This is a genomic window from Ruegeria sp. HKCCD7559 (assembly GCF_013110575.1).
Classification (GTDB): domain Bacteria; phylum Pseudomonadota; class Alphaproteobacteria; order Rhodobacterales; family Rhodobacteraceae; genus Ruegeria.
Genome location: NZ_WVQU01000002.1, coordinates 57,672 through 173,014 on the forward strand (window position 1 = coordinate 57,672; position 115,343 = coordinate 173,014).

General features: G+C 57.4%; 102 protein-coding genes and 3 pseudogenes (2 of these 105 cut by a window edge). 50 read left to right on the top strand and 55 right to left on the bottom strand.

The features are described from left to right. The 3 genes in view from GS605_RS08510 to GS605_RS08520 are tightly spaced (at most 4 nt apart) and all read left to right on the top strand, a layout consistent with a single transcriptional unit that may run on beyond the window. Positions 1-1,748: the 3' portion of a nitric oxide reductase activation protein NorD gene (locus GS605_RS08510; protein ID WP_171723695.1), read on the top strand. Its footprint begins 175 nt before the window's first position; 1,748 of the gene's 1,923 nt are visible here — the last part of the coding sequence; its start codon lies beyond the left edge, outside the window; it ends in the stop codon at positions 1,746-1,748. Then, positions 1,745-2,293, top strand: a complete 549-nt coding sequence (locus GS605_RS08515) for a cytochrome c oxidase subunit 3 (protein WP_171723696.1) — start codon at positions 1,745-1,747, stop codon at positions 2,291-2,293. The genes GS605_RS08510 and GS605_RS08515 overlap by 4 nt, the downstream gene beginning before the upstream one ends. A gap of 4 nt (positions 2,294-2,297) precedes the next feature. Continuing rightward, a complete protein-coding gene (locus tag GS605_RS08520; RefSeq protein ID WP_171723697.1) occupies positions 2,298-2,585 on the top strand; it encodes a cytochrome C oxidase subunit IV family protein in 288 nt (95 codons plus the stop codon). Positions 2,586-2,640: 55 nt separating this feature from the next. On the opposite strand, the gene hemA is transcribed toward GS605_RS08520, so the two are convergent. Beyond that, positions 2,641-3,864, bottom strand: coding sequence for a 5-aminolevulinate synthase (gene hemA / locus GS605_RS08525; RefSeq protein ID WP_171723698.1), 1,224 nt, complete (start codon positions 3,862-3,864; stop codon positions 2,641-2,643). A gap of 187 nt (positions 3,865-4,051) precedes the next feature. Here hemA and GS605_RS08530 point away from each other — a divergent pair, with 187 nt between their 5' ends. Further along, positions 4,052-4,744, top strand: a complete 693-nt coding sequence (locus GS605_RS08530) for a Crp/Fnr family transcriptional regulator (protein ID WP_171228829.1) — start codon at positions 4,052-4,054, stop codon at positions 4,742-4,744. A gap of 181 nt (positions 4,745-4,925) precedes the next feature. Then, on the top strand, positions 4,926-5,957 hold the full coding sequence (locus GS605_RS08535) for a D-cysteine desulfhydrase family protein (RefSeq protein ID WP_253283266.1): 1,032 nt from the start codon (positions 4,926-4,928) through the stop codon (positions 5,955-5,957). Positions 5,958-6,042: 85 nt separating this feature from the next. On the opposite strand, the gene GS605_RS08540 is transcribed toward GS605_RS08535, so the two are convergent. From GS605_RS08540 to GS605_RS08575, 8 genes are all read right to left on the bottom strand, one after another. Further along, a complete protein-coding gene (locus GS605_RS08540) occupies positions 6,043-9,363 on the bottom strand; it encodes an AAA family ATPase (RefSeq protein WP_171723699.1) in 3,321 nt (1,106 codons plus the stop codon). A 191-nt stretch (positions 9,364-9,554) separates the two neighbouring features. Continuing rightward, the gene (locus tag GS605_RS08545) at positions 9,555-9,932 is read right to left on the bottom strand and encodes a VOC family protein (protein ID WP_171723700.1); all 378 of its coding nucleotides are present in this window, start codon (positions 9,930-9,932) and stop codon (positions 9,555-9,557) included. 3 nt (positions 9,933-9,935) lie between these two features. Beyond that, positions 9,936-10,484 carry a thioredoxin family protein gene (locus GS605_RS08550; protein ID WP_171723701.1) on the bottom strand — a complete coding sequence of 183 codons (549 nt, stop codon included), beginning with the start codon at positions 10,482-10,484 and terminating at the stop codon, positions 9,936-9,938. 121 nt (positions 10,485-10,605) lie between these two features. Continuing rightward, positions 10,606-11,865: a TRAP transporter large permease gene (locus GS605_RS08555; RefSeq protein WP_171364398.1), complete on the bottom strand. Its 1,260-nt coding sequence runs from the start codon at positions 11,863-11,865 to the stop codon at positions 10,606-10,608. Next, on the bottom strand, positions 11,862-12,395 hold the full coding sequence (locus GS605_RS08560) for a TRAP transporter small permease (protein WP_171723702.1): 534 nt from the start codon (positions 12,393-12,395) through the stop codon (positions 11,862-11,864). The genes GS605_RS08555 and GS605_RS08560 overlap by 4 nt, the downstream gene beginning before the upstream one ends. 63 nt (positions 12,396-12,458) lie before the next feature. Then, the gene (locus tag GS605_RS08565) at positions 12,459-13,433 is read right to left on the bottom strand and encodes a TRAP transporter substrate-binding protein (protein ID WP_171723703.1); all 975 of its coding nucleotides are present in this window, start codon (positions 13,431-13,433) and stop codon (positions 12,459-12,461) included. A gap of 23 nt (positions 13,434-13,456) precedes the next feature. Next, a complete protein-coding gene (locus tag GS605_RS08570; protein ID WP_152460347.1) occupies positions 13,457-13,999 on the bottom strand; it encodes a 3-hydroxyanthranilate 3,4-dioxygenase in 543 nt (180 codons plus the stop codon). Between the two features lie 105 nt (positions 14,000-14,104). Next, positions 14,105-15,058 (bottom strand): dihydrodipicolinate synthase family protein, encoded by a 954-nt coding sequence (locus GS605_RS08575; RefSeq protein ID WP_171723704.1) that lies wholly within the window; start codon positions 15,056-15,058, stop codon positions 14,105-14,107. A gap of 146 nt (positions 15,059-15,204) precedes the next feature. Between GS605_RS08575 and GS605_RS08580 the strand changes: the two genes are divergently transcribed. The 9 genes from GS605_RS08580 (at position 15,205) to GS605_RS08620 (ending at position 25,640) form a co-directional block, all read left to right on the top strand. Beyond that, positions 15,205-15,978, top strand: coding sequence for an aspartate dehydrogenase (locus tag GS605_RS08580; protein WP_171723705.1), 774 nt, complete (start codon positions 15,205-15,207; stop codon positions 15,976-15,978). A 2-nt stretch (positions 15,979-15,980) separates the two neighbouring features. Then, a complete protein-coding gene (locus GS605_RS08585) occupies positions 15,981-16,946 on the top strand; it encodes a LysR substrate-binding domain-containing protein (protein ID WP_171635933.1) in 966 nt (321 codons plus the stop codon). Positions 16,947-17,027: 81 nt separating this feature from the next. Beyond that, positions 17,028-18,458, top strand: coding sequence for an NAD-dependent succinate-semialdehyde dehydrogenase (locus tag GS605_RS08590; RefSeq protein WP_171635935.1), 1,431 nt, complete (start codon positions 17,028-17,030; stop codon positions 18,456-18,458). Between the two features lie 326 nt (positions 18,459-18,784). Continuing rightward, on the top strand, positions 18,785-19,132 hold the full coding sequence (locus GS605_RS08595; RefSeq protein WP_171723706.1) for a hypothetical protein: 348 nt from the start codon (positions 18,785-18,787) through the stop codon (positions 19,130-19,132). Beyond that, complete coding sequence (gene glp / locus GS605_RS08600; protein ID WP_171723707.1) at positions 19,125-20,369, top strand: gephyrin-like molybdotransferase Glp; 1,245 nt, start codon at positions 19,125-19,127, stop codon at positions 20,367-20,369. Before GS605_RS08595 ends, glp begins: the two co-directional genes overlap by 8 nt. Positions 20,370-20,582: 213 nt before the next feature. Continuing rightward, the gene (locus GS605_RS08605) at positions 20,583-21,833 is read left to right on the top strand and encodes a sarcosine oxidase subunit beta family protein (RefSeq protein WP_171723708.1); all 1,251 of its coding nucleotides are present in this window, start codon (positions 20,583-20,585) and stop codon (positions 21,831-21,833) included. A 12-nt stretch (positions 21,834-21,845) separates the two neighbouring features. Continuing rightward, positions 21,846-22,133, top strand: a complete 288-nt coding sequence (locus tag GS605_RS08610; RefSeq protein WP_152460339.1) for a sarcosine oxidase subunit delta — start codon at positions 21,846-21,848, stop codon at positions 22,131-22,133. Continuing rightward, on the top strand, positions 22,130-25,084 hold the full coding sequence (locus GS605_RS08615) for a sarcosine oxidase subunit alpha family protein (RefSeq protein WP_171723709.1): 2,955 nt from the start codon (positions 22,130-22,132) through the stop codon (positions 25,082-25,084). The genes GS605_RS08610 and GS605_RS08615 overlap by 4 nt, the downstream gene beginning before the upstream one ends. After that, a complete protein-coding gene (locus tag GS605_RS08620; protein ID WP_171723710.1) occupies positions 25,077-25,640 on the top strand; it encodes a sarcosine oxidase subunit gamma in 564 nt (187 codons plus the stop codon). Before GS605_RS08615 ends, GS605_RS08620 begins: the two co-directional genes overlap by 8 nt. Here GS605_RS08620 and GS605_RS08625 read toward each other — a convergent pair. The 4 genes from GS605_RS08625 to GS605_RS08640 form a co-directional block, all read right to left on the bottom strand. Next, a complete protein-coding gene (locus GS605_RS08625) occupies positions 25,599-26,630 on the bottom strand; it encodes a GlxA family transcriptional regulator (protein WP_171723711.1) in 1,032 nt (343 codons plus the stop codon). The genes GS605_RS08620 and GS605_RS08625 overlap by 42 nt on opposite strands. Before the next feature lie 45 nt (positions 26,631-26,675). Continuing rightward, the gene (locus tag GS605_RS08630; protein ID WP_171119331.1) at positions 26,676-26,915 is read right to left on the bottom strand and encodes a hypothetical protein; all 240 of its coding nucleotides are present in this window, start codon (positions 26,913-26,915) and stop codon (positions 26,676-26,678) included. Positions 26,916-27,174: 259 nt separating this feature from the next. Further along, on the bottom strand, positions 27,175-28,332 hold the full coding sequence (locus tag GS605_RS08635; RefSeq protein ID WP_171723712.1) for an aromatic ring-hydroxylating dioxygenase subunit alpha: 1,158 nt from the start codon (positions 28,330-28,332) through the stop codon (positions 27,175-27,177). A 103-nt stretch (positions 28,333-28,435) separates the two neighbouring features. Continuing rightward, the gene (locus GS605_RS08640; protein ID WP_171723713.1) at positions 28,436-29,341 is read right to left on the bottom strand and encodes a LysR substrate-binding domain-containing protein; all 906 of its coding nucleotides are present in this window, start codon (positions 29,339-29,341) and stop codon (positions 28,436-28,438) included. Between the two features lie 140 nt (positions 29,342-29,481). Between GS605_RS08640 and GS605_RS08645 the strand changes: the two genes are divergently transcribed. From GS605_RS08645 to GS605_RS08660, 7 genes are all read left to right on the top strand, one after another. After that, entirely contained in the window at positions 29,482-30,426 is a 945-nt protein-coding gene (locus tag GS605_RS08645; protein WP_171723714.1) for a PDR/VanB family oxidoreductase, read from the top strand. Between the two features lie 425 nt (positions 30,427-30,851). Beyond that, positions 30,852-32,678 carry a BCCT family transporter gene (locus tag GS605_RS08650; RefSeq protein ID WP_171723715.1) on the top strand — a complete coding sequence of 609 codons (1,827 nt, stop codon included), beginning with the start codon at positions 30,852-30,854 and terminating at the stop codon, positions 32,676-32,678. A gap of 353 nt (positions 32,679-33,031) precedes the next feature. Continuing rightward, a complete protein-coding gene (locus GS605_RS21220; protein ID WP_371807737.1) occupies positions 33,032-33,481 on the top strand; it encodes a hypothetical protein in 450 nt (149 codons plus the stop codon). A gap of 37 nt (positions 33,482-33,518) precedes the next feature. Further along, entirely contained in the window at positions 33,519-34,283 is a 765-nt protein-coding gene (locus tag GS605_RS21225) for a hypothetical protein (RefSeq protein ID WP_371807738.1), read from the top strand. A gap of 9 nt (positions 34,284-34,292) precedes the next feature. Continuing rightward, positions 34,293-34,637, top strand: a complete 345-nt coding sequence (locus GS605_RS21230; RefSeq protein ID WP_371807739.1) for a 4Fe-4S binding protein — start codon at positions 34,293-34,295, stop codon at positions 34,635-34,637. 1 nt (position 34,638) lies between these two features. Then, a complete protein-coding gene (locus GS605_RS21235; protein WP_371807740.1) occupies positions 34,639-35,094 on the top strand; it encodes a hypothetical protein in 456 nt (151 codons plus the stop codon). Then, positions 35,091-35,978 (top strand): FAD:protein FMN transferase, encoded by an 888-nt coding sequence (locus GS605_RS08660; protein WP_171723716.1) that lies wholly within the window; start codon positions 35,091-35,093, stop codon positions 35,976-35,978. Before GS605_RS21235 ends, GS605_RS08660 begins: the two co-directional genes overlap by 4 nt. A gap of 47 nt (positions 35,979-36,025) precedes the next feature. On the opposite strand, the gene GS605_RS08665 is transcribed toward GS605_RS08660, so the two are convergent. The 6 genes from GS605_RS08665 to GS605_RS08690 form a co-directional block, all read right to left on the bottom strand. After that, positions 36,026-36,817, bottom strand: a complete 792-nt coding sequence (locus GS605_RS08665; RefSeq protein ID WP_171723717.1) for a xanthine dehydrogenase family protein subunit M — start codon at positions 36,815-36,817, stop codon at positions 36,026-36,028. A 96-nt stretch (positions 36,818-36,913) separates the two neighbouring features. Next, complete coding sequence (locus GS605_RS08670) at positions 36,914-39,274, bottom strand: xanthine dehydrogenase family protein molybdopterin-binding subunit (protein WP_171723718.1); 2,361 nt, start codon at positions 39,272-39,274, stop codon at positions 36,914-36,916. A gap of 80 nt (positions 39,275-39,354) precedes the next feature. After that, positions 39,355-39,837, bottom strand: coding sequence for a (2Fe-2S)-binding protein (locus GS605_RS08675; protein ID WP_152460328.1), 483 nt, complete (start codon positions 39,835-39,837; stop codon positions 39,355-39,357). Positions 39,838-39,865: 28 nt separating this feature from the next. After that, complete coding sequence (locus tag GS605_RS08680; protein ID WP_171723719.1) at positions 39,866-40,390, bottom strand: CoxG family protein; 525 nt, start codon at positions 40,388-40,390, stop codon at positions 39,866-39,868. 72 nt (positions 40,391-40,462) lie between these two features. Beyond that, positions 40,463-40,984, bottom strand: coding sequence for a transporter substrate-binding domain-containing protein (locus tag GS605_RS08685; RefSeq protein WP_171723720.1), 522 nt, complete (start codon positions 40,982-40,984; stop codon positions 40,463-40,465). A gap of 89 nt (positions 40,985-41,073) precedes the next feature. Next, positions 41,074-41,250, bottom strand: coding sequence for a hypothetical protein (locus GS605_RS08690; RefSeq protein WP_171723721.1), 177 nt, complete (start codon positions 41,248-41,250; stop codon positions 41,074-41,076). Between the two features lie 316 nt (positions 41,251-41,566). Here GS605_RS08690 and GS605_RS21020 point away from each other — a divergent pair, with 316 nt between their 5' ends. The 8 genes and pseudogenes from GS605_RS21020 (at position 41,567) to GS605_RS08725 (ending at position 49,658) form a co-directional block, all read left to right on the top strand. Further along, positions 41,567-41,863 carry a hypothetical protein gene (locus GS605_RS21020; RefSeq protein ID WP_253283267.1) on the top strand — a complete coding sequence of 99 codons (297 nt, stop codon included), beginning with the start codon at positions 41,567-41,569 and terminating at the stop codon, positions 41,861-41,863. A gap of 22 nt (positions 41,864-41,885) precedes the next feature. Next, positions 41,886-42,296 carry a hypothetical protein gene (locus tag GS605_RS21025; protein WP_253283268.1) on the top strand — a complete coding sequence of 137 codons (411 nt, stop codon included), beginning with the start codon at positions 41,886-41,888 and terminating at the stop codon, positions 42,294-42,296. Positions 42,297-42,308: 12 nt separating this feature from the next. Then, a complete protein-coding gene (locus tag GS605_RS21030; protein WP_253283269.1) occupies positions 42,309-42,623 on the top strand; it encodes a hypothetical protein in 315 nt (104 codons plus the stop codon). A 2-nt stretch (positions 42,624-42,625) separates the two neighbouring features. Then, positions 42,626-43,210, top strand: a pseudogene (locus tag GS605_RS08700) (hypothetical protein); the annotation flags it as partial. Between the two features lie 423 nt (positions 43,211-43,633). Further along, positions 43,634-45,399 (top strand): annotated as a pseudogene (locus tag GS605_RS08710) (PQQ-dependent methanol/ethanol family dehydrogenase). A gap of 142 nt (positions 45,400-45,541) precedes the next feature. Next, positions 45,542-46,225, top strand: a complete 684-nt coding sequence (locus GS605_RS08715) for a response regulator transcription factor (RefSeq protein WP_171635969.1) — start codon at positions 45,542-45,544, stop codon at positions 46,223-46,225. Positions 46,226-46,271: 46 nt separating this feature from the next. Then, positions 46,272-47,441: an FIST N-terminal domain-containing protein gene (locus GS605_RS08720; RefSeq protein ID WP_171723722.1), complete on the top strand. Its 1,170-nt coding sequence runs from the start codon at positions 46,272-46,274 to the stop codon at positions 47,439-47,441. A gap of 3 nt (positions 47,442-47,444) precedes the next feature. Further along, positions 47,445-49,658 carry a PAS-domain containing protein gene (locus GS605_RS08725; protein WP_171723723.1) on the top strand — a complete coding sequence of 738 codons (2,214 nt, stop codon included), beginning with the start codon at positions 47,445-47,447 and terminating at the stop codon, positions 49,656-49,658. 44 nt (positions 49,659-49,702) lie between these two features. Here the strand turns inward: GS605_RS08725 and GS605_RS08730 are convergent, their stop codons facing one another. Further along, complete coding sequence (locus tag GS605_RS08730) at positions 49,703-50,632, bottom strand: LysR family transcriptional regulator (protein WP_253283270.1); 930 nt, start codon at positions 50,630-50,632, stop codon at positions 49,703-49,705. A gap of 144 nt (positions 50,633-50,776) precedes the next feature. On the opposite strand from GS605_RS08730, the gene GS605_RS08735 reads away from it, so the two are divergent. The 7 genes from GS605_RS08735 to GS605_RS08765 all read left to right on the top strand — a co-directional run bounded on the left by GS605_RS08735 (position 50,777) and on the right by GS605_RS08765 (position 61,202). Continuing rightward, positions 50,777-51,784 (top strand): TAXI family TRAP transporter solute-binding subunit, encoded by a 1,008-nt coding sequence (locus GS605_RS08735; RefSeq protein ID WP_171635979.1) that lies wholly within the window; start codon positions 50,777-50,779, stop codon positions 51,782-51,784. 80 nt (positions 51,785-51,864) lie between these two features. Next, on the top strand, positions 51,865-54,078 hold the full coding sequence (locus GS605_RS08740; protein WP_171723724.1) for a TRAP transporter fused permease subunit: 2,214 nt from the start codon (positions 51,865-51,867) through the stop codon (positions 54,076-54,078). A 1-nt stretch (position 54,079) separates the two neighbouring features. Beyond that, positions 54,080-55,318, top strand: a complete 1,239-nt coding sequence (locus GS605_RS08745) for an FAD-binding oxidoreductase (RefSeq protein ID WP_171723725.1) — start codon at positions 54,080-54,082, stop codon at positions 55,316-55,318. 39 nt (positions 55,319-55,357) lie between these two features. Beyond that, a complete protein-coding gene (locus GS605_RS08750) occupies positions 55,358-56,098 on the top strand; it encodes an aspartate/glutamate racemase family protein (protein WP_171723726.1) in 741 nt (246 codons plus the stop codon). A gap of 163 nt (positions 56,099-56,261) precedes the next feature. After that, positions 56,262-58,439 (top strand): Tex family protein, encoded by a 2,178-nt coding sequence (locus tag GS605_RS08755; protein ID WP_171723727.1) that lies wholly within the window; start codon positions 56,262-56,264, stop codon positions 58,437-58,439. 172 nt (positions 58,440-58,611) lie between these two features. Further along, on the top strand, positions 58,612-60,009 hold the full coding sequence (locus GS605_RS08760) for a bifunctional enoyl-CoA hydratase/phosphate acetyltransferase (RefSeq protein WP_171723728.1): 1,398 nt from the start codon (positions 58,612-58,614) through the stop codon (positions 60,007-60,009). Next, entirely contained in the window at positions 60,006-61,202 is a 1,197-nt protein-coding gene (locus tag GS605_RS08765) for an acetate/propionate family kinase (protein ID WP_171635991.1), read from the top strand. Before GS605_RS08760 ends, GS605_RS08765 begins: the two co-directional genes overlap by 4 nt. Before the next feature lie 4 nt (positions 61,203-61,206). Here the strand turns inward: GS605_RS08765 and GS605_RS08770 are convergent, their stop codons facing one another. From GS605_RS08770 to GS605_RS08790, 5 genes are all read right to left on the bottom strand, one after another. Further along, positions 61,207-61,974 (bottom strand): citryl-CoA lyase, encoded by a 768-nt coding sequence (locus tag GS605_RS08770; RefSeq protein WP_171723729.1) that lies wholly within the window; start codon positions 61,972-61,974, stop codon positions 61,207-61,209. Beyond that, positions 61,971-63,155: a CoA transferase gene (locus GS605_RS08775; RefSeq protein ID WP_171723730.1), complete on the bottom strand. Its 1,185-nt coding sequence runs from the start codon at positions 63,153-63,155 to the stop codon at positions 61,971-61,973. The genes GS605_RS08770 and GS605_RS08775 overlap by 4 nt, the downstream gene beginning before the upstream one ends. After that, entirely contained in the window at positions 63,148-64,659 is a 1,512-nt protein-coding gene (locus tag GS605_RS08780) for a tripartite tricarboxylate transporter permease (RefSeq protein WP_171723731.1), read from the bottom strand. The genes GS605_RS08775 and GS605_RS08780 overlap by 8 nt, the downstream gene beginning before the upstream one ends. 1 nt (position 64,660) lies before the next feature. Continuing rightward, the gene (locus tag GS605_RS08785; protein WP_152460311.1) at positions 64,661-65,143 is read right to left on the bottom strand and encodes a tripartite tricarboxylate transporter TctB family protein; all 483 of its coding nucleotides are present in this window, start codon (positions 65,141-65,143) and stop codon (positions 64,661-64,663) included. A 66-nt stretch (positions 65,144-65,209) separates the two neighbouring features. Then, positions 65,210-66,190: a tripartite tricarboxylate transporter substrate binding protein gene (locus GS605_RS08790; RefSeq protein ID WP_171636000.1), complete on the bottom strand. Its 981-nt coding sequence runs from the start codon at positions 66,188-66,190 to the stop codon at positions 65,210-65,212. A 107-nt stretch (positions 66,191-66,297) separates the two neighbouring features. On the opposite strand from GS605_RS08790, the gene GS605_RS08795 reads away from it, so the two are divergent. Genes GS605_RS08795 through GS605_RS08805 form a run of 3 tightly spaced genes read left to right on the top strand, consistent with a single transcriptional unit; the run spans position 66,298 to position 69,309 of the window. Beyond that, entirely contained in the window at positions 66,298-66,966 is a 669-nt protein-coding gene (locus GS605_RS08795; protein WP_171636003.1) for a response regulator transcription factor, read from the top strand. Further along, the gene (locus GS605_RS08800; protein ID WP_171723732.1) at positions 66,956-68,323 is read left to right on the top strand and encodes a sensor histidine kinase; all 1,368 of its coding nucleotides are present in this window, start codon (positions 66,956-66,958) and stop codon (positions 68,321-68,323) included. The genes GS605_RS08795 and GS605_RS08800 overlap by 11 nt, the downstream gene beginning before the upstream one ends. Beyond that, a complete protein-coding gene (locus tag GS605_RS08805; protein ID WP_171723733.1) occupies positions 68,302-69,309 on the top strand; it encodes an ABC transporter substrate-binding protein in 1,008 nt (335 codons plus the stop codon). The genes GS605_RS08800 and GS605_RS08805 overlap by 22 nt, the downstream gene beginning before the upstream one ends. 11 nt (positions 69,310-69,320) lie before the next feature. Here GS605_RS08805 and GS605_RS08810 read toward each other — a convergent pair whose 3' ends face one another. From GS605_RS08810 to GS605_RS08820, 3 genes are all read right to left on the bottom strand, one after another. Continuing rightward, the gene (locus GS605_RS08810) at positions 69,321-70,637 is read right to left on the bottom strand and encodes an HlyD family type I secretion periplasmic adaptor subunit (protein ID WP_171723734.1); all 1,317 of its coding nucleotides are present in this window, start codon (positions 70,635-70,637) and stop codon (positions 69,321-69,323) included. Continuing rightward, positions 70,637-72,376, bottom strand: coding sequence for a type I secretion system permease/ATPase (locus GS605_RS08815; protein ID WP_371807741.1), 1,740 nt, complete (start codon positions 72,374-72,376; stop codon positions 70,637-70,639). Before GS605_RS08815 ends, GS605_RS08810 begins: the two co-directional genes overlap by 1 nt. A gap of 211 nt (positions 72,377-72,587) precedes the next feature. Then, entirely contained in the window at positions 72,588-73,607 is a 1,020-nt protein-coding gene (locus GS605_RS08820; protein WP_371807742.1) for an AbrB family transcriptional regulator, read from the bottom strand. 170 nt (positions 73,608-73,777) lie between these two features. Here GS605_RS08820 and GS605_RS08825 point away from each other — a divergent pair, with 170 nt between their 5' ends. Next, a complete protein-coding gene (locus tag GS605_RS08825) occupies positions 73,778-74,410 on the top strand; it encodes a GntR family transcriptional regulator (RefSeq protein ID WP_348539517.1) in 633 nt (210 codons plus the stop codon). A gap of 365 nt (positions 74,411-74,775) precedes the next feature. Here the strand turns inward: GS605_RS08825 and GS605_RS08830 are convergent, their stop codons facing one another. The 9 genes and pseudogenes from GS605_RS08830 to GS605_RS08865 form a co-directional block, all read right to left on the bottom strand. After that, positions 74,776-77,205 carry a M10 family metallopeptidase C-terminal domain-containing protein gene (locus GS605_RS08830; protein WP_253283271.1) on the bottom strand — a complete coding sequence of 810 codons (2,430 nt, stop codon included), beginning with the start codon at positions 77,203-77,205 and terminating at the stop codon, positions 74,776-74,778. 30 nt (positions 77,206-77,235) lie between these two features. Next, a pseudogene (locus GS605_RS21240) lies at positions 77,236-77,676 on the bottom strand (matrixin family metalloprotease); the annotation flags it as partial. 476 nt (positions 77,677-78,152) lie between these two features. After that, positions 78,153-79,652: a mannitol dehydrogenase family protein gene (locus tag GS605_RS08835; protein ID WP_171723736.1), complete on the bottom strand. Its 1,500-nt coding sequence runs from the start codon at positions 79,650-79,652 to the stop codon at positions 78,153-78,155. Then, a complete protein-coding gene (locus GS605_RS08840) occupies positions 79,652-80,425 on the bottom strand; it encodes an L-iditol 2-dehydrogenase (protein WP_171723737.1) in 774 nt (257 codons plus the stop codon). Before GS605_RS08840 ends, GS605_RS08835 begins: the two co-directional genes overlap by 1 nt. Next, a complete protein-coding gene (locus GS605_RS08845) occupies positions 80,422-81,426 on the bottom strand; it encodes an ABC transporter ATP-binding protein (protein WP_152460302.1) in 1,005 nt (334 codons plus the stop codon). The genes GS605_RS08840 and GS605_RS08845 overlap by 4 nt, the downstream gene beginning before the upstream one ends. A gap of 12 nt (positions 81,427-81,438) precedes the next feature. Continuing rightward, a complete protein-coding gene (locus GS605_RS08850; RefSeq protein ID WP_152460301.1) occupies positions 81,439-82,269 on the bottom strand; it encodes a carbohydrate ABC transporter permease in 831 nt (276 codons plus the stop codon). 12 nt (positions 82,270-82,281) lie between these two features. Further along, positions 82,282-83,148 (bottom strand): carbohydrate ABC transporter permease, encoded by an 867-nt coding sequence (locus GS605_RS08855; protein ID WP_171636017.1) that lies wholly within the window; start codon positions 83,146-83,148, stop codon positions 82,282-82,284. A 109-nt stretch (positions 83,149-83,257) separates the two neighbouring features. After that, positions 83,258-84,562, bottom strand: a complete 1,305-nt coding sequence (locus GS605_RS08860; RefSeq protein ID WP_171636019.1) for a sugar ABC transporter substrate-binding protein — start codon at positions 84,560-84,562, stop codon at positions 83,258-83,260. A 94-nt stretch (positions 84,563-84,656) separates the two neighbouring features. Beyond that, positions 84,657-85,682, bottom strand: coding sequence for a LacI family DNA-binding transcriptional regulator (locus tag GS605_RS08865; protein ID WP_170345410.1), 1,026 nt, complete (start codon positions 85,680-85,682; stop codon positions 84,657-84,659). A 340-nt stretch (positions 85,683-86,022) separates the two neighbouring features. On the opposite strand from GS605_RS08865, the gene GS605_RS08870 reads away from it, so the two are divergent. Continuing rightward, a complete protein-coding gene (locus GS605_RS08870) occupies positions 86,023-87,243 on the top strand; it encodes an adenylate/guanylate cyclase domain-containing protein (RefSeq protein WP_171723738.1) in 1,221 nt (406 codons plus the stop codon). A gap of 176 nt (positions 87,244-87,419) precedes the next feature. Here GS605_RS08870 and GS605_RS08875 read toward each other — a convergent pair whose 3' ends face one another. From GS605_RS08875 to GS605_RS08885, 3 genes are read right to left on the bottom strand one after another with little or no spacing between them, the layout of a single operon-like run. Then, a complete protein-coding gene (locus tag GS605_RS08875) occupies positions 87,420-88,331 on the bottom strand; it encodes a PhzF family phenazine biosynthesis protein (protein ID WP_171723739.1) in 912 nt (303 codons plus the stop codon). A gap of 55 nt (positions 88,332-88,386) precedes the next feature. Beyond that, positions 88,387-89,367: an alpha/beta fold hydrolase gene (locus GS605_RS08880; protein ID WP_171723740.1), complete on the bottom strand. Its 981-nt coding sequence runs from the start codon at positions 89,365-89,367 to the stop codon at positions 88,387-88,389. Between the two features lie 59 nt (positions 89,368-89,426). After that, on the bottom strand, positions 89,427-90,053 hold the full coding sequence (locus tag GS605_RS08885; RefSeq protein WP_171723741.1) for a pyridoxamine 5'-phosphate oxidase family protein: 627 nt from the start codon (positions 90,051-90,053) through the stop codon (positions 89,427-89,429). 117 nt (positions 90,054-90,170) lie between these two features. On the opposite strand from GS605_RS08885, the gene GS605_RS08890 reads away from it, so the two are divergent. Then, a complete protein-coding gene (locus tag GS605_RS08890) occupies positions 90,171-91,094 on the top strand; it encodes a LysR family transcriptional regulator (RefSeq protein WP_171723742.1) in 924 nt (307 codons plus the stop codon). Positions 91,095-91,331: 237 nt separating this feature from the next. On the opposite strand, the gene GS605_RS08895 is transcribed toward GS605_RS08890, so the two are convergent. From GS605_RS08895 to GS605_RS08905, 3 genes are all read right to left on the bottom strand, one after another. Next, positions 91,332-91,979 carry a response regulator transcription factor gene (locus GS605_RS08895; RefSeq protein WP_171723743.1) on the bottom strand — a complete coding sequence of 216 codons (648 nt, stop codon included), beginning with the start codon at positions 91,977-91,979 and terminating at the stop codon, positions 91,332-91,334. Next, entirely contained in the window at positions 91,976-93,379 is a 1,404-nt protein-coding gene (locus tag GS605_RS08900) for a sensor histidine kinase (RefSeq protein ID WP_171723744.1), read from the bottom strand. Before GS605_RS08900 ends, GS605_RS08895 begins: the two co-directional genes overlap by 4 nt. A gap of 251 nt (positions 93,380-93,630) precedes the next feature. After that, complete coding sequence (locus GS605_RS08905) at positions 93,631-94,476, bottom strand: LysR family transcriptional regulator (RefSeq protein WP_171723745.1); 846 nt, start codon at positions 94,474-94,476, stop codon at positions 93,631-93,633. Between the two features lie 86 nt (positions 94,477-94,562). Here GS605_RS08905 and GS605_RS08910 point away from each other — a divergent pair, with 86 nt between their 5' ends. The 4 genes from GS605_RS08910 (at position 94,563) to GS605_RS20940 (ending at position 97,979) form a co-directional block, all read left to right on the top strand. Then, positions 94,563-95,030 carry a cytochrome c gene (locus tag GS605_RS08910; protein ID WP_171723746.1) on the top strand — a complete coding sequence of 156 codons (468 nt, stop codon included), beginning with the start codon at positions 94,563-94,565 and terminating at the stop codon, positions 95,028-95,030. Between the two features lie 13 nt (positions 95,031-95,043). Further along, a complete protein-coding gene (locus tag GS605_RS08915; RefSeq protein ID WP_171723747.1) occupies positions 95,044-95,952 on the top strand; it encodes a cytochrome c in 909 nt (302 codons plus the stop codon). 164 nt (positions 95,953-96,116) lie between these two features. Next, a complete protein-coding gene (locus GS605_RS08920; RefSeq protein WP_216600143.1) occupies positions 96,117-97,007 on the top strand; it encodes a cation diffusion facilitator family transporter in 891 nt (296 codons plus the stop codon). A 156-nt stretch (positions 97,008-97,163) separates the two neighbouring features. After that, positions 97,164-97,979: a hypothetical protein gene (locus GS605_RS20940; protein WP_216600144.1), complete on the top strand. Its 816-nt coding sequence runs from the start codon at positions 97,164-97,166 to the stop codon at positions 97,977-97,979. A gap of 256 nt (positions 97,980-98,235) precedes the next feature. Here GS605_RS20940 and GS605_RS08930 read toward each other — a convergent pair whose 3' ends face one another. The 6 genes from GS605_RS08930 to GS605_RS08955 are packed head-to-tail and all read right to left on the bottom strand — an operon-like array spanning position 98,236 to position 105,423. After that, positions 98,236-99,177, bottom strand: a complete 942-nt coding sequence (locus GS605_RS08930) for an ABC transporter permease (protein ID WP_171119292.1) — start codon at positions 99,175-99,177, stop codon at positions 98,236-98,238. Next, entirely contained in the window at positions 99,174-100,217 is a 1,044-nt protein-coding gene (locus tag GS605_RS08935) for an ABC transporter permease (protein ID WP_171636039.1), read from the bottom strand. Before GS605_RS08935 ends, GS605_RS08930 begins: the two co-directional genes overlap by 4 nt. Then, complete coding sequence (locus GS605_RS08940) at positions 100,207-101,727, bottom strand: ABC transporter ATP-binding protein (RefSeq protein WP_171723748.1); 1,521 nt, start codon at positions 101,725-101,727, stop codon at positions 100,207-100,209. The genes GS605_RS08935 and GS605_RS08940 overlap by 11 nt, the downstream gene beginning before the upstream one ends. Continuing rightward, positions 101,724-103,082 (bottom strand): amidase, encoded by a 1,359-nt coding sequence (locus GS605_RS08945; RefSeq protein ID WP_171723749.1) that lies wholly within the window; start codon positions 103,080-103,082, stop codon positions 101,724-101,726. The genes GS605_RS08940 and GS605_RS08945 overlap by 4 nt, the downstream gene beginning before the upstream one ends. Positions 103,083-103,098: 16 nt before the next feature. Further along, entirely contained in the window at positions 103,099-104,082 is a 984-nt protein-coding gene (locus tag GS605_RS08950) for a BMP family protein (protein WP_171723750.1), read from the bottom strand. A 48-nt stretch (positions 104,083-104,130) separates the two neighbouring features. After that, a complete protein-coding gene (locus GS605_RS08955; protein ID WP_171723751.1) occupies positions 104,131-105,423 on the bottom strand; it encodes an amidohydrolase family protein in 1,293 nt (430 codons plus the stop codon). Between the two features lie 397 nt (positions 105,424-105,820). On the opposite strand from GS605_RS08955, the gene GS605_RS08960 reads away from it, so the two are divergent. After that, positions 105,821-106,840 (top strand): AraC family transcriptional regulator, encoded by a 1,020-nt coding sequence (locus GS605_RS08960; protein WP_171723939.1) that lies wholly within the window; start codon positions 105,821-105,823, stop codon positions 106,838-106,840. Positions 106,841-107,034: 194 nt separating this feature from the next. Continuing rightward, positions 107,035-108,213 (top strand): acyl-CoA dehydrogenase family protein, encoded by a 1,179-nt coding sequence (locus GS605_RS08965; protein WP_171723752.1) that lies wholly within the window; start codon positions 107,035-107,037, stop codon positions 108,211-108,213. Positions 108,214-108,745: 532 nt separating this feature from the next. On the opposite strand, the gene GS605_RS08970 is transcribed toward GS605_RS08965, so the two are convergent. From GS605_RS08970 to GS605_RS08995, 6 genes are read right to left on the bottom strand one after another with little or no spacing between them, the layout of a single operon-like run. Then, on the bottom strand, positions 108,746-109,651 hold the full coding sequence (locus tag GS605_RS08970) for an HAD-IIA family hydrolase (RefSeq protein WP_253283272.1): 906 nt from the start codon (positions 109,649-109,651) through the stop codon (positions 108,746-108,748). Then, positions 109,648-110,463 carry a phosphonate ABC transporter, permease protein PhnE gene (gene phnE, locus GS605_RS08975; RefSeq protein ID WP_171723754.1) on the bottom strand — a complete coding sequence of 272 codons (816 nt, stop codon included), beginning with the start codon at positions 110,461-110,463 and terminating at the stop codon, positions 109,648-109,650. The genes GS605_RS08970 and phnE (GS605_RS08975) overlap by 4 nt, the downstream gene beginning before the upstream one ends. Continuing rightward, a complete protein-coding gene (phnE, locus tag GS605_RS08980; protein WP_171723755.1) occupies positions 110,463-111,278 on the bottom strand; it encodes a phosphonate ABC transporter, permease protein PhnE in 816 nt (271 codons plus the stop codon). The genes phnE (GS605_RS08975) and phnE (GS605_RS08980) overlap by 1 nt, the downstream gene beginning before the upstream one ends. Beyond that, the gene (gene phnC, locus GS605_RS08985; RefSeq protein ID WP_171723756.1) at positions 111,275-112,069 is read right to left on the bottom strand and encodes a phosphonate ABC transporter ATP-binding protein; all 795 of its coding nucleotides are present in this window, start codon (positions 112,067-112,069) and stop codon (positions 111,275-111,277) included. The genes phnE (GS605_RS08980) and phnC overlap by 4 nt, the downstream gene beginning before the upstream one ends. 60 nt (positions 112,070-112,129) lie before the next feature. After that, entirely contained in the window at positions 112,130-113,104 is a 975-nt protein-coding gene (phnD, locus tag GS605_RS08990; RefSeq protein ID WP_171636055.1) for a phosphate/phosphite/phosphonate ABC transporter substrate-binding protein, read from the bottom strand. Positions 113,105-113,162: 58 nt separating this feature from the next. Continuing rightward, complete coding sequence (locus GS605_RS08995; protein ID WP_171723757.1) at positions 113,163-113,972, bottom strand: DeoR/GlpR family DNA-binding transcription regulator; 810 nt, start codon at positions 113,970-113,972, stop codon at positions 113,163-113,165. 286 nt (positions 113,973-114,258) lie between these two features. Here GS605_RS08995 and GS605_RS09000 point away from each other — a divergent pair, with 286 nt between their 5' ends. Together GS605_RS09000 and GS605_RS09005 are read left to right on the top strand one after the other, a co-directional pair. Continuing rightward, the gene (locus tag GS605_RS09000; protein ID WP_256369007.1) at positions 114,259-114,681 is read left to right on the top strand and encodes an NUDIX hydrolase; all 423 of its coding nucleotides are present in this window, start codon (positions 114,259-114,261) and stop codon (positions 114,679-114,681) included. 58 nt (positions 114,682-114,739) lie between these two features. After that, a protein-coding gene (locus GS605_RS09005; protein ID WP_171723759.1) for an ABC transporter substrate-binding protein crosses the window boundary here: on the top strand, positions 114,740-115,343 show its 5' portion. It continues 422 nt past the right edge of the window; only the first 604 of its 1,026 coding nucleotides appear in the window; the start codon lies at positions 114,740-114,742; the stop codon falls past the right edge of the window.

Genomic DNA, 115,343 nt, shown 5'->3' on the forward strand with positions numbered 1-115,343 from the left:
TTGAATTGCGCCCGGTCTCACCCGAGGTTTCGCGCCACCGCCTGAGTTGGCGCCGCAAACTTGCAACCGAAGTGGAATTGATGCCGCGCGCCTCGTTCGACGGAGAGATTTTGCGTCTGCCCGACCGTCTGGCAGTATTCCCCGCGCGCGAGGCAAACGGCGCGCTCTATGTCTGGTTGGCCGCCGCCGCGGCCCATGCCGGAACCCGAATTGACGAAGAAGATCCTCTGCGTGCCGACCTGCGTGCCTTGATCGCCGCCCGGCATATGGTCGAGGCGACTCTGGACGATGCGCCAGGCTTGCGTCCGCTGTATACCGAGCTGTGCAAGGGTGTGCTGTATCAGCGCGACATCCCCAGCCTGCCGCCTGCCGAGGCCGCGGTCGAAGAACTGATCCGTCATATGCTGGGCGATCCCAAGCCCCTGTCGGATCAGGCCGAGCACCTTCTGGCACTTGACGACGACCTGATCGCCCCGCGCGGCTATCAGCCGTTGCGCCCGGTTCCCCTGTGGCCGGAGTTGCGCGCAGTTGGGTTCTCGGAACACAACGAGGTTGAAAACCCCGATACCGAAGGCCCGCCAGAGGAATCCGGCGAAAAGACACACCGTGCCCGGCGCCGCAAATCGGATCAGGCCGATCGCAGCGACAGTTTCATTCTGCACAAGTTCGAAGCCATCCTCAGTTGGGCCGAGTTTCTGAATATCAACCGTCGCATCGATGACGACGATCCCGACAACGCCAAGAAGGCGGCTGACGATCAGGAAGAGATCGGTCTTGGTCAGATCTCAAAGGCGCCGCCTACCAGGTTGAAGCTTCACCTTGATCTGGCGCCCGAAGACGTCAACCGCGAACGCCTGTCAGGCCGTATTCTATATCCCGAATGGGACGTGCGGACGGGTCAATACCTGCCGGATCATGTGAACGTTCTGCTTTCGGATGCCGATATCCGCGACGATGCTGCCGAGTTCGGCAAGGATCCGGCCACTGCGCGGCGCATTCGTGCCGTCAAGCGCCAATTCGAGGCGCTGCGCCCGGGGCGCGTGATGACCCGGGGCCATCTGGACGGGGACCAGCTGGATATGGAAGCCGCCGTTCGGGCGCAGGTTGACCGCTGCGCAAATGGTGAAGGGACGGAACGCGTCTGGATGCAATCCCGCCCCGAGGCCCGCGATCTGGCGGTGTCGATTCTGCTGGATGTCAGCCGATCCACCGAAAGCGCGGTCACAGGCCGCGCCGTGATCGATATCGAACGCGAGGCGCTGGCGGCCTTGGCCTGGGGCCTGAATGCTTGCGGTGACGATTTCGCCATTCATGCGTTCAGCTCCCTCAAGCGTCAGCGCGTCTATGTGCAGCGTTGCAAACGGTTTGACGAACCGATGGGAACCAAAGTTGAACAGCGCATCGCGTCGCTGCGCCCCGGACATTATACAAGGTTGGGCGCGGCAATCCGACACTGTTCAGCAGATCTGGCCAGCCAGTCCCGCAAGCGCCGATTGCTGCTGGTCATTACCGACGGAAAGCCAAACGACCTGGATCACTACGAGGGGCGCCACGGCATCGAAGATACCTGCATGGCCATACGCGAGGCGCGCCGGGCCGGACAGTCGGTGTTCGGCGTTACCATCGATAAAACCGGCAAAAGCTGGTTTCCGCGCATGTTCGGGCAGGGCGGTTTCGCCGTCATTCCAGATCCGCATCGCCTGACCATGGCCCTGCCGCAGATCTATCGCCAGTTGGTCGGCGGATGAGTGATGCCCCTCTGATCGACGAACTGCCGGGCGAGTTCCTGATGTGGGTTCTGATCATTTCGGAACTGCTGGTCTTTGGCGCGGGGATGATCGCCTTCATGGGGGTACGTCTGACCGATCCGGCGGGCTTTGCCGAGGCGCAGTCGCATCTGCATCGCACGGGTGCGGCCTTGAACACGGCGGTATTGGTGACATCCGGTTATCTGGCCGCACAGGCGTTGCATTGGCGGCGGAGCATGCAACGTTTGCGGGCCCGTTTGGCGTTGATCTTTGCCGCGCTTCTGGGTGTCGTGTTCCTGATCATCAAAGGTGCAGAATACGCCGACAAGGCGTCTCAGGGGATAGGATACGAAACGCATCCATTCTTTCTGTTCTACTATATGCTGACCGGCTTTCATGCCGCGCATGTCCTCGCCGGGGTTGGAATTCTGTTGCTGGTGGCCTGGCGCGACGACCCCAGTAACGTCGAAGCGGGCGCGCAGTTCTGGCACATGGTGGACCTGGTCTGGATCATGCTGTTTCCAGTGATCTATCTGCTGGGATAGTCGGATGGCCCAACCTTCATCTTTGACGAACAGTTCACGTCAGAGGTCGCCGAACTCTCTGACCCAGGCGTGGCTTGGGCTCTTGGCACTCAGCGTGGGATCCGCGCTGCTGACCTTGATTGGGGCACCGACCGCGATCATTGCTGGCGGTATCCTGTTGTTGGCGCTGATCAAGGCCCGCGTGATCCTGAAACACTATCTGGATTTGGAGAACAGCCAAAGCTGGCTGCGTGGGTTCACCATGGTGTTGACGGGATTTTCAGTAGTGATCTTTGCGCTCTACCTGATCTGAGGCAAAAAAATGCCGCCCCGAGAGGCGGCATAAGTCAAGCAAAGGGGGGCCTTGATTACTGAGCGGCCAGTGGGATCCGCGCGATCTGACAACGCTGCCAGAGCGCCGACAAAGCACCGACCAGATGATCGATATCCTCATCTGTGTGAACCGGGGACGGCGTGATCCGCAAACGTTCGGTGCCTTTGGGGACAGTGGGATAGTTGATCGGCTGGATATAGATGCCGAATTCTTCAAGAAGCGTATCCGAGATGAACTTGCACTTCAGCGGGTCGCCCACCATCACCGGGATGATATGGCTGGGGTTCGGCAGATGCGGTATCCCTTCCGCATCCAGACGGGCGCGCACCTGATCCACACGGGCTTTTTGCAGATCACGCTCGGCGCTTGACTGTTTCAGATGCCGGATAGATGCGGCAGCACCGGCCGCGATCGAAGGCGGCAGGGCCGTGGTGAAGATGAAGCCGCTGGCAAAACTGCGAACGAAATCGCACAGCGCTGCGGAGGCTGCGATGTAGCCGCCAACCACGCCGAAGGCCTTGCCCAGCGTGCCTTCGATCACGGTCAGGCGATCCATCAGGCCCTCACGCTCGGCAATGCCACCACCGCGCGGGCCATAGAGGCCGACGGCGTGAACTTCGTCCAGATAGGTCATCGCGCCGTATTTCTCGGCCAGGTCGCAGATTTCCTTGATCGGCGCGATATCACCATCCATGGAATAGACGGATTCAAAGGCGATCATCTTGGGCGCGTCGGGGTCGGCGGCGGCCAGTTTGGCCTCCAGATCCGCAAGGTCGTTATGTTTCCATATCACCTTCTGCGCCCGTGAGTGGCGGATGCCTTCGATCATCGAGGCATGGTTCAGCGCATCAGAGAAAACGATCAGACCGGGGATCTTCGCAGCCAGCGTTCCCAGAGCGGCCCAGTTTGATACATAGCCCGAGGTGAACAGCAAAGCGGCCTCTTTGCCATGGAGATCTGCCAATTCTGCCTCAAGCAGAACGTGGTCATGCGTCGTGCCCGAAATGTTGCGCGTTCCGCCCGCACCGGCGCCACAACGCTCCAGCGCATCGTGCATGGCGTTGATGACCGCAGGGTGTTGCCCCATTCCAAGGTAGTCATTCGAGCACCAGATACGCACATCCCGCTGGATCGAACCATCGGTCTGGCGAGCGTTCGGGAAGGCTCCGCAACGTCGCTGCAAGTCGATGAAAACCCGATAGTTCCCTTCATCTTTCAAAGCGTCGAGGCTCTGGCTGAAAAATCGCTCGAAATCCATCTGACATGCTCCCCGGATAACTGGCTGTGAACCGAACCTAGGACAGCGACGGGCCCTGTGACATGACAATTGTCAAGTTGATCTTCAAGAAAAAGGCTGGCACTGCCACGCCGGCTTTGGCATAGCAGGGCATTGGGGATGATATCCCGGGCCATCGCCCGGACTGGATGAAGAAGGGAGTGCCTTCATGTCACACGAGGCACAAAAGGCGATTGCGCGGCAGTCTCTGCTTCTGCGCAGCCTGCCGGATCAGCATGTGGATACATTGCTGCGGCAAGCGATTTGGCGGCAATATGACCGTGGCGAGACGATCTTTCTGCAAGAGGAAGAAGCCAAGGCCGTTCACGTCGTGCTGGCGGGTTGGGTCAAGCTGTTCCGTATCTCTCCGACCGGGGCAGAAGCGGTGGTGAGCGTTTTCACCCGCGGAGAAAGCTTTGGTGAGGCCGTTGCGCTGCGAAACGTGCCGTATCCCGTGTCCGCCGAAGCCGTCTCAGCCTGTGAAGTGATGCATATTCCCAGCCCGGTGTTGCTGTCCCTCATGAAAGAAGACCCGGAAATCGGCGTTTCAATTCTGGCTGCGACGTTTACGCATCTGCATGCTCTGGTGGCGCAGCTGGAGCAATTGAAGGCGCAAACCGGGGCGCAACGCGTTGCAGAGTTTCTGTTGAACCTGTGCGATCGCGAGTCCGGTCGCTGCGAGGTGGAACTGCCTTACGACAAGATGCTGATCGCCGGACGTCTGGGGATGAAGCCCGAAAGCCTGAGCCGCGCGTTTTCGCGGTTGAAACCCGTTGGCGTCAAGATCAACAGGAACCACGCGGATATCGCCGACATGGACGATTTGCGCAACTACGCCGAAAGCGACACCAGCGAGAGGTGATTGATCACCGTCGACCGGACCCTTTGACGTTGCAAATTCACGGAAAGCCCGAGATCCGAAACTGGCCCGCTTCAACGGGGGCTCCAGTCGGACGCTTTTGCGCGTGACCGGCTGTCTTCCACGCTTTCCAAAACCTCACTATCCTGATCAGCAGTGCCATCCATCGGCACGAGTCTTTTGCATGAAAATGAAGGGCACCTGGTCCATGATAGACGCAGCGCTTTCAAACTATCCCCGCGCAAGGTTGATGACATCGGTCACACCGGTCGAACGGCTTGAGCGTCTTTCTGACCAACTGGGGCTGGACCTGTGGATCAAGCGCGACGACCTGACCGGGCTCAGCTTCGGCGGAAACAAGACCCGCCAGCTGGAATTTTATATGGGCGAGGCGCTGAGGCAGCGGGCGGACACCATCCTGATCACAGGTGCCGTGCAATCCAATTTCGTGCGCACTGCGGCAGCTGCGGCGGCAAAGCTGGGAATGTCATCCGTTCTTCAATTGGAGGACCGCGTGACGAATATGGGCGAATACTACCATCGATCCGGAAATGTTCTTCTGGCACAGCTTCTGGGGGCGGAACATATTGGCTATCCCAGGGGTGAGGACGAGGCGGGCGCTGACGGCGCTCTTCACGAACGTGCCGAGGATCTGGTTGCTATGGGTCGAAAACCATACGTGATCCATCTGGGCATCGATCACCCTCCGCTGGGGGCATTGGGCTATGTGGCGGGGGCGGCCGAGTTGCATACTCAGATCAGCGATTTCGACGCCGCAGTGGTGCCGTCTGGAAGCGGGGCAACCCATGGCGGGTGCCTAGCCGGATTGCGTTTGGTCGGACAGACTGCGCCTGTTTACGGCATATGCGTGCGTCGCGATCAGAACCAGCAGCACACGCGTCTGCAAAAGGTCCTGAGGCGATTGGCGACCATGATGGGTTTCGACCCTGCTTTGGTCATGGAAGACATCTATACTTGGGACGGCGCCTTGGCACCCGGATATGGGCGGATCGGTCGAGCAACCCGCGAGGCGTTGACCCTGATGGCGCGCTCCGAAGGCATCTTTCTTGACCCTGTTTATTCTGCCAAAACCTTTGCGGGGCTTCTTGGACTGCTTGAACAAGGCATCATCAAAAAAGGTCAGAAAGTTGTTCTGCTGCACACGGGTGGTCAACCTGCGTTGTTCGGATACCAGGACGAGTTGCAACCGAGTTGAAACAGCGCAGCATTTTGCCTTTGGTCCTGCGGGGCGACAGGATGAACGGAAAGGTGTTGCCCGCCGAACTGGCCGGATAAGTACCCTACGACACTTTCGATTGATTGAGCAAAGACATGGCACGTGCAACATCGCGGGTCTGCGCGCCGCCAACGATCATAGCCAGAATCTTTCCAAGATCCGGCGGCGAGGCCGGTGAGCAGCCAAAGCGGTCGCAGGTTTGCACGTAATCCACCGCTGTGCGTAGTTCGAACATTCTTGCCTGTTGTTTGCGTGCGGTTTCCAGAGCCTCCGTGAACAGATCATCTGCGGCAGTGCCCATGGAGCGCACCAACGCCTGTATCCGATCCGTCTCGGGCTGAGCCCAGGCTTCATTGGTCAGAACCTGCTGTTCACGGGCTTCATCCAGCAGGCGCTGAGCCGCCTTCGGGTCGTTCGCCTTCAATGAAGCTTCGGCAAGGGCCGTCAGGAACACCGGTTTGTAGTTTCCGGCCCCGCTGGCCCACCAGGCTTCGGACGCGTCGCGCATTGCTCGGATCGTTTCCGGGCCTGGCTTGATCTGCGCGTCCGCCCAACACCGCCAGACATTCGCCGTCAGTGTCATGAAGGGGAAGGTGTGTTTGGTTGCCAGTTCCTCAAGGCGCGCGGCAACGTCGTAAACCTGTTCAGGTTCACGCCGCAACAGGTGCAACATACACAGATATGTCAGCGTCTGTGCCAGGCTATGAGCGTGATTGAGTTTCTGCGCCGCCGAGATCGCCTGATGCTGGATCTCGAGCGCGCGGTCGGGTTCTCCGCGCAACCAGACCGTCATGCTCAGGAAGCAGGATGTAATGGCAGCATGATCCGTGCCGTAGACATAGGCAAGACGGCTGTGCTGCTGAGGATCATACAAGTGCAACGCTTGTCGCAGATGTGCATAGGCGGCGTCCTGCTGCCCGATATGCAACAAGACGGCACCCATGGCCCGATGGGCAATCATTATGTGATGCGTTTCGTTGGTCAGCTTGGACAGGTCCAGCAACTGCGCCGCGACGTCCTTGGCAAGGTCGTATTCGCCGCGGACCAGATGATACGCATAGAGACCATTGAGCACAGGGAATAATTGTTCGGTTTCGCCCAGCCGATTGCACAGGTCGCGGATCCGGGCATACACCGCCCCCGTTTCATCGGCCGCGATGCCAGCGGTCGAGCGCAGAACGCCGGCCCGCAAGGTCTGGATCTTGGTTTCCATGCGGTCGCGGTCAACCGAGTCTTCCTGCTGTTCAAGCAACGCCAACGCACGCCCCAGCTGAGTGGCTGCTTCAATCCCGGCCGAGCGTTCAACGGCACGTTGCCCGGCCAGATACCAGTGTTCTATCGCTTCGTCCGGCATATCTGCCATCGTGTAGTGATGAGCCAGAATTTCCGGACCGGCAGAATTTTCGTGCAACGAGGCAGAGTTCAGTGCTTGGACCACACGCGCATGCAGCGTTCGCCTCTCGCGTTTCAGCAGGCTGTTGTAAGCGGTGTCGCGAATGAGAGCGTGACGATAACTGAACGTTTCCTCGGGCTCTGAGTCTGAAACGAACACGATCCCGGCATCCACCAGCAAATCCAGACCGGAACGCAACGCCCGTTCATCAAAACGGGACACGCTTGCAATCATCGGATAAGAGAATTGCGGGCCAATGACAGCGCCGATCTGTGCCACTTCCTTGGCCGAGCTCAGTCGATCAAGACGAGCCATCAAGGCATCATGCAGTGTCTTCGGCACAGTGGCTGATGGCGTGGACCGGTCGATCGTATAGGCGTCGGCGCGTTCGGTCAGAAGATCGGATTCCAGCAGATCCTTCGTCACCTCTTCTACGAACAGCGGGACACCGTTGGATCTGGCGGCAATCAGATGGTGAACTTCGTCCGGGACGGTCTTGCCCTTGGCAACATCGTTCACGATCTCTTTGACCTGCGCGAAATCCAGTTGTTGAAGCGCGACGTGCATCAGGTTGCGTGATTGTGGCCAACCCGGATCAAAGCCTGTCCGATAGCTCATGACCATCAGCAGGCGCGCGTCCTCTATCCGGGTTACAAGCTGATCAAGTAGAGTCTTTGTCGTTGGATCGATCCAATGTGCATCTTCAAACAGCAACAGGGTCGGGGTTTCCTGCGCCATGCCGATCACATGGTTGACCAGCATGTCCAGCGTCTGCTTCATGATCTGCTCTGGGGTCAAGTCCAGCGGGCCAAGCCTGTCTTCAAACGGGACCGACAACAGTGCCGCAGCCAGTTTCAGTGACCCTTCAGAAGGATCGCCCAGAACGCCGTGGATCTTGTTCAACTTATTGTCCGTACTGTCACCGGCCCGCAGTTCGGCCGCGTTTTCAAGCTGGCGAATGATCGGATACAACGCGCTTGCGTCATGAAAGGGCGAACACTGAAATCGAAGCTGTCGTTGTTTTGCGTCCGGGATCGTGCGGCGAAGCTCTTCGATCAGCCTGGACTTTCCTATGCCCGCCTCGCCCGAGACCAGCACCACCTGACCTTGACCCTGACGGGCCAGCTTCCACTTGCTTTGAAGGGTTTCATGCTCCTGCGCGCGCCCGACCAATGAACTCATCCGGGCGTCGTCTGCCGCAAGAAAACGGCTGAGAGTCTGGCGCGTGCCGGTGACTTGCCAGGCTTCGACCTCTTTGGCAAAGCCTTTCAATTGAAACGTGCCCCGGCGCACATATTCGAACGCATCACCGGCCAGTTCCCGCGTCGTCGGCGCGACGATCATTGTCCCCGGATCAGCCATCGATTGAAGCCGTGCGGCCAGGTTCGGGGTCTCGCCCATGGCGGTGCCATCCTCGAACATCTTCTCTCCACGCAGGTCACCGACGACAACCAGGCCGGTCGCGATCCCTATGCGGACTTCAAGATGTGCATGCGTGCGGAGTTCCGGAATTTCGCGAACGATCCGAAGACCTGCATGAATGGCGCGTTCCGGGTCGTCTTCATGCGCATGCGGAAAGCCAAAAAACACCATGATACCGTCGCCATAGTAACTGGCGATATGCCCGTCAAAAGCGGCGACAGCAGCGGCGCAGGTCTCTTTGAACAGCCTCAGAACCTCGGCCAGATCTTCAGGATCCAGCTTTTGCGATATCGCCGTCGATCCAACAAGATCAATGAACATGACCGTCAGCTGTCTGCGCTCTGCAATGATGTTGGGTTCTTGATGCGCGCGATGTGATCCCGCAGGCTGCCCGGTTTCATCCCGTATTGCTTTCAGAAAGCGGCGTCTGGGTCCAAGGGGCAGGCCGATCGTGACAAGGTCATCGTCGCTCAGTTCCGGCAGATCACCCAGTTCGACCTCGTGCCGGGAGAAGGCATCGACATATTTGGACAAGCCGTTTCGGATCAGCCATTCATTAATGTCAGCCATTTGACCACCATGCATGACCGCAACCAGGCGGATCCAAGCATTCCCCATTTCCCTATGGTTAAAAGGACCAGCCCCGGGCATAGTCCGGGAAAACACAGTTCTATCAAGGACGACCCGCGAATTCCGGTCAAGTGTTCAATTTAAGGGTGAGGAAATTTCATTGCACGAAACTGTATCGGAGCCTGCCATCTCTATTCGTCGGTCCGAAAATCGATGTGAATGTGATTGCCGTCCGGATCCCAGACGTTCAACTGAACGGTGCCGATCGCCGTCAGTTCTACACGGCGATAGGAGACGCCATTTGTTTTAAGATGCGCTTCGAACCGATCCAACCCTGTCGCCGAAAAAGCGAAATGCTCAAGCTTCAGGTCTGCGTCCGAACCCGTGGCCTCGGCCTCGACACCGACCAGATGCACGAAAGCGTTTTCTTCGACATAAAGCCAGGCTCCGGGAAAAGGGAAGGGCGGGCGTGGCCCGACCCGCATCCCCAGCAAGTTGCAGTACCAATCGATCATCTCGTCCAAACGCGTGGTGCGGAGGTTGACATGATCCAGTGACGTGATCTCCATGGCCTAGCCTCGGGTCCATTTGATCGAACATCCCATTGATGGAATCTGGTCCTGGGGGCCTTGCCCGGTCTCGGCAATTTGCAGCATCGCATTGACCAGTTCTGGTTCGCGCTTGCCTGTCTGGCCGCGGCCCAGATTGTCCAGACGGCCCCGGTACTGCAACTTTCCATCCGCATTCAATCCGAAGAAATCCGGAGTGCAGACAGCACCATAAGCCTTTCCTACGGATTGATCCTCGTCCACGAGATATGGAAAGTTGAAGCCGTTCTGCCGTGCGAATTCCAACATGTTTGGCGGCGAATCTTCGGCGTAATCGCGATAGTCGTTCGACATGACCGCCAACACGCCGATCCCCTTGGACATCAGCAGGTCCGTGTCCTGGGCAAGCCGGTCCGTGATCGTTTTGACATAGGGGCAATGATTGCAGATGAAGGCGATCAGCAACCCGTTTTGCAGGTGATCGGACATCTTGAAGGCCTGACCGTTCGGGTCCTTGAGCGTGAAGTCCGGGGCTTCCCAACCGAAATCGCAGATCGGAGTGTCGAGCAGCATGATTGTCCTTTTTTGTGACCAGTTGGCATGTTCAGGCCAGCTTAGCTTACGGGCGCAAACAAGTAGAGCGTGATTTCCGGCACCATGTCTGCGACGGAATGCGCCTGCAAACGTATCTGGTTCAGATCAGCAGCGTTGACAGGCTTGGGTAATAGCTTAGCAGAAGCAACACCAAAGTTACTGCGATCAGGAAAGGCCAAAGCGATTTCAGGATTGAACCGGGCGATGTGCCGCTCATGGACGAGGCGATGTACAATCCGATCCCGACCGGGGGCGTCAGCAGCCCAAGCACAAGGTTCAGGCAGGCAACAATGCCGAACTGATAGGGGCTGATATCGTATGAACCGGTTGCAATCGGCAGCAGGATCGGAGTGATCAGGATGATCGCGGCGATGCCATCGATCACCATTCCAACCAGCAAAAGCGCAAGGTTAACGATCAGCAGGAACACGAACGGGTCCGAGGTGACCGAGGTGATTAACCCAGCCAGTTGCTGCGGTATTTCCTCATAGATGATGACCCAGCCGAACACGCTGGCGGCCGCGATCATGAACAGGATCATCGACGCATTGGCCGCCGTGCGTTTGAACATCTGTGCCAGGTTGCTCGGCTTCAGGTCCCCGTAAACCAACCAGCCCACCAGAAACGCGATCAGGGACGCGATTGCAGCGGATTCGGTCGGTGTGGCGATCCCGAACAGAATGCCGCCTATGATCGACATCGGAATCAGCAGGGCAGGGGCCGCGCTGATCAAGGCCTGGACGGCTTCGGCACGCGTCATCCAATGCCCTTTCGGAAAGCTCTGCCACCACCCGATCAGGGTGATGACCGATGCAAACGCCCCGGCAAGGATCAAACCGGGCAGGATTCCTGCAATGAACATGTCACCAATCGGGATCTGAGCCAGAACACCGAAGATGACAAACATCATCGACGGCGGGATGACCGGAGCCAGCAGCCCGCCCGCGGCCGTCGTGGCAGCGGCGAAACCCTTGTCATAGCCCTCCTCCTCCATCGCGGGAACCATGGCGCGCGACATCACCGCGATCTGCGCCGTCGCAGACCCGATGATGGCCGCCATGAACATGTTTGCCAGCAAGTTGATATAGGCCAGCCCGCCGCGAAACCCGCCGACAAACACCCGGGCCAGCGCGACAAGGCGCCGGGTCATGCCGCCTTCGTTCATCAATTCTCCGGTCAACATGAACAGAGGAATTGCCAGCAGGCCGTAATTCTCAAGACCGCCGAACATTTTCTGCGCGAAGCTGTCATAAAGAACCGTGTTGCCGCTTTCCCAGATGTACCAGATGGCCGTGATTGCCAGCACGATCGCCACGGGCACGGACAGTAGTAAAGTGGCCAGAAAGACGATGGGGCTCATGGCTGTGCCCCTTTGCCCGGGGCGCTCAGCAGATGCATGGTGGAATGCAGCGTCGCGCCCACTGCGAAAAGCCACATCACCAACCAGAACAGGTACTTTGGCAGGCCCAAGGTCAGCGTTGGCTCGGCGTAGATGAAATTGAATGTCTGACCTTGAAACGCCGCCACGTCAAATCCGCTGCTGGCGATGTCCAGCGGAAGGAACCAGCGCCAGCAGAACCACAGCATCGCAAGGGAAAAAGCAAACACGACCACGTCCACACCCTTGCGGATCAATGGTTTCGCGCGTTCGGGCACGTTGTCGGAAACGATGGTGATCGACACAGAACTGCGATGGTGCAATGCGGAAGACGCGCCCAGAAAGGTCATCCAGACCATCGCGTAGATCGCCAGCTCATCAACCCAGAACAGGGCGTTGCCCGCCGTTCGCGTTACGACATTCAACAAGATCAGAACCGTAATGCAGACTGCCAGAAAGGCAGCGCACCACAACTCGACCCGCGCCAAGCCTGCCGACAGCCGATACAACATCGCTGTTCTCCCGTGAAAAAGGGCGCAGGATCGAGCTGCGCCCCTTTCGTCATGCCGTTTTCGTTATTTTGTTTCTGCCGCAGTCTGCCGCAAAGCGTCAAGGGAAGAGGTCTTCTGGGACCAGATCCCGTTCCACTCTTCGATCGCGTCGCCAAAGAACGAGGCATCGACCTTTTTGTAGGCTTTGCCAGTGCCCTCGATCTGCTCCAGCCATTTGGCATCGTTTTCGACGTAGGCATCAATGGTGCTGTCCACATGTTTGGCCATGAGTTCCGCGATCATCGCGCGGTCTTCTTCGGACAAACCAGCCCAGACCTTGGCCGATACCAGCCCGACCATCGGGAACATCATGTGATCCGACTGCACGATCGTGTCGGCGTGTTCATAATATTTCAGAACCCAGATCAGCTCGGCATCCATGTCGATGGCGTCAACCTGACCATTGGCCAGCGCATCATAGACGGCAGGCAAGGGCATGGGCGTGGGTGCTGCCCCCACCGCGTTGTAGAAATCCAGAATCGGTGTGAAGGGCGTGATACGCAGTTTCAGGCCTGATAGATCTTCGGCGGAGGAAACCTCGCCCCGGCTGACGATCTGGCGCAATCCTGCCATCCCATATCCCAGTCCAACGACACCAACTTGCCCCGGCAAGGGTTCCAGCATGGACTTGGCCGTATCGGATCGCAGGATGCGCCCCGCGTGCCCAATGTCATCTGCCAGATAGGGCGCATAGAACGCCCCCAACTCGGGCGCGCGGTTGGAAACCTCGGCCACCGTCATGAAAGCCATGTCCAACGCGCCGGTCTGCAATTGTTGCAGCATTTCTGCCTCGTTCCCCAACTGGCGGGCCGGGAAGACCGATACCGAATGCGCGCCACCACTGGCCTCATTCAACTCGGCCCCAAACGCTTCGGCGGCTTTGGTCCAGATATGCGGTGGCGGCGTGATCAGACCTAACCGAAACTCTTCGGCGTGAGCGGCAACAGACGCCAGTGCCAACGCAGCCGCAGAGGCGGCGATTTTTACGAAATGTCTCATTACTTCCCCTGTTTGATCTTGTTTTACAACGTGACCCAGCCCTCGGGCGGTTCCTTTCCCGGGTGCACAGCCTGACAATTGGGGCAGGTGCGGTCTTGTTCCGAGGCATAGAACTTCTGATAAACCGGAGGCAGGTCATCAACGATGGACTTTAGCTGCATTTCTGCTCGATGCACCAGTGATCCGCATTCAAAGCAATACCATTCGATGGCGTCCAGCTCTCCGGTCTGGCGCTTGGGTTCAATCACAAGCCCGATCGAGCCTTCCTGAGGGCGCTGTGGCGAATGGCGTACATGCGGAGGCAGCAGAAAAACCTCGCCCTCACGGATCGGAACATCATAGAACTCCTCTCCGTCATAGATTTTAAGCACCATGTCGCCTTCAAGCTGGTAGAAGAATTCTTCCACCGGGTCATCGTGGTAATCGGTTCGCTTGTTCGGGCCACCCACAACGGTGACCATCAGATCGGCGTCTTCCCAAACCTGACGATTCCCTACGGGCGGTTTGAGCAGATGGCGATGCTCGTCGATCCAGGCCTTAAAGTTGAACGCTTTCAGTTTTGACATGTCCCACTCCCTATCCCTGAAAGTTTGGCGCGTTTTTGCATGACCGCAAAGAAATTATCAGCATCTCGCTATCCGATTTCCTTATACTGCCCGGCCTCACCCAGCTCAGACGCGCAGCCCGCATTCGTCGAACGCTTTGCGAATGATCGCTTTTTCCGCTTCGGTCAGTTCCAGCATCGGCGGGCGTACACGGCCACCGACCTGACCCAGCAACTCTTGCCAGTACTTTCCGAATGCAGTGGGTTTGCCCGCAGGGCGCGCGCGTTTCATCGCGTCGCGGACCGGGTTCAGACTGTCAAAGACACGCCGCGCTTCATCGGCCTTTCCCGCAAAGGCCAGACGCGTGTATTCGTTCATCCGCTGATCAACCTTGCTTTGCAGCTGATAGGGCGGGGACGAGCAGAGATACAACTTCCAGTCCAGTTCCAATATGTTGTCCAGCCATTCATGTTCGGCCGAGGTCGAGACATGGATTCTGTCGCCCACCATGTGGGTCAGCTTCACGTACATCTCACGCGGGACCGAGTATTTTATCGCAACGATATTGGGTAAGTCCGCAATGCGGGCGCATTCTTCGGGCTGCATCAAATAGCCACTGTCTGGATGGCTCCACATGGCGATGCCGATATCCAGTTCGTCACAAAAACGCTTGTAGTACTGGTACAAAACCTCTCCGCGATCCTGCACAAAGCTCAGAACCGGCGCGTGCAGAACGATGTAATCCGCGCCGCAATTCTGTGCGTGATGCGCCAGGTCCAAGGCCGTATTCATGTTCTGGTCCGAGACCGAGACGATGACACCGGCTTTGCCTGCGCATTCGTCAACGGCAATTTCGAAGTTGCGCTTGCGCTCTTCGATGCTCATCGAAAAGAACTCGCCCTGTTTGCCGGCGACGAAAAGGCCCTGGATGTCCAGATCGTCGATCCAATGGCGGATGTTGGCGCGCAGTCCCGATTCATCCAGAGACAGGTCATCATTGAACGGGTTCAGTGCCGCTGCCCATATCCCAGTCATATGTTCGCGGGCGTAGGCCTTCGCGTCGTGTTTTGAGTATTTCATTTCCAACGTGGTCCCCGTGGCTTCAACAGGAACAAAACACACCAGGCGGGTCGGTCCAGTGCCATTTCAGGGAAATGGATATCTGAAAAAAATATACCACAAACTTACCAATTCAGATTTTTTCAATGCTGGTCTAGGGTCCAGACATGAAGATCGCAGTCATCGGAACCGGCGCAATCGCGCAGTTTGTGCAGCGCATGTTGCCAGAACATGGGCATGAGTTGGCAGCCATTCTGGTCAGACCACACCGCGTTGATCCAAAATCGCCCAAGTCAATTGGTTCGGTTGATGACCTGCCGGCCGGAATCGAAGTTGTTCTGGATTGCGCGGGGCACGAGGCACTGGCCGGTTTGGGTCCGGACGTTCTGGCACGAGGGCTGGATATCATCAGTGTCTCTGCCGGCGCACTTGCGGATCAGCAGGTCAGTGATCGGCTGGACAGGGCCGCGCGAAAGGGCGGGGCGCGGCTGCATCTGGCAAGCGGTGCCATAGGTGGGCTGGACTGTCTCAGCGCCGCAGCGGTCGGGCCGCTCAAATCCGTCACATATGTGGGGCGCAAGCCGCCGGCGGGGTGGGAGGGATCCCTTGCCGAACACAGTCTTGACCTCGGCAATATCACCGCGGCTGAAACCCATTTTCAAGGTTCCGCAAGAGAGGCGGCGCTGGCTTACCCAAAGAACGCAAATGTCGCCGCCGCCGTCGCCTTGGCGGGCGTGGGGTTCGATAACACACAGGTTCGTCTGATCGCCGATCCGACGATCCACAAGAACATTCACGAGGTCGAGGCCGAAGGCGATTTCGGCACGTTTCAGTTCCGGATCAGCGGTACCGCGCTGCCCGACAACCCGCGAAGCTCGGCGCTTGCGGCCATGAGTGTGCTGTCCAAGCTGGATCAGCTTTGCAAGCCGATTGTGCTGTAGCCATGGTTGGGCGTCACTCTCGCATCGTTGACCGCGCCTTGACCCGCCTGAAGCTGCGGCAGCTGCGTCTGCTGGTTGCAGTTGGCGCGCATGGAAACATTCAGAATGCTGCGCGTGAGCTGGGAATATCTCAGCCAGCGGCAACCAAGATGATTCAGGATCTTGAACTGGATTTCGAAGTCAAGCTGTTCACGCGCACCAACCGAGGCGTTGTGCCAACGGTTTTTGGCGAAACTCTCATACGTCACGGGAAACTGATATTTGCTCAGGTTTCCAATGCTGCGCAGGAACTGGACGACCTGAACGAAGGAAATTCCGGCCGTGTCGTGGTGGGAACACTGCTTGCGGCGTCAACCAGCCTGCTACCTGCCGCCATTGAACTGCTGCTGGAAGACCGCCCGAACGTTGCGGTCAAGATCAGCGAAGGGACAAACGAGGTGCTCATGCCCCGGCTGCTGTCGGGTGAGATCGACATGGTTGTAGGACGCCTGCCGTCGCACCGGCATCGCGACAAGATTCGACAGGAAAAACTGTTCGAGGATCGGATATTGGCCATTGTCGGCCCTCAACACCCGCTTGCTGAGCGGGACGCCGTGACCTTTGCGCAAACCAAGCCGTTTGGCTGGATTCTTCCCCCGCAAGAGACCACGTTGCGACGTCAGGCGGATCATTTTTTCGTCGGCCAGCAGCAATACGTGCCACCGGTCGCCATTGAATCCGTGTCCTACCTGACGAACCGGGCGCTGCTGCAATCCCGCGACCTGATCGGCCTTATGCCGGCCGAAGTCGTCGTCCAGGATATCGAAAACAACCATCTTGCCCAGCTCACCTGGGAGGTTCCGTTCGGGCAGGGACCAATTGGAGTGTCTTTCCGCGCCGACGACGATCTGTCGCCCGCTGGGCGCGCTTTCAAAACGGCCCTGCATCGGGCGGCGCAGAGCAGACAGACCAGATATCCGCCAATTTGATATCCGTATTCGCGCAATGCGCTTGAACTCATGCGAGGCATCGCGCGATCAAAAATCAAGGCAAATGGAGGCGCCAGTTTCATGTATCCAGAGCTCAGGCTGTTCATTGGCGGCACGTGGCGAAAAACCGGGCGCGATATCCCGGTTGTCAACCCGGCAACCGAGGAAGAACTCGGTCGGTTGCCTTGCGCATCGGCGAAAGACCTGGACGACGCGCTGCAAGCGGCCGTCGAAGGCTTTCGACTGTGGCGCCGCACATCGCCGCGGGAACGCGCGGATACGATTCTGCGGGCGGCAGCCCTCATGCGTCAGCGGCAGGAAGAAATCGCGCATTCCATTACTCTGGAGCATGGCAAGCCTTTGAAGCAGGCCCGGCTGGAGGTCATTCGAGGCGCCGAGTTCTTTGAATGGGATGCGGGCGAGGCGATGCGGACCTATGGCAGGATCATTCCGGCGGCGCAGGGTCACAAATTTGCAGTTCATCACCAGCCTGTCGGCGTTGTCGCGGCATTTTCGCCGTGGAACTTCCCCATGAGCCAACCTGCCCGGAAAATCGCGGGTGCTTTGGCCTCGGGCTGTTCAGTGATCCTGAAAGCGGCAGAAGAAACGCCTGCCGGCGCCTTGCACATAGCAAAAGCGTTCGAAGATGCCGGTCTGCCGGCAGGGGTTCTGAATTTGGTGTTCGGTGAACCATCCGAGATATCCGGTCATCTGATCCCGCAGGACCCCGTTCGCTTGGTGGCCTTCACCGGATCGACAACCGTCGGGCGTCATTTAACCACTTTGGCGGCCCGGCACGACACCCGAGTGCTTATGGAGTTGGGTGGCCACGCGCCGGTCATCGTTTGCGAAGATACGGATGTGCAATCGGCGGCCGTTTCAGGCGCGGTCCGCAAAATGCGCAATGCCGGTCAGGTCTGCACATCCCCAACCCGTTTCTTCGCGCATGAGAGTATTTTTGACGCCTATGCGGCCGGATTTGTTGCGAGGGCCAAGGCCACAGTTGTCGGCAATGGGCTTGACGCAACCGTTGAAATGGGCCCAACGGCCAACGACCGGCGCGTGCCAGCCTTGTCAGAGCTGGTTGAAGACGCAGTGGCGCAGGGCGCAACGCTTGCCACAGGTGGATCGCGGCTGGGTGAGCGGGGATATTTCTTTGAACCCACGGTGTTATTGAACGTTCCTAAAGCGGCGCGGATCATGCGCGAAGAGCCGTTTGGACCGGTTGCGGTGATCAACCCGGTGGCTTCTCTGGATGAGGCGATCGCTCTGGCGAATTCAGTTCCCTACGGGCTGGCGGGGTACGCTTTCACCAATCGGGCGGATTACATCGACCGTCTGATCGACGAGGTCGAGGTCGGCAATCTCTCGATCAACACACTTGAAGCATCCATGCCGGAAACGCCCTTTGGGGGCGTGAAATCCAGTGGCTATGGTCGGGAAGGCGGAACCGAAGGCCTTGAGAATTACATGACGGTCAAGAACGTCTGGCATTCGGCCAGGATCTGCTGAAAAAGATCCCGACACCTGCACTTGTCGACTTTTCGCGACCAAGCCAGCCTTTTTCCTTTCGAAATCGACCAAAGGGCCAGCGCTGCGATTGTGATTTCATTACTTGCGGAACCGAAAGACGCGACAATGTGCCCTTTCTGATGGGACGCCCGAACGCGGATCATGACCTATGTCAATGACAGTAAACCCGCCTTGCTGTCCATTGGCCGGGAATTTCTGGCCGGACCGTGCGACAAAACCATCGCGTCCTTTTGCCTGTGATGATCAGCGTTTTGGCTGACCTGCGGGGGGTTTCCCGCCGGGTGGCCTGAGCTCCGGAGGGACGGATGAACACTTGGCTGACGCTATCTGCACCAATCCCTGCCAAGGATACCGAGGGCTTCGAGAGAATGGCTGGGCTGCCCACCGTAACGTCCACCTTTGGCATGAACTCTGACTGCGCGCGCGTGTCTGAGCTTTGCGGCCAACCCGAGCAGGATTTGTCGTCCGTGAAAGAAGGCGATGACGGCACAGGTCGCGCCGCACATGGTCGGCATAACGTGGGTACGCTGCCGGTCGTTGCTGATCCCAGCTCGGACTTGGAAAAATTCAACGACGGCCTGCCCAATCTGGATCCGGACGAACAGCCGGGATTTGCAGGACGCTTAATATTTTCGGAGATTCAAAATGGCTGATGGATGTGCCTGTGACCGCCACGCCCACATGTATCTGACTGTCGAGGACGCCCTTGAACGCGGTCTTTCCGTCGCCGATCCTGTTGCCGAAACCGAGATTTTGCCGCTGGAACAGGCTATAGGCCGGGTTCTGGCCGAGGATTGCGCCAGCAAGGTTGATATGCCTGCCTTCGACAACTCGGCCATGGATGGCTATGCCATCCGCACCGGTGATCTGAGTGACGGGCCGGTGTTCGAGCTGCCCATCGCCGGGCGCGTGGCTGCGGGTGACTGCGGCGACCATGATGCACCCGAAGGCAGCGCTTTACGCATTTTCACTGGCGCTCCGGTGCCACCTGAATTCGATGCCGTGCTGATGCAGGAAGATTGCGATCTTTTGATCGACAGGATTCGATTCAGCCGCCGCCCGAAACCCGGCAAGCATATCCGACGCGCAGGGGAAGATCTTTGTGCCGGGGGTCCGATCCTGCGACGCGGCTGTGAAATTGGACCGCGCGAGATGGCCGCCCTGGCATCCGCCGGGTATGGTGAGGTCCTAGTGTTTCGAAAACTGAAGGTCACGATCTTTTCGACAGGCAGCGAACTGCGTCAACCGGGCGAACCCCTCGACCCCGGCCAAATCTACAACTCGAACCGTTATATGCTGCTGGCGCTGTTGCAAAAACCCTGGATCGAACTGATCGACCGGGGACCGGTCGTGGATGACCCGACCCGTCTGGAACAGGTTCTGCGCGAGGCATGCGATGCCTCGGACCTCATCGTCACGACCGGGGGCGTGTCGGTCGGGGATGAAGATCACATGCCCCGGCTTTTCAGCGCGATTGGCGGTGAAACCGATGTCATGAAAGTGGCGATGAAGCCCGGTAAACCGGTCATGTTCGGGCGGCGCGGGCGTGCTCTTTACGTTGGTCTGCCCGGCAACCCGGTGTCAGCCTATGTGACATGGCAGATAATCGGGTCGCAGATGATGGCGCGGCGCGCAGGCTTGTGCCACAGGCCACAGATACCTGTTCAAGCCGTGCTGGCCGAACCGGTGCAGCGTCGCGCGGGTCGGCAGGAATATCGTCCGGTCCAGATTGACGGTACCTCGCCGCGTGGCCTTCCCAATGTACGTCTGATGGCGCCCTCCTACAGTGGCCGTGTTGCCTTGCTGGCGCAGGCAGACGGGTTGGCGATCATACCGGCCGAGATCGAAGACCTGCCCGCCGGGCATTCGATTGAATTGTTGAGGTTCTGATCTTCGCACCAGGTGCGTTGCTTTTTATCCTGCAACCTCAACGCTGCGGTCATGGTGGGCACCCGGAAAATTGCCCGGTCGCGCGCCAATCAATCCCAATACCGGTCTGAAAATTGTCGCAACCGATAAACTCCGTGACGGATTACGTCGTGACTGGGGCTTTTCCGGCGGCACATGATGCTTCGGCGCACTGAGGGTTAAGGACACAAATTCATGCGGTATTCGGCACTCGCGATCATGCGGCAGGTTTTGAACGGGCACCGGGGCTGGACACCGGCTTGGCGTGATCCCGAGCCTCAATCAAGCTATGATTTCATCGTGATTGGCGGCGGCGGCCATGGCCTTGCGACGGCATATTATCTGGCCAAGGAACACAACGCCGCCAAGGTGGCCGTTCTGGAAAAAGGCTGGATCGGTGGCGGCAACGTCGGGCGCAATACAACGATCATTCGCGCCAATTACCTGTTGGATGGCAACCAGCCATTCTATGAGCTGTCGCTGAAACTGTGGGAAAATCTTGAACAGGACCTGAACTATAATGCGATGGTCAGTCAGCGCGGTATTCTGAACCTCTGTCATACGGACGCGCAGCGTGACGCGTATCGTCGTCGTGGCAACGCGATGATGTTCACCGGCTCTGGGGCCGAACTGCTGGATGCAGAGGGCGTTCGCGCGATGTATCCGTTCCTGAACTTTGACGATGCGCGCTTTCCGATCAAAGGCGGTCTGTTGCATCGCCGCGGTGGTACGGCGCGTCATGACGGTGTCGCTTGGGGCTATGCCCGTGCCGCGGATCAACGGGGGGTCGACATCATCCAGAATTGCGAAGTCACCGGGTTCCGCATCGAAAACGGAAAACTGCTGGGCGTTGAAACCACACGGGGTTACATCGGCGCCAAGAAGGTGGGCGTGGCGGTTGCCGGGTCTTCCGGTCGCGTGATGGCACAGGCGGGGATGCGCCTGCCGATCGAAAGCCACGTGCTACAGGCCTTTGTGACCGAAGGGCTGAAACCGGTGCTTGACGGGGTGATCACGTATGGCGCCGGACATTTCTATGTCAGCCAATCGGACAAGGGCGGTCTGGTCTTTGGCGGCGATATCGACGGCTACAACACCTATGCACAACGCGGCAACCTGCCTGTGGTCGAGGACGTGGCCGAAGGTGGCATGTCCCTGATGCCGATGATCGGTCGCGCGCGCCTGCTGCGGATGTGGGGCGGCGTGATGGATATGTCGATGGATGGTTCGCCGTTCATTGATCACACCGGAATTGAAGGGCTCTATTTCAATGGTGGCTGGTGCTACGGCGGGTTCAAGGCAACGCCAGCATCTGGTTTTTGTTTCGCGCATCTGATGGCCACCGACCGACCGCATGACGTTGCATCTGCCTATCGTCTGGACCGGTTCAGAACCGGGCAGATGATTGACGAAAAAGGCGTGGGCGCACAGCCCAACCTGCACTGAGGAGGCCCGGACATGATCATCAATCATCCACTGCTTGGCCCGCGTGACGCGTCCGAATTCACCTATCTGGGCGACGCGAGTCTGATCAATCGGCCCGACTGGCAATCCGACACGGCCGCCGCCGAGTTTCACGACTATGTCTACCTGCGCGACAACCCGGCAGGAACCCACCGAGAGCTGTGGTTTCACGAGCAGGGCGACCGCTCGTGGCTGGTTGTGACACGCGACACGCTGACCCATGAAATTCTGGCTACAGAACTGGCGCGGGATGTAGCCCGCAAGACGGGACGGGGAAAATGACCCAGAACAATCGTTTGCAGGGCGGTCTGATCGACCGGTCCAAAAAGCTGCGTTTTACCTTCGATGGCAAATCCTACGAAGGCTATCAGGGTGATACGCTGGCCTCGGCGCTGCTGGCCAATGACGTGCGCCTGGTTGGCCGTTCGTTCAAATACCACCGTCCACGCGGTGTGCTGGCCTCGGGTTCGGAAGAGCCCAACGCGCTGGTCGAGCTGCGCACAGGCAACAGGCAGGAGCCCAACACACGCGCGACCACGGTCGAACTGTTCGACGGGCTCGAGGCGACATCGCAGAACCGCTGGCCCTCGCTCGCCTTCGATGCGCTGTCGATCAATGATCGGCTCTCGCCCTTTTTGACGGCGGGTTTCTATTACAAGACCTTCATGTGGCCTAAGGCGTTCTGGGAAAAGCTATATGAGCCGATGATCCGCAAGGCGGCCGGTCTGGGCAGCCTGACGCAGGAGGCCGACCCGGATATCTACGACAAGGGCTATTTGCATTGCGATGTCCTGGTTATCGGCGCCGGTCCCTCCGGCCTGATCGCGGCGTTGACGGCGGCGCGGTCTGGCGCGCGGGTCATTCTGGCCGACGAAGACAGCCGGATGGGTGGGCGTTTGTTGTCTGACTGTGACCGGTTCGAGGGCATTTCGAATGCCGATTGGGTCGCGCAGACACTGGGAGAGCTGGCATCGATGGACAACGTGCGCCTTCTGACGCGCACCACCGTGTTCGGCGCCTATGATCACGGCATTCACGGCGCGCTTGAGCGGGTCTCGGATCACCTTGCGGTGCCCGAGGCGGGGAAACCACGCCAGATTTTGTGGCGCATCTACGCGAAGCACACGGTGCTTTGTGCCGGCTCTGCCGAACGTCCGATTGCTTTCGAAAACAACGACCGACCGGGCATAATGCTGGCGGGCGCGATGCGGGCCTATGCAAACCGCTGGGCCGTGACACCGGGCCAGCGCGTGGCGATCTTCACCAACAATGACGAAGGACACCGCGCCGCACAGGATTTGATCAAAGCCGGGATCAATGTTGTTGCCGTGATCGACCCGCGCCACGATGCACCGCGCATTGCCGAATGTGAATTGCTGGCCGGGGCGCAGGTCACGAATACGCAGGGCCGTTTGGGGCTGAAATCGATCACCGTGCAGATGGCCGATGGTCAAACCCGCCCCATCGAAGTAAGCGGTCTGGGCGTTTCGGGTGGGTGGAATCCGAATGTGCAACTGACATGCCATCAGCGCGGCCGCCCGCAATGGTTCGAACCGCTTGCAGCCTTCATCCCACCTGCCGAACTGCCCAAGGGTATGAGTGTCGCCGGTGCCGCCGCTGGCAACCTGACCAGCCACGGGGCGATCGCCTCGGGCACCAATGCGGCACTTGCGGCGCTTGACGGGCTGGGGATCAGGGCCTGCCCGGTCGACCTGCCGAAAGCCGAGGATGATGAGATCCGCATCACCCCGTTGTGGCATGTGCCCGGCAAAGGCCGCGCCTGGCTGGATTTCCAGAATGACGTGACCGTCAAGGATGTCAAACTGGCCGAACAGGAAGGCTTCCGCAGTGTCGAGCATCTGAAACGCTATACCACCCTTGGCATGGCGACCGATCAGGGCAAAACCGCGAATGTCGGCGCGCTGGCCGTGATGGCCGAGATCACCGGCAAGAGCATTCCAGAAACCGGCACGACCATCTTCCGGCCACCCTACACGCCCGTGGCGATGGGGGCCTGGGCCGGGCGCTCGGTCGGAAAAGAATTCAAACCCACGCGACTGACGCCCAGCCATCAATGGGCCGAAGAACAGGGCGCGGTATTCGTCGAGGTGGGCCTATGGCTGCGTGTGCAATGGTTCCCCAAGGCTGGTGAGACCCATTGGCGCGAATCCGTGGATCGCGAAGTTCTGGCCGTACGCAGCGGTGTCGGCGTCTGCGACGTGACCACGCTGGGCAAAATCGACGTGCAGGGCGCGGATGCCGCGGAATTCCTCAACAAGATCTATTGCAACGGCTTTGCCAAACTGCCGGTGGGCAAAACCCGTTATGGCTTGATGCTGCGCGAAGACGGCATAGCCATGGATGACGGCACTGCCGCCCGCTTGGCCGAAGATCACTTTGTGGTCACCACCACAACCGCAAACGCGGTTGGTGTCTATCGCCACATGGAGTTCGTGCATCAATGCCTGTTTCCGGACATGGATGTGCAGATGATCTCGACCACCGACGCCTGGGCACAATATGCCATAGCGGGCCCGAAATCCCGTGAGTTGCTGCAAAGGGTCGTTGATGACGGCCATGACATCAGCAACGAAGGTTTTCCCTTTATGGCGTGTGGCGAGGTGACCATTGCCGGGGGGGTCCCGGCGCGGCTGTTCCGCATCTCGTTCTCGGGTGAGTTGGCCTATGAGCTGGCTGTTCCTACCCGGTACGGTGACGCGCTGATCCGACATCTGATGGCGCTTGGAGAGCCCTTTGGCGTAACGCCGTATGGCACCGAAGCGCTTGGCGTTCTGCGGATTGAAAAGGGCCATGCCACCGGAAACGAACTGAACGGAACCACCAGCGCCCACAATTTGGGCATGGGGCGCATGGTCTCAACCCAGAAAGACAGTATCGGTGCGACGCTCAGCGCACGCGAAGCTCTCACCGATCCGGATGGTCTGGCTTTGGTCGGCATTCAGCCGGTCAACAACGCCGATGCCGTGCTGGCCGGAGGCCATGTGTTCGACGAGGATGCGCCACACCTGCCGGAAAACGATCTGGGCTATGTCACATCGGCTGCCTATTCGCCGCACCTGTCCAGCAGCATCGGACTGGCCTTTGTAAAACGCGGGGCGCAGCGATTGGGCGACACTGTGCAGATTGTCAGCCCGGTGGATGACACCAACATCAAAGCGACGCTTGTCAGCGCGCATTTCGTTGACCCCGAAGGAGAACGGCTCCGTGCGTGATTTTGTTGCCAAGACCGCCATTGGCGGCAGTGAACCCAAACGGGACGTGGTCGGAACTCTGACCTTTCAGGAACGAGAGGATGTGGCACTGGCATCCGTCTCAGCCAGGCTGGGACACGAGGAAACCGTCAAAACCAAACTTCAAACCGTTTGCGGAATCCCTGTGCCTGAGGCGGGGCGGTGGGAAAAGGGCGAAACCAGCAGCCTGCACTGGCTGGGCCCGGATCAGTACCTGTGCGAAGAAGCTTTTGCAGGCCCGTTGGAGTTGGCCAGGCGTATGGAAACCGAGCTGGTCGGCATGGCGTCGGTGACCGATCAGTCGGACGCGTTCACACGCATCGACATGACCGGGCAGGGTGCCACCGTCTTGCTGCAACGCCTGACCGTTCTGGATGTCGAGCAGATGCAGGCCGGAGCCTTCAACCGCACCGCAATCCATCATGTGGGGTGCCTGCTGCGCTGCAATGAGGCGAGAACGGATTTTTCGATCTACGCGCCACGCAGCTATGCGATTTCAGTTCACCACATGCTGATTGAGGTGGCCAGGGCCCTGTGAAGGACGGTGTCCTAAGGACAAAGCCGCGTGTCTGGCGCCGCGGCTTCGTTCCTTGCGCTCCTGAGCTGGCGGCAGACCGAATGCGCGCCGATAGTTGCTTGAAAACGAACTGGCGCTGTCATACCCGACCGAAAGCGCGATTTCCTGCAAAGGCTGATCGGTGTAAAGCAGCTTCTGCCGCGCCGCATCCAGTCGCAGTCTGCGATAGTACCCTCCGGGGCTGATCCCGGTTTCCTTCTTGAAATGCCGCTCCAATTGCCGGATGGACATGCCAACGCGTTTCGAAACCTGCTCGATCGAGATCTTGTTTTCGATGTTGTTTGCAAACAACTCGATGGCCCGCCGCACCGGGCGCGGCAGGGCATTGCGGGTCTGATTTTTGCTGTAGCCCGGCAAAACCTGCAACGTATCCGCATCACGCAAAGTCGCGTATTGGAACCAGCAGGCCGTTTCGACGGCAACCGCATCGGACACCTCATCCGAAATCACGCCCAGCATGAATTCAAAAACCGCTGAAGTCCCGGCAAAGGACATTCGGTTGCGATCTATCGTATAGAGCGTGTCGCACAGGTTCACCCTGTCGAATTGTTCCTTCAACGCAGCGGTATAGCAGAAATGCGCGCTACAGCTGTAACCATCGAAGAACTTTTCTTCCGCCAGCGCAAAAAGTGAACCGCTGACCGAACCGATCCGCGCGCCACGGGACAAAAGCCGTCGCAGCGCTCCGCCCGAAGCCTTGCGATCCTTCAACCGGGCTGAGGCCCCGGCAAAGACCAGCACGACGTCGGTTTCCTCCACCTCGGACAATGCCTTGTCAGGGTTGATGCTGAGGCGTGAGCTGGACATGATCTGTTGTCCATCTTCCGAAACGACAGTCCAGCCAAGACCATCGCTGCGGCTGATCTCATTGGCCACGCGCAGCGGGTCGATGGCCATGGACAGGGCAGCAAGCGGGAAATCTTCGAGGCACAGAAAGGTAAAATGGGTCATGCTTTGTCTCTTTGCCAGCACGATACCCCAACTACACCGATTTCGTCAGAACACCAAACGATGGGCGCGGCCGCGCTCGTATAGTTTTCGGTTCAACTCATCTGCTTCGGGCGCGCCGTATTCCAGCGCGAACACAAACGCATGTGTAAGGTAAAAACAAGCAGCGTCGAGATCCTGGTTTTGCTCGGCCCGGTCGGCTGCCTCGTGGTACAGCCGGATCAGCGCAGGCACATCATTATCCGCGTGAGCCTGCAACAGGTGCTTGTCGAGTTCTTGCAGATCCAAGGTCAGCCTCTTACCGGAAACGCTAAGTGTGTTGGCCTGTACGTAATCATCATACGCTTTCTACCTTTTTGCGCCTGAATCCTGATTTCCCAGCGCCGTCAACGATGCGGACCGGCCCTTGATGAACCCATCACACGCATCCGCACGCGTCTTTGCGCAATCTTGGAACATCGCCTGCATCTGCGATGTTCCTGATTGCAAATGACCGCGCAGGATACATCCGTGGCGCCCTCAGCCCATGATCCGGCCGGAAAGCCGCCTATGCCTCGGCACGGGCTTTTTCGATCTGAGTGGCCACCCAGTGGTGGAAACAATGCGTTGGGCCATCCATCGCGGGCGAGAAACGGCCGCCGTCGAATTTGACACCGTGACGGCCTTTCTGCATGCCCTCGACCACGAACACATCCTCTTCGAAAACGGTTTTCCAAAGCTGCGCGTTCTTTGCGCGCAACGCTTCGTGCTCGGGTGCGTCTTCCGGTTTTTTGGCGTAGTACAGCTCGATCCTTTCGTTTGACCGTTCATGCGTGATCGGATCGATGATGAAGGCAAATCCATGGTCGCGTTGAACACCCAGCAAGGTGTTCGGGTACACGACGATGTATTCCGCCCCTTCGTTCCACTTTTCGCTCAGATTCTGGAAGTCATCCAGTTTTTCGCCGTTCTGACCTTCGAACTGGCGATAGACATAGGTGCCCTGACCCGAATACTTGCCCAGTTCATTGATGTTGTAGTGGTCTTCCAGGCGCGAATAGCTGTTGAGACCCGGGTGAACCCAGGGCAGATGATAGCTTTCGCAGAAATTCTCGACCGCCAGTTTCCAGTTCGACTTCAGCTCGAGCCGGACAGACGCGCCGGCACCGCCATGATACATGGGCTGTTCAAAATCTTTCCAGCGTTCCATCAGCTCGCCATGAACCTCTTCGAACTCCGGGGCGTTGCCATCCACATTCACGAAGACAACATCGCGCCAGACATAGGAACGTATGCGGATCAGGCCCAGTTCAGCAAAGTCCAGATCTTCATGCGTGTTCTGTCCGGGGCCTCCGACATGCGGCGCCGTGCGCAGCTCGCCATTCAGGCCGTAACACCAGCTGTGATAGGGGCAACGGATCGCGCCGCGGATTTTCTGCGGCTTGTCGACCAAGATCATTCCGCGATGGCGGCAGGTGTTCTGGAAAACGCCGATCTGTCCGTCACGGTCGCGCACCATCAGAAGCGGCACGCCGAGAAAGTCGATCGGAAAGGCATCACCCGCTTCGGGAATGTCCTTGCCAAAACCGATGCCCGACCAGTTCGCGAACAGAACCGCCTCCCGTTCCTCGGCGAAGATATCGGGATCGATATAATGCTCGTTCGGCAGGCCCTTGGCGGTGTTTACCGGGGTCAGAACAGACGAAAGCGCTGAATGCTTGTTCATCGGTTGCTCCTGAGTAATTCGGAATGTGTTGAACGTTACCCCCATTGGCCGGTCGAGCCGGCTTCATTCAATATCAAAAAACCTCATGGCCGATTGAGGCAGACTAAACCGAACCGCCGGACAATTCATCCAGCAACCAGTTTTTCAGCGCCAGGGCACCTTCTGTCAGCTGGTCGTCCGGGCGACCGACGAGGTAAAAGTTGTTCGGGGCAGGGATGCTGAATTCTTCTAGCACAACAAGTTTTCCTGATGCCAGCATGGGCTGGATCAAGCGTTGCCACCCCAATGCAAGCCCGGCCCCTTTGCGGGCCAACTGCAACGCCAGAGCATAGCTGTTTACGCGCGACTGTACCGGTACAACTCCGGTATATCCGAGGTCGTGAAACCAAGATGGCCAGGTGGTCCAGGTGTTGTCCTGCGTTTCAAGGTGGATCAGGCGACGTTCGACCAGGTCTTCCAGGCTTGCCCCCTTCAGTTCCAGGGCCATCTCGGGGCTACAGACCGGCGTCAGAGTATCGCGGTACAGTTTAGTATGGTTCAGCTGCGAGTTCACGTCACGACCGTAGCGGATGAAAAAGTCGATATCCGGCCTGTCCGAGAATGGCTTGTCCTGTGCCATCTGGTTCACTTTCACGTGCGGGTAGTCCTGCCAGAACCGGATGACCGACGGAGAAAGCCACAACGCCGCCACAGCGGTAGTGGACCCGACCGTCACTGGATTTTCTGAATCGCCGCTGCGAATCTTTTCGAGCACCTTCGATATCTGCCGGAACGACGAACCGAGCACCTCGAACAGGTCCTGGCCATCCTCGGTCAGTTCCACGCCCCTGTGCTTTCTGACGAACAGCGCCGAACCCAGTTCACTTTCCAGCGCCTTTATCTGGTGGCTGACAGCGCCCGGCGTAACCGACAGTTCGCTGGCCGCTTCTTTGAAGCTGAGATGCCGCGCGGCGGCCTCGAAGGCCGACAAGGTCGTGAGAGGTGGAAGATTATAGTGGCGTCGTGACATGGTTGCTGCGTTGCTCAAAAGGTAGAGGTGAGTTACATTCATCCGAATGTGAGAAATTTTGCAATTGAAATCTATGTTTTTTCCTGCTGTTTGCGATCGGGTACAGGACCAAAGTCGACCGAGAACGAACAGGATGTGTGATGGATACACAAGTTGCCCGCCTCGTGCGCAAAACACGGCTAAGCCCGGACACGTCCGATTTTTGCTTTGAAATCGAAAACGGCCGCTTCACAAGCCTTCAACCCGGCGCACATGTCGATATCCATCTGGCCGACGATCTGGTGCGGCAGTATTCACTGTGGAGCTGGAGTCAGGACGGCCGCGCAATCAATGTCGCCGTCAAACGCGAAGATGAAGGGCGTGGCGGCTCGGTGGCCATGCACGCGCTTCAAGAAGGGGCGATGGTCGAAATAGGCGGGCCGCGGAATCACTTCAAACTCGAAAACCACGATCGGCATGTCACGTTGATCGCAGGCGGCATCGGGGCAACTCCGCTGGTTGCAATGGCGCGGGAATTGATGAACCGCGGGCAGGATTTTCGGGTCTACTACCTTGTAAGGTCAAGAGAATTTGCAGCGATGGACGCGCAGTTCAGGGCCCTTGGGCTGGATGAATGGTATCATTTGCATTGCGATGACACAGACGGCTGGTTTGATCTGGCATCGGTCATGCAATCGATGCCCGTCGGTGCGGATGTGTATACCTGCGGACCTGAACCGATGCTGAACGCTGTTCTGGAAGCAGGTGCATCCTTGCGTGGCGGGGCAATCCATTTTGAACGATTTGCACCCGCTTCTGACATCGACCACGATCCAAACGCGGAATTTCAGATCGAAATTCAGTCAACCGGCGCGGTCTACACGGTCGGAAAAGAGGAAACTATTCTCGGAGTATTGCAAAACAACGGCGTGCAGGTCGATTTCGGCTGCTCTGAAGGGTTGTGCGGGTCATGCATTGTTGACGTAGTGTCAGGGCAGGTCGATCACCGCGACGGAATACTCACACCGCAAGAGCAGGAAAGCCACGAATTCCTGTGCACCTGCGTTTCGCGGGCCAAGTCCGATAAACTGGTCCTGAAGCTGTGAAGGACGTAGTGGTCACAACAAATCATGTCGTCGCATTGTTCTCGCTAACATCGCAATCGAGTGAATTCGGTGGTCGCTTCATGTGATCGAAGTGTCGGATTCTCAGGTTAGAACATCTCACCCTTGCTATAGGTTTTTCGAAACTGGAAACCCAATAACCACTTAAGATGCTGCGACGACATTCAACCACAGGCTGACTTATCACCGGGATCGGTGGTGACAGCAGGCAGCGAGCAATCGGGAGGAAATTTGCAGTAAGAGACGTAATGGGAGCAAGCGTTGTTACTGCAAGCCCAAGTTTGGGCTGAACACAACTCAACATCGGTTCGTGCATCGTGCATGATTGTCCACGTCGTGCAACGCGATGTTTTCCAGCATTTTTTCAGAAGAACAAAGAACGACACACTCGAGGAGGAACGTGCGATATGTCGATACCCGAACCTTTCACGGACGTTGAAATAGAAACGGCTGATTCCGGATTCTATGAAAACTACAGCGTCCCAATTGCCCTGATCAGCAAAGCCATCATGGTCGGGCTGGTGCTGTGGGCTCTGGTTTTCCCAGCGAATGCAAACAGCACATTGGGCAGCCTGAACAGCCAGTTGCTGGAAGTCTTCAACAGCTTCTACATCGTCATTGTCGGTTTTTTCTTCTTTTTCCTTGCCGTTGTTGCGATCATTCCGTCCACGGGTCGTAGGATCATGGGAACGCCGGGGGAAAAGCCCGAGTTTTCGAACTTCTCATGGTTCTCCATGATGTTTGGTGCCGGTCTTGGTGTGGGGCTCATGGTTTTCGCCACAGCAGAACCGCTGGGCCTTTGGGGGTCTAATCCTGTGGTTTTGTCGGGTGAAGTTGCAGGAAATGACCCTGAATCCGTTCAATCGGCTTATCGTTTCACTTTCCTGCACTACGGCTTTCACGCCTGGGCGATCTATGTGGTAACCGGCCTGTCCCTGGCCTACTACGCCTATACACGCGACATGCCTCTGACGATCCGCTCTGCGCTGACACCGTTGTTTGGCCGTTTCGTCAACGGCTTTTTCGGCCACGTGGTTGACGTTTTGGGCGTTGTCGCAACGATCCTCGGCGTGTCCGTAACCATCGGCTATGGCGTCAGCCAGTTCATCGACGGCCTTTATGCCATCACCGGCATGCAGTGGATCATGGATCTGGGCGGCGAGGTGCCGACCCCCAGCAAGGTCGGTCTGATTTCAGGCTTGGTCGTTATCATGGGCCTGTCGATCATTTCGGCGGTTTCCGGTGTCGGCCGGGGTGTCAAGTACCTGTCCAACCTGAACCTGGTGCTGTCGATCATCCTGCTGGGCACTTTCGTGGTCTTCGGTTCGTTTGTCTTTGCCATGACCACTTATGGCACTGCGATGATCGACTACATCCTGCACTTCCTGTCGCTCAGCTTCAATGCCTATGGCCCGCTGTCGGCCGAAGCATTCGCAGCGGCTCTGCCAGCCGAGGCGCAAGCACATGCCGCAGATCTGATGGGTGGGGCGACCAATGCCTGGGGTAGCTTCGACGGCTTCAAAAGCGGTCTGGAAGGTGCAGCGGCCGAGTTGGACGAAGCAACCTTGGCCGCGGCCTACGCTGCGGGTGAGCAAGGTCGTCAGTTTGGCTGGCAGGCAGGCTGGACCACCTTCTACTGGGCGTGGTGGATCGCATTCTCGCCCTTCGTGGGGCTTTTCCTGGCGCGCATCTCCAAGGGTCGGACCGTCCGCGAGTTCATCTTGGGCTGCGTGTTCGCGCCTGCGCTGGTGTGCTTTGCCTGGATGACCGTTCTGGGCGGCACAGCGATCGATCTGGAACTGGCAGGCGCGGCAGAAGGTGCGATCATCGGCGCATCGAACACCAACAAGCTGTTCACGACATTGTCCTTCATGATCGATGGTGGGCTGCTGTCCATGCTGAACGTCATGTGCGTGATCCTGATCATGACCTTCCTGGTAACCTCGGCGGACTCGGGTATTCTGGTGATGAATACCATCATGTCGGGTGGTAGCCAGGAAACCGGTATCAAGCACCGCATCATCTGGGGTGTGATCCTGACGGCAGTGATCGGCGCGCTGATCCTGGCGGCGGGTGAAAACAACCCTATGGATGCGCTGCGCAATGCCATGATCATCGGTGCGCTTCCGTTCACCATGGTGATGGGCCTGATGTGCGTATCGCTGGCCAAGGCGCTGTTCCGCGACAGTCAGCGTGACAAGCACTCTGCCAACAGCGCGCAGGCAGCCGAGTAAGGCGTAGGCACAAGAAAAAACCTGGTCAGGCCGCCCTAACTGGGCGGCCTGTTCTTTTTCGGTAAAGCGTCGCCTTTGACGTGAAAAACCCCAATATCACCCCGGGGCTAATGCCGTAATGAACGGCCAACCAGGTCTGCCCCCTATCGACTGGCCGAATACCCCGTACTTCCGCCACCTCTGGCTGCTGAGGTGACAGTTTGCGCACCGGACCGGCGAGGGCCGCATCACCTGTCACGGTCGATTTCCTTGCGGCTGCAACTTTGGATGCAGGACTGCCTTAGGGCCGCGGGCAGGGACTTAGAACTATCGTCGAATGTCCCGGCGAAGGGTGGAAAGTTAGTCTTTCGATCATGCGCGTACTCACAGGTATTCTGATGCTGCTTTTCGGCGGCCTGGTGATTTTGGCCGAACCTGTGTCGCGCGATGATATCGAATCCTACATCCGCGCGCCGTTCGCATTGGGGGCGGCGTTGTACGAAAACGGCGTCTACAGTCTGCTGAACTCCGGCGGGGCCGATGCAGGCTATGTCTTTGAATCGAAACCCATGGCGCCATTGCCCGGTTTTTCAGGCGCACCAATCAACATGTTGATCGTGCTGGATCTTGAAGGGCGTTTTCTTGACGTGCAGTTGATTGAACATAACGAACCGATCTTTATTTCAGGACTCGGAGAGCTCCCTTTCCACAAATTCTTCGAGCAATACAGGGGCCTTTCGATCTCGGATTCTATCGTTGTCGGATCCCCGTACGGCGATGCAGCAAGCGGGTCGTCATTGGTCTATCTGGACGGGGTTACATAGGCGACGGCAAGTTGTGCGGATCGTGCATGAATCGGTCATGGGCGCTGCTTTGACAGTCGCGCGCGAGAAAATGCAGGGATTGGCAACCGCGCCGCCTGCATTTCCGGATCCCGATTATCAAGAAGAACTCAACTGGCAGGATCTGATCGATCAGGGCATCGCCACATGCAAGGTCTACACGAATGCGCAAGTTGACGCTCTGTTCGATGGCACCCTTTGGGAAGATGACGATCCCGAGCCGCAGTACAGTCCCGACGACCCTTATCTGGATCTGTGGGTCGTGGATGTGGGCCCAAAAGCCATCGCTCGCGCTGCCTTGACCACGGACAGTTATGAAGAGTTGCAGCGCTTCATGGAAATTTCGGACAATGACGAGCTGATCCTTGTGATCGAAACGGTGCGCCATGGTCCGGTCAGCGAAGACTTTGTACGCAATACCGCGCCGGACTGGATTTCGGCCGAGCAGAGCGGATTGCCGGTCGCTCTGCGTGATGCCGATCTGCTGGTCGAGTTGGCGGATAACATGCCAGATGGCGTTGCCATGATCCTGCGCACCGACCGGCGCCTGGGGTTCGAACCTTCCCGAGAATGGGTGTTGAAGGTTCTTGCAGTTCGCGAACATGGCATGTTCCAGCCTGAAACAGGATCCGTCACTTTGGATGTTGCACATATCTCACCTGAAAGGTTCTTTGATCGACCAGAACAGATTGTTCCGGCACCGCCCTGGCTTGAAGCGCTGCGAAATCGCCGGTTGGATCTGGTTTTCCTGGGTGTGTTTCTGGCTGCACTGTTGGCCGTTTAGGCCCTGCGAATGAATGCCCTTGCGGCGCGACCATTGTTCACTCCCGTACGTCTTGGCGTTCTTGCCCTTGTCACAGTTTTCGTGGGTTGGTGGGGGCAAGGGCAGCTATGGATCGTCACGGTCTTGGGGGCATTGCGCACGGCATTGGACGGCGGCAGTTCTGCCTTCCTGCTCTATGATCCGTTCTCGTCGCTGATCTGGGCCGTGACTCTTGCGGGTTTGATTGCTTGGGGCAGGGGATTGTTCTGCGGATGGCTTAGCCCTTTCGGTGCCCTTCGGGAATTCGCACATCATCTGGGCAAAGCCCTTCGTATCCCTCAGGTTGAACCGTCAAAAAAATGGGCAACCGTCTGAAATGGTTGAAATACGCGGTACTGACGGCCTTGCTTGCGTTGTCTTTGCCGCACCTGATCAGGTCGACAAAGCGGCAGAGGTTGAGCCCTTCAAAACAGCGATCACGACCTTCTTTTTTCGCGAATGGTATTATGTCGCCTACGCCATCTTCTGGCTGGTTCTGGGAATGGCGGTGTTCAAGGGCTTTTGCCGATATGCCTGCCCCTTGGGCGCGTTCCTTGCGATCGGTGGGTTGCCTCGGGGCCGCGACTGTATCGAACGCCGCGCCGAATGCGGGTCACCCTGTCAGCTACGCAAGGTCAAATGCAAATTTGGCGCGATCACGCAAGCCGGGCAAATTCAGTTTGATGAGTGTTTTCAGTATCTCGACTGCGTCGCCATATATAACGACCGCAACCGCTGCGTTCCCCTGATCGTCGCGGCTCGCCGCCGCACGAGAGAGGTTGCAGCCGAATGATCAACCGTCGCCGCTTTCTGGCCATATCTGCCGCAGCACTGGCATCTCCGTCTCATGCACAGCCTATCCGTCGGCGTTGCTACGCCATGGGGGCCGAAATCAGCCTGACACTGGATGCTGACCCTGTGGAGGCAGAACATGCCATTGCCGCTCTGCGATCCATTCTGGAGGAATGCGAGGCGCTCTTCAGCCTGTATCGCCCGAACTCTGCCCTGTCGGAGCTCCACCGGAAAGGGTATTTCAAAAGCCCCGATCCCACTTTTGTGTCTCTTTTGACAGCGTGCAGCGCGGCTTACGACCTCACAAATGGTCGCTTTGATCCCACAGTTCAGCCAATTTGGCTTGCCGCGTCCGAGAATGAGGCTCAACACGCGCGAAGGCTGATCGGATGGAACCGCGTAGGTCTAACTAAGGAACTCGTGCAATTGGGCCCTGATCAAGCGCTTATCCTGAACGTCATCGCTCAAGGTTTCGCCACCGATCTGGTCGTTCGCGCCTTGCGCAAAGCCGGGTGGGAAAAGGTTCTGGTCAATATCGGAGAATATTATGCAAGTGGTCGTCAGCGGCTGCTGGGCGTCACGGATCCAGTGCACCGACTTGTCGAAGTCACGCATTTGAAGGACCGCGCCATTGCTACGTCCAGCGCTGACGTCATGCGCCTGCGGTCGGGCGGCGCTCACATCATCGACTCGATGGGCGGAAACGCACCGCTTTGGTCAACGGTCAGTGTCCAGGCACCGGATGCTACGACGGCAGACGCGCTTTCAACAGCATTCCGTCATGCTTCCGAGGCTGAAATAGCAGCGACCCTTGCGCAGGCAGCAGGTGATGGCATCGCGATCTGTGTTCGCCCCAATGGGAAAGTAGTCATGCTTCAAGGTTAAAAAGCCCCGTATCACACCGGGGCTTTTCGATTTTCCCGAACAATTCTTTACAAGCAGTCTTCAACCGCGCGTTTGGTCATGACCGAAACAAGATGCGCTCGATACTCCTTGCTCCCATGCAGATCCGCAATCATGTTCGCCGGGTTTACGCGCAGGTCCATAAGGGCATCAGGGCGAAATTCCTTGTTCAGCGCCTGTTCAGCCTCGGACCACCGGAAAACGCCGCCCTCGCTCGCGCCGGTTACCGCGACGCGCACCCCGTCCGCAAAGCGGGCCAGGTAGACCCCGACAAGCGCAAAACGCGAGGCTGGCTGAAGGAACTTCCGGTAGCTCGCCGCTTGCGGCACCGGGAAACGGACCGATGTGATGATTTCACCCTCATCCAGTGCTGTCGTGAACATTCCCTGGAAAAAGTCATCGGCGGCAATCTGGCGGGTATTGGTCAGGATAGTCGCCCCTGAACCCAATACCCCTGCCGGATAACAGGCCGCAGGGTCATTGTTGGCAACCGAGCCGCCAATCGTCCCGCGGTTGCGAACTGCCGGATCGCCAATCTGACCGGCCAGCGCTGCAAGCGCTGGATACGAGCCCACGGCCTCGCGGGCGACGACAGCGTGGGGCGTCGCGCCACCGATCGACACCGATCCGTCATCCTCGATGCAAACGCCTTGCATCTCGGGAATTCCGCTCACCGACACCAACTTGGACGGGGCCGCCAACCGTTGCTTCAATGTTGGGATCAGCGTCTGTCCGCCTCCCAACGCCTGCGCATCCTCTGCTGCCAATGCTGCAACCGCGTCAGCAATGGTCGAGGGCTTCTCAAACTCGAAATTGTACATTTCGTTCTTCCTTTCCGAAAAGGCGCTGATCCGCCCTTCATCTGGCTATAAAAATCCCGGGGAGCGCGAGGGGCTGGCCCCTCGCACCTTAACCTCTCAACCATGCATCGCCGTCCAAACGCGTGACGGGCTCATCGGCATGTCGATATGATCAACAGCCCTTCCACCTGAGTTCAACGCATCCAGCACCGCGTTGACCACCGCAGGCGGTGAGCCGATCGCACCGGCCTCGCCGCAACCCTTCACACCAAGCGGATTGTGCGTACACGGCGTCTGGCTGGAATGATCTACGCCGTAGAATGGCACGTCATCCGCACGCGGCATCGCATAGTCCATGAAGGACGCACTCAGCAGCTGGCCGTTCTCGTCATAGGCACAGTTCTCCAGCAGGGCTTGACCGATGCCCTGACCAATACCGCCATGCACCTGGCCATCAACGATCATTGGATTGACGATATTGCCAAAGTCATCCGCAGCCGTGAATTTCTCAATCGTGACCTGACCTGTGTCTGGATCAACCTCGACCTCACAGGCATAAGCCCCTGCCGGGAAAGTAAAGTTGGCCGGGTCGTAAAACGCGGTTTCCTCCAGTCCCGGTTCAACTTCCAGCGGATAGTTGTGCGGTACGTAAGCCGTAAGGGTCACATCCCCCCACGCCACCGACTTGTCGGTCCCCGCAACACTGAACTGACCGTCCTTAAGTTCGATATCTGCCTCGGACGCTTCCAGCAAATGGGCTGCAATCTTTTTGGCCTTGTCGATCACCTTCTCGGTGGCCTTGACCATAGCCGAGCCGCAGACCGCCAGCGAGCGTGAGCCATAGGTGCCCATGCCAAACGGGATCTTCGAAGTGTCCCCGTGCACGATCTCGACCATTGACTCGTCGATGCCGATCATGTCGGCCACGACCTGCGGGAATGCTGTTTCATGGCCTTGCCCGTGGCTGTGTGCGCCAACCATCACACTTATCGAACCGGTGGCGTTCACCCGAACTGTCGCCGCGTCGTAAAGTCCCGCACGGGCTCCCAACATGCCGACGATATTCGAAGGCGCGATACCACAAGCCTCGATATAGCAATTGACGCCGAGACCGCGCAGCTTGCCTTTGGCCTCACTCTGCGCGCGTCGTGCTGCAAAGCCCGCCAGATCAGCCGCAGCCTCAAGCTTGTCCATCGTCCCGTTGTAATCCCCGGTGTCATAGGTCAGCGCCACCGGCGTGTCATAGGGGAACTGGGTGACAAAGTTCTGTCGCCGCAGGGCGATCGGATCGACACCCAGTTCGCGCGCGGCTTTGTCGATCACACGTTCCAACTGGTATGTCGCTTCGGGGCGGCCCGCGCCGCGATAGGCGTCCACCGGCACCGTGTTGGTGAACATCGCCTTCACGTTTACCTGAATGACCGGCGTCTTGTAGTTGCCCGCCATCAGCGTGCCGTGCAGCCAGGTCGGGACCGAGCTGGAAAAGGTGGATAGATACGCGCCCAGATTGGCATATGTGTTGGTACGCAGGCCGACGAAATTGTTGTCGGCATCCAGCGCCAGCTCGATCTTGCTGACATGGTCGCGGCCCTGTGCATCCGACATGAACGCCTCGGACCGGCTGGCCGTCCACTTGACCGGGCGGTTGCAGGCCTTGGCGGCAAAGGTGCAGAATGCCTCTTCCGCATAGTGGAAAATCTTGGTGCCGAAACCGCCGCCCACATCCGGCGCCACGACGCGGACCTTGTGTTCGGGCAGGCCGAGCACAAAGGCGCACATCAGCAGCCGAATCACATGCGGGTTCTGCGACGTGGTATAGAGCGTATACTCATCCGTGCCCCGGCTGTATTCCGCCACGGCCACGCGCGGTTCCATCGGGTTTGCAACCAGACGGTTGTTCACCAGTTCCAGAGTGGTGACATGCGCGGCGTTGGCAAACACCTCGTTCACCTTGGCGTCGTCCGCCTCACCCAGCTGCCAGTCATAGCAGATGTTGTTTTTCAGATCGTCATGGACCAGGGTCGCGCCATCCTGCGCGGCGGCTTTCATGTCGATCACCGCGGGCAGTTCCTCGATATCCACCTCGATGGCCTCAGCCGCATCGCGGGCCTGCTCAAGGCTGTCGGCCACAACGGCCGCGATCGGGTCGCCCACATGGCGCACTTTGCCCTGCGCCAGAATGGGGTGAGGGGGCTCTTGCATCGGAGCTCCGTGCTTGTCGGTGACTTCCCAGCCGCAGGGCATGCCGCCCACGCCTTCGAAATCCTTGCCGGTAAACACCTTGACCACTCCCGGCATGCCTTCGGCCGCCGAAGTGTCCACGGACTTGATCCGGCCATGCGCGATGTCGGACCGCAGAAAATGCACATAGGCCTGGCCATGTACGTTGATGTCGTCGGTATAATTGCCTGCTCCGGTCAGAAAGCGTACGTCCTCGCGCCGCTTGGAACTGGCTCCGATGCCACTGTCTTTGGGCATTGCTTATTCTCCTCCCATAAACGGATGCTGCTGCATCCCTCACTCATCCCACGGGCGTGTTTCCGACACCCGCAGCGGCATCATTCCGCAGCGATGCTGCCCACGTCCTGGCCGGATGCGGCCATGATCGCTTTGACGATGTTGTGATACCCAGTACAGCGGCACAGGTTGCCCTCCAGATACTTCCGGATTTCGGCCTCGGTTGGGCGCGGGTTCTCTTTCAGCAGCGCGGCGGCGCTCATCACCATGCCCGGAGTGCAGAATCCGCATTGCAGACCGTGGTGATCCTGAAACGCCTGCTGTATCACGTTCAGTGAGCCATCCGCTGTTGCCTGGCCTTCGATCGTGCCGACATCGGCCCCATCTGCTTCGGCGGCCAGCATGTTGCACGATTTCACCGCTTCGCCATTCACATGCACCACGCAAGCTCCACATTGCGCGGTGTCGCACCCCACATGCGTGCCCGTCAAAGACAGATGATCGCGCAGAAAACCGGACAACAATGTCCGGCCCTCGACGTCTCCGCTTACGGCTTTGCCGTTCACGGTCATGGAAATTTTCATGACTTTCTCCTCCCTGAATTCCAAAGGATCAACCGCCTAACACGCGCTTGATCCAACCTTTCTTTTTTTCCCCGGTCTCGCCTTCTTCCGAGGTTTCGGGCTCGGGCACATCCTGAGGTTCGACCGCGTTCTGGAAGTTCTCAAAGAACTGGTCGGCCATTTTTCTGGCAACCCCATCAATCACGCGGCCCCCCAACTGAGCCAGTTTGCCACCGACGCGTGCATCGACCGCGTAGGTCAGTAGTGTGCCTTCGGGGGCATCCGACAAGGTGACGTCGGCCGCGCCTTTGGCAAATCCGGCGGCTCCTCCCTTACCTTCACCCGATAACTTCACGCTTTCAAGCTCCACGAGATCAGAAAGGGTCACAGAGCCTTTGAACGTCGCTTTGACCGGGCCTACTTTCTGCACGACGGTGGCCTCGAACCCGTCTTCGACCGAGCCTGTCATCTCCTGACATCCCGGCACGCATTCCTTCAGAACATCTGCCGACAAAAGCGCGGCCCAGACTTTGGAACGCGGCGCGGCGATGACGCGGCTGTCATTGAGTTCCATATCACTTCTCCAAGTATATTTTTGGTACGCTACGCGGTGTTCGCAGCCTTGCCTATAAGACCTTGGGTGTAGTCACCGCAGCATGGGCGGCGAATGTGTAAGGCCGTGACGTTTGAAGATTTCGGCGATGCGCCCATCCTGCAACGCCGCGTAAATGGCATCGTCCACAGCATAGCCGAGGCCGCGATAGGTGAAATGAACGGCCACGCCAGTGGTCCATGGACTGACGGCAAAACCGGGCAGGGGTGGGGTATGGATGTCAAGCTCTGGCGTCAGCCTGGCCTCAAGGTTTTCGCCGGCAGCCACCAGATTGAAACGCGCGTCAACACCCAGCTCTTCGGCGATCAATGTTCTGGTGTCGATATCCACGCCCTGTCTCTTGCCGTCTCTCTCATACGACCACGGGGCAAAGTCGTCATAAGCCGCAAATTTGATATAGCCGCGCGCGACGATGGTATCGAGATCAGCGCCAACGATATCCCGGCTGGCGTTTTGTGGTTTGGGTTGAGGTACACGATCCTCGCATCGGGCCATCGCCATTCCGGTTGAAAGAGTGGCAGCCAACAGGGAGAAAAAAAATGTGCGTCCGATCATGTGTCTCAGTCTGCCGTCCTATTGCGCGGCAGACAATCCAATTGTCAGTTGCTCCGCCGCCTATGAGAAATCAGGGCTGTCGCCCGAGATCAGAACAGCGGCGCGAAAGGCCACGCTGTCAGCCGCAGGGCGCCCGATCCTGTTTCCACAGTGCCGGCAATCTGGTTGCGATCCGACTGAAGCGCTGCGGCATCACCTTCCCCGCCGTCGGCCATCGCGGCCAGCAGGTCGCGGGGCGACGTCTCCGTGCGAAAACGCCATGCCACCTGCGGTCAGGCCAGCCAGCGCTGTGTTGAAAAACACAAGACCCATCGTCTCCTCCTTCTGATGCTGGCTCTGGTCTTAGCTCAGGGAAAACCATCGTGAAATTCGACCTTGTTTGCAGATGAGCCGCTGCGTGCGACTAAGGTCGAATGGCATGCCGCCCAAGGACTCATTTTAGTAGAGCAGCATCGGAGGAGGAGCAAACACGGCCATGTTTTTTGCGTCTTTGCAACTCTTTTTCTGTTGCCAATGGTTGCTGCAGCTGAGGTCTCTGTATCTGCTGTCTATCTTCATCAACAGGTCAGACGACCACCGGTTTTGTCGAACCTTGACCCTTTGCCCGACGATCTGGGCACGGCAGGTGCAGAACTGGCTTTGTCAGACAACCTGACAACGGCCAAGTTTCTGGGCCACACGTATGAACTGACAGTTTTGACCGTCCCGGAAGACGGGAATTGGCTTGATACGGCGCGCCGGGCCTTGTCCCAGACAAGCTTCCTGATATTGGACGCTCCGGCGCAGGCGCAACTGGCGGTCGCTGATCTTCCCGAGGCCGCCGACACCATCTTGCTCAACGCGTCTGCCCGCGACCGCGACTTAAGACATACCGCCTAGCCGTGCCAACCTGCTGCACACCATGCCGTCCGATGCGATGCGCGCGAACGCTCTGGCACAATTTCTGGTCAAAAGGCGCTGGGACGATCTGGTTCTGGTCGCCGGAGAACACCTGTCGGACATGGCCTTTGCTGACGCAAAGAAACTGTCCCTGACCAAATTCGGACTGGAAATTCGGGCGGAAAAGACCTGGCGTTTCGATGCTGACATGAGGCACAATGCGGCGCAGGAAGTTCCTGTTTTCACACAGGATTTCGTGGACTACGATGTCACGTTGGTCGCGGATGAGTTGGGCGACTTCGCAAGATATATACCGTTCAACACATGGGAACCCAGGCCGGTCGCAGGTTCGGAAGGGTTGCGACCGGTCACGTGGTCGCCTGTGGTCGAGCAATGGGGCGCGGTTCAGTTGCAGAGCCGGTTCGCCGGTTAAGCAGGCCGGTCGATGAGGCCAATCGACTATGCGGCATGGGCTGCGTTTCGGTCCTTGGGCGAGGCCGTGGCCCGAACGCAATCTGGCGATCCCGCGGTTCTGCGGGACTACATTCTGTTGGAAAAATTTGAACTGGCAGGCTTCAAGGGCCGGGCGATGAGTTTCCGCGCCTGGAACAGTCAGTTGCGCCAACCCATCCCGCTGATGACGGATCGAGCGGTCGTGGCCCTCGCACCGCTCGCGGGTTTCCTGCACCACAGGACTGAACTGGACACTCTGGGAATTGACCAGGCCGAATGCCTGTGCACGGCCTTTAGCGAGGACTAAAGATAGAGTTTTCCGTCTTTTTGGCCGCTGCTGCATTTTGCACTCCGGCGGTTTCGGACGAGATTTGGATCAGCAATGAAAAAGACGACACGCTCAGCGTGATCAATATCGAAACGTTTGAAGTGATCCGCACCCTTAAAACCGGAGAACGACCACGCGGGATCACATTTTCCAAGGACTACTCGGTTCTCTACATCTGCGCGTCAGATAATGACTCGGTGCAGGTCATGGATCCTGAAACCGGAGAAGTCCTTTATGATCTGCCGTCGGGCGAAGACCCCAAACAGTTCGTTTTGCACCCGAATGATCGTCATCTGTACATCGCCAACGAAGATGACGCGATAACAACTGTCGTCGACACGGTATCGCGGACCGTAATTGCCCAGATAGACGTGAGTATCGAGCCGGAAGGGATGGCGGTCTCACCAGACGGCACGATCGCTGTCACCACGTCCGAGACCATCAATATGGCTCATTGGATCGATACTGAAACACAGGAGTTGTTCGCCAACGCCCTGGTGGACTCGCGCCCGCGCCACGCGGAATTCGTCAAGGGCGGAACCGAACCTTGGGTCAGCTCTGAAATCGACGCCGGAAACTGAATCAAGCTTCTGAATTTCAGCGGCAATGGTGGTCGGTAGATTTTTGGGCGGCCGGAAAGGTCAAGGAAACATATCCCTGCATTCTGGGCGGGACGTCGCGGGACAGACCCGTTCCGAACGACACGTGCAGGGCCAAATGGCGCAACCGTATCAAGATCATGTTCGTCCGGGAGAAGGATCGGCGCCGCGTCGCAAACCGTTGCGACAGATGCCCGAAAGTGGTCCGATAAGTCACCGCTGGTGCCGCCGAAACCATGAGTGTGGAGCCCGGATGAAATGCGCGAATTGCCCCCACGACCATTGTGCAATTTCGCCGACAGACCCGCCTGCGAATAGTTGCCGTGCCAACAGCTCTGACCTGTCGGCGATTCGGTGCGGAGGGAAGACACAAGTCTAGGGAGGACACCGATGAACCGGTTCACAATGGCGGCAGTTGCAAGCGTGATTGCAGTGGGCACGGCCCATGCAGAAGTTACCGAGGACGATCTGGCCAACGACCAGTCAATTACGACCCAGGTCGTGACAAACGGGATGGGACGCCATTTGCAGCGCTACAGCCCGTTGGACATGCTGAACAAAGACAACGTCAAGAACCTGTTGCCGGCCTGGGCGTTCAGCCTTGGTGGCGAAAAACAGCGCGGGCAGGAAACCAAGCCGCTGATCTATGGCGGCATGATGTATATCACCGGATCGTATTCGCGCCTTTATACAATTGATCTGGAAACCGACAAAGAGGTCTGGCAATACGAGGCGCGCCTGCCCGAAGGCATTCTGCCTTGCTGTGACGTGGTGAACCGGCGTGCCGCCATCTACGGCGACAAGGTGATTTTCGGCACCCTTGATGCCCGGATTGTGGCCCTGAACAAAGACACCGGCGACGTCGTGCGGCGTGATAAAAGCGCGGACTACAAGGCGGCGTATTCTTACAACGCAGCTCCGCTGATCGTTGACGGGCTGGTGATCACCGGAAATTCCGGTGGTGAGTTTGGCATCGTTGGCGCTGTGCAGGCACGGGACGTGAACACCGGTGATCCGGTATGGAACGCCCGGTCATAGAAGGCCATAAGGAGACGCTGAACGATGAAGAAAGCACCATGACGGGCGAGTTGAATGCGACGTGACCCGGCGACATGTGGAAGACCGGCGGTGGCGCAACCTGGCTGGGTGGTTCCTATGACGCGGACACGGATACGCTTGTTTTCGGGGTCGGAAACCCGGCGCCGTGGAACTCGTGGCTGCACAATGCGGGCACGCCGACGGAAGGTAACGCCAGAGACAACCTTTATGCGGCCAGCCGCATCGGAATCGATCCGAAAACCGGCGAAATCAAGTGGCATTTCCAGACCACGCCGCGCGAAGGTTGGGACTATGACGGTGTAAACGAGGTTGTTGCCTATACCGACCGTGAAGGAAACAAGCGTTACGCAACCGCCGATCGCAACGGGTATTTCTATTTTCTGAACCGCGAAGACGGTGCCTATGTATCGGCTAATCCGTTTGTCAAAGACATAACATGGGCGTCCGGCGTGGATGAGACCGGCCGACCGGTCTTTGTCGAAGAAAACCGCTCAGGGGATCCGTCGTCAGCGGCTGATGACAAGAAGGGTGAAGTGATCTTTGCATCGCCTTCTTTCCTTGGCGGCAAGAACTGGATGCCGATGTCCTTTTCGCAACGTACCGGCAATTTTTATGTACGGTCGAACGAATGGGGCATGGATATCTGGAACCAGCCGATCTCGTACAAGAAGGGTGCCGCCTATCTGGGCGCAGGCTTTACGATCAAGCCCAACTACGAAGATCACATTGGGTCTATCAAGGCCATCGATCCGGATACCGGCGAATGGGAATGGGGATACAAGAACAACGCGCCGCTGTGGTCAGGCGTGATGACGACAGCCGGTGGCCTGGTGTTCTTTGGCACGCCTGAAGGTGAGTTTATCGCGCTGGACGACGAGACCAGCGAGAAGCTGTGGTCGTTCCAGACCGGCTCGGGCATCGTCGGGCAGCCTGTGACCTGGGAACAGGATGGTGAACAATATGTCGCGATCATTTCCGGCTGGGGCGGCACTGCACCGCTCTGGGGGGGTGAGGTGGCCAAGAAGGTCAACTATCTGAACCAGGGTGGTACCTTGTGGATCTTCCGCCTGCCAAAGGAACTGGCTTCGGCGAACTGATCCGGGATCCGACAAAACCCTGACGCGTACCCCTGATCCGGGGTGCGCGTTACTATACGACCTTCCGCCAGTATGCGTGGTTTTCATTCATCGCTAGGATTGGTTAGGCTGGAGACCATTTGAATGCAAAAGGCTATACCAGATGCTTGCTGAATCCGCCGCGCGCAATAATTTCGAAAACGTGCTGATCGTTGATGACCATCCATTGTTTTGCGACGCCTTGTCGATGACCTTGCAAAGTGTGGCTCAGATCCGGAAAATCCATACGGCAGACCGGCTGGAGGACGCCTTGGATCTGCTGGCAAGTGGGCTGAAACCCGATGCGGTCATGCTGGATCTCAATTTGCCGGATGTGGACGGCCTGGAAGGTTTGATCCGCTTGAAGGCTGCCGCAAACGCACCGGTGATCGTAGTGTCGTCGCTGACGGACAACCGCGTTGTCAGCCAGGTGATACAGGCCGGCGCATCAGGCTATGTCCCCAAGCACAGTCAGCGCGACGTGTTCCGCACTGCATTCGAGACAGTGCACGCCGGTGACGTTTTCGTGCCAGAGGGCTGTGTTTTGATTGACACAGAGGAAGAGGACGAACACGACGAAGCGGTCAAACGACTGGCGACACTGACAAATCAACAGGCGCGCATCCTGCAACTGATCTGTGAAGGCAAACTGAACAAGCAAATCGCCTATGACTTGTCGATTGCGGAAACGACGGTCAAAGCGCACGTGACAGCAATAATGCGAAAACTGGGTGTTCAAAGTCGTACGCAGGCGGTTCTGATCGTCAAGAAAGCGTCCTTTGCCAGTGTCTTGCAAGACCAAGGCTAAGCGTCATACTCTCACGTCATCGTCGCGCTTTTAGGGAGGAGGCACGATGGACCAAGCAGTCGGGTGGGCAACAGCCCGGGCCCGCACGCCAGGCATCGTCAAAACGGCTTTTGCACGCCACGACACCGGGCAGTCGATCGAGACCCTCAGACGCCAGTTGGGTGATGACCCACTTGCGCTTGTCATTCTTTTTGTCAGCCCGAACGCCGATGCATCCGTGGTGATCGCGGATGCCGAGCGCGCCTTTGCGCCGACCCCGATTGTTGGTTGCACCACCGCCGGAGAGCTGGCGGATAGTGGGTATTGCGAAGATCAGATCGTCGCGATCGGCCTGCCGCAATCCCATTTCGACATACGCACGGTTCTTGTTCCGGATCTGAACGAATTCGAGTCCGACAGCATCATCAAAGAGATGATCCACAACAGAAATACGATGATGGCGAACGCACCCGACTGGAGCCATGAATTCACGTTCCTGATGATTGACGGGTTGTCGACAAAAGAAGATGAACTGACGTCGGAATTGGCTGTGGGGCTGGGGCCGGTGCCATTGTTCGGCGGTTCGGCCGGGGATGGAACCAAATTCGGGCGCACTTATGTTCTGTATCAGGGGCAGGCAAGAAGCAACGCAGCCGTACTCACGCAGGTTCGCACGCGGTGTCCGATCAAGGTGTTCAAGACCGATCACCTTCTGCCCACCGCCTATCGCATGGTCGTGACCAAGGCAGACCCGGCAAAACGCATCGTTCAGGAAATCAATGCCGAACCCGCTGCCCGCGAATACGCCCGTATTCTCGGCAAAGACCCGGAACAGCTCACCACATTCACATTCGCGGCCCATCCAGTCGTTGTGCAAATAGGCGGGCAACACCATGTCCGCGCGATCCAGCAGGTAGCGGGAAATGGCGATCTCGTCTTTTTTTCGGCGATTGACGAAGGCTTGGTCCTGACGCTGGCAGAACCTCGGGACATGGTTGAACATCTACAGGAAGAAATCAGCCTGTTGACCGAGAAGCAGCAACCCGACACCATTTTGGGTTGTGACTGCATCCTTCGCCGGCTGGAGGCCCAGCAAAAGCAGAAGACGCACGCGATCTCGGACATCCTGTCTCGCCATCACGTGGTCGGTTTCTCGACCTATGGAGAGCAATTCAATTCGATCCATGTGAACCAGACCCTGACCGGCGTGGCGATATACCCGCCCGAGAAAGAGTAAGGTATGATCGAGCATCTCACAGACCCCTCGGACTCCCTTGAACGTCAGAACGAAAAACTCAGGAAAATTGCCGAAGCCCTGATGCGGCGGGTCGAAGAATCCACCAATGCCTCTGGCGCGGCTTATGCTCAGTTCCAACGGGCGGCGGTGCTTGAACAAGAGGTTCGCGCCCGAACGGATGACCTTGAGCGCGCGCTTGAACTTCTGAATGACTCCAACGCCAGGTTGGCGCAGGCCAACAAGGAAACCGAAGCAGCGCGCGCAGATTTGGCAAATGCGATCGAAACGGTGCAGGAAGGCTTTGCCCTGTTCAATCGTGACGAAGAACTGGTGCTGTGCAACAGCAGGTTCGGGATGCATATGCCCGATATTCAGGAACAGCTGAACCCCGGCTTGTGTTTTGCCGACTACGTGGAACTGGTCAGCCGATCCAGGTTCCTGTCCTTGCCAGAGACAATGACCCCAGAGGACTGGGCCAAAAGCCGTCTGGATCGTCACGCAGATGACCACGTGGTGTTCAATGTTCGTCTTTCGGGCAATCGGTGGACGCAAGTGTCAGAACACCGCACGCCAGACGGGGGCACCGTGATCCTGCAAACCGACGTGACAGATATCATGCGGATCGAACGGCAAGAAAGGGATCGCATTCTTGACGACAAGGCGCGGCTGATCCGCGCCACGCTTGAACATATCGATCAGGGCGTCTGTATCTTTGACAACAAGCACCGCATGATCGGGTGGAACACCCGCGCAAGCGAGCTTTTGGCCATACCGATCACTCAGTTTCAGATGGGCATGCGGTTTGAAACCCTGTCCAATCGCCTGGGCGACAACATCAGCTTTCAGAAAGGCATAACCGAGGCGGATCTGCTGGATTGGGTCAGCCGACCAACCTACCGCCGCCCTCTTCAGTTCCAGATGCATCAGGGGCGATCGAAAATCCTGTCGGTCTTTGCGCAGGAAATGCCAGACCGGGGCTTTGTGATTTCCTTTACCGATGTAACTGCGGAACGGAGGTCTGCGCAGGCCTTGTATGAAGCCAAGGAACTTTTGGAACAACGTGTGGCGTCACGCACAATGGAGCTTGCGGATGCGCTGAACGAGGCTGAACGGGCGAACGCGTCAAAATCGCGTTTTGTGGCCGCCGCCAGCCATGACCTGTTGCAGCCTCTGTCTGCTGCAAAGCTCTATGTTGCGTCACTGGGCAGCGGTTTGGACACTGACACCGCCCGGACCGTTGCAGCAAAAGCAGAAAGCGCCCTGAACAGTGTCGAACACATTCTCGAAGCCCTGCTGGACATCTCAAAGCTGGATTCCGGGCGGGCCAAGGCGCATCTGTCCACAGTGTCGGTGGGCGAGCTTTTCTTGCAGATGGAAGACGCATTCAAGCCCGTCGCCCAGGCCAAGGGTTTGAGTTTGCGTTTTGTTGACACAAAGGCTCTGGTCACAAGCGATGCCAGTTACCTTCGGCGTATATTGCAGAATCTGCTGTCAAACGCGATCCGGTACACCGAGACCGGCAAAGTTCTTGTTGGTGTCAGGCATCGCAAGAACGCAATTGCTTTGGAAGTCTGGGATACGGGCATTGGCATAGCATCAGATCAAAGAGATATCGTGTTTCAGGAATTTCAGCGTTTGCATTCAGATGCCAGCGCCGCCGAAGGAATGGGGTTGGGTCTTGCGATTGTCGAGCGGGCCTGCGGGTTGCTACAACACCCTATCCACCTGTTTTCCGAAGTTGGAAAGGGCACGGGGTTTTCGGTCGAAATACCTTTGGCCCGGGTGAAACCAGAGGTTTCTCTCTGCTCTTCAGTGGTACAAAAACCAAACTTAAATGTGCTGGGCAACACCGTCGCCCTGTTGATCGAAAACGATGAAAACCTGCGCGGCGCGTTGACCATGACCATCGAATCCTGGGGCGTCGAGGTTCTGGAATGCGAAAGCGAAAGCGAAGCGATTGGCCTTCTGCGCGAAATAGGCATCCTGCCAGACTTTGTTGTCGCCGACTATCAATTGAACAACGGAAAAACAGGGACGGACGCCATGCGTGCCCTGACGGATGAATTCGGGCATTTGCCCGGCTGTATTATCTCAGCCAATCGATCACAAGAGCTTGTTCAGCAGTGCAAACAAGCAAAGCTGCCGCTGTTTTACAAACCGATAGATCCGCAACTGCTAAAATCGACGCTGGAGGCCTCGGTCGCGCGCGTCATCTGAGTTTTTCCGGTTGTCGCACATTTCCAAGTTCGGCCGGGTGTCTTTCAGAAGTCTTCCGTCCGCGGGTTGGCGTTGGTCTGATCCAGCATCGACACAACTTCCGCCTTCCATCCCGCTTTTATTTTCAGCGCCAATTGCGAAGGGGGGCGGTGATCCGGCGACAGGATGGCGTATTCGTATCTGAGGGGGTCCTTGAAAGGCAGGAATACCACACGGCCATGCGAGATATTCAGCTTCCGTTCCGTCGCAACAGTCAACGGATCGACAATCGAGCAGCACTGCCCCGATCCAACAAACGGAATGAGCGGAAGAAAATACTGGCACGTCACACTAGGTTTGTAAGTGGCGGCAACCATCTGAAAAGCGCGCTGCACTTTCTTCTGAAAAGGGTGGGTGTCATACAGTCCACCCATTGGCACATCATCGAGATCCGAAATCGTCACAGCCTTTTCTTGCGCCAACGGGTTGTCCCGATCCATTGCGCAAAAGCAGTCTCCGCTGATGATCTCTGCCGTGAATTGCGGCTTCTTTCCGACCGGGTGTTCGAAATCAGCAAACCCGAAATCAATGTTCTGAGTGCCTGCAAGTTCCATTATCTGTGGCGAACTGCGGGTGGACAGCGTAACCCGGATGTCCGGATTCCCGCCAACTGAACGGCTTATGAAATTCGGGAAGGCAAAAATGGACGGTCCCGGCATGGCGGCAATGTTCAGGCTGCCTGAATTTCCTTTAAGAAGACCGTGCATCGTACTGGAAACCGTAGATAATCTGTCCAGTATTCCGGTGGTTTCTGCCAACAGGTAATGCGCCTCTGGCACTGGGATCAGACGCCGGCCTTTTCGTTCGAACAAGGTCAGTCCCAGACTCCTTTCCAGGTTCTTGATTGCCAGGCTGATCGCGGGTTGTGTCCGGTTCAGCTTCTTCGCGGTTTGAGAGATGGACCCGGTTTCCATCACCTCACGAAAAACTGTCAATTGAGCAAGGTTCATATCTAAAACATAAGCTAAACTTTCATTTTGTTAAATATAACAAATTTGTATTTATGCTAAAACTCCATAGGCTGAACGGATCAGAATTCGAACAAACCGAATCCAACGATCCACAACTGGGAGCTTACGATGAAATTGATGAAATGCCTGACGGGTTTGGCTTTGGCGGGTGCATTGGCTGCACCGGCGTTTGCACAGGACCCAACCTTTTTTCGCATCGGCACCGGCGGTGCAGGCGGCACTTATTTCCCGATCGGCGGGACCATCGCCAACGGAATTTCGGCCCCTCCAGGCTCACGCCCCTGCGAAGAGGGCGGCCAATGCGGCGTGCCCGGGTTGATCGCGATTGCACAGTCGACAACTGCGTCAGTCTTCAACAATGCCGCCGTGCAAAACGGCGAGCTTGAGGCCGGCCTGGCCGCGGCAGATGTAACCCGTTCGATGTATCTGGGTGAGGGCAAGTTTGAAGGCAAACCCCACCCGAAACTGCGCATCGTCGCAAACCTGTTCCCGGAAGACCTGCACCTGGTGCTGCCAGCCGGTCAGACGATCAACGATCTGAGTGATCTCAAAGGCAAGCGCGTTGGTATTGCCCAGGCTGGTTCCGGCACGCAGGTGGCCGTTTTGCAGATGCTGGACGCCTGGGGCGTCAATCGCGACAATATGGACGAGGCCGAGCTGAACAACAGTCAGAGCGCCGAGCGTTTGGCCGACGGTCAGCTTGACGCCTATTTCTACGCAGCAGGCTGGCCGGTTGCCGCAATGGTGCAGCTGTCATCGACCAAGGGCATGAACCTGCATTCCTTCAGCGATGAAGATCTGGCAAAGATCAACGAGATCATTCCTGCCTATATCCCGTCCGCTATCCCGGGCGGTGTATATGAAGGCATCGATTCCGAAACCAAGACCCCTGCGGTCAGCGCGATGCTGGTTGTGTCATCGGATCTGTCCGAAGATCTGGTCTATCAGCTGACCAAGGCCCTGTGGAACGACAACACGCGCAAGCTGCTGGACAACGGCCACGCAAAGGGCAAGCAGATCACGCCTGATACTGCCCTCGACGGCGTCGAGGCGCTGGGTGTTCCGCTGCATCCGGGTGCTGAGAAGTTCTATAAAGAAGCCGGTCTTCTTCAATAACCACACCTGACTGAAACCTGTCGTCGGTGCCCCTTCTTGGGGCACCGCACTCTGGAATTTTGCGAAATCGGGGGGCCATCATGTCCGAGACCCAGAAACTTGATGACCACGAACTGACGGCCGAGGAGCTGGCGGCCATCGAAGAACAGTTCGACGAAGGCGCCGCTGTCCGGCAGGTCACGCCCACGGCAGGCAAGGTGTTGCGTGTCGTCGCCCTGATCTTTGCATTCTACGAATTCTTCACGGCTGGGTTCGGCTTGCCTGCCGACCACTGGCATATGGGCATCTATCTGGCTTTGCTGTTCATTCTGGTCTACGCCACGATCCCGATTGTCGGGGCCAAAAGCCTCTATGCTCTCAAAGTCAGTCGCTTCCGCATCGGCAACGTCCCTCTTTATGATCTGGTGTTCATGGCGCTTGGCATCGTCGCCGCGCTTTACGTTGGTTTCGCCTGGCGCGGCATCCCGTTCCTGGGGATCGAGGAACAAACCTTCCGCATGGGCAACCCAAACAGCTATGATGTGATCCTCGGCGTCATCATCATCCTTCTGGTACTGGACATTGCGCGCCGCACGCTGGGTTGGGTATTGCCGCTGATCATCTGCGTATTCATCTCATACGCGCTGATGGGTCCCTATTTTCCCGGGTTGCTGCAACATCCGGGCGTGAACTTCAAAACCTTCGTGTCGTCGATGTACTTCCCGCAGGAAGGAATCTATGGCGTGACGCTTTGGGTTGTTTCGACCATCGTGTTCCACTTTGTCCTGTTCGGCGTGATCGCTCAGCGAACGGGGCTTGGACAATTGTTCATTGATAACGCAACCATTTTGGCGGGCCGCTATACGGGCGGTCCGGCCAAAGTGTCGGTGGTATCCTCGGCCTTCTTTGGCACGATCTCGGGCTCTTCGGTGGCCAACACCGTTTCGACCGGCGCGCTGACAATTCCCAACATGAAGCGCCTTGGGTACCCCGGTCACTTTGCGGGCGGAGTCGAGGCCGCGTCTTCGGCCGGTGGTCAGATCACTCCGCCCATCATGGGCGCTGCGGCCTTCATCATGGCCGAGTTCCTCGAGGTGCCCTATACCACCATCGTGATCGCGGCAATCTTTCCAGCGATCCTGCACTATGTCGGCGTCTTTGCCGTGGTGCACCTGATGGCGCGTAAGCTGAACCTGCAAGGTCTGGCGAAAGAGCAATTGCCACAGCTCAAGGCCGTCTGGGCCGAGGGTTGGGCCAATATCGTTCCGTTGATCGGTTTGTTGGTCGTCCTGTTTACCGGCTACACGCCGTTCATGTCGGCCTTCTGCGGTATTTCGCTGGCGGTTATCGCGGGCATGTCGCGGATCAAGCAACCGCCAACACTGATCTACGCGGCGGCGTTTCTTGCGTTCGTGCTTTGGAAGTTCTCCGACGGTGGGTTTGACCTGTCCATGACAGCGATTCTGTGCGGATTGTCGGTGATTGCCACGCTCAACCCGCAGAAACGGATAGAAGTGCCCGAGATGTTGGCCGCGGTCGAACTTGGGGTAAAGTACTCGCTGGCCGTGGGGGCCGCTGCCGCCGCTGTTGGTATCGTGGTGGGTGTCATCAACACTACCGGCATCGGCTTTCGCATCGGCTTCATGGTCACGCAGGGCGCGGGCAATCTGGCATCCGATCTTTACAACATGATCTCGTTCGGCAGTTTCCAACTGTTTGCGATGGAAGACCTGCAATTGTTTATCTCGCTGGTCTTTATTGCCATCGTCTGCATTCTGATGGGTGCCGGCATCCCGACCACGGCGCTGTACATCATGCTCGTCTCGGTGGCGCAGCCTGCGCTGGCGCAGTTGGGGGTTCCACCCATCGCCAGCCATCTGTTCGTGTTGTATTATGGCGTGGTCTCCGAGATCACACCTCCGGTCTGTACGTCGGCCTATGCGGCGGCAGCGATTGCGAATTCCAACCCGTTCCGCACCGGGCTGTCCGCCTTTACGCTGGGACTGGGCAAGGTCATCGCGCCAATGGCGTTCGTCTATGCGCCGGTTTTGCTGTTCGTGTCTTCCACCGGGTTCGATCTTTGGGAATTCACCTATACCGCCGCCAGCTGTATCGCCGGTGTCATCGCCCTTTCGGCAGCGGTCGTGGGGTATTGGTTGCAGCCACTCAACCTCGTGTCGCGCATCCTGATGGCCATTGCCGGGGTTATCTTCGTGGCGCCCACGCTGACGGCTGACCTGATCGCATTGGCGGTGGCGTCTCCTGTCATCATCACACAGGTGATCGCCCGCAGCCGAATTCAAGCAACGGTCTGACATGCCTGAACAAGTGACCATCATCGGCGCCGGGATCGTCGGTCTGTGCTGTGCGCTCTCGTTGCAGGAGCGCGGTATTGCCGTGCGTCTGATCGACCGTGGAGAACCGGGGCAGGAGACATCGTTCGGCAATGCCGGTGTCGTCTCGCCCTGGTCGGTCATTCCACAGGCCACGCCGGGTATCTGGAAAACGATCCCCGGGATGCTGTTGGACCCGAAAAGCGCGTTGACCGTCAGACCTGCGTTCTGGCCCAGGATGATACCCTGGGGCCTGAGGTTCCTGAAGAATTCAAGCGTGAAATCCGTACGCAATATCTCGGACGCAATGGAGGTGCTGTGCCGCCCTTCGATAGATCTGTACCGAAGACATCTGCAAAATACCGGGCACGAAGACCTTATTGTTGATTCCAACTATGTCCACGCGTTTCGCAACCCGGATCAGGCTGACCTGAAAGAATTGGGATATCTGATCCGGCAGGAAAAAGGCGGACATCTAGAGCGGATCGACGGACCAGAATTGCGCCGGATCGAACCTGCGTTATCCAGAGATTTCAAGGCTGCGATCCTGATCAAGGGACAGGCGCGGGTCACGTCTCCTGGCCGGGTTGGTGCGGTTTTGGCCGACAAGGCCCGTCAACAAGGCGCCGAGTTCGTGCGGACAGAAGTCAAAGAACTAAAGCGCACGGAAGACGGCCAATGGCATTTGACCTCGTCGGCCGGCGCGCTTCACGCCGATACTGTCGTGCTGGCCGCCGGTGTTTGGTCTGCCGGGTTGCTGAAACCCTTGGGTTTGCCCGTGCCACTGGTGGCCGAGCGTGGATACCATGTCCAATTCCCGACCCCCTCTGCCAGCCTGGAAAACTCGGTGATGGACGTGGACGCCAAGGTGGTGGCCAGTTCAATGCAGGACGGTCTGCGCGTGGCGGGCACGGCCGAATTCGGCAGCATCGACGCGCCGCCAGATCCACGCAAACAGTCGCTTCTGACCGCACAGGCCCGCGCAATGATGCCGGATCTGAACACCTCGGATACACAGTTCTGGATGGGCCGACGCCCGTCTTTTCCCGACAGTTTGCCTGCGATCGGTCCGGTTGAGGGGCACAAGGGCCTGTTCACCGCCTTTGGTCATTCCCATTACGGTTTGATGATGGCCCCCAAAACCGGCGAGCTGGTGGCTGATCTGGTGTCTGGGCAGCGCCTCAACATCCCATTGGATTCAATCGCCTTGTCGCGATTTTGACGCGTAACAACCACCGTTTCTAAGAAGGATTACCCAATCATGCCGATCTATCAGGGTGGACAGAATATCTGCGGAGCCTCAATCGGGGTTTTGTGTCTGGAAAGCTATTTTCCCAAACCTCCCGGTCATATCAAGAACCCTTCCAGCCTGCCGTTCCCGGTGCTGTACGAGATGATAGATGGCGTCACGGTGCCAACGCTGCTGAACAATCCGACGCCTGATCTGCTGAACCCATTCATTAAAGGCGCGCAACGGCTTGAGGCTGAAGGCGTACGCGCCATTACCGGAAGTTGCGGGTTTCTCGCCCTGTTCCAAAAAGAGTTGGCCGCGGCCGTATCGGTGCCTGTCTTCGCTTCGAGCCTGATACAAGTGCCATTGGCCTTTCACATGACCGGGGCCAGCGCACCGGTCGGGGTGATAACAGCGGATTCGTCAGCGCTGACGCAACGCCATTTCGAAGGCGTTGGAGCAGGGGGCGTTCCGGTGGCCGTACAGGGTCTGGAACACACCAGCGAGTTTGCCGAAGTCATCCTGCGCAACGCGCGCACCCGTATGGACACAGATCTGATCGAGGCCGAAGTGCTGGACGCTGCGCACAGGCTGAAGCGCGATACGCCCGAAATACGCTCCGTGGTATTGGAATGCACGGATCTTCCCCCTTATGCAAAACGCATTCAGGAAAACCTGAAACTGCCGGTCTTGGACCTTACGACGCTGGCGCAAATGGCGCATAATGTAAGCGCACGCACCGGGTATTGCGGGCTGATGCCGTGGGGGTGAGGCCCTTGCAGGCTGGTGTTTCCTTTCAATGGCTCAGAAGCGTCGAATAGCCGCGAAAACAGTTGCTATCCGCTGATGCCTTTGGACGGACCGGTACAAGGGACTTTCCCTTGCTGAAACGGCTGGTTAAGAAGCCCTTCCACTGCCGTTTCAGGAGGCCCCCTTGGACCGTATCGCCCGCACCATAGCCACCGAGATCAATGCACGTCCCGATCAGGTCGGTGCTGCGATCAATCTATTGGACGACGGAGCGACGGTTCCTTTTGTCGCCCGCTATCGGAAAGAAGCAACCGGTGGGTTGGACGACACCCAATTGCGCCTTCTGTCCGAACGTTTGACCTATCTGCGTGAGCTTGAGGCACGGCGGGAAACCATCCTGAAGTCGATAAAAGAACAGGGGAAGCTGACCGAAGATCTGAGTAAATCGATAGCTCGGGCAGAAACCAAGGCCCAGCTGGAAGACATCTATCTGCCTTACAAGCCCAAGCGGCGCACCAAGGCGATGATCGCGCGTGAAAACGGGCTGGAACCCCTGGTCGAAGCCATTCTGGCCGATCGCGATGCGGACCCGGAAACACTGGCCGGGGCATACTTGAGCGAAGCCGTTGCCACCCCTCGTGACGCGCTGAACGGCGCGCGGGACATTCTGACCGAACGATTAACGGAAAATGCGACACTGCTGGGTGAGTTGCGGGCCTTCATGCAGCGCGACGCGCTGCTCAGTGCAAGAGTTGTCGACGGGAAAGAAAAGGAAGGCGCCAAGTTCAGTGATTATTTTGACCATTCCGAACGATGGGTGGATGTTCCATCGCATAGGGCTTTGGCAATGCTGCGGGCGTCAAAAGAAGGCATTGTTTCACTTGATATCGCGCCGGAACCGGAGTTCGGGGCAGCCCGGGCCGAATCCATCGTGGCCGCGCATTTGCAGACCCGTGGCCAAGGGCCGGGTGATGCCTGGTTGCGCAAGGTGGCCGGGTGGACCTGGCGGGTCAAGCTTTCGCTGTCGATGATGGTCGAACTGATGGCCGAACTGCGCAGTCGGGCACAGGACGAGGCAATTCAGGTCTTTTCACGCAACCTCAAGGACTTGCTGTATGCTGCTCCGGCGGGTGCCAAGGCCACTTTGGGCCTCGATCCCGGCATCCGCACCGGCGTAAAAGCGGCGGTGGTTGACGCAACGGGCAAGGTCGTGGCCACTGACACGCTGTATCCCTTCCAACCCAAAAACGATTTGCGCGGAGCGCAGGCTACCATCCTAAACCTGATCTCGGCCCACCAGATTGAACTGATCGCCATCGGAAACGGAACAGCGAGCCGCGAAACCGAACGGTTGGTTGCAGATACTTTGGCTCTGCTCCCCAAGGCGGTAAAAGCACCGACCAAGGTAGTAGTGTCCGAAGCGGGGGCTTCGGTCTATTCCGCGTCGGAACTGGCAGCACGAGAGTTTCCCGATCTGGACGTTTCGCTGCGTGGGGCGGTGTCCATCGCCCGGCGATTGCAGGACCCTTTGGCAGAACTGGTCAAAATCGAACCGAAATCCATCGGCGTGGGGCAATATCAGCATGACGTTGACCAGCACCGCCTGTCGCAATCCCTGGATTCCGCGATCGAGGATGTCGTGAACGCGGTCGGGGTTGACCTGAACACGGCCTCTGCACCTTTGCTTGCGCGTGTGTCGGGGCTGGGCCCCGCGCAAGCCGAAGCCGTCGTCGCCCATCGCGATCTGAACGGGCCGTTCCAATCGCGCAAGGACCTGTTGTCCGTTGCCGGGCTGGGTCCGCGTGCCTTTGAGCAATGCGCCGGGTTTCTTCGCATAAGGGACGGCGCCGAACCGCTTGATGCGTCGTCGGTGCATCCCGAAGCCTATGACGTCGCCCGCCGCGTCGTGTCGGCCTGCGGGCGGGATATCAGGCACATCATGGGCCATGAGGGGGCCTTGAAAGGGTTGCGGGCACAACAATTCGTAACCGAAGATTTCGGCCTGCCCACGGTTCTGGATATCTTTGCCGAGCTTGAGAAACCCGGACGAGACCCCCGGCCCAGCTTTGTCACGGCCACTTTCGCGGATGGCATCGAAGAGATAACCGATCTGAAGCCCGGAATGGTTCTTGAGGGCACCGTGACAAACGTGGCAGCCTTTGGGGCCTTTGTGGATGTGGGCGTTCATCAGGACGGTCTGGTTCACGTCAGCCAGTTGGCCGACCGCTTCGTCAAGGACCCGCATGAGGTCGTCAAGGCCGGGCAAGTCGTGAAAGTGCGCGTTGTCGAGGTGGATGTACCCAGAAAACGGATCGGGCTTTCGATGCGCAAACAGGGCGGCGGTGGAAATCGGCGCGCCTGATCTGCAATCCGCACATTATCCGGGCTTAACGACATAAAGGCGTTACCCGCCGGAAATAGCGTGCAGACCGATACGGGCAGCCGGCATGCGTTGTTTCCATTGCGCGCTGAACTGGGTATCAGCAAGAGAGTTCTCAGTGTCGCCAAACGGATCGAAATGGAAACGACAGTTCATGCAGTACCACAACACGCCTTACGACAAGCTTCAGGTCGGTGATACTGCCGAGTTGGCCCGCACGTGCTCGGTTGATGATTTCTATGTGTTCGCCAACAATTCCGGCAATCACAATCCGCTTCATCTATCCAGCGAAGACGGCGACGGCGACCACATCAACGAAGCGGTTGCCCCTGCCATGTTCGTGGGGGCCCTGATCTCGGCCGTTTTAGGGAACGTTCTGCCGGGGGCAGGGACGCTCTATAAATCGCAGCGATTTGATTTTGTGGAAAGGGCGCATGCCGGTGATGAGCTGGTATCCAAAGTCACCCTTCTGGAAAAGCGACCAAACCGGGAAGTTGTCTTTGAAACGGTCGTTACGCGCCCATCGGACGGTGCCGTGATCGTCAGCGGGCAGGCCGTCGTGATCGCGCCGGAGAAAGAGATGGTGTTCGCCGAGTTGGATCTGCCCGGGCTGGTGGTGAAACGTCATCGTCACTTTGATGCCATGCTGGAAAAGGTGCGCCCGTTGCCGCCCATGCCGACCGCCGTTGTAGCCCCGGAAGAGCCCAACGCCTTGGGTGGGGCGCTGCTGGCCGCGCATGAGACGATCATCACACCCATTCTGATCGGTAACCCGGACAAAATCTCTCACGCGGCCGCCGAAATCGGAGCGTCGTTGGCTGGGATTGAAATCATTGCGCAGAGCGATCACGTCGGTGCGGCCCATGCGGCGGTCGATCTGGTTGCAGAAGGTCGTGCGAAAGCGCTGATGAAAGGGCATCTGCATACGGATGAATTGCTGAAGGCTGCGCTCAGGCGTGAAAACGGCCTGCGCACCGGCCGCCGCTTTACCCATGTCTTTGTCATGGACGTGCCCGGCCAACCCAGACCTTTGTTGGTGACGGATGCGGCGATCAATATCGAGCCGGACCTGGAAACCAAGATTGATATTGTCCAGAACGCAATCGACCTGGCCCTGTCGCTGGGGATCGAAAACCCCAGGGCGGGTGTTCTGTCTGCCATCGAAACCGTCAATCCGGCGATCCGATCCTCGGTTGATGCGGCTTTGCTGTCGAAAATGGCGGAACGCGGTCAGATCACGGGCGGGCTTGTTGACGGCCCCCTTGCCATGGACAATGCCGTCAGCCTTGCGGCTGCGCGTTCCAAAGGGATTGTGTCGGATGTCGCGGGCAAAACCGATATTCTGGTGGTGCCAAATCTGGATGCCGGGAACATGATGGCCAAGCAGCTGACCTATATCGCCAATGCAGAAGGGGCCGGTCTGGTCATGGGGGCCAAAGCTCCGATCATTTTGACCAGCCGCGCCGATGACGACAAAGCCCGGCTGGCATCCTGTGCCGTGGCGGCACTGCACGAAGCCTTTTCCTTACCGCGCACCGGAGCACCCGCATGACACATGTCGTGACACTGAACGCTGGATCGTCTTCCATGAAATTTGGTCTGTTCGAGCTGACCGATGACGATCCGATCATGGTGTGCACCGGCGCGGTCGAGCGGATTGGAGAACCAGAGCCGTTTGTCAAGGCGAAGTCTTCCGACGGAAGTGTCCTTGCCAGCGGCACCGCCGGAGAAATACGCGATCACGCCGCAGCGCTGGACTGGGTTTTGAACCTGCTTGCGCGCTCATTTCCAAACAGCGACGTGACTGCGGTCGGGCATCGTGTTGTCCACGGTGGACCTGACATCGACGCTCCGGTGCCATTGACCAAGGCGTCCATTCAAGAGTTGGACAAGCTGTCGCCGTTCGCGCCTTTGCATCAGCCGCACAATCTGGCCGGAGCCCGGGCCGCGATGGAACGTTTTCCGAATGCGGTTCAGATCGCCTGTTTCGACACCGCCTTTCACCGCAATCATCCGTGGGAGAATGACGTTTTTGCCTTGCCGCGCGAGTATTACGACAAAGGTGTTCGGCGTTATGGCTTTCACGGGCTCAGCTATGAATTCATTTCGGATCACATGGCAAAGACAGCGCCGCTTTTGCACGAAGGGCGCGTGGTCGTGGCCCATCTTGGCAATGGTGCATCGATGTGTGCGATGATCGGAGGGCGTTCCGTCGGATCGACCATGGGCTTTTCGGCACTGGACGGGCTGCCGATGGGGTCACGCTGTGGTCAACTTGATCCTGGCGTGGTCCTGTATCTGATGGACCAGGAAGGGCTGAGCGCTGACGAAATCTCAGACCTGTTGTTCCGGAAATCTGGGCTGTTGGGCCTGTCCGGGCTGTCCAACGATATGCGTACCCTGGAAAAGGCGGACACACGCGAAAGCCGACAGGCGATCAGCTATTTCACCTTCCGTATCCGGCGCGAGCTTGGCGCGATGGCGGCCATTCTCGGCGGTATCGACGCCTTGGTGTTTACCGGTGGGATCGGAGAAAACTCACGCCTCGTGCGTGACCGGGTGTGCTCTGGGATGGGATGGCTGGGCATCGAGCTCAATCCTGATGCAAATGCGGACAATGACCGGATCATTTCAACCGATCTGTCCCGCGTCGTGGTCATGGCAATCCCGACCAATGAAGAACTGGTCATTGCCCGTGCGGCGGCTGACCTGTTGGCCAAACGCCCACGGCTCAGAACTGCCTAGCGATCTAAGTTTCGATATAGGTCCAGCGATAGGCAGGCGGGGTCGGTCCCTTGTTCCGGCCGCCTTGCTGCATCTGTTCCCACGCATGGGCCAGAATGCCAACCGATCTGGATAGGCAAAACAGACCGCGTGCCAGTGGGGGCGCAAAGCCCAACTCGGCATAGATCACCGCGGTGGCGCCATCTATGTTCATAGGAACAGGCTTTCCTTTGCGGTGCGCCAACTCTGCCTCGATCGCCTGTCCGATCTGTAGGAACTGACCATCACAAGCCCCGTCCGTCACAGCATCACGGACCAACGCCATCAGACGTGGTGCGCGCGGATCCGTCGGCGTGTGGAAACGATGGCCAAAACCCGGCAATATCTTTCCTTCACGCTCGATCCACTCGTCCAGCGTTTGATCCAACCGGCCAGGATGTTGCGCCACGAAATGGTACAGCATAACCGCTTGCTCACCAGCCCCGCCGTGAATATCCCCCAACATGTTCACAGCGCTCGCCATCGCGTTGTTCAGCGGCAGCCCGCAGGTCACGGCCATGCGCGCCGTTGCGATGGAAGGGGCCTGAGGTCCGTGGTCCACGGCGGCAACCAGCGCGGCCTCGAACAACTGGACCTGCGCCCCAGATGGTCGGTCGCCACGAACCATGAACCAGATCATCTCGCTGAAACTGAGATGTCCGATCAGATTCTGGATCGGCTCTCCGCGCAGGTCGATCCGGCCCGGTTCCATATCGATGATGGAAGTCGTCCACCAATTGGACACATCGCTCATATGATGCCTTCCTTGCTCAAAGCGTCCATTTCCGCGCCGGTCAACCCAACTTCAGACCAGATCGCTTTATTGTCTGCTCCAAGTTCAGGCGGCGCGGTTTGGGGCATTTGCCGTTCGCCGTCCATGACAATGGGGCTGCCTGCAAGTTTCATGTCTTCGCCCTGCACTCGAAAAGATCCGATCAGGCCACGACCGGCAAGCTGTTCGTCATCAAGCGCCTCGGGCACGGTCAATACCTGCCCGGCCGGCACTCCGATTGCGTTGAGTTCGCTGACCCAGTCCGATGCCGCTTTGGTCCGCAAGGTCTCCTCCAGCGCCGCGCGCAGGGCATGGCGATTGCGCTTGCGGTCTTCGCGCGTTTCATAATCCGGGTGGGCCAGCAGGTCTTGCCGGCCCAGATGCCTGGCCAGTGCCTGCCACTGTTCGTCGCGGTTGGCGGCAATGTTGATGGGCGCGTCAGAGGCTGCAAATGTTCCCGACGGTGCTGACGTCGTGTTTTCGTTGCCATGGGCCCCGGGAATGGCACCGGCGATCAGATAGTTCGACACGACCCAACCCATTGTCGAGATCACGGCTTCGGACATCGCCACATCCAGATAGGCCCCGCGAGGATCCGCGTTCAGGGCGGCGGACACTGCAAAAGCAGCCGTCATCCCACCGATCGTGTCCGCCAAAGGATAGCCAACGCGATAGGGTGCGGTGTCAGGACCGCCGGTGACAGACATCACGCCACTGATACCCTGCACGATCTGGTCATAGGCGGGATCGCCTCGGCGGGGACCGTCCTGACCGAATCCGCTTATGGCACAGTAAATCAGGCTGGGGTTCACATCGCGCAAGACGCCATACCCAAGTCCAAGCCGATCCATCACCCCGGGGCGAAAGTTCTCTACCAACACGTCGGCTGTTTGGACAAGGCGTTTCAGGAGCGCCTTGCCCCGTTCTGATTTCATGTTGAGCGTGATGGACTTTTTTTCAGCATTCTGCGCCAGAAAGCTGACGCCCATACCGGCCTTGTTTCTGGCGGGATCAGCACCCAGGACGCGGGCAAGGTCGCCACCGTCAGGGCGTTCGACCTTGATCACTTCGGCACCCATGAGCGCCAGTTGATAGCAGCAATACGGACCCGCGAGGACATTCGTCAGATCGAGAACCCGTATTCCTGCCAGTGGCTCAGTCACCGTCGGCAACCCCTGCGGCCCGGGCACGCGCGCGGCGTGCGCGATAGCTGGGCAACAGCACCAGCAGCACCGCGACAACAAGCAGACCCAGCGTCATCGGACGTTCCCAGATGAAAGCAATACCGTCATAGAGCTGCATCGAGCGGGCAAAGTTGTCCTCCATCATCCCCCCGAGGATGAAACCGATCAGCAGCGGCGCAAGCGGGTAGTCGGCAAATTTCAACGCCGTGGCGCAAACACCGAAGCCAACAAGTATCAAAAGCTCGGTCGCATTGTTCTGCCCGATATAGGCCCCCATCAGAGTGAAGAACAAAATGAAGGGGATCAGGTAATTGCGCGGTACCGAGAGAACCTTTGCGATATATGGGATCAGCGGCAGGTTCAGGATCAGCAGAACGAGGTTGCCAATGAACATTGACATGATGACGGCCCAGAATATCTGCGGCTCGTCCAGCATTAGCCGTGGGCCGGGTGTCACGTTCAGGGCAATTAGTGCGCCAAGCAGGATCGCGGTTGTGCCGGACCCGGGAATGCCCAGTGTCAGCAGCGGCACGAAAGAACCGGTGCATGCCGCGTTGTTCGCCGTTTCGGGCGCGGCCAGACCTTTTATTGACCCTTTGCCGAATTCGTCCTGCTCCTCTTTCGGGGCAATGTTGCGCTCGACTGCGTAGCCGAGGAAGCTGGCAATCGTTGCCCCCGCACCGGGCAGAACCCCGATGAAGAAGCCCTGTACAGATTGGCGGCCGATCACCGGCGCGATGGCCTTGGCTTCGCTGCCTGTGATGCGCAGGTCCTTGATCTCGCCGTCATCCCCCTGAAGGTTCTTTGGTTTGAGTACCAGAAACAGCGCTTCGGGCAGGGCGAACATGGCCATGGCAAGCGTGATGAAGCCAAAGCCCGATTGCAGATCCATGATACCCATTGTGAAACGTGGCAGGTTGAACAATGCACCTTCACCGACCGTTGCCATGATCAACCCAAGTAGCGTCATGATGACGGCTTTGGCCACTTGACCGGTGCCTGCGAAGGCTGCGATTGCCGACAGGCCCACGACCATAAGCGCGAAATACTCGGCTGAGTGGAACAGCAATGCCACCGAAGACAGAGCAGGGGCAAAGACCATCAACAAAATGGCCCCGATCGTACCGCCGGCAAAACTTGCAGTAGCTGCAACAGTCAACGCTTTGCCTGCTTTGCCTTGGCGGGCCATCGGATAGCCGTCGAAACTGGACGCAACAGTGCCCGCGACCCCCGGCGCGTTGAGAAGGATTGAAGATGTCGAACCGCCAAAGATGGCGCCGTAATACACTCCGGCCAGCAGGATCAGCGCTGCGGACGGGTCGCCCATGGAAATCGCCACCGGGATCATGATGGCGATGATCGACATCGGCCCAAGACCCGGAAGCATGCCGATGAACGTGCCGATCAGGCACCCTGCGACCACCATCAGCAGGTTTTGAATTGAGAATGCCGTTTGCAGACCGATCAGAAGTCCTTCGAGCATGTCAGCCTCCGAAAATGCCCGGCAATGGGCGCATGTAGATGCCAAGAACTTCCTGAACCAGATACCAGACCGCGCCTGTGGCGATCAGCGCGACGGGTAGCATGACGTGCCATTTGCGCTCACCCAGAATGAAAGACCCGAGGATCAGAAAGGCCGAGGTCGAGATCAGAAACCCAACAGGGCGCAGGCAAAGCGCGTAAATCACCATCAAGGCCAGCAACATAAGCGCTTGATCAAGATGGTATTCCCCCAGTCGCCGGTAATCGATATCGGCTTCCTTTGGTTCCGCCTTTTCAAAGCCCAGCAAAATAATCGTGGTGGTGACGACACCCAGAACCGACAGCACTTTGGGGAAGGTGCTGGGCCAGATCGGATTTCGCTGCATGAAAGGGGGCAGGCTGCCGTCCATCGTGAACCAAGCGGCGTAGCCATATGTCAAACACACACCCAGAAGAATGAGCGCGATCCAGCGATCCAGCGCCATGAGAGCCCCTCCCTGTTCCTTTTCGTGGGAAGGCAGAGCGGCGGATCCGCTCTGCCGAAAATGGACTTAGAGGAAGCCCAGCTTTTTCATAAGATCGCCGATCTGCTGTTCCTGCTGCTCCAGGAACGTCTGGAAATCTGCGCCCGAGTTGTGGATGTTGACCCAACCATTGCGTGCACGAACCTCTTCCCATTCCGGGGTGTCGTACATCTTGGCAATCGCTTCCTGGTAGGCGGCCAGCTTTTCTTCGGGCAGGCCGGGGGCCGCGAAGAAGCCGCGCCAGTTCACGAAGGTGGTATCAATGCCCTGTTCCTTCATCGTCATCGCGTCAGGAGCCGCATCAACGCGCTCTTCGGATGTCACGCCGATAATCTTGACTTCACCCGCATTCGCCAGATCGACCGCTTCCGAAAAACCGGTGGACAAGGCGGCGATTTCACCCGACAGCAGGGCCGCCATGGCTTTGCCGCCCGCATCATAGGGGATGTATTTCACGCCAAGCGCATCCTTGCCCGCTGCTTCCATCACCATCGCGGCGACCAGATGGTCCATGCCGCCGGGAACCGAGCCGCCACCGATCGCTGTGCCGCCTGGGTCCGCATCAAACGCGGCAAGCAGATCCGCCATCGAGTTGATCGGGCTGTCTTTGCCAACAACGATCGCGGCATAGTCGCCGATAGTACCCGAAACCAGCGTCAGATCGCGGAAGTTGTGAGGAAATACACCGGTCAATGAGCGGATCACGATCGGCGTCGAATTCACCATCAGAGTGCCATGATTGCTGTCGGCATTTTCAATCAGATATCCGATGGCTTTGCCACCACCGCCGCCCGACATGTTTTCGTATGACGCCGTGCCGACAAGGCCAGCTTTTGTCAGCGCTTCGCCCGTGCCGCGCGCGGTTCCGTCCCAGCCGCCACCGGCGCCACCGGGGATCAGAAAGTGAATGCTGTCCACGACCTGATCTTCAGCCATGGACGGCCCGGCCAGACCAAAGGCAGCCACAGCTGCAATCAGGGCGCGACGGCCCAGTGTGAATGTCGTCATGATGTCCTCCCATTTGACAACCAGCCGCATGGCGGCTCAGATTGGGTGGAACAAAAACACATCAACCTGACATCAACCTGTCACGCAGAAAAAATAGCAAAAATCCCATGAAATTCCTCCTTGTGGAAGACAATCTTGATCTGGCGAACGCCATCTGTTCGCGCATGAGGTTAGACGGCCATGTGGTTGATCATGCGTCTAAATTGGACGAGGCGACTGCCTTTACCGAAACTCAGGAATACGACCTTATTCTGTTGGATATCATGTTGCCGGATGGGGACGGGCGCGACTTTCTCAAACGGCATCGCGCAGGTCATCTGGACACCCCCGTGATCGTTTTGACCGCACGCAGCCAGGTTTCGGATCGAATCGGTTCGCTGGATCTGGGGGCCGACGACTATGTTACCAAACCGTTCGACCACGCCGAACTCGAGGCCCGCTGCCGGGCCGTTCTGCGTCGCAAATCCGGGAATTCACGGACAACGATTGAAGTGGGCGGAATAGTCTTTGATCCATTGGCAGGCCATCTGACCGTAGGGGATGAGACTGTTTCGTTGCGCAACCGGGAGCTGCGCCTACTGGAACTGTTCATCAGCGCGCCTGGTCAGGTTTTTTCGAAACAGAAACTGACCGACCGGCTTTTTTCATATGATGACGATGTCTCGGACAATGCAATCGAGGTTTACGTTGGCCGCCTTCGTAAACATCTTGAAGCGTCGGACCTGAAGATCACCACGCTTCGCGGTCTTGGATACAGGCTGGATCATGCCTCCTGATCCTTATGTGTCAGGATCGCTTCGGAACAGGCTGGTCCTGACTTTGATCGGCGGTGCCGCTATATTGGCGTTTCTTCTGTTTATCGCAGTTCGCAACTATGCCGCACAGGTCGCGCAACAAGGGCAAGACAACATCCTGGGGGCGTCGGTCACCTCAATTCTGGACGCAGCCGCCTTGCGCGACGGTCAGTTGGAGGTTGATATTCCCTATGCAGCTTTCGCCATGCTCAGCACACCGTCCGACGACCGGGTTTTTTACGCGATTTTTCAGGATGGCGCGTTTTTGTCAGGTTATGAAGATCTGCCGCCGGCCACAGGGCAATTCGACGGCAAGTGGAGCTTTCAAACCAGTCGGATACGGGGTGAAACCATACGTCAGGTCAGTGCTCGGCGAACGCTGGTGGGCCTGAACAAACAAACCGTCATCGAGGTCGCGTTGGGCCAAACGCAGGACGCGCTTGCGGAAACTCTGGACCAGATTTCACGCAACGCGGCGATTTTGGGCATCGGGTTCTTTGCTCTTGCCGCTGCGCTGTCATTCTGGGCCACCTCGTCCACGATTGGCCAATTGAACAGGCTTACGACCTCTGTCACCCGGCGCGGTCCGCAGGACCTGAGCCCATTCAAAAAGCCCGTACCCCGCGAAATGGCGCCTTTGGTGGCGTCGTTGAACTCTTTGATGGGGCGACTCGATCAGTCACTGAGCCAATCGGAGGATTTCATCGCCGAAGCGGCCCACCGGGTGCGCACCCCTTTGGCAACCGTTCGATCTTATGCCGATGCCACGTTGCAGAGGGTTGAAAAGGAAGAAAATCGCGAAGCATTGCGCTCAATGGTGCGGGCGATTGATGAAAGCTCGCGCGCGGCGGGGCAATTGCTGGATCATGCGATGATCACGTTCCGCGCCGATCATCTGGAACGCGAAGACATTGATCTCAATGCTTTGGTCCGTGATCTGGTGCAGCGTCTCACGCCAATCGCCGAGATGAAGGACTTGTCGCTTTCCCTGAGTGGCGATCCAAAGGTTTCCTACTCGGGTGATCCGATTCTTATTCAAAACGCTGTGCGCAACATGATCGACAACGCTCTGAAATATGCCCCTGCCGACAGTGTCGTACGCATCGAGGTCGTTTCGGAGCCACGCATTCAGATAATTGTCAAAGACCGTGGGCCGGGGTTTCCTCCTGACGAGATCGGCACTTTGACGCGCCGTTTCGAGCGCGGGAAGAACGCAAGCGGAACCATCGGATCCGGATTGGGCCTTACAATCGTTCAGGACGTTGCATCTGCACATGGTGGCACACTGGAATTGACCAATCGACAGGGGGGCGGCGCGTGCGTTATCTTATCGCTTTGATTATCTTCAGTCTTCCTGTCGTTGCTGCCGCCCAAACCTGGGAGGACAGGCAGGTTTTCAACGCCTCGGCGGATGAGGCGCATCTACGCGTGATCTCAAGCACGGACACCTTTCTGTTCGAACCCTTGATTGCGGGTTTCATCGAAGAAAACCCCGGTATCTCTGTCGAATACCTGGTGACCGGCACCGCAGATATTGACCGAATAGTCCGCGCCGCGCCGGAAGACTTCGATGTCGTCATATCCAGCGCGATGGACCTGCAACTGAAGCTGGCAAACGACGGTTTTGGGCGTATCATCGACGACATACCGCTGCCATCCTGGGCGCAATGGCATCAAAGCCTTTTCGCGTTCACATCGGAACCGGCGACAATCGTAATTAACCGCGCGGCCTTTGCTGGCGGCCCCATCCCCGAGACCCGGCAACAACTGATTGAAATCCTTCGTTTGCGTCCCGATGATTTCAGGGGCCGTGTGGGCACCTATGACATCCGTCAATCCGGTCTGGGATATTTGTTCGCAACGCAGGATGCCCGCGCGTCCGAGACGTATTGGCGGCTTATGGAGGTGATGGGTGGATTGGACGTACGCCTGTACTGTTGTTCGGCGGATATGATCGATGACCTCGTCAAAGGTGAGATTGCAGTGGCTTACAACGTTCTGGGCAGCTATGCCGAAGCCCGCGCTGGAAGCAAGGACACGGTGGAAATCATTCTGCCGTCGGATTTCCAGACGACCATGATGCGCACGGCCATGGTTCTGAATGGCACCCCTCAACCGGACGCGGCCACGTCTTTTCTCAAACACCTGATTTCCAACCAAACCAAACGGGTAGGCGACCCCGTTACCTTGCCGCCCTTGGCCCCACACGAAACTGGCACCGATCGGGAAACGATTGGGCTGGACCCAGGGCTCATGACATTTCTGGACAGGCTGAAACGCCGCCGTTTTTTGGCTGAATGGGAAAACGCGGTCATCCAGCGATAACCGCGTCCGCATCATTCGCGAAACGCGCGGTTGAAGTAGTCTGCCATCGGTTTCACAAGATAGGACAACGGCGTGCGTTCGTCGGTCTTGATCAATGTCTCAACCGGCATACCCGGCAAAAGTTCCTGGCCATTGAGCCGGTCTATCTCACCGTCATTCAGCACCACTTCGGCGCGGTAAAAGGTGAAACCGGACTGTTCATCCGTGAACGTGTCCGCCGAGACGTTGTTGACCTGTCCTTCAAGTTCGGGCGTTTCGCGTTGATTGAACGCAGGAAAGCGCAGGGCAACGGATTGCCCGACATGCAACTGATCCACATGGATCGCATCCACCCGCGCTGCGACCAACAGCGGCGTGTCCTGCGGAACCACATACATCATGGGTTCACCCGGCTGAATGACCGATTGCAGGGCAAAGACCTGACTGCCGTAAACCGTTCCGCTGACAGGTGCGCGAATTTCAAGCCTGGCCAGACGTTCCGCCAGGGACAAACGTCGTTCCCACAGCTCTGCCACCTGCGCCTGAACGTCCCGCAAAGTGGTGATCGCTTCTTCCCGCCGGGTCGCGGTCAGTTCGACAATCTTGATCTCGGTTGATGCAATCTGTCCTTTAAGGCGCGCAACGGAGGCTTCCAGTTTGCCGATTTCGCCTGTCAGACTGGCTTCTTCGCGTTGCAGCGCCAGCACGCGGCTGTTTTGTGTCAGACCCCTGCTCAACAGGCTTTGCTGATCCTTCAACTCCGCCTCGATCAACTCTGTCTGGCGGCGCAACGAGACCAACTGAGCCTGCGTGCCTGCGATCTCGCTTTCTATCTGAACCAACTGTTTGCGCAGTTGTTCGTCCTGCTTGGACAGCGTTTCCAACCGGGCATCGAACAGGTTCTGTTGCCCTGCAATCAGGTCCGGATCGATATCGTATTCTTTTTGAACCTCAGCCAGGCGCGCCGCCAATTCTTCGGATGTCAGGCCATCCCGCTCGGCCTCCAGCCGGGCCCGGCGGGCCAAAAGATCAAAGAGTTGAGATTCTACAATCGTCTGTTCCGAAGACAGAAATGTGTCATCCAACCGCAAAAGCAAATCGCCCGAGGCAACCGTATCACCGTCGCGCACGAAAATCTCGCCAACCACGCCGCCGTCAGGATGTTCAACGACCTGACGGTTGCTTTGAACTTCGATGACACCCGAAGATACAATCGCCCCGGCCAGCCGCGTTTTCACGGCCCAAAGGCCCAACCCGCCGACCAGAATGCCAAGGGCAAGAAATCCCACCAACGCAGGTATTTTGATGCCCCAGACGGGGACGGGTGTCTTGGTTGATTTTTTCGCCATTATTCACCTACGGGGCTAAGCTTGCGCTTAATCGCGCCCGCATTCTGGACCATTGCGTTCAGAACCTCATCGCGACTGCCAAACCTCACCACCTGGCCTTTTTCCACAACAGCAAGATCGTCACATTCCGAAATAGCCTGCGGGCGGTGCGTCATGATGATGGCAGCCTTTCCCGCTTCCTTGAGGCCGCGCACGGCAGCATTCAAAGCTTCGGTGCCATCTGCGTCGAGGGCCGAGTTCGGCTCGTCCAAAATGAGAAGGACCGGGTCGCCATACAGCGCTCGGGCCAGCGCAATACGCTGTTTCTGGCCGCCCGACAACTGACTGTCATTGCCTTCAAGAAAGGTGCCGTAACCCTTTTCCAATGACAGAATCAGTTCGTGTGCCTTGGCCTTCTTGGCCGCCGCCACCACCGCTTCTGAATCCGGGTTTTCCGACATCCGTGCAATATTCTCAGCAACGGTTCCGTTGAACAGGGTCACCTGCTGCGGCAAGTATCCTATGTGGCTGCCCAGATCGTTGGGATCGTATTGGTCCAACGTGGCGCCGCCCAACCGGATCTCGCCAGCTGCCGGTCTCCAAAGCCCAAGCAGAGCCTTGGCCAGGGTCGTTTTGCCCGACCCACTTTTGCCGATCACACCAAGCGCCTTTCCCGGCTCCAGTTTCAGGTTCACATTTCGCAAGGTTGGCGCAGAAGCACCCGGAGGGATTACCGTCAGGGATTTGGCTTCCAACTGGGATTTTGGGATCGGCAAACGAATCCGCTGTTCCTCTGGCGGTGTCTGGTCCAGAAACCGGTTCAGCGAATTCCAGGCCGTGCGGGCCCGTTCGACCAAACTCCATTGGCCGACAGCCTGTTCCACCGGGGCCAAAGCCCGTCCCAAGAGAATCGAGCCCGCAATCATCGCCCCGGGCGTCATTTCGTTTTGCAATACCAACCACGCGCCCAAAGCCAGCATGGCAGATTGCAGAAAAAGCCGAAGCGATTTCGTCAGCGACGTGAAGCTACCAGTCCAGTCACTAGCGGAAATGCTTTGACGCAAAGCTTCGGAACGCTGGTTCAACCACCGCCGGGTCACGTCCGCCTGCATTCCCTGAGAGCGCACTACCTCTGCTGCTTGCCTTGCGTGTTCGGAAAAGGCATTCGCCCGCGCCGCCGCGGATTGTGCTTCGGCCACCTTGCGACTGGTCAGGGCCTGGTTGAGCAATGCGATCAGCACAAGCAGCACGCCACTTGCAACGGCCAACCAGCCAAGCAGAGGATGAAAAATGAAAATCGCCCCCAGGAAGACAGGCGTCCACGGGATATCCATAATTGCAAGCAGCACGGGCGAAGAGCACAAGGTGCGAATGGTCTCGAGATCCCGCAATGCAGTCGCCGGAGCCGATCGCACCTGGGGCACCAGAGACCGGCGCATCGTGGCTTCGAAAACGCGCTCATCCAGCTGCGACTGGAACCGTGCACCAAAGCGGGCAACGATGCGACCGCGCGCATAATCCAGCATGGCCATCAGCGCATAAAGCAAAGCGACAAGCAAAAACAGTGCGGTCAGAGTTTCAACTGCCCGAGAACCAAGAACCCGATCATATACTTGCAGCATGAACAGCGGACCTGTCAGCATGAGTAGGTTGACGAAGATGCTGAACAAAAACGCCAAGGCCAGAAAGGCAATGCCCTGATTGCGCACGTTGCGCAATTCATGGCGAGGGGCCGCTGATAGGCGGTGTTGAGGTTTCACAGTTTACATTCCACATCATTCGGACCGGCATCGCCGCATTTAGAAAGTTAGTTCAGCATTGCCAAGTTTGCACATGTTTTTTTGAGCAAGAAACCGCAGACAGCGGGATGGAAGAAGCACTTTTTGGCCAATGCCACAAAGAATGTTTTAACCTTTGAACGCGGTGCTTCCGGCGCGCGGAAACTATGCGGTCGCGGCCCAAAACATCTGGCTAATTCCGAGGTCTGGAGCAGCGCAAGATCAGGTTAGCGGCGACGGGCGCGCCGATGATGACCAGCACGATCCGCGTTAGGTGATGGCTGATTACAAAGCCCAGATCAGCGCCCGAGACGATGGCCAGAACCGTCATTTCGGCCTGCCCCCCCGGTGCGAAAGCCAGAAAGGCTTCGACGGGCCGCCCCAAACCAAGAGACGTGACAATGGCAGTGAAACCTGCTGCCAGAACTGCAAGTACGAAAACATATGCAACGCCCGCAGCAACAACCCGGCGCAGCTCCCCCCAGGTTACGCCAACAAATTTTTCTCCAATCGCGCAACCGATGAAAAACTGCGCGACTAGCACGGCTTCGCGCGGCGGGCGAGAATGAATGAAATCCCCCAACGACAAAGCCGCCGTTAGGATCATCGGCCCAAGGATGGATGCGCCGAAAAGCCCTATTCTCTCTCCGCCTTTCCAGCCGATGAAAGCCGCCAGAACCATCAGCAGCAGTTCATGAACAGGAAGCTCACGCGCCGGCTGTCCTATGGGATTGGTGAGTTCCGCATCGTAGAAAAGCGTCAGGAACAACGGCGCCAAAGTGACGATGATCAACACGCGCGTACCGTGGATCAGGGAAAGGGTTCTTGGGTCGGCTCCGGCTTCGGCGCCGAAAATGATCATGTCCTGCAAACCGCCCGGCATCGCTGCGTAAAATGCGGTTTTTTCGTCAAATCCCCAGATTTTTCGAAAAAACGGCACACCAACAAAAGCAATCAGGATTATGAAGACGGGAACCAGCATGATCGATGTGACCATCTTGGGCAGTTCGACGAAAAGTGCCGGCGTGATCGAGGCACCGACTGCTACGCCCAGAATCGTTCTGGCGGCAACGGAAATCTGCCCAAACCCTTGCATTGGCGCCTGGGCAAGCGCGGCGATCAGGCAAGCTGCCATGGGGCCGAACAAGAACGGCAGCGGCAGGTCCAAAACCCAAAAGACCGCTGTGCCAAGCACTGCAATTCCAAACGTCACCGACCTTTTCACAAGGGGGGAAGGGTGGTTCTTCAAGATGAGCAAAACCTGAATTCCATTGCCATTGACCCGTAATGTGTTCAACTGTATTCCTTTGGATACAAAGTGCAAGCAAGAACATGATGACCTTTCAGGACGACTCAATTCAGCCAGGCCCCCAAGGCAATTCCGTGTATCAACGGTTGCTGGACGAGATTCGCGAAGGGGCGCTTTTGCCCGGCGATCGCTTGAGAGAGATTGACCAGTCCAATCGGTTGGGCGTCAGCCGAACTCCTGTGCGCGAAGCGATCCGACAGCTCGAGACGGATGGGCTTGTCACGCATGTGCCAAGGCAGGGCGCAACGGTCCGAAGCCTGAGTTATGCCGAGGTAATGGAGCTTTATGAGATGCGTGCCGTGCTTGAAGGCACTGCGGCCCGTCTGGCGGCCCGAGCCGCGTCAGATATCGAATTGGACGAACTTGAGGTTCTGAACGACCAACTTGCCCAGGCAGGTACGGGGCCAGAGGCCGCCCGGATCAACAGGGTATTTCACGCCACCCTGTTGGATGTGGCCAAAAACCGGTTTCTGGCGAAATCCATGCTTTCATTGCAAAAAGCGCTGCTGATACTCGGACCGTCGCAACTGTTGGACAATGAACGGGCGGATGCCGCAGTCGCGGAACACAGGCGCATTATGGCAGCCCTCAAGTCGCGTGATAGTGCTGCCGCCGAGATGGAAATGCGAGCACATATTCAAGCCGGCCAGAGGATGCGCATTCGCGCCCTTCAGGAGCGCGACCGCACAGCCGATCAGGACCAATAGGACCAACGGATTATTCCTCCTAGAAACGTTGCCTAGAATATCACCGTGATCGATGGCGGCAGTTCGCGCGGCACCCTATGGGTTTTGGACGTTGCCAGACCCGCCTGGAAACTCCGGTGCTGCCTTGCTGGCGGCAGGGTGTGTTGCCGCGGCTCCGCTCTGGCAAAAGCCCGACCCAAATCCTGGCGATCCGTCCGCTTGGGCTGGCGTTTTTGCTTTCGTCCAGCTGTTAGGTTCGACAGAGCTGACAACGCGGGCCCGGAAGCCCGGAGCACTGATCGAAATCGCAAGCCTAAGCAGCGAACTACGCCAGAAACTGCACCGTCAGTTTGACAGAACGGGCCGCCTCCAGCGCCAATGCACATCTATATCCAAAAGCTGTCTTCTTCCAAAAGGGGCATCAGTGCCGGGCTGATCTCGTCACCCTCGACGTCAACATTGCCACTCGGAACGGCGGCCAATGCGTCTTCGGAAACGGAAAACGCTGTGTCCTGAGCCTGATGCAAGCTCACCAGCGTGTAGACGTCTTCTGCGTCTTCGGGCGCCTCAAGATCAGGGGCGAACTTCAGATAATCGACCGTTTCATCCCAATCGGTCTCTCCCAATACTTCTTTCTGATCGCCTTCCGAAAGCCGAGCGAGCTTGGGCAATTGGTACCCCACAGTTCCACTGCCATCGATATCAAAACCATAGAAGGATTCGACCGCCACCACGTCAGCGACGGTGTTGGAACTGACATATACACCATTGGAATCCGTGACCCATTCACCGTAGGACCCATCCGCATTCTTCCACAGCACCCGGTAGCCGCCACCTGAAGCCTCGGCGTGAATGGCCTGCCAGCCGGAGAAGCTGTTCGGTCCGACGGTGGCGTTGTTGAATGTCAGCTTGGTGGTGCCGCCAATCAGATATTCACCTTGGGTTGTCGCCCCCAGCGTCGTCGCGCCGCTGGATTCAATGCTGATTGTTCCATGCCCCGTCAGCCCGTCATTGTTCAGGTCAACGCCATAAAAGACCTCTACATCCGCAACATTGCTGATTGTTGTGCTGCTCTGGAATTCACCGGCCGCATTCGTCGTCCATTCACCGTAGGACCCGTCCGAGTTCTTCCACAACACCCGATAGCCGCCACCGGATGCCTCGGCCTGAATGGCCTGCCAGCCCGCGAAGCTGCCAGGACCGGCATTAACCTGGTTGAGCGTCAAGTCGATGGTGCCGCCGATTACATATGCGCCATTGGTTGACGATCCCAGCGTCGTGGAACCGTTGGATTCGATGCTGGTCGTGATATGGCCGATTTGCCCATCATTGTTCAGATTTGCGCCATAGAAGACCTCGACATCCCTAACGTCGTCTATGATGCGGCTGCTGACAAAACGACCACTGGCATCCGTCACCCATTCCCCAAACGTGCCATCCACGTTTTTCCAGAGCACTTTGTAACCGCCGCCCGAAGCCTCGGCCTGAATGGCCTGCCAGCCGGGAATACTGCCCGGGCCGGCTTTGACACCGTTGAGGGTCAGTTCAATGGTGCCGTTAATCAAATACGAACCCAGGCTTGACGAAACGAGCGTCGTGGAGCCGTTGGTTTCAACCGTGACCGTACCATGCCCCGTCAGCCCGTCATTGTTCAAATCAGCGCCATAGAAGGTCTCAACATCAGCCACGTTGCTGATGCTGCTGCTGCTGAGGAACTGACCATTGGCATTTACGGTCCATTCCCCGTACGTCCCATCCACGTTTTTCCACAGCACTTTGTAACCGCCGCCCGAAGCCTCGGCGTGAATGGCCTGCCAGCCGGCGATCGTGTTTTGACCAACAGCCTGACCATTAAATACCAGCGTCACGTTCGAGCTGCCTGCATCCAGAACGTAAATGCCCTGACTTGCATGTTTCAGTGTGGTGCCGGTCGTCTCGATATCCGAAAGCTGCATGGCAGCTTCGATATTCGAACGAGTATACGCCTGTGATCCATTCAGGAACTGAATGGCCTCGACGTCATCTTCCACCGTGAAGGTGATACGTGAAACGGCATCGACAAATTCGTATTTCGTGCCGTTTTTAATGAACAGATAGCTGCTGATGGCGCTGACAAATCGGACTGTGTCAGTACCGCTTCCTCCGGAAAACGAGCCGGCATTGTTGGTCACAATGGCCCAATCGTCGCCCTGGCCGCCGAAAACCTGGTCTGCACCGGAACCGTTCGCCAGATAAATGGTGTCGTTCCCCAAACCGCCATAAACGGTGTTGTTGTTGGTTCCGTCGGACACTGAATAGATTTTGTCGTGACCATGGTTGCCATTCAGAACGTTCTGAGCGGTATTCCCGACGATCACGTCGTCACCGGTCCCACCGATCGCGTTTTCAATCACAACGCCATGCGCGATTGTAAAGCCGCCCTTTATACCCTCTGCGTAAGACACTACGCCGCCGCCGGTCTCGGAATAATCCAGTGTTGCGGCCCGCAAGTCGATCCGCGCCTTCGAACTGCCGACATGCTGGATGGTATCGTTTCCACCAGTATCCCAAATAGACTGATAGCCGGTACCCGCGACGTTTGCCCAAGGAAGCGTGTAGGTATTATTGGCAGAGTTGTGGCTGGTATTGGCGCCATACATCGCCTGCAACGCAGCAATGTCCAGTGCGCCGAGCCCAGTTGAACCACCATAAGTCGCGTTGACAGAGAGAATTCCGTTCTTTTCGGTCCAGCCATCATTATACGACATCACCGTGTAGACACCCTGATTCAGGCTGCCGGTCCCGAAAGAGTCAAATGGCGATGTAACGCCATTCATCACGGTTGTACCCAAACCGGTGTCGTGGGGATGACCCAATCCCAGCGCATGGCCCAGTTCGTGGAGCAACGTAGTAAAGAAAAACCCGCCCGGATCGCCGTTTCCATTTGTTCCGGCAGTCCAGTAAGCGGTGTTGAAAGCGCCTACGGAGGGACCACTTGATGGCGTATAGTGGTAGCCAAGCGTTCTGGGATTTGAAAAAAAACTTGTGGGCGCAATAACTTCAACCAAGTCGGCGGAAGCGCTGCCGGATTCGACAAAAGTCACATTTGCGACGGCCTCGATGGCAGAAAGAGCCGCTCGGAATTCCGCCTTGTATTCGGCAGTCCACGCTTGTGTGCCCGCGTATTGTTCGAAGTGGTAAGAAATTGTGGTGGTCGAAGGATTGCCGTCAACGTAGGCAACATAACCTTGTATTGGACTGAGCGGCGAAGAAGCGGAAGGTCTTGGTATTATAGTCGTAGTTGCCATTGCTCAGCCCTGTACCTCGGAAGATTAGATTGCACTCGGATGCACGCTCAAATTGTTCTTTTTATGACAAACTACTATGCACCGATCTTTTTGAAACAGCAGGTGCACAATGTTTCAAATGACACTTTCTTTCAACGGCAGAACCGTCTCATAAGTGCAACAGAAACCCGTGTTCCTTGGCTGAACCGGGCATCTGCGGCCGTTTAGGGTTTAGGCATTCTGCCAAGTATTTTTTCATTTTTTTGGACCCGTTCTCGGAGCTTTTGATCCGGTGGCAAACTTTCGCTTATTCCATGGACTCTGTAGTGGGGATTTGCCCAAGGCGGTGAACCGGTCAGAACCGCCGAGGGTAACATCCATGCCATTTTCGGCAGATTGCAGGCCCTATTTGCGCCAACGTCAGACAAAGCTCCAAGGGCCAGATACCGGACCGCATAGGCACCGAGCGAACTGAGCCTCGTGAATGATCTGTTACGTTAACCGTTCGCGACATACTCAGCAATGGCGGCCCGGCTGCCACGCTGCCATATCAGGGTCAGCCAGCGGGCAAAGGCGCTGGAAAACTGTGTACTGATCCCAAAGTCACCGCTGTAGAACCCCTGTTCCAGCCAAAGCTCAGGATCAGTTTTGGACGCTTTTGCGGTGCGGTTCAGGCTTTCCCACTGGGGATCATTGGGAGTGATCTCGGAGCCATCCTCACGAATACCCGCACACATCCGGCACCAGAACGCTTCGGCGAGAGCGAGCCCGTTTGCAGAAGACCCTGATGTAAATGCATCGCGGAGCGACGGTAGCAAAAATCCGGGATGTCTTGCCGATCCGTCGAATGCAACCCTGCGTGTGGTGTCGTGAATCGCCGTGTTTGCAAATCGGCTCTCGATCAACTCAAGGTACTCATTTGCAGTGGTCTCGGGAACCGCTTCGACATGCGGAAGGATTTCTTCGACCTGCACTTTTCGAAAAAACGCCACGATGTCCGGGTCCTTCATGCAGTCGGCAATCGTCGAAACATTCATTATTTCTCCGACATTTGCCAACAGTTGATGACCTCCGTTCAAAATGCGCAACTTCATGGTCTCGTAACCATGGACGTTGTTGGTCAGTATTGCTCCGACGTTTTCGAGGGGCGGACGCCCGGCGCAGAAGGCATCCTCGATGACCCATTGGCGAAAGTTCTCATGCGAGACGGGCGCTCTGTCATCGACGCCAAGGGCGCGGCATTGCGATACCAATTGGTCGGTGGTCGCTGGTACGATGCAATCCACCATCGAGTTGGGAAACGCGCCATGCCTGTCGATCCAGTCGGCCAGTTCCGAGTCGGACATGCGCGCCAATCCCACAACACAGTTTCGCAAAATCGTTCCGTTGCCCTGAAGATTGTCGCAGCTGAGCGCCGTGAACGGGGTCAACCCCTCGGCGCGCCGTCGTCTGAGTGCCGCAACCATCGCGCCGAAGGCCGTACGGGGCTGATTGAGGTTTTCGGCGTCATGACGGATATCTGCGTGATCGAAATCGAATGCGCCGCTGTTGGCATCCAGAAAATACCCCCCCTCGGTAACAGTCAGCGAAACGATCCGGGTGGCCGGATCTGCCATCGCGTGGATGAGGGCAGCGTTGTTTTCTTCGATCGGCAGGTAGTCGATCATCGGGCCAACCACCTCGGCGGACATTCCGTTTGGCCCTAACTCGATCAGCGTTGTGAGGCAATCCTGCGCCAGCAATCGTTCTCGCATGACAGCGTCATAGCTTCGCACACCCGCTCCGACGATTGCCCAGTCATGGGCCAGCCCCTGCTGCATGAGCTTGTGAACATACCAGGCCTGATGCGCGCGATGGAAATTACCCAATCCAATATGAACGATGCCCGGCGTCAGATCCGAACGTTCGTACATCGGGGTCTTCACGGTGGTTGGTAGCTTGGACAGGCTCTCTTGCCGCAGCCGTGTCGGAGATTTTGCGTTCGCCACAGGGTCCATCAGCTCATCCAATTTCCGCCGTCGACGTTGTAAGTCTGGGCGACGATGTACCTGGCCTCATCAGAGGCCAGAAAAACCGCCATGCCTGTAAGGTCTTCCGCGCGCCCCATGCGGCCATATGGAACAGCTGCCGCCACTTCGCGCTTCTTCTGGCCAAGGGGCTTGCCTTCGTGTTTTGCAAAAAAGGCGTCCACACCATCCCAGTGTTCGCCATCGACGACACCGGGGGCAATCGCGTTTACATTGATCCCATGAGAAATCAGGTCCAGCCCCGCCGATTGGGTCAGGGATATGATCGCCGCCTTGCTGGCGCAGTAGACAGCGACCAACGGTTCACCCCTTCGCCCGGCCTGCGAGGCCATATTGATAATTCGGCCTTTGGTTCCGTGCTCGATCATATGTTTGGCGACGGCCTGCATCGTAAACAGCGCGCCCGCGACGTTGATGTCAAAAACGCGATTGTAGTCGGCGCGCTCGATCTCGACGATTGGTGCGGCGGTGAAGATGGCCGCGTTGTTGATCAGAATGTCGATTGGGCCGAATTGCGTCGCGGTTTTGGCTATGGCCCTATCGATGCTCTGCTGGTCGGTCACGTCCATTTCGACAGCGAAAGCTGCCGCGCCAATTCCAGCGACCGCGTCCTGCGCGCGCTGGATGTCGATGTCGGCGACGGCGACCCGTGCGCCCTCTGCCACATAGGCCTTGGCAAATGCCAATCCAATGCCCCGCGCAGCCCCTGTGATCAGGGCGGTTTTGCCCGTTAGACGTTTCATTCGATCCGCAGACCGTCTGCGTCAAATCTGTGGATCACATCGGCGCGTGGGGTCAGATGTATGCGATCCCCATGGCGGAAACCAACCTCGCCATCGGCACGAACGGTGATTGTCTCGGCCAGTCCGGTGTCGTGGACGTGGAAAAATGTGTCCGAACCAAGATGTTCAGAGACGCTGACGCGCCCGGACCATTCTCCTTCGGAGTCCGACACCGCGATGTGTTCCGGTCGAATGCCGATCGTTTGTGCGCCATGCTTTGCCGCTTCGGGCCCTTCGATGAAGTTCATCTTGGGCGAACCAATGAACCCCGCAACAAACAGGTTGCGTGGCGTTCTGTACAGTTCCAGTGGGCTGCCAACCTGTTCGATCACGCCAGCCTGGAGCACAACGATCTTGTCCGCCATGGTCATGGCTTCGACCTGATCGTGGGTGACGTAGATCATCGTTGTCGCGAGGCGTTCATGCAGCTCGCTTATCTCCAACCGCATGCCCACCCGCAACGCTGCGTCGAGGTTTGAAAGCGGTTCATCGAACAGGAACGCGGCCGGTTCACGAACGATAGCCCTACCAATGGCGACGCGCTGTCGCTGACCGCCGGACAACTGGCCCGGGCGGCGATCCAGGTAATCGGTCAGGTTCAGGACACTGGCCGCGCCCTCAACCCGCTTGTCGATTTCAGCCTGATCCAGTTTCGCCATGCGCAGCGGAAATGCGATGTTCTTGCGAACGGTCATATGCGGGTAAAGCGCATAGGACTGGAACACCATTGCCAGCCCTCGCTTGGCGGGCGGCACGTCTGTTGCGTCTGCTCCATCGATTTCTATGTGGCCACTGGTGATGTCTTCCAGCCCGGCGATCAGGCGCAGCAGCGTGGATTTGCCACAGCCCGAAGGGCCGACGAAAACGGTGAACTCGCCATCTTCGATGGTCAGGTCCAGCGGAGGGATGACCTGAACGTCGCCGAAGCTTTTGGTCACGGACTTGAGTTGTATGCGTCCCATGAGGAATGCTCCTTATTTCACAGCGCCGAAGGTCAGGCCGCGGACAAGTTGTTTCTGGCTGAACCAGCCAAGGATCAGGATGGGTGCAATTGCCATGGTCGAGGCCGCGCTGAGCTTGGCAAAGAACAGGCCCTCGGGGCTGGAATAGCTGGCGATGAAGGCCGTGAGCGGTGCCGCGTCAACAGCGGTCAGATTGAGGGTCCAGAATGCCTCGTTCCACGCAAGGATAAAGTTCAGCAGGACGGTCGAAGCGATGCCGGGAATGGCCATGGGGGTTAGGACATAGAGGATTTCCTCTTTCAGCGTCGCCCCATCCATCCGTGCGGCTTCCAGAATTTCACCCGGAATTTCGCGGAAATAGGTGTAAAGCATCCAGACGATGATCGGCAGGTTGATCAGCATCAGCACCACGACCAACCCTCCGCGCGTATCCAGAAGGCCCAGTTGGATGAACAGCAAGTAGATCGGGTACAGCACACCTACGGCCGGCAACATCTTGGTGGACAGCATCCACAACAGGATGTCCTTGGTTCGTTTGGACGGAACAAACGCCATCGCCCAGGCGGCGGGCACGGCGATGATCACGCCCAGCATGGTCGACCCACCGGCGATGATCACCGAATTCCACAGAAACCGCATATAGTCCGAGCGTTCCTGCACGATGGCGTAGTTTTCCAGCGTCCAGTCAAAGTTTAGGAACAACGGAGGGCTGGCAATGGCCTGCGCTTCGGTTTTGAAGCTGGTCAGGATCGTCCAGAGGATCGGGAAGAAAATCAGCAGTCCCACGGCCCAGGCAAGGGCGGTGTTCAGCGATTTGCGTCGGGATGTGACAGCGCGGGCCATGGGTTTTCCTCCTCACGCGTCCAGGTTCTTGCCGACGATGCGCATCAGGAAGATCGCAACGATATTGGCAAGGATGATTGCGTAGACACCTCCGGCTGATCCGAGACCAACATTCTGGCTCTCCAGCACACGCTGGAAGATCAGGTAGGTGAGTGTACGGGTACCGAATGCGCCGCCGGTGGTCACGAAGATCTCGGCGAAGATCGACAACAGGAATATTGTCTGGATTAGGATTACGATGGTGATCGCGCGGCTCAGATGCGGCAGAATGATGTGGTAGAAGCGCTTCAGAACCGGTGCGCCATCCATTTCGGCTGCTTCCAGTTGCTCGCTGTCCAGCGACTGAATTGCGGTCAACAGGATCAGCGTTGCAAAGGGCAGCCATTGCCACGAAACGATCATGATGATCGAGGTCATCGACGCCTCGGACAACCACGAGATCGGCTCGGCCCCGAAAAAACGCCACAGATGGGCCAGCAAACCATTGACCGGGTCCATGAACATATTCTTCCACACCAGCGCAGACACGGTGGGCATCACGAAGAACGGCGCGATGACAAGGATACGGACAATGCCTTGCCCCCACATCGGCTGATCCAGCAGCATGGCGAGCAGAATTCCGAGAATGACGGTTATGATCAGAACACCGCCAACAATGACCAGTGTTGCCTGAACCGCGGGCCAGAATGTACTGGACGAGACAAAGCGGACGTAGTTGTCGAACCCGACCCAGCCCAGATCACCCCCGCGCAGAGGCAGATATTTTTTGAAAGAAAAGTACAGCGTCATCGTCAATGGCACGAGCATCCAGCCAAGCAGCAGGACCACTGCGGGTGCCATCATCAGGCGAGCAACGGATCGGGAGTGTTGAGTAGCCATTTCGCAAACCCTCTCTGTTCAGGCGTAACTCAGCCTGCGAGAAAAACGCGAGTTGTGGAAGCGGAGAGAGCAGGGGACAGATCACCTGTCCCCTACTGTGAGGGATGCCTCAGTACCCTGCGGCTTCCATTTCTTCAGCTGTAAAGGCCTGCGCCTTTTCAAGCGCTTCATCTACAGTCTGCTGTCCGGCATAAACCGCCGAGAATTCCTGACTGACCTGTGTGGCAATGCCCGCGAATTCCGGGATCGCAACGAACTGGATGCCAGTATAGGGTGTTGGCTTGGCACAGCAGTTCTGCGGGTCGGCCAACAGGATCGACTCGAGCGTCATCTTGGCGAACGGAATGTCCTTGTAGTTCGCGTTCTCATAAAGCGAGGTGCGCGCGCCCGGAGGGACATTGGCCCAACCTTCGTTTTCCGCCACCAGTTCGATGTAATCCTTTGAGGTCGCCCATTCGATGAACTGCTTGGCTGCATCCTCTTTCTGGGTTCCCGCCGGAATGGCCAGTGCCCAGGCCCACAGCCAGTTGGCGCGCTTGTCGACGCCTTCCGAATTTGGTGCCAGAGCAAACCCGACCTTGTCCGCGACAGTTGAATCATCCGGATTTGTCACGAAGGACGCCGCAACAGTGGCGTCGATCCACATCCCGCACTTGCCCTGCTGGAACAGCGAAAGGTTTTCGTTGAAGCCGTTGGTCGCGTAACCGGCAGGGCCGGATTCATTCATCATGTCGACAAAAAAGGTCAGCGCCTCTTTCCATTCGGGCTGATCAAACTGAGGTGTCCAATCTTCATCAAACCATCGTGCACCAAAGGAATTCGCGGTCACAGTGATAAAGGCACCGCCTTCACCCCAGCCCGCCTTGCCGCGCAGGCAGATGCCGTTGATGTCGTTGTCACGGTCCGTCATCGCAGCCGCCGCCTCGCGGATGAACTGCCATGTTGGCGCCTCAGGCATCTCCATCCCGGCCTTTTCCATCAGGTCGGTGCGATACATGATCATCGAGCTTTCGCCATAGAACGGTGCTGCATACAGCGTGCCGTCATGGCTCAGGCCACCCGCCATCGCAGGAAGCAGGTCGCCGACATCATATTCCTCAGACAGCCCATCCAAAGGAACCAACCAGCCATTTGCGCCCCAGATCGGCGTTTCGTACATGCCGATGGTCATGATATCGAACTGACCGCCCTTGGTGGTGATGTCGGTGGTAACACGCTGACGCAGGACGTTTTCCTCCAGCGTCACCCATTCCACGTCGATACCAGTCGCCTCGGTGAAATTGTCGGTATAGCCCTGCATCCGGATCATGTCGCCATTATTGACGGTTGCGATCGTGATCGTTTCTGCATGGGCCGCGGCCGTTGCGACAAAGGTCAATGCCGTCGCCGCACGAAGTGCATTCTTCAAATACATCCTTGTCCTCCCTGAGCTTGGATGCCGTACTCGGAAAGTAGTGCGTAATTTGTCGCGGCGTCAATAAAAACTTTACGCGCGTTAAAAATTGAAGCTACGCAGAATCCCTCAAAACCAGTCGTGCGGGGAATAGCGTTTCCGATCGCGCCTGAAGTTTCCCGCCACTTTCAATGAGTTGGAACAGGGTTTCGACACTGCGCGCCGCTACATTATCATAGTCATGCGCTGCCGTTGTCAGGGATGGACATGTAAATTTTGCGAACGGGTGCCCATCATTCGAAGCTACACGCAACGTGCAGTCCTCTTTCCGACCGACCCGAATCCCCTGTTCGTAGCAAGCGGCAAGAAAGCCGATGGCAAGCCGGTCATTGCTACACAGAACCGAGTTCGTCCTCAATTGACCTTCCTCCAAGATCTTCATCGTGCCTCTGTGTCCAATTTCTTCAAACGCCCAACCTTTGCCATCAACCTTGAGAATATGCGGCTCATGTCCGAGGCGCTCCATGATTTCGACATACGCCTTGCGCCGTTTGTTGGCATTGGGGTTTGCGGGTGTTCGCATTTCGAAGAAGGACGGGGGTTCACCAGTGCGGGTCATGTATTCGACGGTTTGCGACACAAAGCTAAAGTTATCCGATCCGACAAAGGCTGCTCCCAGACCATCAAGATTGCTGTCGAACAGAACGGTCGGCACATTGGCACAGAATTTCTCGATCGCAGATCTGTCTGAAATTCGGCCCAAAGGGGCCAAAAGAACACCGGCGGGTTTCATCGATTGCAAGCCGTCCAGAATTTCGTTCTCCAGCTTCTGCTCGCCATGAGAGCTGAACAGGGACGGCCGATAACCTGCCGCAATGCAACTTTGTTCCAGATAGCGTGCAATCTCGACAAAGAACGGGTCCGCCAGATAGGGCACGACAATGCCGATATTCTTGGTCAGCTTGCGGTTCTGGTTCACGGCATAGATGTTCGGGCGATAGTCGAACCGTTCAAGCGCCTCTTCGATGCGGGCCCGTGTCGTGGGGCGTACGCTGTCAGGATCGTGGAAGTATTTGGATACCGTGGGGCGCGAGATGCCGCTGAGCGCTGCAAACTCTTCCATGTTCTTTATCTTGGTCATGCCAGTCTGCCTGCCGGTTTTGTTCGCCATGAACTTATCATAGATTTACATATTCTTTGCGCGCGCTAATAAATCAATAGCCTGAGCGGCCTCGTGCAATCAGCGTGCGACAAGACGTTCAAAGGGATTTCGAAAGCGACGCCGCCCTTTTGGCAAGGTTCATTCAAATTGCGCAAAGACCGTATCCACGAAGGTCTGCGTGTGGCTGGGCCGGCGCTTGGTACCAACAACTGTGAACCGAACAGCAGGCTTGGATGGGGTAAGAAAAAGGCTAGAATAATATGATCGAACACTGAACCCAAGTTTTTGACGGCCTTGTCTAAGCGATTGGTTTTAAACAATGGATGCTATTGCCCAACTGACCAATTGGATGATTGCCGAGGGGCGTCGTTCGGATGACCCGGAAAAAGTGGTGTCATATTTCTGTTCGTCTCTGATCGAGGCGGGTGTGCCGCTCTGGCGGGTCAATATAGGTCAGCGTTTCGCCAATCCGCTGCTCATCGCATGGGGAATCGTCTGGACACCGGATGGCACCGAAAGCTATGACGTGACACATGAGACCATGCTGACGGATGGGTATGTCGGTAGCTCGTTCGAATACATTCTTGAACACCGGAAGCCACTTCACAAAAGTCTGCGGCAATTGGACCCCGGGACCGAGCACTCGTCATATCTTGATTTCGCCGGGCTGGGTGGCACCGATTACTATGCCACGCTGCTTTATTACGGAGACGGATCGCTGCACGGCTGTACTTTTGTCACCCGGTCGCCAGAAGGCTTCTCGCCCCGGCATCTGGAAATGATTGAGGATGCGTTGCCCGCTCTGTCCTCTGCTCTTGAACCTGTAACCATGCGCAAGTCGTCCAAAGGTCTTCTGAGAACCTATCTTGGCGATGGGCCCTCTGATGCTGTGTGGAACGGGCGGATCAAGCGAGGGGAACGCACAACCCTTGACGCAGTTGTCATGTTCTCTGACCTGCGCGGTTTCACCGCTCTTTCAGACAGGGCATCCGAAGAAGACGTTTTCGACATGTTGAGTGGATATTTCGATCTGGTCGTGCAGTCCGTCGAAGAGAATGGCGGCGACATTCTCAAGTTCATGGGCGACGGCATTCTGTCGATATTCACTGTCGAGACACAGGAAGGTTTGAACGCCCAATGCAAAAGGGCAGCACAGGCCGCTCAAAGTGTTTTGACCGGTTTGGCCGCACTCAACCATCGCCGCGATGAGGCTCAGAAGCCGCCGTTGGACATAGGCATCGGGATCAATGTCGGGCAGGTCAGCTATGGCAACATCGGCAGTCCCGGCAGGCTGGATTTCACTGTTCTGGGCAGAGCGGTCAACCTCGCAAGCCGTATTGAGGGGTTGACGAAATCCCTGGGCCACAGAGTTCTGGCGACGTCAGCCGTTGCCGCTGCTTCGCCTGAACTGTTCTCAGCTTGTGGGTTTCACGAAGTTCGAGGGCTTGCCGAATCCATCGAGTTGTACTCTCTCGTCGAAAAGGAGCCTCAAGCCAGCCCCATGCCGGATCGCCACATGGATCCGGACAACATGGATTGAGAATCGCAAGCTTCTACATTGTCCGCAATGCCGAATTCGATTTGGGCTGCGGGCGACGAGGCCGCGCACTGCGCTGATTAAGGTGCCGTCGCAGGACCCTTGGACGATATGTATTCGCGCTCAAGGACCTGGGCGCATCCGAAGCTGATGCTGCGGACACACCTGGCCTTTTCGCGTCACAAAGCAATCCGGGCCGAGGTCATGGCTTTTCCGTAACCACCCGCCATGAGGCCCGTGATTGCGCCATTCTCGATATCCAGATCGACCTTTATCAGGCTCGGGCTTGCCGGGTTCATAAACACCCCCTGTTCGATTTCAAATGATCGCTGAGACGTGCCGCCGAAATCGTGCAACACGCATGCAAGTGGCCCGGCCGCCATCCCAGTGGCGGCTTCTTCATCTATCGCGTATCTGGGTGCGAACATACGGGTTGTGGCGTCCCGGCTGGTGATTGAAGGGTCATTCGTGAATACGTAATAGCCAATCAGATCCAGTTTCTCGCTGATTTGCTTGATTTTGGCCAAATCTGGTCTGATTTTGGCAAAGCCCGCCGCATCCGAAAGACCAACGACGATGAAGCTGTTGCCGGTGTTGACCAGAACCGGAGCAAACCTCTGATCCAGGTCAGTTTTGTCGACCCCGAGAGAGCTCAGCACATCGTCGAGTTTCATGCCCTTTTCGATCCATTCCTGAGCACCCGAGTAGCGTGGGGCCAATTGTTCCATATAGGCGGCGCCGTCTTTCATGAGTATGCGCCTGGGGCCATCAACTGTTTCCTTTGAAGTATCGGGTTTGGGGATCCGACCCAACGCATCAAGGTGAGAGAAGGCGGCGATTGTTGCATGACCGCAATGAGCGATGCGCCGGTTCGGTGTGAAGAAATCCAGCTTGAAGCCTTCCGTCTTGGACCGCGAGACAAACGCTGTCTCGGACACTCCAACTCTTGCCGCCACGGTTTGCATATCTTGCGCGCTCAGATCATCAGCGTCCAGAACGACGCCTGCGGGATTTCCTCCGGTGCCACCGTCGACAAACCCGTGCACGATTTCAACCGTGACATCCCTGGCAGTGTTTGTTTGCGTATTCATTGATCGTCTCCAAACATGAGGCCGCGCCCTTGATCGAGGCGCGGCCAGTTGCGCATCAGTTGCCGGCGGCGGTGATGCGGTTCAGGAATGCAGTCATCTGTTCCGCAATTTCAGGCCCATATTCTTCCAGCGCGAAGTGTCCGGTATCAAGCAGATGAAACTCAAGATCCTTCAGGTCGCGTTGATAGGGCAGGGCGCCTTCGGCCGGAAAGATGTGATCATTCTTACCCCACATCAGCAGCGCAGGTGGTTGATGCTCACGAAACAACGCCTGCCATTTCGGGTACTCGGCAACGTTGGTGCCGTAGTCCAGGAAAAGTTCAAGTTGCACCTCCTGATTACCTTCGCGATCAAGCAGGTATTGGACGTGCCAATAGTTATCCGGGCTGATCAGTTCCAGCCTCTGTACACCGTGGGTGAACTGCCACTTGGTCGCATCCAGAGTAAGAAACCCTCGAAGCTGGTCGCCATTCTCTTTCGAGGGGTCGGCCCAATAGGCTTTGATCGGGTCCCAGAATTCGCGCAGCCCTTCCTCATACGCATTGCCGTTCTGAATGACGAAGCCAGTGACCCGTTCGGGCTGTTCGGCAAACATCCGGAATCCAACCGGGGCACCATAGTCCATCAGATAGACCGCGTATTGATCGACACCCTTCCGATCCAGCAGAGACGTCATGATTTCGGCGATATTCGCAAAGGAATACTCGAAGTCTTCGGCTTGCGGCATGTCCGAGGCCCCAAATCCGGGGAAATCGGGCGCGATCACGTGATAGTTCTTGGCCAGTTCGGGGATAAGGTTGCGGAACATATGTGACGAGGTCGGAAACCCATGAAGCAAAAGAACGGTTGGCCTGCTCGGGTCTCCGGCCTCACGATAGGCGATATTGACCTCGCCGATTTTTTCTGCGCGGAAATTGACCGCTTGGGTGGCTTCAATGCCGGTCTCACTTGCGATTGCAGGGGCCGGAGTTAATGGCACCGCGATGGTAAGCGCGAGAAGACTTGCGCTCAGGATGGAATTCACATTGCGCGACATGGGTATTTCCTTTCTTGGGGTTTTGGGGGCGCGTCTGAACGCGCGGGGTTCAGCATCGGTCAGCGTTTCTGGCCGGGCTTTTCTTTGTGCTCTGCGTTTTGAGCTTTCAGTTCCGCCAGTTCATCGCGAAGCGGCGCCATATGCTCTTCAAACTCTTCCAGGGTCAGGCGTTGGGGGATGTGCTGCGGGCAGTTCCAGTCCATCGCTTCAAGCTTGATCACAATGGCCCGCTCCGGGTGGCCCCTGTAATTCGGGTCACTCAAACGTTGCGTCAGGGCCGGATCATCCGTGCCATCAACAAGTTTCGCCCGGCCCCAGATCTTGAGGCGTCTCCGGTTGGGATAGTCCATCAGGATTAAAGAAATGCGGTCGTTGTTCAGCAGGTTACCTGCGCTCAGATATTGCCGGTTGCCGCGAAAATCTGCGTAGGCCAGCGTCCGTTCATCCAGCACTTTCAGAAAGCCTGCCGGTCCGCCGCGGAATTGAACATAAGGCCAGCCGGTTTCAGAGACGGTCGCCTGATAGAAGCCGTCCCTTTGTGCGATGAAGCTCGCCTCGACCGGGCTGATGAGGTCTTCCTGAACAGCGCCGGCCAGAAACTTTGCATAACCTTCAGCCGATTTGTTCTTGGCCTGTGTTGCACGCACGGAAGGCGTAAAAGTGATTTCTGCAAAAGGACGTGACATCGAATTCTCCATCTCAGCCGGGCAGAGCCCTGGGGTTGAGGTGAAGCTAGTCCAAGCCTTGGTGTTGCAGAATATCCCTAATTGGCAATATATTATTCCAAAATATGGAATAGTTGTTTGGATAGATTTCAGGCTCTGAGCGTTTTTGTGAAGGTGGCCGAGCTGAAAGGCTTCGCGGCCGCAGCGCGCCACCTCAATATGTCGCCACCAACGGTAACCCGACTGGTCTCCATGCTGGAGGACAGCCTGGGGCTTCGTCTTTTTGTGCGCACCACGCGATCAGTCATGCTGACGGACAGCGGGCGAAGGTTCTTTGAAGATGCCAGACGCATTCTGATGGATCTCGAGGAGGCAGAGCGTGCCGCCGTCGGATCCTATGCCGAACCGACCGGGGAACTCAGCGTGACCGCATCACTGTTGTTCGGCCGCATGTTCGTCACTCCGATTCTGGGTGAATTTCTGGAACTGCATCCAAAGCTCTCTGCGCGCACTCTCTATGTGGACCGCGTGGTCAATCTGGTGGATGAAGGCCTCGACGTCGGGATCAGGATTGGAAACCTTGCAGATTCAAGCCTGATGGCGGTGAGATGTGGCGCGGTGAGGCAGGTCGTGTTTGCCGCTCCGGCATATCTTGATGCGCGCGGCGAACCAGACACACCCGACGACCTGGCCAATCACGCGATCATAAACTCAACCGCCCTGCACGCCTCGGCCCAATGGCATTTTCAAAAAAGCGAAACGGTCGTGACAAAGCGCGTGAACCCGCGCATCAGCATGAACACCAATGACGCGGTGATCGAGCTGGCGCTGCAAGGGCATGGCATCGGGCGGCTTTTATCCTATCAGGTTGCACCCTACGTTGCGGACGGGCGGCTCAGGACCGTTCTGAATTCGTATGAACCACCCGAGGTCCCCATCCATCTTGTGCATCAAGAGGGCCGCACCGTGTCTGCAAAAGTGCGCGCTTTTGTCGATTTTGCGGCCAAACGTCTCAAATCCGACCCCTATTTGGATGGATTCCGACACAGGCCTGAGAGTTAGGCCAAAAGATTCGCCGAACCACGCCATCCGGTCGCGGCCAGGGTCGCCAGGGCCCTGACCGACAGATCACTTTGGGCATGCGCTTTGAGGTGGTACAGCGCAAGGGCGAACATGTGCAACAAAGCTTGCCACCAACTAGATTTGCCGGCACGAAACTGAAATCTCAGATCCCGGGTGCACACGCTTTTCGAAGCGATAGGGCCAGCATTGAGCATGCAATCACGTTTGACCCATGGTTTAGTCGGTCTTGCCCCAAGCATCGTGCGCGATCAGCGCGGCCTCGACCCGGTTTCGGGCGTGGAGCTTGGAGAGGATTGCCGTCATGTAGTGCTTTACGGTTTTTTCCTGAAGATCCAGTTGATCTGCGATCTCCCGATTGCTCATCCCCTTCGCCACACGTCGAAGTATTTCTTCCTCGCGATGTGTGAGATCATCCAGAACATCACTGTCTTTGGAAGCTTCTGCCTCTCTGTTGATCTGAAGCAGCACGCGCGAGGCCAACCCGGGTGACACGAATCCTTCACCTGCGGCGATGCTGCGCAGTGAGGTCGTCAGTTCGCTAGCCGTCACACCTTTGACGATGTAGCCGATTGCCCCTGCTTCCAAAGCATCCGCAACGTCACTGTTGTTTTCCGAGACCGTCAATATCGCGATAAATGGCGGGTTTGCCATGGCCGCGATTTTTCGCGTCGCATTTATGCCGCCCCCGGGCATCGAAAGATCGAGGATGGCGATGTCAGGTTGATGAATGCTGACAAGTGAAATTGCCTCATCCGCGCTCGAGCCGGCAGCGAGAACTTCGAACCCATCGGCTTCGTCCAATGTCCGGTGCAAACCGTCCCTGAAAATCGGGTGATCATCCGCTATTACGACAGATGTTGTCATGACGTACTCATCTTTCTGGGAAATAGTATCATTGTGACAGAGGTACCTTTGCCAGGGCTTGACCTGACTTCGAACCTGCCGCCAATACTCTCAACCCGATCTCGCAAACCCAAGAGCCCCTGGCCTCCATCGTCACGCAGTACTTTTCCGTCCGAGGGGTCAAATCCGGGCCCGTCATCGTTGACATGAATGACGACCCGATCGTTATGCGCCTCGCAAATGACCGTGCATCGAGAATTCGGAGCATACCTGGCGGCGTTGGAAAGCGTTTCCTGAAGGAACCGGAAAACACACAGCTTGTCGGACACGGACAACTCGATCGTCTGGCTTCCTTGAAGTGAAACATCCGGCCGTAACGGGCTGTGTTCCGAGTGATCTTCTATCGCTCTTTTCACCACATCAATCAGCGCCAGATTGTCGATGTCCGGAGCGGACAACCCCCGCGACAACGCGCGAATTTCGGCCAGGGACTTCTGCAAAGACTGTTGAATCTCCTCGGCCTCAGCAGGCTTTTCATGCCTGTCCGAGAACGCCGCCTCCAACCTGAGGGCCGCGAGGGACAGATATTGAGCGGGACCGTCGTGAAGCTCGGAACCAAGCTTCTTCAGAAACCGGTCTGTTTGCGTGGCATATCGTTCCGACGCTTCGACCACGCGCGACCGCAGCCTGGCGTTCTGCTCTGCCATCTGCTCACTCTCTTTCAGACGCCGCTCCAACAGGCGCCCCTGACGTCGAATGGTGTTGTCACCGATTGCCACGATGGAAAACAGCACGATTGTGCTTGCTGCAAATGCTGACCCGACGACCAGCCAGCTTGTCCGGCGGGCTTTGGCCATATCAACTTCCAGCTGTTCGGCTTTCTCGTAAAACTCTGCAACTGCAATAATTTCGCCTGACCAGAGTTCGCGGATCGGGCTGTACACTTCAAGTAGCGGGATCCCAAGTGCTGCTTCTGCGGCGCTTTCGGCATGGTCGAGATCTTCGAAAGAACCCGAAATCGCTCCGCTCCAGGCTCGGCTCAGATCATCAGTCGGGTCGAAACGGCGTCCAATGATGGTTGGATCCGACGCGTGCGCGATCACGCCGCCTTGTTTCCAAAACTTGAAAGACACAATGCGGTCCCGCATCGGCTGGGTCATGAATATTTCGTCCAGCGCCCGCCTTGCTTGATCGGAAAGACGATCCCCGTATGCAAGTTCCTGGCTGAGAGGGGATACGATGCTCTCCATATACAGCGCTGCGGAATTGGCAGAATTTTGGACAACTGCATTCTCGATCCGATTTGACACCCATGCGCCAACTATCGCGGTGGCCGTTCCCATCACGACAATGCAAGCCGCAAGAAAAACGCGCGACAATGACCAATTGCGAACTGACAGATCAGAAATCTCGGGTCTCATTTCGTGATCAACTATGAACGACATTCCCTGACCGCGCCACCGACCTTGGTCTGAACTCACCAGCGTTCGGATTCGGAACTCGGATCATGTCAGAACCCTCGGTCGCGCAATCGCGCAGGCGGCAGACAGAAAGCACGCGTGGCCTTGCAGGAAGTACACGGAGCTCGCTCAAAACTCCGTCCAGACGATCAGCGCATCGGCCCAAAGCCGTCCTTGGAGGAGCCATACCTACGGGCGAGATTTTTGATTTGTCACCCCGGCAGAACAATGGAAAGGCGTTCAACCAAAGCTCTTTGCACGATGGCAAATCTCGGAGTGCGCGCTATCTCGTCCAGAGCCGCCACCCACAGCGGGACATCTATTCTGGGATCAATTTCTGACGACCGATGAAGCCTAGGATCCGCGTTCCCAATAAACGAGGGCAGGATCGTTTTGCCCACCCCGGATGCTGCCATCTGTTGAAGCACCAAAAAGCTGTCTGCCCCGTTGGTCATTTCATCGGCGCTGACATGTTCGGCCAGCCATTTGGCGGGAAGCGAGCGGCTCAACGCTCCATCAAGCCTCATCCATTTTCGGTTTGGGGAACCGTCGTCAAAAACGCCGAATGACAATGTTCCCGCACGTTCGCTGACAAGCCCTTCTTCAAGTTTGATCGAGGGTCGCACTGCGATGTCCGCGGTCAACCTTGACAGATCATGATGGCTGTTGCCGCTTAACAAAGTCAGCTCCAAATCGGGATAAAGCCGCGATATCTCAGTCAGAATTTGGGGCAATACAAACTGACAAAGGCTGTCCGTAGACGCAATGCGGACCTGACCCGCAGGGGACCGGTTTGCCCCCACAATTGCCCGCTCTACGGAAAGTACGGCCTCTTCAACGCTTTCCATCGCCGAAAGAATAGCTCTGGCCTCGGGTAGGGCAGTGTACCCTGACGGGTGTTTTTGAAAGATCACGCATCCAAAACGGTCTTCAAGCGCGGCGACTCTGCGCAGCACCGTTGCATGAGTGACACCAAGCGCCCCGGCAGCCGCATTCAGTGATCCGTGTTTCCTTACGGCCAGCGCGTATCGAAGATCATCCCAGTTTTGGTTGTGCATAAATTAACAAGGAACAACAAATAACAAACAATTACAAGAAAAAATGTTCAGGCTAGTATTCGACGCATTGAACAGGGAGACGCACAATGATCAAGAAAATCCCGGCCGTTGCGGCAGGTTTGTTGTCGGTAGCCGTCATTGGATCAGCCATCGCCCATGAAAGCGAAAATCCCGCGGTGAAGGCTCGGACCTCAATCATGCAGCTCTATGCCTTCAATCTTGGCACGTTGGGCGGCATGGCCAAGGGAGAGGTTGAATATGATGCCGAGGCAGCAACACGGGCTGCAAATAACTTGGTTGTTCTGACGCAGATCGATCAATCTGCGATGTGGCCTGCCGGATCCGACAATGCATCCGACCCGTCCACCCGGGCCTTGCCAGCCATCTGGGAGAACTTTCCGGATGTAAGCGCAAAAGGTCAGGCCATGGCGGAAGCCGCCGTTGCGATGCAGGCGGCGGCAGGCCAGGATGTCGATGCCCTTAAGGCGGCGATGGGTGATCTGGGCGGATCATGCTCGGCATGTCATAAGGCTTACAGGGCACCGAAAGACTAAAGGAGCGCTGGCCATGCGGCGTTTGTTCATTTTCGCCGCAGGTATCGCTGTACTGGTCGGGCTGGTCGGTTTGGTGCTGACCCGTCCGAAAACAGTTGACCAGACACAACTGAACGGGATTGTCCCTGATCTCAGTCGAGGTGAGGCAGTGTTTTACGCGGCTGGATGCGCGTCCTGTCATTCTGCTCCGAACGCAACGGGTGAGGAAAAGCTGGTACTCGCTGGCGGTCGTCGGTTTGCGTCGGATTTCGGCACGTTCATAGCCCCGAACATATCCAGTGATCCGGTTGCCGGCATCGGATCGTGGTCCGCATCGGATCTGGCCAATGCCCTGCTCCACGGGACCGGGCCCGAAGGACAGCACTATTTCCCCGCATTTCCCTATACGTCCTACGCCAACATGTCAGCCGAGGACGTTGTTTCACTGCATGCCTTCCTCGGCACTCTGCCGGCGGTTCCAAGCCAAAGCGCAGCGCACGAGGTTGGCTTTCCTTTCAATATTCGACGCGGGCTGGGCGGGTGGAAGCTGTTGTATCTGAAACCGGGCTGGGTTGTGGAAGGCGATCTGACTGACCAGCAAATTCAAGGCCGTTACCTGGTAGAGGCGTTGGGACATTGCGCAGAATGTCACACGCCGCGTAACGGGCTGGGGGGCCTGAAACGCGATCTCTGGCTGACAGGTGCACCAAACCCCAGCGGAAAGGGACGCATCCCCGGGCTGACTTCTGCCCAACTGGATTGGTCCGAGGCTGATATTGCCGAGTATCTGAAATCCGGTTTCACGCCGGATTATGATAGCGCGGGTGGTGAGATGGTCGAAGTCATCGAAAACACATCCCGCCTTACGGATGACGACCGTCTGGCGATTGCGGCCTATCTCAAGGCCGTGCCCGCGTCACCGACAGACTCGCCGTCAGAGTAACCCTCTTTGGCGCCATGCGGCCGATGCCAGATGTCCTTGCCAGCCGTCAGCACGAAGCCGCAAGGCCTATTCCCTTTTCGCCAAACTCCTGTTTTACGTTCTGGGCACCGGAACGCAGCACACGCCCGCGTTTCTGTTCAGGATTGATTGAGGGTCGTGGCCAAATGACACAAAAGATCGCGCTTTGGTCCATTCCGATATCCCTGGCGGTACTGGCCCTGAAGCTGCTGGCCTGGTGGCTGACAGGTTCGGTGGCGTTGTTGTCGGACGCGATGGAATCCACCGTCAACGTCGCAGCGGCCCTGCTGGCTTATTTTGCGGTTCGGGTCGCAAACAAGCCCCCTGATGAAAACCACCCTTTTGGCCACAAGAAAGCCGAGTATCTTTCCGCTGTCGTCGAGGGCGCATTGATTGTGTTGGCGGCGTTCTTGATCATCAGAGAGGCCGTGCTGGACCTTCCCAATCCACATCTTGAGGATGCGCCTTTTCTTGGAATCGCCGTCAATGTCATTGCAACGGGCGTGAATGGCGCATGGGCCTACCTGTTGCTTAAAGTCGGCAGGCGCGAAGGTTCACCTGCATTGGAGGCAAGCTCGCGGCACATTTTTACAGATGTCATGACGTCAGTTGGTGTCATCGCGGGGCTCACACTTGCACTTGTCACCGGCTGGCTTGTCCTTGACCCGATCCTTGCAATTCTGGTCGCGCTGAACATCCTGTGGGAAGGTTGGAAAGTCATTCGTGCGTCCGTTGACGGCCTGATGGATGTGAGCCTTTCTGAACATGACTTGCAGGTTGTTTCCAGCACCATTGAAAACAATCTGGGCGCTGCGCTGGAATATCACGACCTCAAGGGGCGCAGATCCGCGAATGTCATCTTCGTCGAGTTTCACCTTGTTGTGGACGGCGCAATGCCGGTCAGCGCAGCCCATGACATCTGCAATGAAATCGAACACGCATTGGAACGTCTTTATCCGGGTTCTGTTTTTGTCATTCATCTCGAACCCGATGACGAGCTGAAGGGTAACGGAGCACAACCGAACCAGGTTTCTTAAACCACTTGGTGCAATCGACTACGACCGAAGTCGTGGTTTTGGCGGGGACGTTCGGCCCGCAATTCATCAGACCTAAGCCCGATGTCGGGAAGCAAAGCCCCGGATAACCTGTCACCGACACCATGAGTTGGGTCGAACAGAACCGGAGGCGAAAAAATGAAACTTCAAGGAAAACTGGGCCAGCTTCTCAGCACAGCAGCACTGGCTTCGTTGATTGCCGCGACGCCTTACGTGCCGAAGTTTGACGCGGAAGGTCGCCTGCACCTTGAACCAGCCTATGCCTTTGCCAAAAGTGGCAGCGGAAAAGACGGAGATGGAGGCGATGACGACCGGGGGGATGATCGTGGCGGCGAACGGGACGACAACTCGGGGTCGGGCAACAGTGGTCGCGGTGGTGATCGCGACGACGACAGGGACGATGACCGCGACGATGATAGGGACGACAATTCCGGGTCCGGCAAAGGTGGTCGCGACGACGATGACGATGACGACGATGATGACTCGAAGCGTTCAAATCGAGGCAGCGGCAAAAAGGATCAATCCCGGTCAGGCGGCGGGTCATCGCGCTCTGCCGGCATAACGAAGGTTGAGACGAACGCCAACGGCATCGAAGTGCGCTATGCCGATGGAACCAAGGAAGAAATCGAAAACGGTCGGTATGAAAGGAAGAATGCTCAGAACCGCACTGTGGAAGAACGGCTGGCGACAGGCGCCGATGTCTCAAGGCTCCGGTCATTGGCAGATGGTATCTCCATCGACAACGTGCGCTCGTCCGGCCAAGGAGGTACTACGGGAATCCGCCCGACGAAAGTTGAACGTCAGGGCAACAATATCGAAGTGAACTATGCCAATGGCTGGAAAGAAGAGATCGAGTTTGGCCGTTATGAGTTGAAAGACCCATACAACCGGACTGTCGTTGAGAGAAATGCAACCGCCGCTGACCGTCGGAGATTGCAGTCGGCAGGCAACTAGGCAACTACGTCAGAACGAAAGACAAAAGGCGGCTTCTCATCGTCAGAAGCCGCCTTTTCTAATCGTCATTGCCAGCGGTTATTGGCGTACTGCATTGCGATCAATGGCTTCTTGCCCAAGGTGTTGACGCAATATTCCGCCCAACACGAAAGGCACGGGCACCAATGTCGCAACCCGCCATAAGCGACGTCTCATGTATGTCCTGCCCCTTTCGCGCTTGCAACGACCAGTCATCCACTGGTTGTGAACCCTGATCCTAACGTTCACCGCGCCGATAGGGTGCCATCAGTGCGGCAGGCACTTCGGCCCTGCGGGCGACGAGAACGAGCGCGACGATGGAAAGCACATAGGGCGCCATCAGGAAGAGTTGATATGGCACGCCTTCAATCGCCGTTTGCAGCCGCAACTGGTATGCATCGAAAAAAGCAAACAGCACGGCACCGATCAACGCCTTGCCAGGCCGCCAACTTGCGAACACAACCAGTGCGATGCAGATCCACCCGCGTCCTTGAACCATGCCCGGGAAAAAACTGTTGAACGCCGTTGTCGTCAGGAACGCGCCACCCACTGCCATCAACGCTGATCCGACAACCACTGCACCAATGCGAATGCGAATGGGGTTCAACCCCTGCGCCTCAACCGCGTGCGGGTTTTCACCGGTCATGCGAATGGCCAGCCCCAGCGGTGTCCGGGCAAGGACGTAGGCCATCACAGCCACCGCAAACAGAGCGAGGTAGGTCGGCAGAGCCTGGGAAAACAGGATCGGACCCAAAATGGGGATATCGGAAACGCCCGGAACATCGAGTGGCTGGAAAGGTTCTATCGTCGGGGGCAGATCGCCCACTTCGACAAGCAACCGGTAAAGGTAGTAGGCCAGCGCGGATGCAAACAGCGTGATGCCAAGCCCCGAGACATGTTGCGACAATCCAAGCGGGACCGTTAGCATGGCGTGCAGCAATCCTAACATTGCGCCGCAAAGTGCCGCTATCATCAGGCCAACCAGCAAAGGCGCGCCCATGTAGACGGCAAGCCAACCGCTCATCGCGCCCATGGTCATGATCCCCTCGATCCCCAGATTGAGAACACCCGAACGTTCACAGAGCAACGCGCCGAGGACTCCGAAAATAAGCGGCGTTGCAATGCGCAGCACGGACGCCCAGAGGCTGGTATTCAGCAGCAGGTCAATTGCATCACTCATCGGCGCACCCGGTAAGTTGTGAAAAGAAGGGCCACGATCATGGTGAGCAGGCAGAGCGCCACGATCACGTCGGCAATGAAGCTGGGAACGCCGGTTGCGCGGCTCATGGCATCGGCCCCGACAAAAACGGTGGCGACGAAAACCGCGGCGGCGACCACACCCGCCGGATGCAATGCGGCCAGCATTGCGACGACGATGCCGGCATAGCCGAATCCGGGGCTCATGGTTGTCGTGACCCCGGCTGTAACACCCATGACTTCGACGGAACCTGCCAGCCCTGCCAAAGCGCCTGACAGCAGGGCCACACCCATGATCGTTTTTGGAAGGGAAATTCCGGCAAAGGCGGCGGCACTGGCGTTCAAGCCTGCGGCGCGTGTTTCAGCACCAAAAACCGTGCGGGCCAGGATCAGCCAAACAACACCTGCTGCCGCGATGGCAAAAAGCAACCCGATATGAAGGCGTGTGCGGGGAATAAGATCCGGCAGGCGGTACTCTCCGCTCACGGGCACTGAGGAAGGCCAGCCAAAGGCCATCGGATCGCGCATCGGACCCTCGATCATGAGGCCGACGAAAAGGATCACAATGAAGTTGAGCAGTAGGGTCGTCACCACCTCATCCACCCCGAAACGCAGGCGCAAATAAGCGGGGCCCGCCAACAGGGCCGCACCCGCCGCCATGCCCGCCAGCATCAAAATCGGAATCCCGATCCATCCGGAAACCCCGAGAGAATGCCCGATCCACGCGGTAATCAGCGCGCCGACGAAGAACTGCCCCTCGCCGCCGATGTTCCAAAGACGCGCCCGAAAGGCGACGGCCGCGGCAAGCCCGGTAAATATCAGCGGCGTGGCGCGGGTCAGCATCTCGGTGATCGAAAGGCGCGAACCAAGCGCGCCGGTCAGCATTTCACCATAGGCAGTCAGCGGGTTCACACCTGCCGCTGCGATTAGACCCGCAGCCAATAACAACGCGGTAAAGATCGCGGCCAGCGGAGCAATGACCACAAGGTACAGCGGTACATATGTGCGTCGTTCAAGCCGCATCATCATCTTCCTTCCAGACACCTGCCATCATCAGGCCAAGGCGTTGCGGGTCAGCCTCATCAGCGGATATCGGTTTCGACAATCGACCCTTTACGATGGCCTGTATCCGGTCTGAAAGAGCTACGGCTTCTTCCAGTTCCTCCGAAATTAGCAGGATCGCAGCACCCTCGGCCCGTGCGGCCAGAAGCTCGGCATGAACTGCGGCAATTGCCCCTTCATCAAGGCCCCGCGTCGGCTGGTTGGCGAGCACGAAACGCGGTCCGTTGGTCAGGACTCGCCCCAGGATCAGCTTTTGCATGTTGCCGCCAGACAGCAGCCGTGTGCGCGTGTCGGGACTGGCCCCTCGGATATCAAATCGTTCGATAAGCCCTGCGGTGTATTCTCGGGCAGCGCGTTGTCGGACAAAGCCTCGGCGCGAAAACTCTGGTGTGCGCAGACGTTCAAGAACTGCATTTTCCCACAGGCTCAAATCACCCACGACACCTTCTGCATGGCGGTCTTCCGGTACCCTGCCTGCGCCAGCCTGGATCATGCCGCGCGGGCCCAGATGGCCGATATCCTTGTTCAGCAGTGTCAACTGCCCTGCGTTGGGGTGGATCAGTCCAGACAACAGCCCGCCAAGCGAGGCCTGACCATTGCCTGATACGCCGACGATACCAAGGATCTCGCCAGCGTGGACGGTGAATGACACGTCATCCAGCCGCAATTCACCGTCTTTTTCCACGCGCACATCGTTTGCGACCAGAACCGGCGCGCCAATCTCGTGGTCTTGACGAACGGGCCGTTCCACTTTGCGGCCAACCATCAATTCCGCCAACTCTCCGGGGGTGGTTTCAGAGGTCCTGCGTTCCGCGACCAACCTGCCGCCACGAAGAACGGCCACACGGTCAGAGGCCGCCATGACCTCATGCAGTTTGTGACTGATGAAGATAAGCGACAGACCCTCTTTCGTCATGTCGCGCAGCGTCTCGAACAGGCGCATTGCTTCGGGCCGGGCCAGAACGGCCGTGGGTTCATCCAGGATCAGTATGCGCGCGTCTCGGTACAGCGCTTTCAGAATTTCGACGCGTTGACGTTCACCCACGGAAAGAGACTTGATCCTGTCGTCGGGGTTCACGGGCAGACCAAACCGATCCGCGATCTGCAACAACTTTGCGCGCGCCTCGCCACGTGCGGACCGTGCGCGTGTCAGGGGTTCTGAACCAAGCATGACGTTTTCAAGAACCGTGAGGTTGCCCGCAAGCGTAAAGTGCTGGTGTACCATGCCCACACCCACCTCGATCGCTGCGCGGGGTAGACCCGGAGGCAACGCTTTGCCAAAGACCCTGACAGAGCCTTCGTCGGCTGCGTAATGGCCGAACAGGATGTTCATCAGCGTCGTCTTACCCGCGCCATTTTCACCCAACAATGCAAGGATTTCACCCTGGGCCAATGACAGGGTCACATCATCATTGGCGGTAAGCGTTCCAAAACGCTTTGTTATGCCGTGAAGTTCCAGAACCTTGTTCATGTGGGCAGGCCTGCGATTGGAGACGGAAAGGTAAGTTCGGGCGCACGCGCCTCGATCAGAGCGCCAAGTTTCAGCAACGCAAGATCCGAGCCGGGTGGTCCCATCAGTTGCACACCGATTGGCAGGCCACTTGCCATGCCAAAGGGCAATGCCAAAGCCGGCAAGCCCGCGACATTGGCAAGTGCTGCGTTTGGGGCAAAGGCCTCCAACCGCGCCATGTGTTCATCCGCGGAGGCGCCAGAAAGGTCCAAAGTGCCGATAACAGGCGGCGCAAGCGATAGGACCGGCATCAGGACAGCATCCACAGAACTGAAAATCTTGCGAGCACGATATGTCAGGCGCGCAAGCTGTCTTGAGGTCGCAAAAAGCGCGGTGGCGGATGTGGCACGGCCCTCGGCAGCCATGGCAGCGGCAAGCGGTGGAACCTGGTCATCAGATATCCTGAGTGCAATGAGCCACTCGGCCAGCGAAACAGCCAGTATCGTTCGGGCAATTGCATGAGCCTCGGCCCCCATCTCGTCCGGGGTACAAATGTCATGCACCTCGCAGCCTGCATCGCGCAGAGCGTCAGCCGCATCCTTGGCGGCTTTGCACTGGTCAGTTCCGCAACGCTCGGGCAGTGCCAATGCAATGCGGGGGTGGTCCGCCGGATGTACCGGGGCCATGGGCTGGGCTACGGCTTGAAAGGCGGTTTCCACATCGCGTAGGGACCGCGCCAGAACCAGTTCTGACGCTATCCCCATTAGGTGATTGGCGAAATCAGGGCTCCCGGGCACCGCACCACGAGACGGCTTGAGCCCGGTCAAGCCGCAGCACGCGGCTGGGACTCTGATAGATCCGGCCGCATCCGTGGCATGAGCAATGGCGACGATGCCGCCTGCAACCGCAGCCGCGGCGCCGCCAGATGAGCCACCGGGCGTCAACGCGGGATTCCACGGATTGCGGGCCGCAGCCATGCCATCTGGTTCGCATGTCAGGGAAAGGCCGAATGGCGGTGTTGCCGAGACACCAAAAGGGATCAGGCCGGTCTGGCGCAAATCCTGCAACAGGCAGCTGTCACTTTCGGATTTTCGCCCTTGCGCGCGGATTGCCGCAGACCCGGCAGCAGCGGGCAGTCCCTTGGCGGAACCGCCGAGGTCTTTGACCAGGAACGGAACCCCGTGAAAGGGCCCACGTCGATCAGATGGCGCTGCATCTGCCGCCCTCGCGCCGGCGCGGGCCATGTCTTCGTCCAGGAACACCACGGCGCCCAGATCCGCCTGCGCGTGGCAGGCGGAAAGGCTTGCTTCCATCGCATCGGTGGCAGTGATCTGCCCCGCAGAAACGGCAGCAGCAAGAGCCGTGGCATCGGTCACGTCAAAGCCGCCGGGATCAGGAGGGCTCGCTTTCGTCGATCGGAACGTCCCATTCGCCGGATTGGATCGCGGCCTGTTTGGCCTCCATCGCAGGGACGGCGTCGGCAGGCACTTCGTCGGCGACATAGATCAGCTCATTGCCGCCATGAGCCATGAAGGAGTATTCGGTATAATTGCGCCCGGTGGGATTGCCGGCCTGAACATCCGCCACGATGGCTTCGATGGTTGGCCCATAGTTCCATATCGCGTTGGCAAAGACCGTGCCGGGATAGCGCGGTGTATAATCTATCAGTGAACCGATGGCCTTCACGCCGCGCGCCTGAGCGGCGTCAGCGGTGCCAATGCGTTCACCAAACAGGATGTCCGCGCCCGCGTCGATCTGGGCAATCGCGGCTTCCTGCGCGCGAGCCGGATCAAACCATGCTCCGATGAAACCGTTAAGGAAAGTGGCGTCAGGGTTCACTTCACTGACGCCCATCCGGAAAGCATTGATCAGGAGGTTCACCTCGGGGATCGGATAACCGCCGACGGAACCAAAAACATTGCTTTCCGACATTTGGCCGGCAAGCATTCCGGCCAGATAGGCCGCCTCGTGGTTGCGGGTGCCGAAGACGCCAAAATTGTCGCCCTCCGGTCCGCCGGAGGACCCCATCAAAAACGCGGTATCGGGGTAATCACCCGCCACTTCGCGTGCTTCGCGTTCCACCGCGTAAGACTCGCCCCAAATGATTTGCGCGCCGCCTTCGGCGTATTCGCGCATCGCACGGGGATAGTCGGTCGGAGCCACACCCTCTGAAAACTCATATTCGATCAGGCCAGCCTCGGCGGCTTCCTGCATCGCCACGTGGATCCGGCTGTTCCATGCATTTTCGACCGGAGACATATGCACGCCAGCGACGCGGGTTGCAGATTGTGCATTGGCGCGGCGGATATAAGCCGGCAGGGCCAGCATGGCCGCGGCGCCGACCATCAGTTGACGACGTTTAGTGGTGAGTTTCATCGGAGTATCCTCTTCTGTTGGTGGCAACTATTCTTGTTCTTGGGCTTCCTAAATATTGGGCCTGGGCGCGTAATCCGCGGGATCCAGGGTCGAGGGGCGGCTGGGCAAGGAAAGCGCGGCCAGTCTTGGTTCGGTACGCGCCAGCACCTTGCCGTTTTTGATGACGGCAAGACGTGTGGCTTTCATACGAACAGCTTCAATCGGGTCACGCGCTTGCAGCACAACCATATTGGCTGGGCCGCCTTTGCGAATTGTCGGGTCAGGCAGACCCATGGTCTTGGCACCGTTCTGGGTAACGGATGTGAAAGCCCATTCCATCGCTTCGCGGGATGTCATCGGCACCGCATGCACGCCCATATGGGCCACTTCCAGCATGTCGGCGGACCCAAGAGAATACCATGGATCCATGGTGCAATCCTGCCCGAAGGAAACGTTCACACCTGCTGCACGCAATTCTGGTACGCGGGTCAGGCCACGGCGGCGCGGATAAGTGTCCGAGCGGCCTTGCAGCGTGATATTGATAAGCGGGTTCGGTACGACGTTCATGCCGCTTTCCGCGATCAGCGGAACAAGCTTCGAGGCATAGTAATTGTCGTATGAATGCATCGCCGTGACGTGGCTTGCAGTCACACGACCCCCGAGCCCGAGGCGTGTGGTCTCATAGGCGAGGGTCTCCACATGGCGCGACATCGGATCGTCACTTTCATCACAGTGCAGGTCCAGCATCAGGTCGCGATCTGCGGCAATCTCGGCCAGCCTCGTGACCGATCGAGCGCCTTCCGACATCGTGCGTTCAAAATGCGGGATGCCGCCCACCACATCGACCCCCATATCGAGCGCCCGGATCAGGTTCTTTTCGGCATGTTCTGATCGATAGAGGCCATCTTGAGGGAATGCCACCAATTGCAGGTCAATATAGGGGGCAACAAGCTTGCGCACCTCCAGCAAAGCTTCGACACCCACCAACGGAGTTGACGAAACATCCACATGCGAACGGATGGCCAGCAATCCCTGCGACACGGCCAGATCGCAATATCGCATGGCCCGCTCGATCACCGCTTCGGGCGTCAGAAGGGGCTTCAGTTCTCCCCAAAGCGCGATGCCCTCCAAAAGCGTGCCCGAAACATTCATACGTGGCGACCCGAGGCTAAGGGTGGCGTCCATATGGAAGTGCGGGTCGACGAACGGAGGTGAAACCAGGCGGCCCGTTGCATCAATTTCTTCGCGCGCCTCACCCATGATGTCAGCGGCAATTTCTGCAACACGGTCGCCGTTGATCGCAATATCCACCGGTTCGCGGCCATCCGGCAAGCTGGCCTTTCTGATGATGATGTCAAACATTCATCTGCCCCCTAATTTGACCACATGGTAAAAGTATTCAAAAAAATTGCTATTTATTTTTGCGATGTTTTGGAATTGGTGCCTGTGACGGCTTCTCAGCTGCTCATTATCAAAGCCCGACTGATTAAACTTTGGCCGTCTACAGCCCGGAATTTGGGGCAATGAACGCCCCGAGCCAAAAGAGCGCCCAATACATCCGCAAGATTGCTTGCCGATGCAAACAAAAGCTCTGCCCGCCACCGCACAGCAATATTCGATGACCTGTGCGGCGAACAGGGGCGGCAGCCCACTGAAAAAAGCTCAACCGGAGCGTTGATTGGTGAAGACATTGCCAATCCGCAACCTACATTCGCCGTGTTTCATCTCGACCGGAATTGGTGATACCTCCTTGCACGTCATGACCACTGTCGCGCCAACGATCCTTTCCACGGTTTCCAGCCAGTTTATCGATGACTGGCTGACGGCATTGCGTACGCTATGTCCCGAGGTTCAGATGGCATCGCTTCTCGCCCGGTCGGGTTTGGTCGCGGATACGCGTCACCCTCATGGTCGCGTCACGTTGGATCAGATCGTGTGTCTCTATCAACTTGCCGCAGTTGAGACCGGTGATGAGATGATGGGGCTTTGGAGCCGCCCAATCCGGCCGAGAGCCCTGCAACATCTTTTGACGACAGTCCGGGAAGCCACGTCTCTTTCATCGGCACTTTATCGCTTTTCGACCTTCTGGAACTTGTTGCTGGATGACTACCAGTTTGATCTGGATGACGCCGATAACATGTTGGTGCTTACGCTGAAGCCACGGGGCGCGGCTCAAGTTCAGCGGTTCGGGCACATGCTGATACTTAAACTTGCCCACGGGCTCATGTCTTGGCTGGCGGGGCACGAAGTTCCGGTCAAGGCTGTCGATTTCGTGTTTGAGCGCCCCGACTTTGATCAGGATTACGCGGTCATCTTTCCGGCACCGCTACGGTTCGGCCAAGGTGCCACCGCGATTTCGTTCGATCCGAATGCGTTGGGTCCAGTGCAGGCGCGCAGCACAAATGACCTTGACAGATTTTTGCAAAACGCGCCCCGAGACTGGATCTTCACCAGTTCGCGAGAGCACACCCAATCGCTGCGGGTGCGCACCTATCTGGTCCAATCGGGATGGGACGCGGCAACCCTGACCCAGACGGCATCCGCGATGCACATGACCCCCCGCACCCTGATCCGCAGGCTGCATGCTGATGGTACATCGTTTCAGGCCATCAAGGATGCCCTGCGGCGTGATATCGCTATCCGTGATCTTCAGGCGGGGCGCAAAAGCGTTGAAGCCATCGCACATGATGTCGGATTTTCGTCGGCGGCCAATTTCCACCGGGCCTTTCAGCGCTGGACCGGAAGCACGCCAAGCTCATACCGCAGGGTGCAAATGTAGGGCGCCCGATTTGTCACTTTTGGACAATGATCTGTCATTGCACGAGATGGTCCCCAGCGGGCAGGATCGCTAGATCTTGCTGTAGAAAAACTTCTTTTCGGAAGTTTTGCCCACAAAAAACTCATCATTCCGCTCATCCATGGCTTCCCGGTTATGGCGCCATCTGAGAATGACCGTCGTGAAAGGATCCGCCAATGTCAGACAAACTCGACACCATACTCCAAGCCGCACGCGACCACGCCGTGCAGGTGATCCTGCCCAATGTGGATGCCTGGAACGCCGCGAAGAAGTGGCCGCGCGATGCTTCGGACAAGGCCGGAGCCGCTGGCCTGGCGGGCCTCTACGCCCCCGAAGAGTTTGGCGGTCAGGGCTTGCCGCTGGCGCAAGGCATTCAGGTCTATGAACAACTGGGACGGGGCGATGGTGCCTATGCCTTTGCCCTGTCGATGCATAACATCTGCACCTTCGCGGGCTGCGGTTATGGCACAGATGCCTTCAAGGAAAAGTGGGCGCGGGACCTGACATCTGGTCGCAAGCTGGCAAACTTTGCACTGACCGAACCACAATCCGGATCGGACGCAACAAACATGTATTCACGCGCCGTGGTCAATGACGACGGCACATGGACGATCAGCGGCGCGAAGGCATGGGTCAGCCTCGCGACCGAGGCGGACATCTATTTCACTGTGGTCAAGACCAGCGACACACCCGGCCACAAGGACATGGCGATGATCGCCATTCCCGCCGACGCACCGGGCCTCAGCTTTGGGCCGCTTTACGATACCCCGTCCTACAACTTCCTGCCCCTGGCCGAAATGTACATGGACAAGGTCGTGGTCGATGAAACCAACATCATCCTACCCATTGGTCAGGGTCTTCAAGGCGCGCTCATGGCCATCGACATTGCCCGTGTTTCGATTGCCTCAGGATGCTGTGGATTGATGCAATCTGCGTTGGATACGGCGTTGTCCTATTCCAAGAACCGCAAGATGTTTGGCGGCAGGAACCTTGATCTGGACGGGATCCAGTGGATGCTGGGCGAGGTTGCAACCGACCTTGAAGCCTCAAAGCTTCTCTACCGAAAGGCGGCAGACTCCCTTGGCACGCCCGAAGGCCCCTTGATGGCCGCTCATGCCAAACGGTTTGTGCCAGATGCCGCAGTAAAGGCTGCGAACACCTGTACGCAGGTCCTGGGTGGTGCAGGGCTGTTGCAACCCTACGGCCTGGACCGCTTGTCCCGCCTCGCGCAAATGCTGCGGATCGTGGACGGGACGACAGAAATCAGCCGTGTGGTCATCGGGCGGGCCTTGCAAAAACGCGCGGCAACTCTGCCTGATCTGCCGGTACCGAAAGGTTTTGGCGAGACCGACTGAATGTCCCGCACCGGTTCGATGGGCGCAAATCTGAGATTCTGCGCAGACATCAGCAAGATCGAAAGGCCAGCCGCATATTTGCGGCCGGTTGCCTGAATGGTTGACCGTGGTGCTAACTCGCCATGAACAAGGTCGCGCAAAGCGTATGAAGCTTTGCTTTCTGACGACACTGACATGTGGGACGGTGAAAGGTGGGGGCAGGGGAGGCGGGCGCATCAATAATCCCGACCTCTCCATCCAGCCCGAAACATGCCAATCGCGATTACGGAACATTGCAATCTGACGAACCGGAAGCCTTTCAAGGCAGACATGCTCCGTTAAGCCGACGACGGCCATGCGCATAAAGCGGGCTTTGCACAGGTCGGAATGCGGCCCAAGCCGGACATGAGCTCAGAGCTCAGTTTTTGAGGATGGTTTTCCAAAGCCGCCGTTCACACGCGGCGCTTCATGCACTTCGGCGGCATGTTCGCAACGCAGATTCACCGGATGTTCGAGTTAACAGGAAAACGTATCTAAGCGGAACGCCCTGACATCAAGGCCGGTTTAAAACAAAGTTCGGTGCTATCCCTGCCTTCATGATCGCTGCTTCAACATCATGCCCTGCGAAGAAACCGTACCCCGAGATGAGTGCGGAAGCTATGCCTGCTTCTCGTGCGCCCAGTATGTCGGTGTGAAGGCTGTCGCCAACCATCAGAACCCGGGACTTGTCGATGTGTCCGAGACGTTGGAAAGCAATATCATAGATATTGGCGAAAGGCTTTCCAAAGAACTGAGGGGCGACGCCTGTCCGGTCTGCCAGCCGGTGCGCGTAAAGACCGGGTTCCTTGGAAAAACCGTACTCGCGCGGAGCGACAATGTCAGGGTTGCCGACCAATACCGGGCGGGGACGCTCTTGCAAAGTGGCCTCCAACATGGCTTGTCGCGCTTCATTCCAAACCGCTGACCCGATCAACAAGAACCCGTCGACGGTTTCGTAGGGCTTCGGGTCATCCTCCAGGTAGGACAGTTTCAGCCCCTCCAGATCGCGAAGGCCGGCACTGGGGGCCGCCATCAATCCCCAATGCAAATCACTTTGGCCGTTCAGTTCAGACAACAACGTGGCCCGGCTGGTGATCACGTCTTGTGGTGCAAAATCGTAACCAAGCCTGTTGTACTTCTCCATAAGAGTTGCGTGGGGAAACCCGGCGGCATTCGACACGACCAGAACACGTTTGCCGGCGGCTGTCAGCGACCTGACCCGATCTGGCGTATCCGGGATTGCCGTATCACCAATATTGAGAACCCCGAAAGCATCGAGGAAGAACACGTCAAACTCATGAGCCATGTCCTCCAGCGTGTCCGCCTGGCGATAGCTCAATTCGGTAGATCTGGTTTGCGGCAGGCGATGTCGCACAGCCTCGTAGGCGTCAAAAGCTTCTTGCACAGAGAAACCGGTCAAATGATGGCCCCTCGTACTTTCGCCGAAACCCATTCACTGATCATAACCGCGACGAGAATGACAATCAGGATCAGGCTGACTTGTGGCCAAGCCAGAACGTTGAGCGAAGCCGACAATTGCAACCCGATACCTCCGGCTCCAACCAGCCCGAGCACCGTGGATTCGCGGATGTTGATATCCCAACGGAAAACAGCAATGCCTGCAAACGCGGGCAGGATTTGCGGTACGATCCCATAGGCCATGACCTGCCAGCGTGAAGCACCGGTTGCCGTGACTGCTTCGACCTGCGTGTGATCAATCTCCTCAATCGCTTCGTAAAGAAGCTTTGCGCAAAACCCGATTGAACGAATGGCGATTGCTATGACACCGGCGAAAACTCCGGGACCAATAATTGCGATCAGAAGAAGCGCCCAGATCAACGAGTTGATAGAGCGAGTCGAGACAATGACCAACAGGGCAATCGGCCGGATGAACAAGGCCGATGGCGTTGTGTTACGGGCCGCCAAAAAGGCGACGGGCACTGCCATGCACAGGGCAATGATTGTTCCCAATGTGGCGATATTTAGCGTGTCCCAAATCGGGCGGCCCAGTTGGGTGATGTACTCCCATTTAGGGGGCGTTGCCCGTGTCCAGATATCATTGGCGATGCGGGGCGCGTCCCAGACGAAAAACCAAGTGGTCGATTCCGAGATCAGCTGCCAGCAGTAAACAAAGATCGCCACGCCCAACAGCCAGCCGAACCAACGAACCAAGCTCTGACCGGTTGTCCGGCGACGCCAGATTTGCGCATCGTCGCGTTCAAGTATCGGCATTATTGAACCCTCGCTCGAATAATTCCCGAAAGGTATTCCAGAGCCATCACGATGCCGATAATCAGAATGAGAATGGCCGCCGCGGTGTCGTATTCATAGCGGTCGAATGCGGTGTTCAAAGTCGCACCAATTCCACCAGCCCCCACAAGCCCGAGGATCGCGCTTTCCCGGAAGTTGATGTCGATCCGATACATGGAAAGGCCCACAAGTCGCGGCATCACTTGCGGCTGAACTCCATAGTTGATCCATTGTGGCCAACGCGCTCCAGAGGCCTTGATCGCCTCGGCCTGAACCTTGTCCATGGCTTCGATATCTTCGGCCAGAAGTTTCGAAAGAAACCCTATGGTGGCGAAGGAAAGCGTCAGAAATCCGGCCAACGGGCCAAAGCCGAAGATCGCCACAAGCAATATGGCAACGATGATCTCTTGCAATGCCCGGCTTATCGCAACAATACCTCGGCAAATCATATAGATTGGCAATGGCGCGATGTTACGGGCAGCCCCCAGCCCGATCGGGATCGATATCAGGATACCCACGACCGACGCGGCCACGGTCATCACGATACTTTCCAGAAGGCCGCTCCAAATATCTGACCACCGTGAAATAAAGTCTGGGCTGGTGAATGCAAGCACAAACGCCCAACCGCGATCCAGCCCTTCATAGACACGACCCCAATCGACTTCGATGGTCATAAAGGCTGCGATCAGGTAGGCGAGAAATCCAAAGAGCAATGCCCAGCGGAGCACTGGGTTCTTGACAAAGGCAGGCTTACGCCAGCCTTTTCTCAGCATGTCGTCCAATTCTCGATGGCTCATTCTGCGGCCTCGACATCTTCATCTTCGTCCACTTTTTCGATGGTTGCCTCCCAGTCCTCTTCCCCATAGATCTCGGTCAGCTTCTCAGGGGTAAGGCCGGTGGGAAGCCCATCATACACAATTTCGCCAAATCGGAGTCCCACAACACGGGGAACAAACATCTGAGCGAGCGCCACATCATGGATATTGATGATGGCCGCCAATCCGCGTTCCTGACATAACTCGGTGATCAGCCGCATGATTTGACGGCTGGTCTTTGGGTCCAGCGACGCGGTTGGCTCATCAACCAGCAACAGTTTCGGGTCTTGAATCAATGCTCGACAAATGCCCACCCTTTGGCGTTGACCACCAGATAGCTCATCTGCCCGCTTGTCAGCCATGTGTAACAACCCGACCCGATCGAGCAAGCGGAAGGCTTCGTCCACATCCGACTGCGGATACCGCCGCAGGAAACTGCGCCAGAATCCCACGTATCCCAGCCTGCCGGACAATACGTTTTCCATCACCGTGAGGCGTTCGACCAACGCATATTCCTGAAAGATCATACCCATTTCGCGGCGTGCTTTCCGAAGCGCGCCCGATCCGAGCTTGGTCAGGTCAACCTCATCCAGAAGGACACCGCCGCTTGAAGGTTCAACCAAGCGGTTGATGCAACGGATCATGGTCGATTTGCCCGCGCCCGAGGGCCCGATCAACGCCAGAACCTGTCCTTTTGGAACCTCAAGATCGATGGCCTTCAGCGCCTGATCTCCGGTCTTGTATGTTTTCGTCAGCTTTTGAAGACGCAGCATGAAATGCCCCAGATTAGGGTGAACAGCGGGCCCTTTCAGGCCCGCCGGATGAGCCAAAAGTTACTGGCAGGCGTAAGAGACGCCATTTGCCGCGTCAATTTTACGAATGACGTCCCAGAATTCCTGATAGGTCATCTCGAGGAATTGGCCTTCGTTCGATTTTGAGAACTCCGCCTCCAGTGTCGTGCCTTCCCATTCGAAACTAAAAAACGCATTGCGGATTTTTTCCTGCAACTCGGGCGTCAGGTTGTAAACGGTGCCAAACCCTGTGGTCGGGAAGGTCTGCGACTTGTAGATCGTAACGACATCATCTTCCTTGATCACATCGCGCGAGATCATCCGGGATTTTACCGAATTCGCGATGGATGCCGCCAGGTAATCCTTGTTGGCGACACCCAGGATCGAGTTGTCGTGCTTGCCCGAGTAGACAGGTTCGAAATCGCGTTCGGGCAGAAGATCAAAATCGCTTTTCAGGATCGCCGAGGGCGCTTTGAATCCCGAGTTGGATGTAGGCGATGTGAAAGCCAGTTGTTTCCCCTTGATGTCTTCGACCTTTTCGATGCCCGAACCTGGATAGGTGATGATCTCCATCTCGTAACCAAAATTTCCGTCCTTCGAAGCCATGATCGTGAAGGGGCGGAACCCGGCGCAGTTTACCGCCAGTGGGTTGGAACCGGTGTTGAAGCCTGCAATGTGCAAACGCCCCGAACGCATCGCCTCGATCTGGGCCGCGTTGTTTTGAACAGGGAAAAAGACGACGTCCTTGCCAGTTTCCGCTTTCAAATGGTCAAGAAAATCTGACCACGCGGTTTTGTATACGGCGGGATCTTCAACCGGCGTATAGGCAAAAATCAAAGTGTCGGGATCTATCTGCTCGGAAGGATCTGTGGGGATATCCGCGATCAAATCCCCGTCGGCATCACAAAAACGCTCGTCCAAGTCACCGCGTGGACAATCCTGCGCCGACGCCGTTCCACTAATCGACATGAGCGCGATTGCAGATGCCCCAAGCAATAGTTTGATATCGATCTTCATGTTTTCCTCCCAGTCAAGTGCGGTGCTTTTTATCCGCTGTTAATCAGTCATTTCATATCTACCCGGCGACGAGAACGTCGACCCGGGCGCTTTCAATGGCGTTATGCAATTCTCCTGTTGGTTTTTTGTCGGTGATTATTGAATCCAGGTCGTAAAGATCCCCCACTTGAGACAGGCCTTTCCGACCGAATTTCCCGGAATCAACAAGAAGGTGCCGTTTCTCGGCGCGCGACAGCATTGCCCTCTTTATTGCCGCAAAGCCGCGCACTGTTTCTGAAGGTCCATCGGTCGAAAACCCCGAGGAACCGATCATGCACCTGTCGACGTTGAAACGGGACAGAAACTCCAGCGTCTCGGTTCCGATCGTTGCAGACTCGGTTGCCAAGTATTCCCCCGGGCACAACAGCACTTGTGCAGCCCCATGGCCAAGGGTCATGGCTACGGGAATGGAATTGGTGATTACGGTGCAAGGTGTGCCAATATAAGCCAGTGCACGTGCCATTTCGATTGTGGTCGAGCCGGAATCGATCATGACCGTTTCACCGCTCTGGATCACTTCTGCCGCTGTGGCGCCAATTCGTTCACGCTCCTCAACCTGAGCGTTTGTTCGCTCATCCAGACCCGGATAGTGCCCTTGCGCGGCGGCCGATGCCCCCCCGTGTGCCCGCGCTATCAAGCCATCATTCGACAGAGCATCGAAGTCTCTGCGTACCGTCTCGGTGGAGACGTTGAACCGCTGCGCCAGTTCGTTGATGCGAACGTGCGGGCGCAGCTTCAGTTCCAGCAATATCTGCTGGCGCCGGTCGGATTTCTTTACCCGGCTGTGGTTCTTTTCAGACATTTTGCCGCGCGTTTTAGTTTTGGACATCCGACGACCCGACTAGGTTTCGAAATCCACTTTTGTGGGCTTTCGGTCATAATGCAATATTTTTTGTTGCATAACCCTCGGAAGGTTGTGAGAATTCGAGCGAACACAAGTATTTCGAAGCGCAAAGCAAAGATGCACAGGCTGATCAAATTCAGAATACGAGCCAAGGCAAAGCGTTGACCGGCCAACTTGCCAATGAGACTGCTTCCTTTTGGTTCTTGATCGTGTGGCATTGAGAGGCGGCATGAGCGACAGCGAAACGGCAGATCAGATTGCGGCGCTTCCGATGCGCTGGGACAAGGCTGGCAAGTTGCGCGTTCTTATGGTCACTTCGCGGGATACCGGCCGGTGGGTTATCCCGAAAGGATGGCTGATGGACGGCAAAAAACCATGGCAAGCCGCTGAAATCGAAGCGCAAGAAGAAGCAGGCGCCGTCGGCACCATATCGAAACGGCCAATCGGTCATTTTTTCTATGATAAACGATACGAGGGGCAAAGCAGCGTTCGCTGCCGCGTCACCCTTTATCCGATGGTCGTCGAAAAGCTGAAGCGACGCTGGAAGGAAAAAGGTGAACGTACGCGTCACTGGTTTTCACCGGCAAAGGCCGCAAAGTTGGTTCACGAAAGCGACCTGTCAGATTTGCTTAACAATCTGACAGACAATCCAAAAGTCAAAATTGTCATAAAGAAACTTCGACAGGCTGCATGAGGAAGGGCATGAAAGAACCGGGAAACCCGGACGCATCAAGCTCAAAGGGAGGAAGAAAATGAGTAAATTGATATCCACCACGGTTGGATCTGTGATCGCCCTGGCTGCGTCACTGTCGGCGGCACAGGCCGACAAACTGACATTTTATTGTTCGGCGCAAGAAGACTGGTGCCAACTGATGGCGCGCAGCTTTGAAGATGCGACGGGCATCGACGTCAACATGACCCGGAAGTCGTCAGGGGAAACCTTTGCACAAATACGCGCCGAAAGCTCGAATCCGAAAGGGGACGTTTGGTGGGGCGGTACGGGTGATCCGCATTTGCAGGCCGCCGAAGAGGGCCTGACGATGGAATACATTTCACCAATGCGCGATCAGCTTCATGATTGGGCGATATCCCAGGCAGAAAGCGCGGGTAACAGAACGATCGGCATCTATTCGGGCGCACTTGGCTACGGCTACAATGCCGATCTTATCGCTGCAAACAACCTGCCCGAACCGGCCTGTTGGAAAGACCTGCTGAAGCCCGAATACAAGGGCCACGTTCAGATGGCGAATCCGAACTCATCAGGTACGGCGTATACCACGCTGGCGTCGATGGTGCAGATCTTCGGCGAGGATGAAGGCTTTGAGTTCATGAAGGGCCTGCATTCGAACATCAATC

What these genes read in the sequence shown, in the direction of transcription:
- GS605_RS08765 (WP_171635991.1), top strand. Translation starts at nt 60,006, where the DNA reads ATGACACATGTCGTGACACTGAACGCTGGATCGTCTTCCATGAAATTT.
- GS605_RS08745 (WP_171723725.1), top strand. Translation starts at nt 54,080, where the DNA reads ATGCCTGAACAAGTGACCATCATCGGCGCCGGGATCGTCGGTCTGTGC.
- phnE (WP_171723755.1), bottom strand. Translation starts at nt 111,278, where the DNA reads ATGAGCCATCGAGAATTGGACGACATGCTGAGAAAAGGCTGGCGTAAG.
- GS605_RS08555 (WP_171364398.1), bottom strand. Translation starts at nt 11,865, where the DNA reads ATGAGCCCCATCGTCTTTCTGGCCACTTTACTACTGTCCGTGCCCGTG.
- GS605_RS08725 (WP_171723723.1), top strand. Translation starts at nt 47,445, where the DNA reads ATGATCGAGCATCTCACAGACCCCTCGGACTCCCTTGAACGTCAGAAC.
- GS605_RS08650 (WP_171723715.1), top strand. Translation starts at nt 30,852, where the DNA reads ATGTCGATACCCGAACCTTTCACGGACGTTGAAATAGAAACGGCTGAT.
- GS605_RS08950 (WP_171723750.1), bottom strand. Translation starts at nt 104,082, where the DNA reads ATGAAACTCACCACTAAACGTCGTCAACTGATGGTCGGCGCCGCGGCC.
- GS605_RS08845 (WP_152460302.1), bottom strand. Translation starts at nt 81,426, where the DNA reads ATGGGACGCATACAACTCAAGTCCGTGACCAAAAGCTTCGGCGACGTT.
- GS605_RS21030 (WP_253283269.1), top strand. Translation starts at nt 42,309, where the DNA reads ATGAGGCCAATCGACTATGCGGCATGGGCTGCGTTTCGGTCCTTGGGC.
- GS605_RS20940 (WP_216600144.1), top strand. Translation starts at nt 97,164, where the DNA reads ATGAAACTTCAAGGAAAACTGGGCCAGCTTCTCAGCACAGCAGCACTG.
- GS605_RS08790 (WP_171636000.1), bottom strand. Translation starts at nt 66,190, where the DNA reads ATGACGACATTCACACTGGGCCGTCGCGCCCTGATTGCAGCTGTGGCT.
- GS605_RS08880 (WP_171723740.1), bottom strand. Translation starts at nt 89,367, where the DNA reads ATGTCGCGCAATGTGAATTCCATCCTGAGCGCAAGTCTTCTCGCGCTT.
- GS605_RS08675 (WP_152460328.1), bottom strand. Translation starts at nt 39,837, where the DNA reads ATGAAAATTTCCATGACCGTGAACGGCAAAGCCGTAAGCGGAGACGTC.
- GS605_RS08595 (WP_171723706.1), top strand. Translation starts at nt 18,785, where the DNA reads ATGAACACTTGGCTGACGCTATCTGCACCAATCCCTGCCAAGGATACC.
- GS605_RS08785 (WP_152460311.1), bottom strand. Translation starts at nt 65,143, where the DNA reads ATGGCGCTGGATCGCTGGATCGCGCTCATTCTTCTGGGTGTGTGTTTG.
- GS605_RS08520 (WP_171723697.1), top strand. Translation starts at nt 2,298, where the DNA reads ATGGCCCAACCTTCATCTTTGACGAACAGTTCACGTCAGAGGTCGCCG.
- GS605_RS08840 (WP_171723737.1), bottom strand. Translation starts at nt 80,425, where the DNA reads ATGAAACGTCTAACGGGCAAAACCGCCCTGATCACAGGGGCTGCGCGG.
- GS605_RS08610 (WP_152460339.1), top strand. Translation starts at nt 21,846, where the DNA reads ATGATCATCAATCATCCACTGCTTGGCCCGCGTGACGCGTCCGAATTC.
- GS605_RS08800 (WP_171723732.1), top strand. Translation starts at nt 66,956, where the DNA reads ATGCCTCCTGATCCTTATGTGTCAGGATCGCTTCGGAACAGGCTGGTC.
- GS605_RS08545 (WP_171723700.1), bottom strand. Translation starts at nt 9,932, where the DNA reads ATGGAGATCACGTCACTGGATCATGTCAACCTCCGCACCACGCGTTTG.
- GS605_RS08810 (WP_171723734.1), bottom strand. Translation starts at nt 70,637, where the DNA reads ATGGCGAAAAAATCAACCAAGACACCCGTCCCCGTCTGGGGCATCAAA.
- GS605_RS08715 (WP_171635969.1), top strand. Translation starts at nt 45,542, where the DNA reads ATGCTTGCTGAATCCGCCGCGCGCAATAATTTCGAAAACGTGCTGATC.
- GS605_RS08875 (WP_171723739.1), bottom strand. Translation starts at nt 88,331, where the DNA reads ATGAATACGCAAACAAACACTGCCAGGGATGTCACGGTTGAAATCGTG.
- GS605_RS08850 (WP_152460301.1), bottom strand. Translation starts at nt 82,269, where the DNA reads ATGGCCCGCGCTGTCACATCCCGACGCAAATCGCTGAACACCGCCCTT.
- GS605_RS08615 (WP_171723709.1), top strand. Translation starts at nt 22,130, where the DNA reads ATGACCCAGAACAATCGTTTGCAGGGCGGTCTGATCGACCGGTCCAAA.
- GS605_RS08895 (WP_171723743.1), bottom strand. Translation starts at nt 91,979, where the DNA reads ATGACAACATCTGTCGTAATAGCGGATGATCACCCGATTTTCAGGGAC.
- GS605_RS21025 (WP_253283268.1), top strand. Translation starts at nt 41,886, where the DNA reads ATGCCGTCCGATGCGATGCGCGCGAACGCTCTGGCACAATTTCTGGTC.
- GS605_RS08530 (WP_171228829.1), top strand. Translation starts at nt 4,052, where the DNA reads ATGTCACACGAGGCACAAAAGGCGATTGCGCGGCAGTCTCTGCTTCTG.
- GS605_RS08750 (WP_171723726.1), top strand. Translation starts at nt 55,358, where the DNA reads ATGCCGATCTATCAGGGTGGACAGAATATCTGCGGAGCCTCAATCGGG.
- GS605_RS08835 (WP_171723736.1), bottom strand. Translation starts at nt 79,652, where the DNA reads ATGGACCCTGTGGCGAACGCAAAATCTCCGACACGGCTGCGGCAAGAG.
- GS605_RS08665 (WP_171723717.1), bottom strand. Translation starts at nt 36,817, where the DNA reads ATGTACAATTTCGAGTTTGAGAAGCCCTCGACCATTGCTGACGCGGTT.
- GS605_RS08905 (WP_171723745.1), bottom strand. Translation starts at nt 94,476, where the DNA reads ATGCACAACCAAAACTGGGATGATCTTCGATACGCGCTGGCCGTAAGG.
- GS605_RS08580 (WP_171723705.1), top strand. Translation starts at nt 15,205, where the DNA reads ATGAAGATCGCAGTCATCGGAACCGGCGCAATCGCGCAGTTTGTGCAG.
- GS605_RS08915 (WP_171723747.1), top strand. Translation starts at nt 95,044, where the DNA reads ATGCGGCGTTTGTTCATTTTCGCCGCAGGTATCGCTGTACTGGTCGGG.
- GS605_RS08770 (WP_171723729.1), bottom strand. Translation starts at nt 61,974, where the DNA reads ATGAGCGATGTGTCCAATTGGTGGACGACTTCCATCATCGATATGGAA.
- GS605_RS08780 (WP_171723731.1), bottom strand. Translation starts at nt 64,659, where the DNA reads ATGCTCGAAGGACTTCTGATCGGTCTGCAAACGGCATTCTCAATTCAA.
- GS605_RS08735 (WP_171635979.1), top strand. Translation starts at nt 50,777, where the DNA reads ATGAAATTGATGAAATGCCTGACGGGTTTGGCTTTGGCGGGTGCATTG.
- GS605_RS08585 (WP_171635933.1), top strand. Translation starts at nt 15,981, where the DNA reads ATGGTTGGGCGTCACTCTCGCATCGTTGACCGCGCCTTGACCCGCCTG.
- GS605_RS08855 (WP_171636017.1), bottom strand. Translation starts at nt 83,148, where the DNA reads ATGGCTACTCAACACTCCCGATCCGTTGCTCGCCTGATGATGGCACCC.
- GS605_RS08535 (WP_253283266.1), top strand. Translation starts at nt 4,926, where the DNA reads ATGAAAATGAAGGGCACCTGGTCCATGATAGACGCAGCGCTTTCAAAC.
- GS605_RS08570 (WP_152460347.1), bottom strand. Translation starts at nt 13,999, where the DNA reads ATGTCAAAACTGAAAGCGTTCAACTTTAAGGCCTGGATCGACGAGCAT.
- GS605_RS08565 (WP_171723703.1), bottom strand. Translation starts at nt 13,433, where the DNA reads ATGAGACATTTCGTAAAAATCGCCGCCTCTGCGGCTGCGTTGGCACTG.
- GS605_RS08660 (WP_171723716.1), top strand. Translation starts at nt 35,091, where the DNA reads ATGATCAACCGTCGCCGCTTTCTGGCCATATCTGCCGCAGCACTGGCA.
- phnE (WP_171723754.1), bottom strand. Translation starts at nt 110,463, where the DNA reads ATGCCGATACTTGAACGCGACGATGCGCAAATCTGGCGTCGCCGGACA.
- GS605_RS21235 (WP_371807740.1), top strand. Translation starts at nt 34,639, where the DNA reads ATGGTTGAAATACGCGGTACTGACGGCCTTGCTTGCGTTGTCTTTGCC.
- GS605_RS08645 (WP_171723714.1), top strand. Translation starts at nt 29,482, where the DNA reads ATGGATACACAAGTTGCCCGCCTCGTGCGCAAAACACGGCTAAGCCCG.
- GS605_RS21220 (WP_371807737.1), top strand. Translation starts at nt 33,032, where the DNA reads ATGCGCGTACTCACAGGTATTCTGATGCTGCTTTTCGGCGGCCTGGTG.
- glp (WP_171723707.1), top strand. Translation starts at nt 19,125, where the DNA reads ATGGCTGATGGATGTGCCTGTGACCGCCACGCCCACATGTATCTGACT.
- GS605_RS08550 (WP_171723701.1), bottom strand. Translation starts at nt 10,484, where the DNA reads ATGCTGCTCGACACTCCGATCTGCGATTTCGGTTGGGAAGCCCCGGAC.
- GS605_RS08720 (WP_171723722.1), top strand. Translation starts at nt 46,272, where the DNA reads ATGGACCAAGCAGTCGGGTGGGCAACAGCCCGGGCCCGCACGCCAGGC.
- GS605_RS08860 (WP_171636019.1), bottom strand. Translation starts at nt 84,562, where the DNA reads ATGTATTTGAAGAATGCACTTCGTGCGGCGACGGCATTGACCTTTGTC.
- GS605_RS08625 (WP_171723711.1), bottom strand. Translation starts at nt 26,630, where the DNA reads ATGACCCATTTTACCTTTCTGTGCCTCGAAGATTTCCCGCTTGCTGCC.
- GS605_RS09000 (WP_256369007.1), top strand. Translation starts at nt 114,259, where the DNA reads ATGCGCTGGGACAAGGCTGGCAAGTTGCGCGTTCTTATGGTCACTTCG.
- GS605_RS08910 (WP_171723746.1), top strand. Translation starts at nt 94,563, where the DNA reads ATGATCAAGAAAATCCCGGCCGTTGCGGCAGGTTTGTTGTCGGTAGCC.
- GS605_RS08680 (WP_171723719.1), bottom strand. Translation starts at nt 40,390, where the DNA reads ATGGAACTCAATGACAGCCGCGTCATCGCCGCGCCGCGTTCCAAAGTC.
- GS605_RS08670 (WP_171723718.1), bottom strand. Translation starts at nt 39,274, where the DNA reads ATGCCCAAAGACAGTGGCATCGGAGCCAGTTCCAAGCGGCGCGAGGAC.
- GS605_RS21225 (WP_371807738.1), top strand. Translation starts at nt 33,519, where the DNA reads ATGGGCGCTGCTTTGACAGTCGCGCGCGAGAAAATGCAGGGATTGGCA.
- GS605_RS08935 (WP_171636039.1), bottom strand. Translation starts at nt 100,217, where the DNA reads ATGCGGCTTGAACGACGCACATATGTACCGCTGTACCTTGTGGTCATT.
- GS605_RS08685 (WP_171723720.1), bottom strand. Translation starts at nt 40,984, where the DNA reads ATGATCGGACGCACATTTTTTTTCTCCCTGTTGGCTGCCACTCTTTCA.
- GS605_RS08575 (WP_171723704.1), bottom strand. Translation starts at nt 15,058, where the DNA reads ATGAAATACTCAAAACACGACGCGAAGGCCTACGCCCGCGAACATATG.
- GS605_RS08965 (WP_171723752.1), top strand. Translation starts at nt 107,035, where the DNA reads ATGTCAGACAAACTCGACACCATACTCCAAGCCGCACGCGACCACGCC.
- phnD (WP_171636055.1), bottom strand. Translation starts at nt 113,104, where the DNA reads ATGAAGATCGATATCAAACTATTGCTTGGGGCATCTGCAATCGCGCTC.
- GS605_RS08740 (WP_171723724.1), top strand. Translation starts at nt 51,865, where the DNA reads ATGTCCGAGACCCAGAAACTTGATGACCACGAACTGACGGCCGAGGAG.
- GS605_RS08640 (WP_171723713.1), bottom strand. Translation starts at nt 29,341, where the DNA reads ATGTCACGACGCCACTATAATCTTCCACCTCTCACGACCTTGTCGGCC.
- GS605_RS08920 (WP_216600143.1), top strand. Translation starts at nt 96,117, where the DNA reads ATGACACAAAAGATCGCGCTTTGGTCCATTCCGATATCCCTGGCGGTA.
- GS605_RS08830 (WP_253283271.1), bottom strand. Translation starts at nt 77,205, where the DNA reads ATGAATGGCGTTACATCGCCATTTGACTCTTTCGGGACCGGCAGCCTG.
- GS605_RS08540 (WP_171723699.1), bottom strand. Translation starts at nt 9,363, where the DNA reads ATGGCTGACATTAATGAATGGCTGATCCGAAACGGCTTGTCCAAATAT.
- GS605_RS08955 (WP_171723751.1), bottom strand. Translation starts at nt 105,423, where the DNA reads ATGTTTGACATCATCATCAGAAAGGCCAGCTTGCCGGATGGCCGCGAA.
- GS605_RS08795 (WP_171636003.1), top strand. Translation starts at nt 66,298, where the DNA reads ATGAAATTCCTCCTTGTGGAAGACAATCTTGATCTGGCGAACGCCATC.
- GS605_RS08865 (WP_170345410.1), bottom strand. Translation starts at nt 85,682, where the DNA reads ATGACCAAGATAAAGAACATGGAAGAGTTTGCAGCGCTCAGCGGCATC.
- hemA (WP_171723698.1), bottom strand. Translation starts at nt 3,864, where the DNA reads ATGGATTTCGAGCGATTTTTCAGCCAGAGCCTCGACGCTTTGAAAGAT.
- GS605_RS21230 (WP_371807739.1), top strand. Translation starts at nt 34,293, where the DNA reads ATGAATGCCCTTGCGGCGCGACCATTGTTCACTCCCGTACGTCTTGGC.
- phnC (WP_171723756.1), bottom strand. Translation starts at nt 112,069, where the DNA reads ATGCTGCGTCTTCAAAAGCTGACGAAAACATACAAGACCGGAGATCAG.
- GS605_RS08760 (WP_171723728.1), top strand. Translation starts at nt 58,612, where the DNA reads ATGCAGTACCACAACACGCCTTACGACAAGCTTCAGGTCGGTGATACT.
- GS605_RS08885 (WP_171723741.1), bottom strand. Translation starts at nt 90,053, where the DNA reads ATGTCACGTCCTTTTGCAGAAATCACTTTTACGCCTTCCGTGCGTGCA.
- GS605_RS08960 (WP_171723939.1), top strand. Translation starts at nt 105,821, where the DNA reads ATGACCACTGTCGCGCCAACGATCCTTTCCACGGTTTCCAGCCAGTTT.
- GS605_RS08870 (WP_171723738.1), top strand. Translation starts at nt 86,023, where the DNA reads ATGGATGCTATTGCCCAACTGACCAATTGGATGATTGCCGAGGGGCGT.
- GS605_RS08635 (WP_171723712.1), bottom strand. Translation starts at nt 28,332, where the DNA reads ATGAACAAGCATTCAGCGCTTTCGTCTGTTCTGACCCCGGTAAACACC.
- GS605_RS08515 (WP_171723696.1), top strand. Translation starts at nt 1,745, where the DNA reads ATGAGTGATGCCCCTCTGATCGACGAACTGCCGGGCGAGTTCCTGATG.
- GS605_RS08930 (WP_171119292.1), bottom strand. Translation starts at nt 99,177, where the DNA reads ATGAGTGATGCAATTGACCTGCTGCTGAATACCAGCCTCTGGGCGTCC.
- GS605_RS08605 (WP_171723708.1), top strand. Translation starts at nt 20,583, where the DNA reads ATGCGGTATTCGGCACTCGCGATCATGCGGCAGGTTTTGAACGGGCAC.
- GS605_RS08590 (WP_171635935.1), top strand. Translation starts at nt 17,028, where the DNA reads ATGTATCCAGAGCTCAGGCTGTTCATTGGCGGCACGTGGCGAAAAACC.
- GS605_RS08995 (WP_171723757.1), bottom strand. Translation starts at nt 113,972, where the DNA reads ATGTCCAAAACTAAAACGCGCGGCAAAATGTCTGAAAAGAACCACAGC.
- GS605_RS08560 (WP_171723702.1), bottom strand. Translation starts at nt 12,395, where the DNA reads ATGTTGTATCGGCTGTCGGCAGGCTTGGCGCGGGTCGAGTTGTGGTGC.
- GS605_RS08900 (WP_171723744.1), bottom strand. Translation starts at nt 93,379, where the DNA reads ATGAGACCCGAGATTTCTGATCTGTCAGTTCGCAATTGGTCATTGTCG.
- GS605_RS08940 (WP_171723748.1), bottom strand. Translation starts at nt 101,727, where the DNA reads ATGAACAAGGTTCTGGAACTTCACGGCATAACAAAGCGTTTTGGAACG.